Source organism: Paenibacillus sp. 2RAB27 (assembly GCF_052115445.1).
In the GTDB taxonomy this organism is placed as follows: Bacteria; Bacillota; Bacilli; order Paenibacillales; family NBRC-103111; genus Paenibacillus_E.
Window position 1 is genome coordinate 1 of record NZ_JBFRGR010000005.1, and the last position, 115,343, is coordinate 115,343.

Genomic DNA, 115,343 nt, shown 5'->3' on the forward strand with positions numbered 1-115,343 from the left:
AAGCAAGTATGATATGCAGTGACCGAAGGCACCAAAGTCGGTCAATATCCGGCGGCTGCGAGAGCGGAATTGCAGGCGGCTATATCGAGGGCTAACGCAGTATTAAGCAGTTCGGCAGCAACGCAGACGCAAGTAAACACGATGACAACAGATGTGAATACGGCACTGCAAACATTCCTGACGAAGATTGTTACGCTAGTTCAGGGTCAGACGAGTGTCACCATCAATGATCTGTCCGTTATCTCCAAGTATTATGGAGCGAAGTCAACTGATGCCAACTGGAGTGAAATCGAAGCTGCCGATATCTTTAATAGCGGCAAAATCGATATTCAAGTCCTTGCGGCAGTAGCAAGATGGATTCTCGACAACTGGCTTTCGGAAACTTAATTCTTAATTCGGTTGTGGTGGAAAGTTCTTATTCATGATAACGTAACTAGTCCAGCGACTGGTATGGGGATGCGGTATCCGTTGCCGTAAAGGCTGGCGTTGTGCAAGGCAAATTTGTAACGATATTTGATCCGAAGGCGCCAATCTCGCCGAGGAAATGGTTACTCTACTACTCAGAGCATACGAGTTCAAGAATGGTAAAGCAGGATCTTTTAACAGCTACCGAAGCGTTGTAATAGCAGGCTTAAGCTACTGGGGCCATTCCATTCGTAATGAATTAACGGATGGAGTGGCCCCGTTTGCGTTTTTGTATTAAATGGAAAATAAATCTAATATTCAGCTCTGCAGCTGAAACATTGCTGAACTTAACCGCCAATTCAGCCGAAAAACCGGGGGATTCCCCGCCTCAGCCGGTCATACTTTTGAAGATAAACCGAAAGCTTATTAAGGAAATGAAACTGGCTATTAAACACACTAAGTTGAAGGAGAAATTAATTGAAACCAGCGAAAACGAGGCRTTTTGGGATAAATGGGAGACATTAATGCCTCAAGATTATGACTTGAATTGTTGCCCCACTCCTGTGCACATTTAGCGATTTCATTTAGTGGGCATTCTCATTTTGATTGGTACTCAACTTCAAATACACCTAAACTAATTATTCGTAATACTGCTCGAAATGATTAAACTAAATGGCAGGATTGCGTTGAAGCACGCAGGGGATATAGCTATATTGAAGTAGGCTCTAGGAAAGGGGGAAATGATGAAAAACAGTGAAAGATAGTTGTATGGAGAGAGCAGTTTGCTAAAAGTACATGCTCATCTGGTGAAAATGCACCAAATTAAATTTGTAAATCCAGCTAATCCTCCAAAGTCAGCCAATTCGGGTGGGGTAACAACATAAAATCCAGTTATTTCATACAAGACCGTCCTTTGGTGGAGGAAGTAAGTTAACAGGCGGCGGTTGCCCTGGGAGGATTTCAGCAGGGGGACATTATGGTGAAATATGTAAGATCAAAAGACGGTCTTGGATCAAATATTTCTGCATGGAGAGCGCACCGCGCAAAACAAAGAAACCCGCTCGAGAAGAAGCGCTTGAACATGTTTTTTGCTGTTCTTTCGACCGCAACATTCACCCGTGTGAACTAACTGTCTATCATGCGCGCAAATAACGATTTTCACTGAATCCTCCTCAGTGTATCCACCAATTCCAAACAACTAAATCTCGCTGCTAGTAAAGCATCACGCTAAGAATGGCAGCTCTACATACTGCAAATTAATTTCTTTTTTATTAATTTTTATGAAATTAAATTTTAATAATGCTATTAAATTTTACAAATAACTTACAAAAGTATCTTGTGTTTTCGCCTAATTATCCGTATGATGGAGGTGATTTCAGCACGGATAATCTATAGTGAGTAGGGAAACTATATGTCAATAAATGATAATATTTTGATCAAAATTCGCGATATGAAAGACAGCCTAACTCCTGTAGAGAAGTTAGTGGCTGAGTATATATTAGACAATGTGGACGAGATTCCCCATCTTTCCATTAAGAGTCTCGCGCAATCAACGAAAACAAGTGATGCTTCTGTACTGCGCTTCTGCAAAACGATGGGATATAAGGGCTATCGCAACTTTATCGTAAGTATTTCAGCTTCGCTGGGATCGATGGATGAGGAGCAGAAGGACCAATACACCGATATTCAACCGGGAGATGATCTCTCAACGATTATCTCCAACATATCGCGCAATAATAGTAAATCGATTGAAGACACGCTCAGTGTTATTGATCGAAATGAAATTGCTCGCGCCGTCAAAGTGTTAGTGGCCTGCAATCGCATTGTTTTCTTCGGGATCGGTGCCTCTGGTCTAGTTGGAATGGATGCTGAGCAGAAATTTTCACGTATTAACAAGATGTGCCACACCTACACGGATGGCCATAGTCAACTAACGGCAGCCACGTTGATGGGGAAAGGTGACGTCGCGATCTTCATTTCCAATTCGGGCAGCACGATTGAGATTCTTGATACGCTCGAAATCGCCAAGAAGAATGGCGCCACGATCATTGCGATTACGAAGTATAATAAAAGCGCCTTAGCGGATAATGCGAATATTGTACTCAGCATTTCGACACCGGAAGTCACGATTCGAAGCGGAGCTATGGGCTCGCGCATTGCCATGTTGACGGTAATTGATATCCTTTTTGCAGGGGTAGCGAGCAGTGAATATAAGCATGTGAAGAAATATTTGGCCAAAACACACGATATTATTGCCAGCAGCAAGCATAGAAAATAAGCCAATCGAACAAACTAACGATGTCCTTCCGGGCCTCGTTTTTTTGTCGATTTATAAGAAATAAAAAATCAATATTTTATTTTACCATAAAATAAAATTTCAAAAAGTATTGACCAATTTGAAGTTTTTCGTTAGTATAAAACCGTAAAGAAGTTCAGCAGGCAGGAGGATAGCAGCTATGGATGAGTATCTATCGGGTTTAACTACGGAAGAGATTAATGAGAAGACACAGACAATTGACGAATGTTCAACAGAGCAAATGCTTCGGATGATGAATGAACAGGATGCATTGGTTCCAGCAGCAGTCGGAGCTGAGATACCGCAGATCATGAAAGCGGTTGATATCTTGCATGGAGTTCTCAGAAACGGTGGCAGGATGCTCTACGTAGGAGCTGGTTCTTCTGGCAGACTCGGTGTGCTTGATGCATCTGAATGTCCTCCAACCTTTGGTATTGATCCAATGTTGGTGCAAGGTCATATCGCTGGTGGCGATGGAGCACTACGTACAGCAGTGGAAGGCTTTGAAGACAACGCTGAGGAGGGGGTCGCCCTCATAGAACGATGCGGAGTAACAGCGAAGGATGCGGTAATTGGGATCACAGCCAGCGGAAGTGCACAATTCGTTATTGCTTGCTTGAAGAAAGCGAAAGAAATTGGAGCGGCAACGATTGGTGTTGTGAATAACAAGAATTCCAAATTGGTAGCTGTGACAGATGTATGCATCGCGCCAGTCGTTGGGCCGGAAGTAATTATGGGATCTACGCGTCTGAAGGCGGGTACAGCACAGAAGCTGGTGCTTAACATGCTGACCACAGGAACTATGGTTAAGCTTGGAAAGACATATAATAATCTCATGGTTGACATGAAGGCTAGTAATATCAAGTTGTACGATCGTTCTGTTCGCATCATTCGGATTGCGACGGGAGTGGATGAATCCACAGCGATTGCTCATCTTGAGAAAGCGTCGATGAACTGTAAACTTGCCATTATGATGATTAAAACCGGCATGGAAGTGAAGGAAGCGGTCGATGCGTTAGAACAGTGTGAGGGTAGTTTGAAGAGAGCCATACGTACCTTTGTCAAAGTGGTTTAATCATTTTAAAACAAAAAAGGAGAGACTTGAGCTACACTCAAGGATCCCTAACCTAGGAGGTTTGTTTTTCATGAAAAGAAAAATGCCCGTATTAGCTTCTGTCGTAGCTTTAACAATGGCTCTAACAGCTTGTGGTGGTAACTCTGGTACGAAAGAAACGACTACACCAGCAGGCACGAACGCACCTGCAGCTACGGCCAGCACAGCCAAAGACACGATTACTGCTTTACTTCCTCCGGTTTCACCGAACTATCAGAAAAATTTCGAGCAAATTTCCAAAGATTTCACGGCGCTTTATCCGAATCTTACGTTGAAAATCGAACCGGCTAGCTGGGAAGATGTGAAACAAAAGCTAGATACACAAGTGAATGCAGGTAGCCCGCCGGATATCGCTTTTGGTGGTTCTGACGGCATTCCGAAGTACATCGAGCAAGGTTTGTTGATGGATATTACAAGTACAGCAACGCCTGAAATGATTAGTGATTACGATAAAGCTCCACTTGAATATATGAAGAACGGCAAAGGCTTGTACGGCTTCCCAGCTTATATGGAAGTTCATGCACTTGGCGGTAACAAAGAGTTCTTAGAGAAGGCCGRCATTGATTGGAAAAAAGTACAGACAAACGGTTGGACGTACGATGAATTCCGTCAAGCGATCAAAAAAGGCGTAGTTACTGAGAATGGTAAAACAAGATATGGCTTCGTATTCGCGGTAAAAGGCGTTGCCGCTGTGGATTACCTAGGGATTATGGCCAAAAATGCAGGCATGCCGCATGCGTTTAATAAAGACTTGAAATATGCGTATACTAGCAAAAACTACTTAGGCTTGCTGAAAGATCTTCGTGCATTGATCGACGATGGTTCCATGCCGAAAGAGCTTAGCTCTGTAGATGCAGGTAAACGTTGGAACATGTTCTTAACAGGACAAACGATGATCACAGGTAAAGGTCTTGCTACATTCGAGAACTCTGCAAAAACGAATAACGCGAAGATTAAAGCTGCTGACGGTTCCGCAGTAAAAGACAGTATCCCAGTTGACTACATCGTATTGCCAGCGCCAACGTTCCAAGGTGCGAAACCTTCGGCTGCTACAGTTGTTGATGGTTACATGACGTTCCGTGGTAAAAAAGAACCAACTGCAGAACACAAAGCAAACGTCGTAAAAGCCGCTTACTTCCTAGCTAGCGGTAAGGTTGCAGCAACGACGAACAACGATTTGTTCGCCGCACACATTACACAAAGCGCTAAAAAAGAAGCAGCCAACATGAAGATTGAAAGAAACCCTGACAACGTTGCAGCTGTTGATAATATGCTTAAAAATGCAACACCAGCTCGCTCTGACATTCCATCTGAATTGTCTGCTAAAGCGATCAAGCTAGAAACAGAAGTGATCGTTCCTAAATTCCAAGGTCTAATTGCAGGTGAAGTTACACCTGAAGCGATGTATGAAGCTGTTAAAGCTGCTGCCATTGCTGCCTTCGGTGCGGACGGAATCGTTAAAGACTAAGAATAGGGTATAATCCTCGGATAGTCGGGCAGAACATTGCACGACTATCCGAATCATTTTAAGCAAGTTGTGAAAAGAGGGTTGAATCGTATGGCAGTAATGGCGAAGTCGATAAAGCGAAAAAGAATTAAGGGAGATGGCGCCTGGGGATATATCTTTATTGCTGTGTCCTTACTTGTGTTTGCCATGTTTACAGCCTACCCGGTCGTAAGTGCATTTATCATTAGTTTGCAAAAGTATAAACCACTAGGCTCCACTTATGTCGGCTTTGATAACTATGCAAGCTCACTGAAGGATGGCCTATTCTGGCAAGCCATGAAAAATACGCTTGTGTATACCGTATTGACTGTGCCGGTTAACCTGTTTCTCTCCATGGCGATTGCAGTCTTGATTTTGCCGCTTAGAAAGAAAACACAGTCCTTTTTTAAAGGTATTTACTATTTACCTGTTGTAGCTTCAGGTGTTGCTTTATCCGTTGTATGGCTATGGATTTTCGATCCTTTAGAGGGTGGAATTTTAAATCAACTTATTCATTTCTTTGGCTTTGAGAATCAGAACTGGCTGGGTTCTAGTAAAACAGCTATGTTTTCATTGGTATTCATGTCGTGGATGTCCAGTCATGGTACCAGCATCATTATTTATTTGGCCGGCTTGCTCGGAATTGATGATACGTATTATGAAGCGGCTGAGATTGATGGAGCGAATTTTCTCCAAAAACTTTGGCACATCGTCGTTCCAAGTCTTAAACCAGCAACCTTATTCCTGCTAGTAACTGGTGTGATCGGTTCCTTCCAGGTGTTCCAGAACGCTTACCTGATGACAGGTGGTGGACCTAACAATGCAACGACGATGGTGGGGTTACTCATCTTCAACAATGCATTTACGTATTTTGAATTTGGCAAAGCAGCGGCACAATCTCTGATTCTAGCCGTCATCATAGCAGTAATATCGGTTATTCAATTTAAATACGCGGGGAAAGACGTCGAGTACTAGGAAAGGGGAGATAAAAAATGTCTTTATATAGCAATCATGCAGGCAATCCAAAAGTGAAAACAATGCGTAACTCCATCATTTTTATCGCCCTTCTTCTTTTTGCTCTGGCGACGATTTTCCCGATTTACTTTATGTTCATTTCTGCACTCGGAGATCCTGTAGAAGCTGGTGCGGTGAGTTATTCCATTTTCCCGACCAAAGTTTCCTTTGCTTCCTTTAAGTTTTTCTTTGACTACAGTGAGTATTCCTATCGGTGGTTATTGAATTCACTTATCGTGGCTGCAACGGTAACGGTCTCAAACGTGATTTTTGCCAGTATGGCGGGGTATGCTTTCTCGAAGCTTCGCTTTAAGGGTAGAGGCTTCCTGTTCGGACTGTTGCTGATGTCCATGATGATTCCTTATCAAGTTACACAAGTTCCTTTGTACATTCTGGTTGTGAATGTATTTAATTTACAAGATACGTACAGTGCGTTGATTATGCCGGGGCTAGTAACCGTGTATAACATTTTCTTGGCGAAGCAATTCATGAGCAGTATCCCGAACGAGATTATGGAAAGTGCCAAAATTGAAGGATGCAGCCAGTTCCAAATTTATATTCGTATCATTTTGCCACTATCCAAAACGGTTATGGCAGTTATGGCGATTCTGACCTTTATGGATAGCTGGAACACCTTCTTCTGGCCGCTTCTCGTTACGAATACGATGGAAATGCAGACGATTCAGGTTGGTCTCAAAAACTTCCGTTTTGCCAACACAACCTATATCGCGCCAATGATGGCAGGGGCAACCATCTCAGCATTACCTATGTTTGTTCTGTTCTTTAGCCTACAAAAATACTTTTTGGAAGGCGTAACTGTAGGTGCAGTGAAGGGTTAATCAGTCGGTTCAAAAGGAGGCAGCTGCAGCATGTTGATAACATGGGATGCTTCCTATCGGCACGCCGTCATCGCGTTATGGAATGATGCCGCGATGAAGGATGGCTATAAGGAGCTTACAGATCAAAGCTTTGAGCAGATCTTCACGGGAAATCGTTATTTTGATAAAGACGGCACATTTCTTCTACTAGCCAATGATAAGGTCGTCGGTTTTGCCTGTGGATGTACGGGGGATGATCTTCCGCTTGGCGATGTTGCTGGATATATCACATGTATCGTGTTAGCGAGCGGTTTTGAAACAGATGCCAATTATTTAATGCTATTAACTGCTTTGGAAGATCGGTTTAAAGAGTTGGGTAAAAAGCAAGCCGATATTCTCTTTTTCAATCCGATGTTATTGCCATGGTATATCCCGGATACGCCCCAGCATGAGCATAATAATGCCCCGGGCGTTCCTGTAGATAGTAAGTTATATTCATTTTTGCTTGGTGCAGGCTATGCCGATCGTGCGAAGCAATGCGCCATGTATCTCCATTTGTCAGCGTTTACGATGCCAGAGGAATATAGCGTGAAAGAAGCCAAAGCGAGCGCCCAAGGGTATACAATCGACATGTTTGACCCAGGTAAGCACGTTGGTGTGGAAGACATGCTGGAGGGCTTTGGGAATCCATTATGGCAAAAGGAGATCGGCGCATCCACGGCAAATGGCGTGCCCGTTATCATCGCTGCCTATCAAGGCAAGACCATTGGCTTCGCAGGACCCGTTATTCGTCAAGCGAATGGGCGAGGTTATTTTGCCGGTATCGGTGTACTTCCTGAGCACGAGGGTCATGGTTTAGGCAGTTTATTATTTTACAAGCTATGTGAAGCGTTTCAGGAAATGGGAACCGAATACATGTCGCTATTTACAGGTATGTCGAACCCAGCCATCCGGATTTATGAACGAGCAGGTTTTCAAACTGTGAAACTATTTGCTATCATGAGAAGGGAGTTTGTATAATGAGCGAGCCCAAAATGACCATACTAGCTATCGGAGGTCACGTCGGAGATGCGGAATTAACGGCAGGCGGTGTTTTAGCCCACCACTCTCTGAAAGGTGATCGAATTGTTACTTTAGCGTTAACTGCTGGGGAACGTGGCGTTCCTGCTGGACAAGACATGAAGGAATATCGTGCACAAAAAGTAAATGAAGCTAAAACTTTTGCTGAGATGTTAGGCGGGGATTCCATCGTTTTTGATATTCCAGATGGTGAACTGCAAGATAACGAAGAAATGCGCTATCGCGTATGCGATGTGATTCGCGATGTGCGTCCGAACGTGATCATTACGCATTTTAAAAACAGCATGCATAAAGATCATATGACGACTCACCGTATTGTGAATGATGCGCGCTTTTTCGCAGGGCTAGGCTCGTTTGAGCGGGAGAAGCCTGCGCACTTCGCAGCTAAATTGTATTACGCTGAAAACTGGGAGGATGCTGTTGATTACGTTCCTTACGTTTATGTCGATTTCCCTAAAGAAGCGTTTGATCTCTGGGTGAAGGCAGTTTCGACACATTGGTTCGTGACAGGCAGTAAATCGTTCCAATACTTGGAATATTACAAGCATCTGATGCGTGTACGTGGTCTTGAAGCGAGAAAAGAATATGCACAGACGTTCATGGTTCCAGAAGAAACAATGCGTATTCGTCAATCGGAATTATAAAACTAAATCATAAACAAATACCAAATGACTGTAACGAGGCTTGAGCTTGTTGCAGTCATTTTAGAATCAAGGCGAGTTTGGGGAGGCAGCGATGATCTTAAATGGTATCGATTGTATAGATAAGTATGCTCACTTGTTCAAAGGTAAACGAGTAGGGCTAATTACAGCACCTACGGGATTAAACAAGAATTTTGCATCTACCATACAAATTTTACATGAGAAATTCAACCTGGTGGCTCTGTTTTCGCCAGAGCACGGGGTTCGTGGGGATCTAGCAGCAGGTGCACTGGTCGACACATATATGGATCCGCTGACGGGAGTTCCCGTCTATAGTTTGTATCGAAAAGATTCCAAACGTCTGACGCAGGACATGTTGGATGAGGTCGATATCATCGTCTACGATATTCAAGATGTAGGAACCCGTTACTATACTTTCCTGTATACGATGCTTTATGCGTTGGAAGATTGTGCGCTAGCTGGCAAAGAATTTGTCGTGTTGGACCGCATGAATCCGCTGGATGGGATAACAGTAGAAGGCAATGTGCTGCAAAGCGGCTTCGAATCCTTTGTTGGCAACTACTCGCTCAGTGTCCGCTACGGACTGACGCCAGGAGAGGTCGCTCTGATGGCGAATGATGAAAAGGGGTGGCATGGCAAGCTGCATATCGTACGCTGTGAAGGTTGGGAGCGAAACATGCTGTTCTCGGACACAGGACGCCCTTGGATCATGCCTTCCATTGGCATTCCACGATTTGAGACAGCGATGCTGTATCCTGGCACTTGTCTTATTGAAGGAACGAATCTGTCGGAAGGCAGAGGAACGACAGTCCCATTTGAGGTTATCGGTGCTCCGTTCATTGATGCACAGAAGTTGGCAGATGAAATGAATGCGAGGAAGCTGCTGGGCGTTGTGTTCCGTCCTGTTTATTTCAAACCGACTTTTTCTAAGTTTCAGGGAGAACAATGCGCAGGAGTACAAATTCATGTCCTCGACAACCGTGCGGTTCGTCCCATTGATATAGGCGTAACGTTGATGTACACGATTCAGAACAATTATGAGCAATTTTCATTTTTACCACCAGTTAAAGAGGGGTCACGACCATTTATTGATTTGCTTGGCGGCGGCAGCCACTATCGTGAGTCAAGGGTTGATGTTCCGGCTATGTTGGAACAATTCCGTGAGGAAAGCCGTGAATTTGCTCGCAGAAAGCAGCCGTATCATCTGTATTAGAAGGCATTCGAGGCATTAGGAGGTGAGTTTATCTATGAAGAGATATGCAGTAGGACTAGATGGTGGAGGTACGAAAACAGCAGTCACCATCGTCGATGAGAGCGGTCTCGAGGTTCATACGTTTACATCGGGGGCGATTAACTATAATGGCCAGGATGAGGCGAGTGTTCAAGCTAGTCTGGTGGACATTTTTCGGACAATTGATCGCGTATGCGATGGGCTTGGGCATTGCGCGCAAGTGTGCATCGGGGCGGCTGGCGTGAGCAATCCAACGGTCACCACACGTTTGGAAGCCAGTGTTCGGGCTAGTGGGTATAAGGGACCATTGTTCATAACCGGCGATCAAGATACTGCGCTTTGCGGAGCGCATAACAAGGAGCTCGGGATCATACTGATCGCAGGGACAGGTTCAATTTGTTATGGCAAAAATGAAGCTGGTGGCACACATCGCGCTGGCGGCTATGGCTACCTCATTGATGATGAGGGCAGTGGCTACAGTATAGGAAGAGATCTGCTTTCTATCGTTGTACGGGCTCATGATGGGCGGTTGCCTGCGACGGTTATTACAGAAATGGTGTTTGAGCAATTAGGCATGACATCGATTGGGCAAATCATCGGGTTTGTTTATGACAAACAAACCAATAAGAAGGATATCGCTGCGCTTGCGCCTATTTTATCCCAAGCATGCGAGCTTGGAGATCAAGCGGCACTGGCTATCGCCGACAAAAGTGCCCGTTCGTTGCTCGAACTGGTTGTACCCGTTGCGGAGAAACTTTCGATGCAAGAGGGAGTTCTTGCGATGGCTGGGAGTGCGCTTCTTAAGAACAGCTTCATTCAGCTAGCTTTTATTAATGGGCTCAAAGAACATTATCCAGCTATGACCTGTATAACACCGAAGAGAGATGCCGCTAGCGGTGCTGCGCTCATGGCGCTGAACCGTTTGCAGTGACACACACAGACACACATACACACATACACACATACACACTTATGTTACAAGGGATGGTAGTGAAGATGAGAGAAATTCAGGAGATGTCGCTGCGTGAGAAAATCGGACAGATGATTCTTTGCGGATTTGAAGGTACGGAACCGTCAGAATCGCTGGAAACACTAATCGTGGAACAGCGCATCGGCGGTGTTATTTATTTTGCACGGAATGTACAGAATACGGAGCAGATTGCTGAGTTATCCGGCCGTTTGCAGGAAATTGCGGAGCGTAACGGAACGTTGCCGCTCTGGATTTCCATCGATCAAGAGGGCGGCATGGTAGCCCGCATTACCGAGGGGGTAGCGCTTATGCCCGGATCTATGGCGCTGGCCGCCGGAGATGCAGGTCCACAAGGAGCATATGAAGCGTCCTTTATTTCGGGCAAAGAACTGCGCTCGCTCGGTATCAATCTGAACTTTGCACCGGATCTGGATGTGAACAACAACCCGGATAATCCGGTTATTGGCGTGCGCTCATTCGGCGAATCACCGGAGAAAGTCGCTCAGTATGGCCGAGAAGCTGTACGGGGCTTCCAAGATGCGAATGTCGTGGCAACCGCTAAGCATTTTCCTGGTCATGGGGACACGAATACCGATTCTCATTTGGATTTGCCAACAATTACACATGATGAAGCACGGATTCGTGCGGTGGAGTTAGTGCCTTTCGTAGAGGCGATTGAAGGTGGAGTCGATGCGATTATGTCCTCGCATATTTATTTCCCGGCATTAGAGTCTAAGAAACTGCCGGTTACCCTTTCCAAGACTGTTCTCACGGGGCTGCTTCGTGAGGAGCTTGGGTATGACGGCGTCATCATGACCGATTGCATGGAGATGCACGCGATCTCCGAGCATTACGGTACGGTTGCCGCTGCCGTTATGGCGGTTGAAGCAGGTGCTGATCTGGTGTTGATCAGCCACCGTCAGGACTTGCAGGTCGGCGCCATTGCGGCGATCGAGCAAGCGGTGCGCGAAGGGCGTATTGCCGAAGCGCATATTGATGCTTCGGTACGGCGCTTGCTCGCGCTGAAAGCGCGGCGCGGGGTGATTGCGGAGCAGCCTCATGATGAGGCTGCGCTTGAGGTCGGGACCGCGGCGCATTGCGCGGTTGCCGCGCGCCTCAGCGAGGCGAGCATCACGCTCGTCAAGGACGAGCAGCAGCTCTTGCCGCTGCCTCGCGTGCGGACGCTCGCGGTCACCGTGGCCGCGGCGGTTTCGTCGGGCGTCGACGAAGCCTATGCGGGCGTCGCAAGCTTGGGCGCTGCGCTGGCCGAGCACGGCTTGGACGTGCTCAACCGCGTGCTCCCGCTTGCGGAGGTGAACGAGCGCCGCGCAGCGGTGCTTGCGGATGCGGCGGCCGCGGAGCAGATCGTCATCGGGACGTACAACGCCCGATTCCATCCTGCGCAGGTCGCGCTGGTGCGCGACCTGCAAGCGCTCGGCAAGCCGCTGGTCGTTGTCGCGCTGCGCGTGCCGTACGACCTGCTGGAGTTCCCGGACGTGTCGACGTTCGTCGCGGCTTACGAAAGCCGGCCGCTGGCGCTGCAAAGTACGGCGCGTGCGCTGCTCGGAATGGTGACACCGCAAGGGCGTTTGCCGGTGTCGCTTGGTTCTGACTATCCAGCGGGCTGGAGATGGGAGAGCGTTCAGTGACGGAAGTTGCAAGTCTATTTTTTTCCAGAAGCTGCTGCGTTTAGTCCGATTTCTCCGACTTAAATTGAGGATTACGTATGTAGAAAGACCATTAGTCCGGTTTTGCCGAATTATTTAACCATTTATCTGGCATGTGACTTGTTTTGGTCGATTTAATTGGGTTATTTAGGACTAAATAAGATTTAATGGTAGCTTCAATTAGATTAATTTGGCAATTTCGGACTATTAGGCTAGTGGGGGTCAGTAAGTCGATTTATCGACTTGCGGGAGCGCAGAATGGACTTTTGGAGTCTTGATAGTTGAATATTTCGACTAACTCCCGTGCATAGCTGCTATTGTAGCGAGATAGTCGATTATATCGACTATCTCACTTCCGGATTCAAAGCAATAAAACTGAAGGAGCACATTATGTCCAATTGGGATATCGCTAAGATAAGCAACTTCATCGAACAAGAAATTGCCGCAGGTCATCTACCTGGCGCAGTCCTTTACATCGCCCAAAGAGGGAAAGAAGTAGTGAAGCAAGCCTATGGGAGCCGAGTGATGTATCCGGAAGCTGCTCCGATGAGCGTGGATACGGTTTTTGATTTGGCTTCACTGACCAAAGTAGTTGCAACGCTGCCTGCTGTGCTTCAGTTGATGGATCAAGGGAAACTTACTTTGGCTGATCCGATTGGGAGTTTTTTACCGCAATTTCGCTTCTTTCAGGAAGAACCCATCCGGATTGTTCATCTGCTAACACATTCCTCAGGGCTTAGGGCGGATATCCCAGGTATGAGAGGACTCATGCATCTGTCCAGGGACGAGCTGGTGGATCTGATCTTAAACGAACGGCCGCTCCATCCCCCAGGAACTAAGGTTGTTTATAGTGATATTGGCCTGATATTGCTCTATCTGATCATTGAATCTGTGACTGGTGAAGCCTTCGACACCTATCTCAAACGGGAGATTTTTGAACCGCTGGAGATGGCGGAAACGGGGTTTTGCCCAACCTTCGCGGAAACGCGTTATGCGGTTACCGAGTTTTCGGAACAGCGTCAAGCGTACAAGGCAGGCATTGTTCACGATGAAAAAGCGGAGCTCATGCACGGTATAAGCGGTCATGCGGGGTTATTCTCGACGATTCATGATGTAGCGAATTATGCTGAAATGATCCGGCAGAAGGGCGTTTTTAAGGGACGAAGAATTATTTCCAGGGCAGCTATCGAGTTGTCATCCCGTAACTTTACACCGTATGACCAAGAGTTTCGGGGGCTGGGTTGGTTGCTTAGAAATCCGAGGAGCTTCTTATTTAGCGGTGACTATGCCTCCGAGCATTCTTTCGGACATACTGGTTTTACAGGTACAAGCCTGTTGTTCGAGCCTGAGCAGGATCTACAAGTCATTTTTCTTACCAATCGGGTTCATTTCGGTCGAACGGAACACATTTTACAAATTCGGCCAAGGCTGCACAATCTCATACTCTCGCAATCCCAATAGATTTGTTGAAAATAAAAGGTATTAACCCATAAGGCCTCCCAGGCCATGGACAGGGAACTAGAATGCTCTATCTTGGAGGGAATAGATAAAATCGTCATCGAGAGGGAACTACAGTATCCTATTTTGTTGAAAACCGTCATAACGCACGAAAATCGACCCGATAGTGCCTCTACGTTCCCCTTAGGTATCGTTTCGTCCGATTTCGGCCAATTAGGACATCTACGTTCCCTTTCTAATCCGTTTGAGCTTATTTCAGCAAAAATGAAAGAATGGAGATGAGTTATCATGTTGCGTACACTTCTGAATAAAGATTCCCTAACCATAGCAGGACTTATGTCTGGCACCTCCCTGGATGGCATTGATGTTGCCATTGTCCACATAGAGGGGCGAGGCGTAGAAACGAACATCAAGCTGCTTCACTTTGAGAGTCTGCCTTTTGATGAGGAGATGCGAGAAAAGCTTAAGCGATTATGCACGATCGAGCATTCCGATGTTGCGCAAGTGTGTGGCATGAACTTCGCTATAGCAGAGCGTTTCGCAGATGCCGTAATCCAAACGGCCCAAGCAGCAAACATACGCATGGACGACATCGATCTGATTTCGACGCATGGGCAGACGATCTGGCACATCCCAGTAGCGGATGAAGCGGACCGTTTTCTTCCCAAATCAACGCTGCAAATCGGGGATTTGTCCGTCATTGCCAAACGAACAGGCAAACCTGTCGTTGGTGATTTTAGGACAGCGGATATAGCTGTTGGCGGGCAAGGCGCACCGCTTGTACCTTATGGCGACGATCTCATGTTCAGAGATGCGGATAAGGGCCGAATCCTTCAAAACATAGGCGGAATTGGCAACTGCACGGCTCTTCCGGCCGATAGTGCGGATGGCGGTATGATTGCTTTTGATACCGGCCCGGGGAATATGGTGATGGATCAGGTTGTGTATGAGCTATCCAAAGGGAAGCTTTCGTACGATGCCAATGGCGATTGGGCTGCCAAAGGCAAGGTACATAATGGATTGCTAGCGGACATGCTCGCACATCCGTATTTCCAAGAACCGCCTCCGAAGACGACGGGCCGTGAAATGTTCGGGAAAGCCTATGCCTCGGCATGGCTGGTTTCTGCTCTGGAGCAGGGGCTTTCGCACGAGGATATCGTGGCGACAGCGACGGCTTTTACCGCGCATACGATTGCACGCGGGTATCAGGCATACATTTTGCCACAGTGTAGCATTGCGGAAGTGATCGTAAGTGGTGGCGGTGCGCATAATCGCACGCTGCTTCGGATGCTGGCAGATTTACTGCCTGAGCAAACCATTCTTACGTCAGATGAACTTGGTATTTCAGCAGATGCCAAGGAAGCGATTCTGTTTGCACTGCTCGGCAATGCATTCATCCAAGGAGAGCCGAACAACGTTCCAGCGGCGACGGGAGCAGAAAGACCGACGATCTTGGGGAAATTAGCTCTGCCATAGGTTCTACCTTGTATCAGACCGAAGCCATCTATGTAACAGATGGTCATTCGGTCTTATTTTTGTTTAGGAGAAGTGTCTACTTTTTTGGTACAATGTTTACAACTTACTAGCGTTTGTAAAGGAGAGAAGTTTGCATGCCGCCAATCCTTAAAAGTATTCTTAAGCTTATCGTTGTAATTGTCTTAATTGTTATGGCGTTTCAGGTTAACTGGTTAATTGGGGTAGCTGCAATCGTGGTCATCCTAGGTTATTTTGTTTATGTGAACCGATCTGCTATGTACGCTCAGAGGGGCAATCTGGCCTATATGAAGGGTGATCGTGAGCAAGCGTTGATTTGGATGGAAAAAGCGTATGTCTCGAAAGCCTTTTTGCCAAAACATCAGATTGGATATGGTTATTTGTTAATGAAGACAGGTGATCTTACCAAGGCTGAGCAAATGTTTGAAGAGGTCCTTCAATCAGCGAAAGCTTCAGATATTCGCATACAAGCGAAGCTCAATGTGGCCACGGTGTACTGGTTGAAGAACAAGCGGGACGAGGCTTTGAGCATGTTGCAAGAACTAGCAAACGAGGTCAAAAACACACTGGTCTATGGGAATTATGGTTATTTTCAAATTTTGCAGGGAGACTTGGAAGAGGCACTTACTTATAATCTCGAAGCCTACGCCTACAATGACAGCGATATCACCATTATGGATAACTTAGCGCAAAACTATTATATGCTCGGTCGTCTGAATGAGGCGGATGAGATGTATACCAAGGTGATCGCCAAAACGCCTAAGCACGCGGAGTCCTATTATTTCTATGCGCGAACGCTTCAACAACTCGGTCGAACGCAAGCGGCTCGGGAACAGATTGAAACAGCGCTCGGGAAGGAACTTGCGCTCGTTACTCCTTTGACGAAAGAGGATATTACCTTATTCGCAAGTGAGTTAGGGGATGAAGCAGTTGTGCAGTGAAAAATAAATGAATTTTGGGGGCTCAAGTAGGTCTCCCTAAACACGAAACGAGCCTTAGAAGCAATTCTAGAGGCTTGTTTTTTTAGCTTTGTTCCCAGCGCTTCCCAATTTTAACCTAAATGTTCCCAATCACTTCCTAGCTGTGCCTCATGATAACGGGAATGGTCCCGATGTAAAATGTAGGAAATGAAAGGATTCACTCTGTTTCATCTACATTAAAAGTTAAGAAAAGGAGACTGAACACATGAAGGTAAAATTAAGCAGTTTCAAACAAACGGCGGCACTTTCTCTATTATTGGCGGGAAGCCTCTCGTTTGGAGCAATGGTAGGGGCGTTTGGTGAGACGACACCTGAAGGTGTACAAATCAAGGAATTCAGCTTGCTTGATACAGGGGCTGATGTCGTCGGTTCCGTAGATTTTACACCGGAAGGCAAGAAGGACGGTCACTTCAAGTTGCAGTTGAATTTGGCAAAGAAAACGGTCATCAATAGCGTTGTACTGCGTTCAACCGATGATTATGGCAAGGATAATTCTAAAGGCGTGTGGAGAACGAACCGGGTAACGACTGGCTGGCTGCTTGGTATTGTTCAGGATAAGACGATTATAACCTCGACAGGTACTACGCATGAAACGGTAATTGTGAACCCAGGATTTCGCAAAGATGTTAGAGAGCCTGTGGGGGAATTCGAAGGTGAGTTAACCTTTAATTTATACGCAAGTGATAACGGCACAATCAAAGAGACACAGTATTATGTGCTGGAAATCGAGACGCCGCAAGGAACGGTAGCTTCGAAACCAATTAAATATAAAAAACCAATGACCACTGGCGGCACATCGCCAACGCCAACGGCGCCATCACCATCACCATCACCTATACCTTCTCCGACACCTTCTCCAGCACCAGCAGAGGGTCCGATGATCCGTGTGTTTTTTAAAGGGCAAGAGTTGACATTTAGTGAGGTCAGTCCCGTCATCAAAGACGGTTCAACGTTAGTTCCTTTTCGCAAATTATTTGAAACGCTTGGCTTTAAGGTAAAATGGATTGATTCGGGTGATAGCCAACAGGCAATCGGAACAAAGAACGGACTTACCATCGAATTAACGATCAACAGCACCATCGCAAAAGTGAACGGAACTGAAGTTAGCATGGAAGTACCTACACAGATTGTGAACGGAAATACGCTAGTCCCTTTACGTTTTGTAGCGGAGAGCACAGGTTATAAAGTCACTTACGCCAGAAACGGGAGCATAACCACAATCCAGATTGACGAGCCGAACATCGTCTCAAATCCTGTACCGACTCCGTCGCCTGCAACACCGTCCGACCCTGTCAAAGAGGAGGTTGAACCCTATGTTGTCAAAGGATATGTCCGAAACGCTAGCGGCCAACCGATTCCAGAAGTCAGTGTCTTTGCAGATAACACGTTTATGTATGACAGCAACATCCTAGGAGTCACCGATGAAACAGGGCACTATCTAATCGAGCTGCCGCAAATGTCTACAACCTATCATATGGGGGCTCATGTAAAGAAGCAATTTAATGGTAAAACGTATATGTTTCAGTTAGAAGCCGACGGTGATCTTCCTGTCTCAGGAAGCAAGGGAGCTGTCCGTAATTTTACTTGGTCTAATTTTAATGGTCAGATGTATGTCTATCCGAACTTCAAGAATTTCGACGATACCTTGCCAGAGTTCAATATGAACGATCTAGAATTGACACTTACACCGACTGGTCCGCTACTTGACGGAAGCCCAGGACAAACAATCATTAAACGTGGAGGTCCTATTGCCGGAGGAGCTGGAATCGACAATATACCTATCGGCCGCTATAAGGCTACAGCCAGATGGGTGCCAGAAGGTCATGCTCCGATGCCGATGCTGATTAGAATCAATTATACTGGCCAATTTGCCGAGTCTACGGAATTCGAATTTGGTCCGTCTGACGGAGTATCCAGCACATATATGAGTGAGCTTGAAGTTTCTCTATAGAGATAAATCCAACCGTCTTAACCTCCGAGGTTAAGGCGGTTTTCTGTTGGGTGGGAGAACAAGAAGGTGGAAAGAAGAAGACCGCCCTTCTCCTGCTGGAGAGAGAGCGGTCTGTGTGTTTCACGACCATATCACCTATAAGGTTATCCTGATATTAATTTGTCCCTGTCATAGGAGAGTTGGGATGCGGATGACGCAGCGTTCATCAACTTTTTAGTCCAAATGCAGTACCCCATGCCTACGTACGACAATCCCCAGAAGAAAGCAAAATATTTATTATCGGCAATCGGCAAAAACATTGCGAGAATCATAATCAGCATGAGCGCAGGTACCCAACGAGGAAAAACTTTTGCCAAGAAAGTTAGGATCATGAACACCAAAGTACCTCCAAGGAAACCAATCATACCGAACATTCGTGAAATGTTAACCAGCAACCCTTCCGGTTGGACCGCATCTGCGCCGCCAGCAGCAAATTGGGACCACAACATCGCAGTTGTTAGTATATTTCCAATGATGATGGCGAGGATCGTGATAAAACCGGTGACCCCTGTTTCACGGGATTGTACCTGGTAAAAAGCGATAGATCCGACAGACATGAGGATGCAAGCTATTAATCCTGTCGTCAATTCTTGCGTGCTATCCGTTCCCCAAATTAGCGAGGCAGGGGTCATCCCCATTCTTGCAATTCCTGCTAAAATACAAATCATGCCTAGCCATTTGATAACTTTTTGCTCTGTCATTTTACTCATCCTCCAATTGTTAAGTGTGTTGCTCATACTTTAGATTACTGGAAGGGAAATCACGGAGAATAGAGCATTGCGTTCCTGGTTTTTGGGAATATTCGCGGGTGCGATTTGGGAATCGGCGGTCCGAGTCGGGAAATTGCTCAATAGCCATTTTCAGCTAACGTTCCAGCAAGCTATAATACAAACAAGCAAAGATTACTGAGGAAAGAATGGCGGGTGAGATGAATGTTAAATCTGAGCAGAGCAGGAAGCCCGGAAGCTGTTAACAAGCCGCAAGTGGTGTTGGCGATGCGGATTGCACAGCTTTTTGTACTCAGCTTCAGTCTACTGACAGCTGCGCTATATGTAAGTTTGATTCCACAGTACTACAAAGTACTGGTCGGAAAATGTATCCTGCAAGGCTGCGGTAATCTCGTTCCTGCCATGCCTTTACCGGCAAATGGGTTTAGCTTGGAGCAATTTGGACTGTTATTCGTACTCATTGATGTTGTGTTTACATTCGTTTTTTATATGACATCGGCGATCGTGCTTTGGAAAGGATTCCGTGAACCGATGGGGCTGGTGGCAGTCGTCGCAATGGTGTCTTTCGGATCAACGTTTCCGTCGTTAGTCATGGCGGCATCCGAAGGAGCTGGTTTTGCCCATTATTGGTTCTTAGGTATTTCCATGCTAAGTTGGGTTTCCTTATCCTTATTTCTCTTACTATTTCCAAATGGCAAATTTGTGCCCAAATGGTCGCGCTTCGTTTTTGTGCTGATTATGATCGTGGATGTGATGACGCTCGTTTATGAAGGGGAGATGTGGGAAAAGTTTCATATCCCGGCCATGTTCCAGTTTCTCTGGTATGGCTCATCCACACTAATTTTGATCTATTCCCAAGTATATCGGTTTCGAAATAGGGCTACTGCTGCCGAGCGGCAACAGACGAAATGGGTTGTTTATGGAGCTTCCATTGGCATTGTTGGATTCATTGGCATGAGTGCGTTGTTTGATCCTAGTCTTAATGATGGAACAGCAATGACGTATGTATATTTGAACGGCGTATTGAATGCCTCCCTTACGGCTATTCCCATTACATTAATGTTCGCCGTGCTGCGGCAAAGACTGTGGAATATTGATCCGCTAGTCAAACGGACCCTGGTGTATGGATCGTTATCAGTTTGCATCGTGCTTATTTATACAGTGATTGTTTTTTATTTAAGCCGAGTATTTCAAACTGGGGATCATTATGTCGCTTCGTTACTGGCAACCGCGATTGTGGCGGCAGCTTTCGCACCTCTAAAAGAATGGTTGCAGCGGCAAATAAATCGGCTAATGAAGGGCCGCCACGACGATCCTTATGCGGTGCTGCTTGAGCTAGGCAATCAGTTGATTCAACCTCAGGATTCTGATGCTATGTTGCATGCTGTTGTAAGAACGGTGAAGGATGCGCTGCGAATTCCCTATACGGCCATTTATACCGGTATCGGCGGACAGACGACACTAGTTGCTTCGGCAGGCAGCCTACTTTATGAACAACATGTCTTGCCAATTATTCTTCGCGGCAAAGAAATGGGAACCCTGCACATAGCCAGCCGATCAGCGGGGGAAGGATTTACGGCGGAAGATAACAAATTTTTGGATGTTCTCCTCAGGCAAGCTGGCCCCATTGTGGAGAATTGGCATATGACGCAGGGGATGAAGCTGCTGGCACAGGACCTGCAAGAGTCAAGGGAAAAGCTGGTGCTAGCGCGAGAAGAAGAGCGCCTGTACATTCGTAATAATTTGCATGATGATTTGGCACCTAAGCTGGCTGCCCTTGCGCTGAATGCGGCGACTGCTCAGATTTATGTCGAGAAACAGCCTAAAGTAGCGATTGAAATGCTGGGGGAGTTGCGCAAAGTCATTCGCTCAACGGTGGAGGAAATTCGCACACTGGTTCATGACCTGCGCCCTCCAACACTGGATGAACTTGGGCTAATCGGGGCTATACAGGAACGGATTACCCTCCTATCCAAGCCTGCGGTATTGCTTGCCGGGGAGAAGGGCACTGAGGTGCTGGACATTCAATTGTATGCACCTGGGCCGCTGCCTGTACTCCCAGCTGCTGTTGAAGTAGCGGTGTATCGAATTGCCACGGAAGCTCTAGTTAATGTCGTGAAACATACCAAAGCTACCTCCTGTACGGTAAGGCTGGAATTGTCCGAAACCGGTCAGCTTCAGGTGGAAATTAGAGATAATGGAGCAGACTTTGCTCCTTTGTCAGTTCATCCAGTTGCTGAGGGGAAGAGCGGGATTGGGCTGGTTTCAATGCGGGAAAGGGCGGCTGAATTAGGGGGGCACTGCAACATTGATCGGCCTGCAGGCGGAGGGACCAGGGTTTTGGCGGTCATTCCCTTGTCTTGAACGTAGTTTAAATCGGTGTAGAGGAGAATGACAGACGATGAGAATAATGATTGCAGATGATCATCCGATATTTCGAAGCGGTGTCCGAAATTTGCTTCAAACCACGGAAGATTTGATCGTCGTGGGAGAAGCGGCATCTGGAGAAGAAGTTTTGGGGCTCGTGGAACAATGTCAGCCTGATTTGATATTAATGGACATTCGAATGCCAGGGCTCAATGGGATTGAAGCCACCCGGTTAGTTAAAGAGAAATATCCGCACATCCATGTGCTAATACTCACCATGTTCCGTGACGATCAATCGGTCTTTACCGCCATGCGTGTTGGAGCCAAAGGCTATGTGCTCAAAGACGCTGACGAAATCGAGTTGCTTCAGTCTGTCCGCATGGTTGGCAATGGCGGTGCTGTCTTCAGCTCCGATATTGCGGCACGCATGATGTATTTCTTCTCGGAACCGAGAACACTCAATCCCTCGGAACATCCGGCACTATCTGAACTGTCCAAACGTGAAATGGAGATTTTGGAGCGGATTGCTGAAGGTCACACCAATGCCCAGATCGGCGCACGTTTAGTGATCAGCGCCAAAACTGTGGCCAACTACGTTTCGACGATATTGAATAAGCTGCAGGTCGTGGACCGCAATGAAGCCAGCAGAATCCTGCAAGAATTTCGGGAGGGTTCATCGAATTAAAGAAGCCTCGGCCACGGAAATCATGGCCAGAGGCTTTTATTTGGTCGAGCCTTGATAAACGCACTCGTCTCAGCAGTCAAATTACCCAAAATCAACAACCTCTTGAGCGAAGTCGCCTAAATCTGCCGTCTCAGAACCCTGATCACCCGTAAAGTACCTCCGAACCGTGTGCTCCAGGCAAATAGATGGATTTTATACAGTTATTTTTCGAGATTTTCCAATCAAACGCGCAATAGATGGAAAACATACAGTTAAATTCATACATTTTAGTCAAGTGGAACAAAAGAGGTAGTTTTAACAACATATTTTCCAGTTAAATCGAGTTTTCGAAGAAACTTTGCGTAAATAGCTGTATTTTTTCCAGTTAATGAAAATCTGTAGCGTACGTGTCCCTCCAAATCTACCACTCCCAACTCTACCAGCGGTAAAACCAGTACAACCAGTACAACCAGTACAACCAGGACCACCAGTACAACCAGTACAACCAGGACCACCAGCACCCTGTTTTCCAATAAATGCACTCGTCCTAAGAAGACGGCGTAGTCGGTTATTTCGTTGAGCTCACCTGCAACAGGTGAGCTTCTTTGGTTCTATTGAAATGGGTGAGTGTGAATAGATAATCACCCTTAAAGTAACTGTTCTTGTAAGCACCAACGCCGGCGCCTACTTCGAGCTCCATGACGCTGTAGCCTGCATCGTTCGGCTCGTTCAGCTTCTTGAACGTCTCGATGCCTGGCTGCAGCAGCGCTAGAGGCTTCGAGCCCCAAATACTAAGGGACGTGACCACCGCTTCCTTCGGGTTGGTCTTCGACGGCTCCACCAGCAGCGACAGCTGGTAGGCCGGGTAGCTCAGCAGCAGCTTCACGCCTGCTGCCGCGCTAGCCCCCGCGCCTGCCGCATCGGCAGGCGGCGAAGCAACATCGGAGGCGGCTGCGACCGCCACCTCCTGGCCCGCGAGCAAGACGCTGTCATCCTGCAGCGTCACTTCCGCCGGTTTGCCCAGCAAGTCTTCGACTTTCTTGCTGGACAAACCGATGAAGCCCTGCAGGCTGACTGCGCCGCCTGCCCAGAAGCTCCGCAGCAGCGGCGCGCCGTCTGCGTCAAACACCGTGCCAAGGCCGTCATAGACGCTCGCCTTGAAATCCCCTTTGTAGACGAGTTTGCCTAACTCGTCATACGCTTCCCCGGCGCCGGTCAGGGCGCCGCTCTGGAACGCGCCTTTGAGGCGCGGTACGCCTTTTTCATCAAAGGAGGTGCCCTCGCCGTTATATAAACCTACAAGAAATTGACCTTTATACTTCATCATGCCGCTAGGGTAGAATTCCGTGCCCTCGCCGGAGTAGCTGCCATTTTTGAAGCCGCCTTCGTACATGAGAATGCCCTTCGCATCAAAAAGCTTGCCTGCCCCATTGTACAAACTTGCGGAGAATTCTCCCTCGTACTGGATGATTCCTCCCGAGGAAAAGAGCTTGCCAGCGCCATTATACATGCCGCCATTGAAGGCTCCTTCATAAAGCAAGTCACCGCTAGGTACAAACAACTTGCCAGCCCCGCCGAATTTGCCATTTTGAAACTCGCCTGTATAGATGACTCGCTGCTTCTCATCGTACAAGGCGCCAGCGCCATTATAGACATCCGCCGTGAAGGCGCCTTTGTAAATCAGGTGTCCTTGTTCATCATAGAGAGCGCCGTTCCCATTTTTGAGACCTTTTTCATAATCACCCTCGTATGCGAGGATGCCGTTGTCATGGTACAGCTTACCTTTACCAGAATAAAGACCATCAACCAGATCGCCGACATAGCGAGCTTCTTTTTTATCTTTTTTCGGATCGACAACGACTTTACCATTACCCGAAAAGCTGCCCAACTTAGCTGTGTTTTCCTGAAGTACAGGCACGCGGTTGAACCATTTATTAACGATCTTAGGTGGTCGAATAAAAATGAAGAAAATGAGAACAAGGATGAACAATAGGATGAAAATAAGCAGTCTCTTGGAGATGTAGTAGGAGCCGATCAAAACGTAGTTTTTTAAAGAGGATTCACGCGTTTGCAACATGGTTCGCATCATTTGCTGAAATTTAATAATCGCTAGCTTAGGCAGCCTTCCTACGGTCAGGATGGCCTTCATAATATGTCCGATGAAAGGTGCTACGATAGGCTTTAGCACTTTCTCAATCGTTTTAATCGGCTCCAATGCTCTCACTCCTTGTTTCAATTGTAAAAAAAGAAGAATTTATGGGACCTGAATCGTCATCTGACCAGGCTGCCCAACGGAAATAACACCGCCCCAGTTACACATGCATTTGGAGCTATTGTTAAGCGCGGGCATATTCGCGACAAGGACGGTAGGCGCTCCGGGTGCCCAAGGGGCTGCAGTGACAGGGATGCAGGGCATCGGGGTCAAAACGCCAAAAGCCGCAGCGGTTGCCGCTGCCACCATCGGATTGGATGGGGAGTTGCACATCCCAAACGGCAGTATATTCACCATGGGCTTATTATCCATGATATTGGCAATAGGCATCGCGGTCATGACCATATTCGCAGGGAGCACCATTAACGAGCTAGGTGCAGCACCGAATGTGCATTGCAGCATAGCGCCACCGCATACGATATTCCCCATCTGCAAGCCCCTTCCTTGAAATTATTTCCCGTGCAATAATTCGGCAAAATATGCTTTCATCTTTCTTTTATACTACTAGAAAAGGTTATATGCGGCAATCTAATCCTATATTCGCTAGATTTCGCTGTTTTTCTCCAAAGAATGGATGCGAGAGTGGTAGAGATATTGTACTATAAAGAGAGAGAAGTACGTGAGCGGAGGGGTTTGTTCTGAATGGTTTGAATATGGTGAAAATAGGGCTCGTAAGTCTACTTGCGACATCCTCGATCCTGACGGCAAGTGCACGGGTGGAAGCTGCTGGGGTAAAGGCTTTGACCATGCAGGATGCGATTAAACAAGGGCTTCAGAAGAGTCCTCAGCTGCGCGATGCCAGAACGGATGTCTTGAAGAAAAGAATCGAGCTGGAACAAGCGCAGCATACGGTTAACAATGAGGAAGCCAAAGCTGCCGGATTATTCGCCAGGCCCCATAATTTAAGCCAGGATATTGGTACGCGGATGAAGGTGCCAGATGCCAGATCGCAGTTGTATTTGGCCCAGGAAACCTTGCGGCAGCAAGGGGATTCAGCGCGATATGAGATCGAGAAAAGCTATTTAACTGCCTATCAAGATGCGGTGGCCGAGGAGCGCTCTCGTAAGAAAGTTGAGGAAGCGAAAACATCCATCGACACGGTTCTTAAAAAGCGGAAATTCGGTCTCGCCGATGCGGCTGAACAGGACAAAGTGGACAAAGCGCTAGAGAAGGCGGCATCGGACTACAAACAAGCGCAATTGACAGCGAAATCTAGTCGTTTGGCACTAGGTAAATTACTGCAGCTTGATATGGAAAATAAAGTGGAGCTTTCGTTTCAGCCGGATTACGCGGATTTGAATGAGAAAATGCTGCCTTCCTATCTAGCTATGGGGCAGAAGACAACATTAAGCCTATTAAGAGATACGGAGGCTCGTCGTTTGGCGGATGAAAAGCTGAACACGACTCGTAATTTATATAGCAATAAATTTGGCCCGGCACGCATGAGGGTGATGGATGGCTTATTTAAAGAGCAAGAGATCGATATGGAGCTATTTCAAGCAAGCTATGATGAAACACTTGGGCGAGTGAAAGAGGATTGGCAGGGCTTTTTTATGCTGCTCGGGTTCATTCCCATTCCGAAGTCGCTGCTGCAAGGTGAATTTGATGGACTGCGCTATTTGGATGACCTGACGAATGCTTTACCACTTGCAACTATGGAGCAGAACAAGGCGCAGCTGCAGGAAAAAGAAAGCCGAAATGCTGTAATTGCAGCTGTACGGCAATCTTTCTTGGAAGCTAAAGGTGCGGAAGAAGCTTATGCGCAAGCGTTGCGTGATAAGGATAATGCGGTAACCAATTTAGCGAAGGCGAACCAAAAGCTGAAGTTAAGCCTGATGAAGTCTGAGGAGCTGCAAGCTTTTAAAGATGCGGTTGATCAGGCGGATCAACAAATCGTGGCAGCACAAATAGCGTATAAAATGGCGCTTGGCAAGCTCAATCAAGGAACAGGCGGAGCTGTGAATAATACGATTCGCGAAGGTATACTGCCGTATCGTGATCTTGATGATGGCTTGTCGCCGATGAAACCGCAGAAACCCAAAGCGCCATTGGGTACTTGGAAGCTGAAACCAGCGGTTGGACAGCTGCTTAGCGATTTCAGTATAAGTGTAAGCAAAAAACTGGGTGCAACGGACTTCGCCGTATTTACCAAAGACGGTAAACGTGTTGGGAAGCGGACGAAGATCAATAAACCGGTACGGAATTTAACACTAAAATTCAGTCAAATTGATCAACTTAAGGTTGTTCTCTATAACAAAGGGAAAGTCATTCAGACGCTGCCACTTGATGGAAAAGGCAGCACAGGGCAGTTAGTTGCTGCTAGCGCTGAGAACGGCGGGACATCGGGAGACGCAAACGGGATTGCTGGTGCGGATGGAAGCGTGGGCACGGATGGACAAGCTGGAAGTGATGGCAGTACTGGAAACAATGGGAATAATGGTGGCAAAGGAACGACAGGTACCAGTGGCGACAATGGTGCTGGCGGTGGAGATGGCTCTGCAAATGGACAAGCTGGCACTGGGAACGGTGACGGTGACAACGGAACAGATGACAACGCTGAGAATGCTGGGCAGGGTGTAGACACTAACGGTGAGAACGAAGGCTTAGGGACGGTCATTATCGGCTCGTACAAAGTGAAGCTAGAAGCTTTGACGCCTGAGGCTTTTAATGCGGCTACCGCTACAATGGCGTCTTCGGGACAAGGGATGGTGTATCAAGCGGATGCGCCAGGCGCTCCTTGGGTAGGTATGGATGATGTGCTAGATCCTAATGCATTAACAGATCCACCAAGCTCCGCCATTCTTTCTCAAAAAGCCGTGGATGCAATCAAAGTGACCGTTGAAATCAAGGAGCCAGGCACGATTGCTTCCCTTGAGACACCTGAGCAGCTTCAAGGAAAGATAGATACGTTAAAGCAAGACATTGTGAAACTAGAAACGGCCAAAACTGCCGCAGTTGCCGCCATGAAGCTGAACGACATCGCAGATCTCGCGGTGCAGATCAAGGACGCGCAGGCCCAGCTCGGCATGCTGGAGGCGCTGCTCAAAGGCGATACCAAAGCCGCACTCGCGCAGATGGCGCTCGTGAACAACCCGGACGCGCTGATCGCAGCGCTGTCCGAGGAAGCATCGCCGGCCGAGCCGGGCGATGGCTCTACAGGCAGTGGCGGCAACGGTAACCCTGCCCCCCCAGGTCAAGCGGCCAGCGAGGATCAGCTGGCCTCCGAAGCCGCGCTCCAGCAGCAGAAGCTGAAGCAAGCCCTCGCCGCCGGCGAGCCGGAAGCCGCTGCAGCCTTGCTGCAGCAGCTTCTCGCGACGCAGGCGCAGCTCGCGGATGCGGGGTCGGGCGCATCCGAGGGTCTGGCTTCGCTCGCAGCAGCGAAGCAGAAACTGCAGGCTGCGCTGAGCGCAGCGCAGGCGCAGCAGGACACGGAGCGGGTGGCGACGCTGACCCGCTCGATCGAGGCCGTCGACGCAGCGAAGCTGTCGACGCAGAAGGCCGCGCTGTTCGCGAAGCTGGACGCGGTACAGGCTTTGCTGGCGGAGCTGCCAGCAAACGAGGTCGTACAAGCGAAGCTGGAACAGCAGATAGAGAAGCTGCTGGGCGAGCTGCAGCTCCAGGAGAAGTTGAAGTACGCTCCGGAGGAGCTGCAGGAACTTGCAGCAGTCGCCGATAGCTTAGCGAGCATGACTTCGATCCCTGCTTCTGCTGGCCTTGCTGAGGTTCCTGTCACGATTCAGCCTCTTTCGGCAGAAAACGTGCTTTCTTCCAATATTTCTATCAAATTTACCGCTCCGCCTGTTATAATAAATGGACAAGCCTATTTACCTATTAGATCTGTTTCCGAATCATTTGGAGCGGCGGTAGATTGGGACCCGGAGAGCTTTACAGTCACGGTAAGCACGGAATATACAACTATTACAAGCTCTATTAATCAAGTTACGGCTTACATAGATGGACAACCTATCGTGATCGATGGACCATCCTTGCTGCTAGATGATAGGACTTATGTGCCATTAAGATTCATTTCTGAGTCCTTAGGCTTAGGTGTCGACTGGAACGCAGCCATGCAAATCATTCAGATTACAAATTAAGAGGAGATTACACAACGATGAAGAAATCGATTGCGGCATTGCTGCTCGTCTTGCTGCTACTGKGTGCTGCAGGTACTTACCTAGGCACACACCAAGATAGCATCCAGCTGTGGCCATGGAAAAAGAGCATGCCATTCGACGGATTATCGAAGGCCATCTCAGACTCGCAAAATAACTTATTCGTCATCGATAATGCCAAGAAAACGATACATAAACTGGATGCCCAAGGTATTCTTCAGTTCTCCATTACGAGTGAAACGGGGAAGAATGGTGAAGTGTATCGTTTTAACGATATGGCTGTCGATGATCAGGGCTATTTATATACGATTCGTACGTTATTAGATCCTTATGGGATTGCAGTTAAATCCGAACAAATAGTGCGCTATAAACCAAACGGTGAATTTGATCGCAGCCTATTCACTCAGGAATATGGGGATGCGCAGACGAAGAGATACCGACTTGGCTCCTTGCGCAATGTGCAAGTGCATGAGGGTATGGTGTATTTTTTCAATGATGAAGTGAAGAAATTATCCTTATACGAAACACCTGTTGGCAACACGACAACCACGGAGCCAAAGCTAACGTATTCGATTACGCTTCCAGCTAACAAATATGTGTCCGAAGCAGATGGATTTAAACCGGGTGAAATTTACTACTCCACGCGTAGTGGTGAAATTTATCGAGCTATTAACGAGGGGAACTCCGAGTTGGTTTATCCGCTGCCTGGGATAGATCGCACACGACGCAATTTCCCGKAGAGCTTCCACCTGGACCATCAGGGACGGTTGATTTTCATTGACTTTAACTCGCGTATGATTACAAGGCTGGATCCGAAACAACCTTATGTATTAGAGGGAATTGTTAACGACGAGAAGGCCAAAGCAAGTGGCGTGGAGCTTGCTTTTGACGCGACTACGAGCAGTATTGGTCCTGATGGCAGTCTTATTATCGTAGAGTCAGCTCAAATTAATCGCCGACTTCCCGATGGTACGATCACACCTTCCTTAATAGAAGCACAATTTAGTCGGTCTGATCAAAATCATGCCATTCTGGTTTGGTCGATTGCTGTAGCATTCATTCTACTGGTGCTTTATGCGATCAAAATCATCTTCGTTAACCTACTGAAAAGACGCTTGCCGCTTATGATGAAGCAAATCTTCATTCTTATTCCTGTCATTGCTTTCTCGATGATTCTTCTCTCTACCGTCATTTACAACAGTTTCTCTAAGAAAATGGAAGAAGAGACGTTTAGTGAGCTGATCTTACTTGCCAAAAACGGGCAAAACCTGGTTGATGGCGACAAATTGGAAAGCCTCACATCCCCTTTGGATTATGGTGGTACTACGTATCAATCTTTCCGTAAGAAGATTCAATCTGTTTTTGAGAATAATGCGCGGGACGATAATCAAGGCTTTTATAAAGCTGTATACAAATATGAAAATGGCGTCATTTATCGCATTCTCGAAGACGATGATGGCATGCATATGTTTAATCCTTTCCAACAAACGCCAGAGAATCAACAAGTCGTGCTGGAAGGTAAGACGGCAACAGGACAATGGGAGGATTTCTCTGGAGAATGGCGCTATGCCATTGCACCTATTTTTAACTCCTCTGGTAAAATTGTCGGTGTTTTCGAAACKAGTAAGAACTTAGACGGCTTGCTGAAGCATCGCCAGTCGGTTCTAAATTCGATTATTCGCAATATCGCTTTTATCTCGATAGGTTTGCTGCTTGTGCTTGTGCTCATGACGTATGTTCTTCTATCTTCCATTTGGAAGCTTCGCAACAGTGTCGGTGAAATTGCCAAAGGGAACTGGGATACTGTGGTTAGAATTAATACACGGGATGAAGTGTCGGACCTGGGCGACAGTGTGAACATCATGGCTGCGCGGATTCGAGATTATATCACCAAGGTTGAGAATTTCAGTCAATCCTACTATCGATTCGTCCCTCAGCAGTTTCTGCGCTTCTTGAACAAAGAGAGCATTCTAGATGTCGAGCTTGGGGATCAAGTGGAACAGCACATGTCCATTCTCATTTTTAACATCCGAGGATTTTACCAATTATCTAAAAGGTTGTCGCCAGAAGAAAATTTCAACTTCGTCAATTCGTTCCTCAAACGATTCGGTCCGTATGTCCGCAAGCATGAAGGGCTTATGAATAAGTATTTGGGCGCAGGTTTTATGGCTTTATTCCCGAATCAGACAGATGAAGCGCTGCTCGCTTGTGTGGAGATGCGGAAGGAGCTAGATATCTACAACTCGCATAGAATGAGTGTAGGTTATTCACCGCTTGATTTCGGAATCGGTCTACATAAAGGACCTCTTCGCCTAGGCATTATTKGGGAGGAACAGCGATTGGAAGGCAATGTTATCTCTGACGGAGTTAATCTAGCGACCATGTTGGAGAAGATGACGGAGCCGCTAGGATCATCCATTCTGATAACGGATTCCGTAGTCAAGACCTTGGAAAAGCCTAAGGACTTCCTCTATCGAGATCTTGGTTTGATCCAAGTGGATGGTGTGAAAGAGCCTCTTCACTTGTTCGATGTTTATCAAGGTGATGCAGAGACGATTCGTGCTCTGAAAGAGAAGACGAAAGCCTTGTTCGAGCAAGCAGTTACGTATTATCAGGTGGGACGTTTCTATGATGCACGTGAAGCGTTCTTGATGGTTATTAAACAGAATCGTCAAGATAAGGCAGCCCAATTGTATTTCTATATGTGTGATGAATATTTCCAAAAAGGTACGACTGGTGAATGGAATGGTACATTATCTGTTTCTTAATGAGGTGTTTGTGAGATGCAAGTAAGTAATTGGACTGTGCATGAATTGACCAATGAGAAAGATGCGTTACGGATTACAGATTTCTACTTATCACCTGTTTCTTTCGACGATCAACGTCATACACCAGGTGAGTTGGATCATTTCCGTCATGCGCCAATGCTTAGTTTAACGCAGCGCAATCACCGGCATTGGTATATAGAGAATGAGACGGGGGACATTATCGCCGTGACGAGCTGCAAAGAAAATGAGCATCAATCCGGCGGATTCCTCTGGGATTACTTAGCTGTTCACCGAGAATATCGACGACATGGATTTGCCAAGGTGTTATTTCAGGCCCTAGAAACGTTTGCCCGTTCGGCAGAAGGACGTTACATTTTAACGTACACATGTGATTTGCCGGAATATATCCCCATTCAAAAGATGTTCAAAGCTAATGGATTCGATCTCATTGGTACGTATCCCAATTATTATTATGAAGGTGAAGCTAGACTCGCGTTTTATAAACCACTGTCCCCTTGACAGATAGACTAATAGATTGGACCTGATGATATGCAAGGAACCTTAAAAGGGTGGATAGGGCTGCGCACAGAAGACAGTCGTAAACTTTGGATGATGCTGCCGATCTTTTACTTTAGCGGAATTGCGGAATCCTTAAATTACACGGCGTTCATGGCACTTTTTAATCAGCGCTTCGGCGTGCAATATTTGCCCTATATTTATATGGTTGAAGCTGCTATCATGCCGCTCGAAGGATGGCTCCTAGCCAAACTGGCGAACCGGCTGCCGAAGGCTAAGATGATGACGACACTCTATCTTATTATGATGGGACTTCTCTTCCTGAACGGTGTTGTGCTCCTGGGATTTAAGCTCGGCGGTATCGACTATCGCTACTACTATCCAATTCTGTTTCTCTCTTCTAACTTTGTCGTAAGGCAGCTAACTTTGCTCCTGTGGAGTACAGCGTTTGACTTGTGTCCTACCCAACAGGCGAAGCGACTTATGCCCGTATTCATCGCTGCTACAACGACGGGTGGCATTACCGCAGGCTTGTTGGCCCATCAGCTTGGTAAACTGCTTGGCACAGAAGCTGTGTATGCTCTCGCCCCAATTCTCATGGTGTTCGGCTTCGTCTTCTTTCGCAGGGCACTCATGCGGTATTTAGTTCCGCTAACCCTGAAGGAAGATAAGAGACTGAATAAGGCCCAGCCCGTCTCCCGCACTGATAACGAAGAGAAACAGCCAACTTCCGGCTACTATGCGAAGCAGATGCTGCGAAATCCCTTCCTCCTGTGTGCGGTTGCTCTAATGACACTGATGCCGGCTGTTTATTTTATGATGGAGTATCAATATTTCACGGCTGCTGAATATAAGTTCTCTAATGAGGGAGATTTGACCTCGTTTTATGGCTTAATCACAGCGATTCAATTTACGTTCTGCTTATTGCTACAAACAGTATCTACGCGCTTAATGAACTGGTTAGGCGCCAGTAATATATTATTAGGCATCACGATCATCTTCTTCGGCGGCTTTGGCCTCACAGCGTTATTCATGAATCAATCGCTCGGATTGGTCATGGTTTCCGGGTCGTATGCGGTGTTTTATATTTTGCTGTACTACATTGCAGAGCCTTGTTATCAGCTTTTCTTCAAAATGATGCCAATCTCCAAACGGGATGGCTATCGTTATTTCGCGCAAGGTGTTGCAGCTTCTGGCGGTATACTTATTGGCTCGCTCTTCTCTATGCTGTACTCGTTTGGTCTTCTTCAATTGTCGCCTCTGGCTTGGCTAGGCATGGTGATTGCAGGGATTCTAGTCGTTGTAGCGTGGTTCGGCAGGAATTTGTATATTCGTGAATTGGTCAAAAGCGTTCAATCCCTACATGGGGATTTATCAGAAATTGCGAGCTCTTTTATCGGGGGCATTCGCAGCTCTAAGGCATTATCGGCTATTCTAGCCTATCTGAAGCATCCGAATGATTACGTGCGAGAATTAGCTCTAGAAATTATTGGTAAAGCCAAAGATTCTGCGTTCTTGCCGCATTTGATCCAAATGATTGGGGAAGAGAGCTCGCGGATTCGCATCGCGGTATTACGTGCGATGAACTTGCAGGGTGCCACCATTCAGGACCTCGTGCAAGTCGCGTCCTTCTTGGAGGATGAGGATCCTGAGGTTCGTGCTGAGTGCGTGAAGTTGATTTCAAAAGCTTCGCATCTGAAAAGTCAGTCCCATTTCTTTATCCGTGTGAAGCTATTGGATACGCATCCGAAGGTTGTGCATGAAGGCGTCAAAGCTTTGTATGCCCTAGAAAGCGAAGAAAGCTACGCGGCTTGCGACGAAGCCATTATCAAAATGCTAGATACCGGCGGCGAATGGGCCGTCTATGGCTGCCATACCGTAGCTGATCTGAAACTGAATACGTATGCTGATTGGGTCGTTTCGTTACTCGATGAGGAGCGTCCTGCCGTGAAGGTAGCAGCTGCGCATTGTATCGGTAAGCTTCAGCATGTGGAAAGCATCCCCATGATGCTGAGTATGGTATCCATGGCAGATCAAGAGCTGCGCAAAGCCATTCTGCAAGCTTTTGTGGATATGGGTGATAAAGCACTGCCGATCTTGATGGCATATAGTCAGCATCCGAATCCATTCATTTGGAATGCGGTTGTAACCACACTTGCTGAGCTATTGGATGAAGGCAGACTTCATTCAGAGCTCGCCCAATTATGTGCGCAGCGTCTGCAAGCATCAACCCAAGAACGTGCATTGCCTGCTGCGCTAGAGAAACTTGGCCTGACGGGCCTAGCGGAATTGGCGAAGGAACGATGTGGAGAGCTGCATGAGGCACTCATTGACGGAGCATGGGCAGTCATGGCTAAGCTCGTCGATGAGCGAATCATAATGACGCTGCGTGAAGCCATTCAAGACGAGAATATCGAACTTCGTGAGAACGGGTTAGAGATCCTTGCGGAGGGGCTCGGCGATCGTAAATTGGCCTATGCGTTGTTAGACCAGTTGAAGCAACAAGGCGTTACGGATGTCATGGAGGAATTACAACCGCTTCAATTGGTTCAAGAGGCGACAACATGGTCAGATAGCTGGCTCAAGGATATTTCCATCTACGCACTAAGCGCATTGGAGCGTGCAGATATGAAAGAAGAACGTAAATTTTTAACGATGCTGGATAAAGTAATTTTCTTGAAGCAAGTCAGCTTATTCGCGGATTTGTCGGTCGATGAATTAGGATTAATTGCGGGTATTGCGACGGAAGAAGTGCACGAGGATTTAACCTACTTATTGCGGCGGGGAGAATCGAACGCTGCTATGTATCTCCTTATTGAGGGACATGTTGAATTAAGCAATGAGACCGGTGTTGGAGAGACATCGACGATCGGGGTTTTGGGACCTAAGCAAGCGGTTGGCGAAACGACTGCGTTAGATGGCTCACCTTCATCTGTTACCGCACAGGTCATTTTTGATGAGGTACGTGTCCTTACTTTGCAAGGGGAGAGCTTGTCTCGCTTAGTGAGGTTATATCCGGAGATCGGGATCGGGATGCTTCACGCATCAAGTGCAAGAGTACGATTGCTTGAAAACATGCTGTTGAAAATGTCGTAGGAGTGATCGCCCTTGGGCATTGAGTCCATCGTATTGCGCAACGAGTTACAAGAACTAGAGCGTCTACAAGCCTTTATCCAAGGCTTATCAGGGTCCTTCGGCATGGATGAGAAGTCTCTGTTTCAAATCAATTTGGTCTGCGATGAGCTCGTAACAAACATTATTCTATACGGCTACCCATCGGCTCAAAATGGGATGCATACGATTCGCCTTGATGTTGGGCAAACCCCTGATGGTTGGGAGCTTTGTCTGAGCGATCAGGGAATTCCTTTTAATCCACTGCTCAAATCCAGTCCCCGCACCGACCAGAGCATCGAAGAGCGCGGGATCGGGGGACTTGGTATCCACTTTGTCCGGCAAGTGATGGATGAACTTCGGTATGAGCGTTTGAATGAGGAGAATGTGCTGCTAATGAGAAAAAATCGGATCCAAGAGGAGGGTGTTTCATGACTATTACCGAGCAAGTGCAAGGTGACATTGTGCTAGTGAGCTTACAGGGCAGATTGGATGGGAATACATCCGCAAGTTTGGAATCTGCGTTCGCTAAACTAGTGGAGCAAGGTAATGGCAAGTTCGTATTTAATCTGCAAGGACTGGATTATGTCAGTAGTGCAGGACTACGAAGCTTGCTATCCGCTGCCAAAATGGTCAAAGTCATTCAGGGCAAGCTAGCGCTGGCTCGTATGAATGAGCAAGTGAAGGAAGTTTTTGATATGTCGGGCTTTAGCAGCATTTTCAAATTGTATGAGACGGAAGATGAAGCGGTTAATGCCATTAAATAAAGGCTAATTACATGACATGCAACAAAGGAGCTGAGCTGGATGGAGATAGTCGTAGGTGTGCTTGTTATCCTGTGTCTTGTGGCTGTCATCCAGTTGCAGTTTGGGAATCGAAAGCGGCGAGTAGCAGAGCTGGAGCTGGAGCGGACGATGCAGCTTTTTGATGTAAGCCTGGAAGTGAACTCGACGATTCGCAAACAGGATTTGCTTGTCAAAATCATGGAAACCTCCTCCCGCATCATGAACGCGGAGGCTTCGTCCGTTATTTTGGTCGATGAGGAGAAGGGCGAACTGTTTTTCGATCTTGCACTTGGAGCCAAAGGTGATGAGGTGCGTGAAATCCGGCTCAAGATCGGCGAAGGTATCGCAGGCTGGGTCGCACAGACAGGAAAGTCGGTCAAGATTGACGATGCTGCGCGAGATGAACGCTGGTCGTCAAAGGTCGCGAAGCGCGTCGATTATCCAACCCGCAACATGCTCTGTGTTCCTCTCGTCAGCAAAGGGAAGATCATTGGCGTATTGCAGGTGTTGAACAAACGTGGCGATGCACCGTTCACGGATCGAGACTTGCAGTTGCTGGAATCGATCGCTTCGCCAACAGCAGCTTCGCTAGAAAATGCTATGCTGTACGATGCGCTCAAGAAGTCGGTACATGCATTGAAAGTTACGACGGCAGCTAAGGAACGCATGGAAAGTGAACTGCGCATCGCAGCGGATATTCAGATGGGTTTTCTCCCTCGGAAGAGCATAAGTCTACAGAGTCGTGGCGAGGATGCTGAGGGGCTTACTAGTGCCCAAGCAGAGGCTCAGGCGACGATTCGACCCGCGCGTGAAGTAGGCGGTGACTTCTATGATTATTTTCGTATCGACGAGAATCGTTTGTTTTTCGTGCTGGGTGATGTGTCTGACAAAGGAATTCCAGCCGCTCTATTCATGGCGGTAACCATGACGCTGCTCAAAGGAAAGATGTCCGTGGAATTGACGCCAGGTGAGTTGCTGACGGCTGTCAATCAAGAGCTGTATAAGGATGATTCGACCATGTTTGCGACAATTTTCTGCGGCGTGTTAAACATAGCGACAGGTCAGCTTCTATATAGTGATGGCGGTCATTGCCCTCCATATATCGTGAAGGCTAACGGTGAAGTGGAGCTTTTGAAAGGGAAAAAGGGACTTCCTCTTGGTGTTATGGACGACATGCTATATATGGATAATGAGGTCATGTTAGATCTAGGAGACCGCATTATCGTGTACACGGACGGTATTACGGAGGCTGAAGACCAACTTCAGAACCAATATGGTTTTGTCCGCCTGAAGGAAGTATTGGTTAGGGAGCAGGCAAGTAAGCCTGAGCAATTGCTTAGTCAAATGGTGCAGGATGTAGATCTGTTTGCAGATGGTGCTGTGCAATCGGATGATATCGCTGTGCTCATTATAGATCGCAATTCGATCAAATAGTAAACTCCGCTTCATAGCGTTGTGATATAGTTAATTGACAGACTTCTTGAACAAAAGGGACGGACATATAGAAGTGCAAATCAGGGTTGAACGAATGCTTCCATCAAAAGCTCGCTAGGAGGGTTATGCCATGCAAAAATCCCATATTAACCGGCAACCAGATTCTTCTTTGCATACGAATCAGAAAAGTAATAAAACAAACACTTCTGCCTCATCCGATCTGATGAACATTCAACGCGCTATCGGCAATCGCGCTGTAGGCAATATGTTGAATATTCAGACCAAAATGACGGTTGGTCCAGCTGGTGATGCGTACGAGCAAGAAGCAGATCAAATGGGGAAACAAGCAGCGGATCATATTGCTGCTTCGGAGAGTGGCGGCACTTCTAAACCAGATGTTCAACGCTCAGAGGGCGGGGAATCCGAGGATGAGGAATTGCAGATGAAGCCATCATCGGAGTCGGTCCAGCGTTCAGAGGGCGGGGAGTCAGAGGATGAGGAGTTGCAGATGAAGCCATCATCGGAGTCGATCCAGCGTTCAGAGGGCGGGGAGTCAGAGGATGAGGAGTTGCAGATGAAGCCATCATCAGAGTCGATTCAGCGCTCAGAGGGCGGGGAGTCGGAGGATGAGGAGTTGCAGATGAAGCCATCATCAGAGACGATTCAGCGCTCAGAGGGCGGGGAGTCGGAGGATGAAGAGCTGCAGATGAAGCCATCATCGGAGTCGATCCAACGTTCAGAGGGCGGGGAGTCAGAGGATGAGGAACTGCAGATGAAGCCATCGTCCGAAGGCGGTTTTGAGGCTGGTGAAGGGATTGAATCGCAGATTAAGGCGAAACAAGGCAGCGGCAGCAAAATGGATTCAAGCATTCAAGCGAAGATGGAATCAGCGTTCAAGACCGATTTCAGCAACGTAAATATACATAATGATTCAGAGTCATCGAAGATTAATCGATCTTTAGGTGCAGAAGCTTTTGCTACGGGAAATGATGTGTTCTTCAGGGAAGGCCGATACAATCCAGATTCACGCGAGGGGCAAGAACTGCTTGGTCATGAATTAACGCATGTTGTTCAACAACGAGGCGGTAAGTAAAGCAAGCAAATAAGAATTTATACCATGAAGGAGCTAGGTAGAGATGCCCCAAGGAAAACAAGGTCTAACCAAACCAGTGAGCCCCTCGCATCAGCAACAGCAGCCATCGCTATCGGGCCCGACAAGTACGAGTGCCGCACAAATGTCACCTATGGGGACAAACATCTTTATGCAGATGCAGCGTACGGTTGGTAACCGTGCTACACAAGCTTACGCGAATCAGGTTATTCAGCGAAATCCAAATCAATCTCAAACGCCAGTGCCCACCGTGCTACCGCCAGTAGCCTTCCACCGCCGCAGGGCAGGGACTGGCACACCGCCATTGCCTACAGTACAAACGCCAGCACCAACACAAACAGTGACTGTTCAGACGCCAGCACCAACACAAACAGGGACTGTTCAGACGCCAGCACCAACACAAACGGGAACTGTTCAGACACCAGCACCAACACAAACAGGGACTGTTCAGACGCCAGCACCAACACAAACAGGGACTGTTCAGACGCCAGCTCCAACTGTGCTTGTGCCAACGGTACCTTCTGCCTCTACCATGCATCCTACTGGCGACGATACCAAGGATAATGCAGACATGACAGCTGGGGTTGGCGGAACGTTCTCCGACAGCTTCGGGAAACGTTCCGATGATTTGAAAGAATCTTACGATAAGACGAAGGATGCTGGGACTGCACAGCAGTCAGCTACGATGGGCGCAGTAGCATCTACGGCAGATCTTGTAAGCGGGCCTTTCCAGATCATGAGTGCTATTAGAGAAACGCTCTCTGTTTCTGGTGATGCGAACCGGACGGGGCATAACAAACGTTGGCAATATGCAGGTACAGGATCTTCTATGATCGAATCAACCGGTAAAATGGTCAGCGGCTCGGCTGGTCTAGTCGATAAAGCAGCCAAATCAACGGGGAAAGACAAAGGGGTCGGTGGATCTTCCTCCGTCAGTGATTATACGGGCACCGTAGCGGAAGCGATCTCCGCAGTCAAAAATACGATTATGGCCGTTAAAGGCATTTATGATATGTACAGTAAGGCCTCCGAAAATGGCGGGCTCGATAAAGGTGAGAAAGCAAGAGGGACGCTTGAGATCATTAGTAATGCAATCCAAGCTGCACAATCGGGTATCAAAGTGGCGAAAGGCATCATGGAGATCATGGAGACAAGCACAGCTAGCTTGACAGCTGTTATACCAGGCGTCAGCATTGCCGTAAGCGGTGTGAAAATTGCTATCAAAACGGTTGATGTGATCAAAGCGGGCTTAAATCGCAGTGCGATGACGACGATGAAACGTGATTTTAAAGGTAAAGCTGGGAATGCCGATATTCTCAAAGAAAAACGTTGGTACACGCGAAATGCTGGTGTCGACAAAGCGAAGCTAGCTACGAAAAAGGCACAGTTGAATGCTGATATTGCGTCAGGTGATCCAGCGAAAGTAGCAGCAGCCAATCAGCAACTCGATGAAATCGCCCAATATGAATTGGCGAAAGAAATGAAAAATATTAACGTGAAGCGGACTGACCGAGGCGCTATTCAAATCGGGCTTGAGCTTACGAAGATCGCTGCCGATATCGCGACACTTACTGGGGTAGGTGCGCAAGTAGGCACACCGCTGAAAATCGTTGCTACAGGTATTGGTGCAGCTATGCCAATTGCCAGATCCTTGAAGCAAGCAGGACGTGACCGCGCATCGAAAGCAGGCGCATGGGGAATTACTAAGGCAGTCTTCAACGCGGATAAATCAACCGAGAAGAAGCTGGAAAAACGTGCGCATGACACAGATCTTATCTTTGATATGTTTAGTAAGCTACCTGTCTATGTTGAGACGGATGCGGCAGTCGTCGCGCGTTACAGACAAGTAGAGAGCTTTGTAGAGGCAGCTGGCATCAGCATTCAAGCTCTGTATCAGTTCGAGAGCGACCCAGCTAAGCTGAAGGGCGCCATTGTTGAAGCAATGGGCAAGAGAGAATAGGAGATTGAACCGATATGTTGACTGAGCTTGTACATGCGCGTCATTTGGCGCAATTAGGGCAATTGAAAGAGATTTTGGATGAAGCAGAGCTCGCCACGAATTTATTAGAGAAATCCGAAGCGATTCCACTGCATGTACTAATGGCAGGGTTTCAAGAGGATAGCCAAGGAAGGGATCGTTTCCTTCACTTTAGCTTTTTACCGTTAAATGATGAGGATATTGTCGCAATTCAACTTCTACAGATCTACAGTACACTGCCGTTTCATCTGCAAGCAGATGCACGTGAAGGTGTAGCCGCGCTCTTGCTCGAAATTAATACACGCTTGCCAATTGGTCACTTTGGCGTGAATGAGGAAGGCGAGATCCACTATCGTTATGTGTATAGCTTATCTGCTTCGCGTACGTTTGAGAGTGACGAAGTGCTAGAGATTCTTACTCTGTTCGTATACATGTGTGATATGTTTGCAAACCACATTGAGCAGGTTGCCAGCGGTGAAGCGAAGGCAGAGCAGGTCATTCAAGCGTTAAGATCATAAGGAAATGTGATAAAGCCTCCAAACCCACTCGTTGTGGTGTTGGAGGCTTTATCATTTCCTCGGAAATATTCGACTTATTTCACCTTGTTTTGCAAGAGTTCAATAAACTGCTTGCCTGCATCTCCCATTTGACCGCCTGCAGGACGATTACCTCCACCGAAGCCGCCACCGTTTTGTCCTCCGCCACCAGCGTTACCACGCTCGCCTGAACCATTCGGTTTTTGTCCTCCAGCTTGCTGGCCACTTCCAGCCCCATCCGTGGCGTTTGCTTTAGGCGCAGCTGAAGCATTTGGCGTTTGAGCTTTCCCTGCATCGCTGCCGGATCCACCATTTCGATTGCCTTGTCCGTTCGGCCCTCCGTTGCCACCGTTACCACGATTACTCATGCGTGTTTCTGCATCCGTTAGGAAGGTCTTCTGAGCATCTGTCAAATTGGCCAGCAGCTTGGTTTTATTGTCGTCGCTGAGCTCATTCTTCGTGACAATATCCTGAGCGACAGGCAGCATGGCTTGCGCTTGCTCCTTCGTGATGGTCAATCCATCGGATTTATCCATCATGCTCAGCATTTGAAACGTACTAAAAAGCTGTCTCTGTGCTGGATCCATCGCAGGGCGATTTTGTTGGTTATTCTGTTGGCCATTTCCATTCCCTGCGGCCTTCTCCGTTTGCTGCCCAGGCTGAGTGGTGCTGGCTGCAGCGGTTTGAGTGTCAGATTGATTCCCGCATCCAGCTAGAAGAATGGGGATCAGGATGCATATGCCTGCTAATTTTTTAATACTCATACGTGTATGTATCACTCCTATTAGTTTTGTCTACGTTGTCATTGTACGATGGCATTATGAAAGAAAAGCGAATAAATGCTGAAAGCCAGCTTAAAATTAGTGTTTAAAATAACATGAGGGGGCTGCGAATACTGTTGGCGAATGGTCAAAGATCTCTGAGCAACATATTTGGATAGTAAAAGTCTTAAGGGAAGATAACTGTAAAAAATACAGTTAAATTTCACCATTCCAACCAGTAGGAAGGATTAGATGGAAAACCTGTAGTTTATTCCTTCGTTTTCGTCCATTTATGTAAATGTAGCTTGAATTAGCTTCATAAAATCCAGTTATTCTCCAATATGCGCTTAAAATCGCAAAATTAAATGGAGTTATTCCATCTAACTCCACAGGACGCTCCCCACACCTTGTAGCTACTCGCTGCTAAAGTGTGCAGGGCGTGTTAAGTACGTAGGCAGTTTCGTGTGCTTATCGCCTTTGGCGGCATTCACTTGAAATTGAGTAAGATACAGACTGTCGCTCAAATCCGCCCCGCGAAGGTCGGTGTCCCTGAGATCAGCACCGATGAGATCTGCTTTGCGCAGATCGGCATCTCGCAGATCAGCTGCTATTAAATAGGCGCCTCGTAGATTGCTGGCCCGGAGATCAGCACCTTTCAAATTCGCACCAATCAGATCCGCTCCTCTGCCATAAGCTTTGCGGCGGCCTTTGGTCTTGGAGCTTGTGAGCTCTTGCAGTGCCGCTTCGCGCACGCGCTCGCTAACTTGAAGGAGCAACACATTCACGGCAGCTCGATGTGCAGCAACGTCCAGCGTGGTCAGGCTATCGGGATCGAGGTTCGTGAGGCGTTCCGTTTCAGCGAGCAAGGCGCTCAGTTCCCCTTGAATCTCAACAGTCGATGACAAGGTTAAGGCATCCGTCAAATACCAGAGCAGCTCATGAAGCTGGCGCACCAGAGGGAATACCTCAAACATTTGCTTCGCGGTGTCAGGAGCTTTACGCCAATCTGTACCACCGAAGGTGCTCTGCGAAACTTTCTGTCCCGCACCGAAGCAGTCATACACGGTACATCCTCGAAAGCCAATCTGACGAAGCTGCGTATGAACACCACAACGAAAGTCGGTTTGCAGGTTCGTACAGGGCTGTCCAGCATCCTTATTATTGGCGAAATCCGTTGAAGCAGCGTAGGGCAGCGCCACACAACATAAACCAAAGCAATTCTCGCAATCTCCTTGCATATTTAGGCGTTTACTAGCCGTTGATAGTTCTGAAAAGTTATCATTCTCTAGCATCAATGAGGTTCTCCTTGTTTCGTTATTTTTTTACATTATACAATGCAACAGCCATATGCAAAAACAGGGACTTATGCTATAACTGGTGAAAAAGCTATTTCACGAACAAGGTGAGAGGTGACATCCATGAGCACATTAACGAAAGCCATTTTAATCGCAGCAAAGGCCCATGATGGTCAGGTAGACAAAGGGGGCAGCCCCTACATTTTACACCCCATTCGTTTGGCTAGCAGGGCCAAATCAACGGAAGAATCCATCGTTGCTGTTTTACATGATGTTGTGGAGGATTCGGATTTCACCCTATTTGATTTGAAAAAAGAAGGCTTTAGTCTACCTATCCTTGAAGCGCTAGATTGCCTTACTAGAGGGCCGGATGAGACGTATGAAGGATTTATCAAGAGAATCAAAGTAAACCCATTAGCGACGGTTGTGAAGCTTCTGGACTTAGAAGATAATTGTGACCTCGGTCGAATTGAACAGCCTACCAGACAAGACTATGAACGAATCGATAAGTACAAAAAAGCGATAGCTGAATTGAAATATGGAAGCTGACACCTGGGTGTCAGTTTTTTTTGTCGAAAAAGACTTGAAGAGAGAGGACATCAATCGACATACGAAATGAGCTTTTTGCAATATGATAAGTGTATGCGTACGGGCTGACTATACAAAATAAATGAAGAAAGGGATGATCGCCATGAACAACATAAAAATATCCTCAAAAGGTATCGAAAAAGCGCTTCGTAAGTTTGATTATTTGCAAGCTATTKCCGAATATATTTGGAACGGTTTCGACGCTGAGGCTACGGCGGTAGACATCACCCTTCATAAAAACATACTAGACGGTGTGGATCAAATCGTAATTGCAGACAACGGCTATGGCATTAAGCTGAAAGATTTAGAAGGAAAGTTTACGCCGTTCTATGAATCTGAGAAGAGTGTGGATCCTGATAAACGGGGGAGAACGACTTCGGCCATGCATGGGAAAAATGGGATAGGTCGCTTAACCTTTCATCATTTTGCTTCGGAAGCGATTTGGCAAACCACGTACGAGGATGGTCTCCTACTCAAAAATACGTATAAGATTCATATTCAGTCGAAACAATTGGATACCTATCATGTGACCAAGCCTGATCTAACGGATAAGGACAGAGGGACGACCGTCACATTTAACAATATCATCAAGGAGTTCGTAGTTGAGGATTTTCTGGCATTTTTGAGCAGAGAATTTGGGTGGTTCTTAGAACTGCATGCGGACAAGCCTTACAAGATTCGTATTAATGGTGAGCCGCTGGACTATGCTAGCTTGATTGCGGAGAAGGAAACCTTCACATTCGTGCATCCGATGTCGCAGACGAAATTTGGAATCACGTACATTCGTTGGGAAGATCGCATGAATCATGAATATTCGAAGCTGTATTTTATAGACTCGAAGTTGAAAGAGCAGCATAAACAACCCACAACGTTTAACAATAAGGGAGATTCCTTTTACCATAGTGTCTACATTCAGAGTAAGCTATTTGATCTGTTTGATTTTAGTAGTGAGGATCTAAGCGGGCAGCAGTCGTTTACATTCGGTGCGAGTCGCAAAAGTGATGCTTTTCAATTCTTATTGGATGAGCTGGGCACGTTCATTAGTGAGAAAAGGGAGCCCTATCTGCGGAAATTATCCGATGCTGTCATCAAAGAATTCGCGGAAGCGAAGGCGTTTCCGACGTTCACTGGTGATCCTGAGGCGGCAAGTCGTAGGGATGAGCTCGAAGCTGCGATTCGTGAGTTATGCCATGCGGAGCCCAAGGTATTCGCGCGATTGAATCCGGAACAGAAGAAAGTGCTTGCGCACCTGATCCACGCTGTGGGGGCTGAGGAACGACAATGGTTGATGGCAGCTCTATGAGATATAATTAGGGGAGGCCAGTTATCCTTGGAAGGAGCGCCGACGATGAGTATTGCAGAAGTAAAGCAGATTAGTGATGTATCTAAAAAAGAACGTTGGCCCTACCCGCGCACGTTTCAAGYGCTATTGGATGCAGGTGTGACGTCCTATCTTAAATAAGATTGTGCAGCTAAGCTGCGTCCTCACAGGGCGTGGCTTTTTCATATCGAGCAATTAACTGGGTTTTCTCCATCTAAATGACCGATTGTCCATAATTGTTATAAAATAGCTACATATTTTCCATCAAATTCCGATAATCAGTTGGATTCGAGGAAATTAGCTGTAGGTTATACAGTTAAACTCTACTCTGGAGCTACAGGATTATCCATTTTCATCACGAATACGTGGAGATGGCATTTTTTAAGGGAGAACGAGAAACTCATAATGCTTGCAAAAGGGGTGTTAACCATGCAAACTGTCTATCTGGTATCTGGACCAGCAGGGGTGGGGAAATCTACGACTTCACGTGCGTTGGCCAAAGCTTTGCCAAACTCCGCATATATTTCTGGTGATGCTGTCAGTCATATGCACGTGAATGGACGGGAGAAGCCATGGGAAAGTCGGTCCGAGTTATCACTTATTTGGCAAAACATCTGGCGGCTTACATCTAATTTTATTACACATGGTGTAGATGTGGTCGTCGATTATGTGACATTTCCTGAAGAGGCAAAGTGGCTTCACAAGCAATTAATAGCATTAAATACTAATGTTGTTTACGTTTTATTGTGGACAGACAAAGCGACGCTTCTGCAAAGGGATCAAACGAGATTACCGCAGCATCAAATGGGTGAACGTTGCCTAATTCTCATCGATGAATTTGAGAACGCTGGATTAGAGTCGATACATTTCCTGGATACGAGCTTACACCAAATTGAGAACTTGAATGAGATCGTAGATGACATTCGGAGTAACGACAGATATAGGTTGAAATCGTAATGACGAGGAAATGAGCAAAGGAGCCCAATAATGAACAATCCCGCAACAGGGCTGCATCACATCAAAGCAATGATCGAGAAAAAGGTAACTTGGCTTGAGCTATTCTATGACCTTCTTTTTGTAGCAGCTGTTTCCAAAGCAAGCCACGTCCTGCTGCATGTGCATCACGGAACGATCCCACTGGAGTATTTAAGCAAATTCCTTCTTATCTTTATTCCGATTTGGTGGGCATGGGTAGGGCAGTCCCTATTTGTAAATCGGTTTGGACGGGACAGTACGTCGCATCGTGTTTTTCTTATACTGCAATTATTTTTCGTGTTAATTATGACGGCTAGCCTGTCCGTCGACTTTGATCAGTATTTTGTGCCATTTCTCATTGGTTACTTAGGTTTGCGAGCGATGACGGCGATTCAATACTTGGCTGTACATAAAAAAGAAGAAGATCATCGACAGATCACTGCACGTTATTTAGGCAGCCGTTTTTGGATCGGATTGGCCATATCGGCACTCTCCCTGTTTTTTGACTCATGGATTCGCTATGCGGTGTTGTATGCGGGCATTATGGTGGATATTTTGCTCCCCTTACTGGGTCGGAAATACTTGGTGAGAAGCCCGATTAATACGCACCATTTACTAGAGCGGTTCTCCTTGTTTACGCTGATTCTGCTTGGGGAATCGGTCATAAGCATACTGACTGTTTTACAGTCGAGTGATTGGACATGGCGATCCATCCTTTTCGCATCGCTCACCTTTCTGCTCATTATTGCGATGTGGTGGCAATACTTTGAGAATGTCGAGAAGAAAGTGAATAAATCCCTAGAAACGGCAGGGCAGACCATCATCTATGGGCATTTATTCATCTATTTATCCTTGTGTATGATTGCCGCATCGATCCAGCTGTTATTCTTGGAGCAGTTGAACTATGGGTTTATGTTAAGCTTTATTTTCGGCTCTGTGCTTCTGTATTTTTTCTCAACATCGCTAGTCTTCCACAAGTATAGACATGCACATCAACGATTAAAGATCGTGCATCTAGCCGTATTTCTAGGAGTACTTGCTGTATGTCTCGGGTTGGATCTGATGTTCAAAATGCCGAATTACATAATCATCGGAGAGATGATGTTATTTTTTGCTGTTTATGCGAAGGGAACGACTTGAGAAATCACCTGGAGGGGAAGAAGATATGCGCATTGAACTGGATGCTGATCTTACACTTAAATCACTCGAACCAAAGGATGCTGAAGCCATATTTGCATTAACAGACAGCTGTCGTGACTACTTGAGAGAATGGTTGCCATGGGTAGATGCAACACGGAATAGCGATCATTCAAGAGCTTTTATCCAGCACTGTCAGAATCAAGAGGCATCTAATAATGGCTTCAATGCTGGCATTTGGTTCAAAGGAGAGTTTGCTGGCTGCATCGGATTTCACCCGATCAATTGGACTAATCATAGCGCTAGTCTGGGTTACTGGTTAGGAGAAGGCTTTCAAGGTCAGGGTATCATGACCCGAGCCTGCCAATGGCTAGTGGACTATTCGTTTAACGAACTGGGCTTAAATCGAATTGAAATCAGATGTGGGGATAGCAACTTCAAAAGCCGAGCCATTCCCGAGAAATTAGGGTTTACGAGAGAAGGGCAAATTAGGGATGCTGCATGGCTGAATGATCATTACATCGACCTCATTGTATATGGCATGCTAAAGCGTGAGTGGAGGAATTGAAAAAAGCAGGTTGCCTCGGCAACCTGCTTTCTTGTACATAAGGCTATTTCGCATTATTCATGATATCCCAATCCCGCTGCAAGATAATTCGTTCGCCAACTTGAAAACGAATGGTTAGATGATTCATTCCTGGCTGAAGTGGGTGATCCATTGAAATGTCATTAAGCCGACTACTATAACCTAAATCATAAAGTAGTTTCATCGCGGCAACTTGCTCGGTTGTGGATGTGTCGCCCAAATCTCGGTTCCTCACTGTGATTTGTAAGCCAGGAGTGATGCTGTTGAACTCTACATTCCGATTTTCATAGATAAGCCCTGATATATGCAAAGGATGATCAGCAGCAACAGGTGGCAGTTGTAAGTTATTAATCTTGTACTGCTGAGAGCTCAATGTGATAACCTTGCTATCCTTATAGCCGATGTTAAGGCTTGTGGTAGCTCCAAACAAAGTCCTTATATCGGTCAGACTGAGGAATGGCGGGCCTTGATCACTAGAGGAATCAGGTGAAGACGATAGTTTCAATTGTTTAGATAGTTTACCGTCCCAGAGCGTTCTAGCCTGAAGATCGCCTGCTTTAATTTGAAAAGCATAGCCGGAATCGTTCTTTAACGTCCACCAGCCCGCAACGTCTGGACCTGATAGAGCGAATTGATACAAACGCGCTAGATAAGCAGTATCTAAGAAGGGTTCACCTTGCTTGTCGTCGTATCCGATGGATTCATTGCCGTCGGTATAGGCACCGTTCTCATTTTGATTAAAACCTCCTTGATAGGAGCTATCACTCTGGATTAACATATCGGATTCGCGGTCCTTCAGGATCACCCTATCTTGAAAGGGATCAAGACGAATCCAAGATTTACCTACAAAAGAGTTAATCTGGAACCACCGGATCCCATTCGGGTCCGTCCAAGCAGCTATTGGGTGGAGAGTTTGTGGGCCGATCTGTCCATGATTGAGGATAATTCCTGTATTTGGATAGCGAAAAAGCGCCGTGACAGGAGAGTTAAGCTGTATCGTTGCGGTCTCAGCGACTGCATCCTCAGGCTCGGCAAATGTAGGATTAAACCAGCCTTCACCCTGCGCGGTACGAATGTGATACCAATCACCGTCATAGCCATAATTCGTGATGTACTCGTTATACGTCTTCTCAAAATAAGGCAAGTCACCCGTAAGAATGAGCTTAGGCTCATCCTCATACTGGGAGGAGGGATACGTATACAAAGCACTTGGCTTTGTTCGTTTAATGACCTTGGTTTCGGTTACGATCGGTTGTCCGCCACCAAATGTCCATTTCACACCATCAGCTGTTTCAGTTTGATAATAGGTGCCGAGAAAAGTGCGGAATTTACCGGTCACATGCGCAAACTGTTTCGAAAGAGTTCCATCTGTTTGATAAGTTTGATAATCGAATTGAGGCTTAAGATTATAGTAATAATTTGAAAAATAACTCATTTGATCTGCTGGATAAAAATTACCGATCCCATCTAGATTTAAATGAACCCATTGATCTCCCAGCCAAGTTGTGTGGATTTTAAGCCACTTTTTTGGATTGTATACTTCGCCTGTTCCAGAGCTATTCCTGAACCAACCTTTTTCTGCGTCGACCACTTGGACTTCTTGTGGGGAAAGGGCCGCTGTCGGCTTGCTGTTTTCCGAAGGCTTCGCATATAGAGGAGTCTCGGTCATCAAATCGATTGTCGTTGGCGGCGGGGTATCGAATTGCCAAGGAGCGGTTTTAATCCATCGATCCCCAGCGTCGGTATGAATTTTCCACCAGTTCCAAGCTCCTGACCAGTGGTTCTCGGCTTCAATGACCTTAACCGTTTGTGGGGAGAGGGACCCTTCCGCTTTGTTCAACAGGGCATTCGGAATCACATAATAGGGAATGTCCTCAAGCAGGGTTAGCTCTCTGGGGATATGGATCCCGTCCGCGACTTCCGTTGGTGTATCTTCATATTCATAAGCGTTTCCTGCAGAAGCCCCAAGACTGACTTGCAAACCTATAGCGACTATCCCTAGTGCTATTGTCCTTTTCCACATCATCTGTCACTTCCTTAGTCGGTTATTTCAATCACCTAGTATGTTCTACTATAAAATGGATAATAAGTTGTGCGAAAGGGCCAAAAAAGTGTGTGGAAATGTTATTTGAGATTTATGTACATGAGATCAATCAAGAGGGCAGGATTGCTTCCGAGCATCGCGCTCAAAAAGGCACCATCACTCCCAAAATGGAGTGAAGGTGCCTTTATTCAACGGAGCAGAGAGTTTAGATGGAAAATCTACAATTAAATTTCGCGATTGTTCGACCAAACGCAGAATAGATGGAAAACCTACATGTAATAATAAGATTTTTACCTAATACGGCCCAAAAGAAGGGAATTTAACTACATAATTTACAGTTAAATCAAGTTTTCGAAGGAATTAAGCATAAATGGATGTATATTTTCCAGGTAATAGCGTGCAAGTCCTTCGAGGGTAGACGACTACTGTGATTAGATCGATACTTGGGCGGTATTGTCTCCATGTACGGAACATGTATCCCTCGCTAGTTGGCCGCTGAGCCATCCTCGGCACCCGTCCGTATCCTCGACAGCCCATACCACAGCAGCATCCCCAGTGAACAAAGCCCAACTACAATTAACAATCCATACACATGCTTGTACGAAAGTAAAAGCGACGTATTCCGCTGGATCTCCAGTAGAATACCGCATATCGCGACAGACATGGATCCTCCAAAAAACTGGATCAGCTGCATAAGTCCCATGCCCGAGCCGATTAAATGCTTCGGCAAGATGCGTGAAGTCTCGTTATTTAACGATGCGATTGTCGCGGAAAAAGCAGGAGAGAAACAAAGATAACCGATCATGACGACAAGCGGTGAAGCACCAAGCCATATCGAGAATGCGATCATCACCAACGATAAAACTCCATGGCCGATGAGCAGAAAACGCAGATTGCCGAACCGATCAATCCAGCGGCCGACGAAACGGGTTAAGAACGCCGACAGAATCGCTCCTGGCGCAATCGTTAAACCGATGGTCATGGCGGATTGATGGAACACTTTGGCCAGAACGAGTGGCATTAGAAATAAATTCCCAAGGTTCAGGACCAAGATGCAGAACCCAATGACGACAAGCTTCCGAAACGCTGGATTCGCTAGCAATACAGGATTAATGAACGTGTCGCTTGATCGCCGTAGATGCCACACATGTATGCCGAAGGAAATGGCACTAATGGCAAGCCACACGCCAGAAATTTGTGTGACCGCGAGTAGCAAGGTCGCGGCATTGATGACTGTCAATAGCGCCCCTAGCAGGTCAAATCGGAACGGCACAGGCTGTTCTTTGGGAAGCAAGCGCAAGAGAATGGGAAGAATGACTAGAACAAGGCAAGTAATGGCGAACAACCCATTCCAGCCAAAGTATTCACTTATTAATCCGCCAACGATCGGGCCGAGTCCGAAGGCCATCGCGCTCCCAGCGGAGATCATTGCAATGGCTGAGCCTCTTCGTTCAATTGGGATGTAGCGACTGGCGAGAACCAATCCAAGTCCAGCCATCACTCCTGCGCCTGCGGATTGGAGAATACGCGCCGCCAGCAGTGTGTGGAACTCCGTTGCGAACAGTCCGAACACCGAGGAAAGTCCGAGCACAATAAGCCCTACCGTGAGCAGTTTACGAATCTGAACCACATCGGAGAGTCTACTGTATATAACCGTAGATAAGGCATAGCCAATGGAATAGCTGGAGATGACCCAAGAACCGAGATCTGCCGTGATATTAAGATCTTGAATAATACTGGGAATCGAGACGTTGAACATCGTCGTATTCATAACCACAATGAACAAGCCGATTGTCCAAACGGGCATTACAATTTTATCGTTCATGTGAACCATCCTGTCTGATGCGTGAAGTTAAGTATGATTTTTCTATTATAAACCTACATCGCCTAATAGCCAAAACAGAGGAAGGCACATGCCAATTGACAGGAGGAGAAAAAGGAGGTATTATTTCATTATACATTTAGATAAATATCTAAATAAGGAGGAACTTCCATTTGAATGAGGCATTTAAAGCGCTGGCGGACCCGACTCGTCGTGAAATTTTGCAACTGCTGCGAGAAAAGAGTATGAATGCTGGCGATATTGCTGATCATTTCAAGATTAGTAAGCCGAGCATATCGCATCATTTGAACCTGCTTAAACAGGCTGGATTGGTGATGGATGAACGTCAGGGACAACATATCATGTATACCTTGCACACCACGGTTGTTGAAGACGTCATCGGATGGATGTTTAACATACTTAACAAAAAAGATGAGGAGGAATCGTCATGAAAAAATGGAAGGAGATTTTGTTACTTGTGATTAGCCTTTCACCAGCGATCGGGGGCTTCATTCTGTATAACCGTCTTCCGGACACGATGGCGAGCCATTTTGGCGTCAATAATGAAGTGAACGGGACGATGAGCAAAGAAATGTCGCTACTCATGCTAGTACTGCTGGGTCTGCTGCCGCTGTTCATGCGGGCTATGAGAGCGATTGATCCGAAGAAAGCAAATTTCGAGAAATTTCCTGCAGCATTTGAGGTGACGCGGTTCGGGGTTACGATTCTTTTAGCTATCGTAGGTTGGGCGATCATTGTCTTTAACTTGGGCTACAGCCTGGACTTTAAGAAAATAACGATGATATTGCTGGGCGTGCTGTTTGCTGTGATGGGGAACTTTTTAACACAAGTGAAGCCCAACTTTACGTTCGGCATACGGACACCATGGACACTCGCTAACGAAGAAATTTGGAGAAAGACACATCGTTTGGGAGGTCCGCTGATGATGATTGGCGGCATTGTTGCCTTCATTGCAGCGTTTTTAACGAGTTCAATTGCAATCGGCATATTTATAGCCGCTATCGTCATTAGTTCCTTCATTCCGATTATTTATTCGTATGTGATGTTTACTCGCCTTTCGAAATAAGGTGGAGCGTTTAGACTGCCAGCGATTGCTGAGCAGTCTTTTTCACATCTGTTTAACACCATTAACATGTAAGCTTTGCGTATCACTTTTCAAGGCATATTTCCGATTCAGCAGAAAGCCGAAGAGGGAAGCAAGGGATTGCTGGAACAGCATGCCAAGCACAACTGGGATCGCCACGGGTGGCGGGAAATAAGCTACAGCGAGTACCGCGCCCGCACTAATATTACGCATACCACTGTTAAAAGTAAGGGCAACCACGACATCTTGTTCCCAGCGGAACAATCTAGCGACAAGCCAACCGATCATGTAGCCAAGTGAGGCCACGACAAGGACAAAGCCTGCCAAACCGAGCAGTTTTGCGTTGAAGTCACGCAAATACGGAGCGATGACGGAGCTGTTAATGGCAACGACGACGCCCATGAATATTTTCGAAAAAGGACCTAAACGGCCTCCCCATTGCTCCTTAATTTTCCCCCGCGTCCATTGATTCAGCCCCATCCCAATGAGAGAAGGAACGACGATCATGAAGAACAAGCCTTTCATCATCGCAAACGTATCGAGCTGCACTTTGGTACCAACCAATACAGAGAGCGTATACGGCACGACGAAGGGGGAAAGGATCGTATCCATTAGGATGATCGACAACGTTAATACAATATTGCCTCGATAAATGGCTACCCACACGAAGCTTGTAATCCCTGTTGGAATGGCTGCGGCCAAAATAAGTCCCGTAATCGTCAGAGGTTCGTGACTATAGACAGCATGACCCAGTCCGAGTGCGATCAGCGGCATCCCGACATGCAAAATGAACAAAGTCGTGAGAAGCGGCAGTGGTTGAACGACGACCTTGATGAACTCTTTGAAGCTCGAAGCGATACTCCCCGAAAAAGTCATGAAAGCAAACAACCACGGCGACAAATAAGTAAATCCTGATAAGTGACTTCCGAGTAGAACCCCGATAAGAACACTAATGGGTGTGATTAGCGGTAAAATCTTTTCTAACTGACGGTTTAACTGAGGCAGCATCTAGGTGAACATCCTTTCGTGGCCAGCTTGAAGCGCAGGCTGCTATTTGACTTGACCGATGGAAAGACTGACTTTGTAATTGCCATAGATGAGAAGCTCATCCAGAAATGCATTTAGTTCAAGTGGCGTATGAACGCGAACTCGCATCCAGTAGCAGCCTTCGCCGCTGACACGGTGCGTCTCTACAACACTTTCTTGATGTTGAATATATGTGAGGAAAGCTTGATGAGCAGTGTTAGATTTCATAAAAACAACGATAAACGCATGCACGACCTGCCCGATTTTCTCGGGATTCCAGTTCACGGTGTAACCCGTAATGATACCGAGATCTTGGAGCTTACGTATACGTGCGCCGACCGCTTGGCCAGTTAGATGTACCTGTTGACCAATGGCTTTGTGCGACTGAGTGGCATCTTGCAGTAAATGCTGTAAGATACGTAAATCGATCTCATCGATCGGTGGGTTGCTTAGCACTTGTTGAATTCCTTTCACAATGAAATGGAAAATCGGTTATTCTTTTCAGCAGATGGTATGGGTTATGCGCCAATTATTTTACAATTGTAGCAGAACAACAATTAGAAGATAAGAGGTGCTTTGAAAATGAAGCTTCAATTGATTCGCCATGCCACACTTTGGCTGGAATACGCTGGAATAACATGTCTAATAGATCCGATGTTTAGTGACGCAGGGGTCAATCCGCCGATTGTGAATACCGCCAATCCTAGACGGAATCCACTTGTGCCTCTGCCATTTCCAATAGCGGAAATCGGTCAGCCAGACGTGATTATCGTGACCCATCTGCATGGAGATCATTGGGATGGACCAGCTGCGGAAGCACTGCCGAAAACAACGCCTGTCTTGTGCCAACCAGGGGATGAAGGAGCGTTTACGGCTGCAGGGTTTACGTCGGTAACGGCCATTCAGGAGTCACTTACAGTACAGGGAGTAACTTTGTTCCGAACAGGTGGACAGCATGGGACTGGGGAGATTGGGAAGATGATGGGACAGGTTTCAGGCTTTGTGTTCAAAGCGGAGAACGAGCCGACCCTATATCTCGCGGGAGATACGATTTGGTGTGACGACGTACAGCAAGCGTTGGAGACGCATCTGCCAGATTGGACGGTCGTTAATGCAGGCGGTGCACAGTTCGAAGTGGGGGATCCCATCACCATGGATGCGAACGACGTGGTAAGCCTATGCCGATACGCACCATTCACGAAAATCGTCGCCGTGCACATGGATGCGATCAATCACTGTCATGTGACGCGAGCGGATTTGCGGGGGAGATTGGTAGTGGAAGGGTTGTTGGAGCAGGTTGTGATTCCGGCGGATGGGGAGTGGGTGACCAAGTTCCGCAGCTAGAGAAATAAAGTAAAAAGCATACACATCCTAGGATGTGTATGCTTTACGGCGTTCACCAATATTATTTACCAAGTAGAATTTTCGTGTACGGCGAATCGATAGGCAGCATGATGACCGGTTCCCCTTTAAATGACACCAAGTAACTATCCAGCGTACGATAGAAATTGTAGAAGGCAGGGTCTTGGCCGTAAGCGGAGTTGTAAATTTTAGCTGCTTCTTGCTCGCCTTCAGCCACGATTTTCTTCGCATCTGCTTGCGCTTGCGCGATCAATTCACTCGCCTGTCTGTCGGCTTTGGAGGTGATTTTCTTGGACTCCTCATCGCCCTCGGACAAGTACTTCGCCGCAATAGATTGGCGGTCAGAAATCATCCGTTTATATACGCTTTGCTTGTTGGAATCCGGCAGATCCGTGCGTTTGATGCGCACATCGACGATTTGGATCCCGTAGTTATCGCGCTCCATTAACTCGGAAACTTCCTTCGTAATCTCGTCGTTCAAGTTACCACGTTGGGTGTTTTCGCTAATGATATCGCTGTAATTAATCTCCGATAACTTCCGTCTAACGGTGTTGTACACTGCGGCATCAATACGCTCTTCCCCACCAGTGATCGATTGAATCGTACGCAAGAATTGCTGAGCATCATCAATGCGCCATACCGTATAGTTATCAACTTCGATCGGCTTTTTATCTTTGGTCAAAATGGAAGTAGGCTTGCTATCATACACCATCTGATATTTGGGAAGCGTACGAACCGATTCAATGAATGGAATTTTAAAATGAATACCAGGTTCTGTTTGGATACGAACGGCTTCTCCGAATTTGAGAACGACGCGGTATTGGCCTTCTTTGACAATAAAGATGGAAATCAGGAACAAAATGACGACAACGATACCAAGGATGGATCTCATAATCCATTTGCTTTGTAAGGTCATTTCGCAGTCCCTCCAGTCGTACCAGTTGCAGCAGCAGGTGTGCGCAACAGCTCATTAATTGGTAAATATTTGACCGTTTCGCCCGTGCTGTCGCTGATGAAAATTTTGGCATTCGGCAATATTTTTTCTAACGTCTCGATGATAAGTCTGCTCTCTGTTACTGATTTATTATTGGCATACTCCGCATACAGGGCATTGAACTTCGCCACATCCCCCTGCGCATTCAAAATCCGTGATTTCTTCTGAGCTTCTGCATTCTCAAGCAGTGCTTGAGCGTTACCGCGCTCCCTTGGAAGGATATCATTTTCGTATTTCGTCGCCACGTTAATCTTCGTATTTTTCTCTTCACGCGCATTGGTTACATCTTTAAAAGCATTCTGTACATCGCCAGCTGGCGGCTCGATATCTTGGAATTTCAAATCGACAATATGAATACCCGTTTGATACTTCGTCTGCATCTCAATCAATCGTTCTTTGACCTTGCCTTGGACCTCGGTTTTTCCTTCTGTAATGGCAAAGTCTAGCGCCGTAGCGCCGATAACGGAACGAATCGCTGCACTCGCCGAGTTACGTAGGAATAGTTCTGCATTATCAATATTGTACAAGTAGTTCCGCATGTCACTGATATTCCATTCCACCACGGCATCAGCGGATAAAATATTTTCATCCCCCGTGATCATCATCGCTTCTTCTTCTACGGGAGTGATTTTGCCACCTACTTCACGGAAGCCGATTTGGATCCGTTGCGTCTTTTTGGCAGGAAGTACAATCACCTGTTGAATAGGAAAAGGGAGTTTAAAGTGAAGCCCAGCTTCCTTCTCTGTCGTATATTTGCCTAATGTTAAAATAGCCGCCTTCTCATGCTCCTGTACCGTGTAGAAGGTGGACGATCCAAAAATAAGGACGAGAACGATAACAAGGCCGATAACAATTTTGGTCATCAAACCTGGCGGAAGGGAAGAGGGTCTTCGTCGATCGGGTTCTGGCAGTACAAATGGTTCCATGGCAAACACCCCTTAATATAAGATTTACTGATATTCTATACGGGAAGTTTTGGAAATGGTTTCAATAAGGAGACGTAATTCTCAGCAAGCTGAGAAAGACTAGGTCGACTGTAAGATGAATGGAAAATTGTTATTTCCAAGAGTTGGCTGTCATGCTATGATGTTTAGTAATTGCATACGAATGAATCCCTAGGGGCGCCGAGAGGCTGAGACAGTGTAGACTGAACCCTTTGAACCTGATCTGGTTTATGCCAGCGGAGGAAAGTGGAACGAGCTTTGGAGCCGATTTTATATCTGTTTATGATGAGGCAGCCTACAACCACTTTCCTGAGGAAAGTGGTTTTTTTGTGTTACTTACTAAGTCGGGATGAATAGTGCTGTAAAGACAAGTGGTGTTTGGTGGAGAGGAAGTGGGCCGTAGGTGTCGGAGAAAGAGTTGCATGTCATATCGGGCGGGAAGCATACATGGTCCGAGATCGCCAAGATTGCGGCGCAGATTCACCCGTATGTCACAGCGATTCATATTCGCGAGAAAACGAAGTCCTTGGACGAAGTGTTTATCGGCGTTCAGTACTTATTGGAGCAAGGGGTTCCTGCCAAAAGACTGTACGTCAACGGGTTTCCCTCTATCGCTCTAGCCTTGCAAACAGGGGGGCTTCAGCTTCCAGGCTCGACGCCATCGCTTGTTATTCAGGATGAGTTTTGCCGTGGGATACAGCGCATCGGAGTCTCTGTGCATCAGGCAGACGAGGCGATGTGGCGTGAAAAAGAAGGGGCTGATTATCTTATGTTCGGTCATATTTTTGCGACCAACTCTAAGCAGGGCGTGCCGCCTAGGGGCTTGGAGCAGTTAAGACAATTAGTTCATCACGTTAATATTCCGGTGATTGCGATAGGCGGGATGACACCTGCAAGGGTAAAGTCCGTTCTGGATGCAGGAGCATCCGGCATCGCGGTGATGAGCGGAATATGGGAAGCAGCGGATCCCCTTGGAGCCGTTCTGGCCTATCATGATGAGCTTCATTAAATAGAGGTGAGCGAAATGTCAGCAGCAAGATCCCATGTCATCATCGTTGGCGGTGGTGTTATCGGTACATCCATCGCATATTACTTGGCTAAAAGAGGGCAGTTCGTCACACTGCTAGAGCGCAGCCAACTCAGCACCGAAGCTTCTGCTGCGGCAGCAGGCATGCTCGGTGCGCAGTCCGAGATGGAAGACACCGGCGCCCTGTTCCAATGGGCGCGCCAAAGCCGTGCCATGTTCCCCGAGCTGAGCGGGGAACTTCGAGAACTCACGGGCATCGACATCGGTCTCGTCCGTGAGGGCTTGCTGAACGTCGCGCTCAGCGACGTTCAAGAGGAGGAGCTGCGCGCGCGGGAGAAGCTCCAGCGCGCCGCGGGCGAGAAAGCCCAGTGGCTCAGCGCAGCTGAAGCCACGGCTATAGAGCCCGCGCTGAGCGCAGCCACGCGCGGAGCCCTGTACCTGCCCGAAGATGGGCAGGTCGATGCTCCGTTGCTGGCGGCGGCATTCGCGCAGGCGGCGCAGGTGCTTGGGGCGAAGGTGCAACCGTTCGCCCAGGTGCAAGGGCTGCTGACCGCGCAGGAGCGCGTCATCGGCGTGCTGACGGCCGCTGGTCCGCTCTACAGCGACCACGTGGTCGTCGCCGCAGGCACGTGGAGCGGTCAGCTGCTAGCGGGCATCGGCATCGACTTGCCGATGTATCCCGTGAAAGGCGAGTGCTTCTCCGTTAGGACGCCGAAGCCGCTCCTGAAGAAAACCCTGTTCTCGCCAGGGTGCTATATCGTTCCGAAAGCCGGCGGACGGCTGGTGGTCGGCGCGACGGTCGTGCCGCACAGCTATGACCGCAAGGTATCGCTCTCGGGCTTAGCCGAGCTGATGGATCGCGCGAGGGGGCTGATGCCCGCCCTCGGCGATGCAGAGTGGGAGAAGGCTTGGTCGGGGCTGCGCCCGCAGACAGCCGACGGGCTGCCCTACATCGGCAAAGTACCGACGGTGGAGGGCTTGTATACAGCGTGCGGTCATTACCGCAACGGGATTCTGCTGAGCCCGATCACCGGGAGGGTGATGGCGGATTGGATTTTGGGCGGAGATGGCGGAGGAGACCAAGGGAATAGTGCGATAGCCCCTTGGCTGGATGCCTTCAGCCCGGATTTTTCGCCAAAGACCACGCGAGTGAGTCAGCAGGGTCAAGACATATTTTCAGCTACAGGAAAGGAATTGATAAGCATTGAAACTGCACATTAATGGTCAGCAGGTTGACGTACCCGATACGATTAGGACCGTTGTGGAGCTGCTTGCGCATTTCGACCTAAGCGACAAAATGCTCGTGGTTGAGCATAACGCAGCCATTTTACATAAAGAGGATCACGCTGGTGCTGAGCTTGCGGAAGGTCACAAAATTGAGATCGTTCATTTCGTTGGAGGAGGATAAAGATATGTTAAAAATCGGTCCATATGAGTTTCGTTCACGTCTGTTGCTAGGTACGGGGAAGTTTCCTGATTTTCAGATTCAAAAACAAGCGGTGGATATTAGTGAGTCCCAAATTCTGACGTTTGCCGTTCGTCGGATGAACATTTTTGAGGCGAGTCAGCCGAATTTCTTGTCCATGTTGGACACGTCGAATTTCACGTTGCTGCCGAATACAGCCGGTGCCAAAACAGCCGAAGAAGCCGTCCGCATCGCACGTTTAGCTAAGGCTTCTGGCCTGTGCGACATGATCAAAGTCGAAGTTATTGGGGATGAAATGACGCTGCTGCCCGATCCTGTGGAAACGCTGAAAGCGTCGGAAATGCTGCTGGAGGAAGGATTTATCGTACTTCCTTATACATCGGATGATGTGTTATTAGCCAAACGTTTGCAAGCACTTGGCGTACACGCGATTATGCCTGGTGCATCACCGATTGGCACGGGGCAGGGAATCATTAACCCGTTGAATCTGAGCTTTATCATCGAGCAGGCGACAGTTCCGGTCATCGTGGACGCAGGGATTGGTGCGCCTTCTGATGCATCGTTGGCGATGGAAATGGGAGCAGACGGTGTGCTGCTGAACACAGCAGTATCTGGAGCGAAGGATCCCGTCAAAATGGCTTATGCCATGAAACTCGCGATCGAAGCGGGACGTGCGGGCTTTGAAGCGGGGCGCATTCCGAAGAAGCGATATGCATCGGCGAGCAGTCCGATGGATGGGTTGAGCCGGGTGTAGTTCTAGGTTTTGGCTTTGGCTTTGGTTTTGGTCTGGTCTGGTCTGGTCTGGTCTTGGTCTTGGTCTTGGTCTTGGTCTTGGTCTTGGTCTTGGTCTTCCCTTGGCTAACGGACACAGGAACCGTTATTTCGTGTATAGATGAAGTTTTAAAAAGCTAACGGACACAGAGGTCGTTATTCAGTCGATTTTCTTGCTCATTTGGAAAATTCAGCTGCGATAACGACTGCCGTGTCCGTTAGATTATGGAGATAGTGAAATAGGCGACAATAGCGTCTGTCGTGACCGTTAGCACAAATAGTTGCAAAATGTAAGTAGGGGGGAGTATCGTGGCGATTTACAAAGCATTGACGATTGCCGGCTCGGACAGTGGCGGTGGAGCGGGCATTCAGGCAGATTTGAAGACATTTCAAGAACTCGGCGTGTACGGAATGTCCGTGATTACGGCTGTTACCGCACAGAATACACTAGGTGTGCAAGGGGTTTACCCAATAAGCGCAGAGGCAATCGAACGCCAACTGGCATCTATTGGTGAAGATTTGCGACCTGATGCACTCAAAACAGGAATGCTGTTTAGCGGAGAAATTATTCGCATCGTAGCGGCGGCGATTAAGAAGTATGCATGGGAGCAAATCGTTGTAGACCCGGTGATGATCGCCAAGGGCGGAGCTTCGCTCTTGCAGCAAGAGGCGATTGACGCGATGATTCATTCCTTGCTGCCCCTAGCTGATGTGGTGACGCCGAATATTCCTGAAGCGGAGGCGCTTAGCGGGATATTGATTACGGACAGGGACTCTCGGCAGAAAGCGGCTTTGCGAATTCATGCATACGGCTGCAAGCATGTGATGATCAAAGGCGGCCATGAAGTGAATACGGAGCAGGCGACGGATTTGCTGTATGATGGCGTTTCCTTTACGGAGTTCACCTCCAAAAGATTAGTTACACAGCATACGCATGGAACAGGCTGCACATTTGCAGCTGCTTTGACCTCGGGGTTGGCGCAGGGACTTACGACTAAGGCGTCTTTGCAGCTGGCGAAGAACTTCATCCACGCTGCGATTTCGGAGCCTTTACATATCGGCAGCGGGCATGGACCGACGAATCATTGGGCGTATCAGCAGGGTGTTCGAGCTGCTGATTCCAATGATACGGCCATGCGAGGTGTGCGATGAGTGTCGTGTTGAGTGCTGGAGAGCTGCGTAAAGCTCTGCGTTTGTATTTGGTGATGGGCAGCCCGAATTGTGGCGGGGCTGACCCGTATGAAGTGCTGGAAGCCGCCATCGACGGCGGCATCACGATGTTTCAGCTGCGCGAGAAGGGCCCCGGCGCCCTGCAGGGGCCGGAGCTGCTCGCGCTGGGCGCACGGCTGCGCCGCCTTTGCGCGCAGCGCGGGATCCCGTTCATCGTGAACGATGATGAACGGCTCGCTCTAGAGCTCTTGGCCGATGGTATCCACATCGGCCAAGAGGATGCCCCAGCCGCCGCGGTGCGCGAGCGGCTGCCGAATATGATCGTGGGCGTCTCGGCCCACGATCTGGGCGAAGCCCAGTCGGCGCTGGCCGAAGGCGCCGACTATCTTGGTGTAGGCCCCCAGTACGCCACGCGCACGAAGCTCGATGCGCGTGAGGTCCAGGGGCCTGCCGTACTAGCGCGGATGCGCGCAGGCGGCATCCAGCTGCCGCTTGTGGGCATCGGGGGAATCGATGCCACGAATGCAGGCGCCGTCATCCGCGCAGGCGCGGACGGCGTGGCAGTGGTGAGCGCCATCGCGGGTGCTCGCTCACCGCGCGAAGCTGCAGCGGCGTTGCGCACGCTGTTTTTCCCGTAGCGCAGCCCTCCGGGTCCTCATTTGCATCTTCCGCCACCACAGCGCTATCAAATGACAAAAATCATTTTCTGTTAGTTGAAAAACTCGGTTTAAATAATTGGAAGTTGAACAATGCACCCCCGCCTCAGGCTAATGAATAACAAATAACAAATGACAAAAATCATTTTTTGTAATTCGAAATTGCTGGGCATTTGATAGAGTAGCCTTCCAGGCCCTCATTCATATCTTCATTCACCAAAGCGCGCTAACAACTGACAAAAATCATTTTCTGTTAGTTGAAGAACTCGGTTTAAATAATTGAAAGTTGAACAATGCATCCCCGCCTCAGGCCAATGAATAACAACTGACAAAAATCATTTTTTGTAATTCGAAATTGCTGGTTATGAGCATTTAATAGAGTAGCCCTCCGAGTCCTTATACGTACCTTCCGCGACCATAGCGCTATCAAATGACAAAAATCATTTTCTGTTAGCCGAAGAACTCGGTTTAAATAATTGAAAGTTGAACAATGCACCCCCGCCTCAGGTTAAAGAGTAACAACTGACAAAAATCATTTTTTGTAATTCGAAATTTCTGGTTATGAGCATTTGATAGAGTAGCCCTCCGGGTCCTCATTTGCATCTTCCGCCACCACAGCGCTATCAAATGACAAAAATCATTTTCTGTTAGCCGAAGAATTCGGTTTAAGTAATTGATAGTGGAACAGCGCATTCCCGCCTCAGGTTAATGAATAACAACTGACAATAATCATTATCTGTCATCTGAAGTACACCTGAAATTACTAGTTTTAAACAATCGTAGATGAGAGAGCTCCATTGAATGGAGCCATACAGCCTAGCTCGGTAATTTATTGGTGACGTTTCTACCTTTAATGGTGACAGAAACGTCCCTTTTTGCTACCATAGTAGAAAGCTTAATTTCGGTAATCCTTTAAAGCGGTGAAATGTCGCATGAAAAAAGGCCTCGTACTGAATTATTAGGTAGTCTGAAACCGCAATTGACATAGATTCTGTTTAGCATTATGATACGGTTAAAAAGATTTGACCGTCGTTTAATTAATCTCTTTAAGAGATTATAAGAAGACCAAGAGGCGCTTGTAGCAAGGCTTTTTCGAGGTAAAACTCGTTCTAGCATGGGTACATTCGTTAATCTTGGTACTGGAGAGGGAGGTCGGATCCACGATGAAACTGCAGCCTGTTTATATCATTGAAGAACTCGAACAACTCAAAACAATTAGTGATCCACTTCGCGCTAGAGTACTGCTATATCTCATAGAGAAAGCTTATACAGGTCAGCAGTTGGCTAAGTTGTTAGGGATGGCGCGTGCCAAGGTGCATTATCATTTGAATGAGCTTGAACGTCATAATTTGATTTGCGTTGTTCGTACGGAGCTTAAGAATGGCATTGTGCAAAAATTTTATCGTGCCGTAGCACGTGGTTTTGTGCCTGGAGAGAACTTGCTCCCGTATGTTTCGGAGGTAGAAAATTATTACCGAGAACGTACATTAAGTGTACTTGGACATGCTAGAAACAGAGCGATTAATGCCCCTGAAGAGGCGTTTCAAATTCCATCGCCAGACCGATCCCAGTGGCCGATTATCATGACGCAGGTTGAAGTCAAAATGAGTAAAGCGAAATATGCCGAATGGTTGAGGAAATTCCGTGCGCTTATTTATGAACTAGATGCCGAGCAAGAGGAGAATGGGGAATGGTTCTATTTGACGACGGTCGGCTTTCAGACACATGAAAGAGGCTTTGACCCCATCGAACCCGCCAATGAAGAGGAGAGATAACACATGCTGGATCCTAGATTAACTAAGCTTGCTGATGTATTGGTGAATTATTCAGTTAAGGCACAGCCAGGTGAAAATATTTTAATTGAAGCTTATGGGATTGATTCTGCCCTTGTGAAAGAAATCGTCAAAAAGGTTCATGCCGCGGGTGCACATCCTTTTGTTAACTTGCGCGATCATGCTGTGATTCGTGAGCTGGTTATGAACGGTACGGAAGCTCAAATGCAAACATGGGCAGATGCAGATGCCTTCCAAATGAAACAAATGAACGGTTACATCGGTGTACGCGGCGGCGCGAACATTTATGAACTGTCGGATATTCCGGCTGATCGGATGAAGTTGTACAATTCCGTGTACTATCAACAGGTACATTTCGATGTTCGCATCAAGGATACAAGATGGGTTGTTCTTCGCTACCCAACGTCTTCGATGGCTCAGCTTGCGAGTATGAGTACGGATGCGTTCGAGGATTTCTATTTCAATGTATGTACGATGGATTATGGTAAAATGTCCAAAGCGATGGATCCGTTAAAAGAGCTTATGGATCGCACAGACAAAGTACGTCTTGTTGGTCCAGGTACGGACTTGACGTTCTCGATCAAAGGCATTGGCGGCGTGAAATGCGACGGCGAACTGAACATTCCAGATGGCGAAGTGTACTCCGCACCAGTCCGTGATTCGGTAAACGGTGTTATTTCATATAACACACCTTCACCGCATGATGGCTTTATTTTCGAGAATGTGGTGCTTCATTTCGAAAATGGTAAAATCGTCAAAGCGACTGCGAATGACACGGATCGTATCAATGAAATTTTCGACATGGATGAAGGTGCGCGCTATGTAGGTGAGTTCGCGATCGGCGTGAATCCTTATATTCAGCACCCGATGAAAGATATTCTGTTCGATGAGAAAATCGACGGCAGCTTCCACTTCACCCCTGGCAATTGTTATGATGATGCCTACAACGGTAACAAATCTTCGTTGCACTGGGATATGGTGAATATCCAACGTCCTGAGTATGGTGGCGGCGAAATTTGGTTTGACGATGTGTTGATCCGTAAAGACGGTATCTTCGTATTGCCTGAGCTTCTTGTATTAAATCCAGAGAACCTGAAATAGGTTCTGCATAACTAAAAAGGTTGCCCAAGTCTTTGAGACCTGGGCAACCTTTTTTTGTAATAAACAACGGGATTATGACATGGTGGCTTTCAACTGTTGGACAAGCTTCTTAGGTGCCGTTCTTGCGTAGCCTTCTACGATCAAATCCTCGATCTCTGCCCATGGCACAAGATCAATATTCATAATACTAACCCAGCCATGCTGGCCGATATAAGGCGTCTTCGTATAAGCTGTGCTGTCTTGGCCTAKGAGGAACTCTTGTGTAGTAAGGTTCGTTTTGAGCGAGGTGGATACTTGCGTATCCCTATCACCTATAAAAATAAAAGGTTTGTCTTTGACACGAAAGGTGGTGTGGCCAAAGCCATCAACCTTTTCTGCTACTTCCGGCAGTTTTGTGCAAAAATCGCGGATTCTGGCAACCAGCGCCAGTCCTTGCGGGGATGCAATTGGACTGTGGGACACAAAGGTCAACTCCTAAGTATGGATTGGATTTTCCAAGACAAGCAGCTGCTTATTACACTCGTCGTTGCTGCGATTGGTATTGACGAGGGGGGAGGCCGACGGCCTTTTTAAAAGTCCGAATGAAGTTTGAATAATCGTTGAAGCCAGCAAGCTGGCACGTGTCGGTGACGGTGGAGCCTTCGCGCAGCAAATGTTTGGCCCTGGCGATACGCTTGAACAGGATATGCTCGTGAATGGTGCTTCCTGTATGCTTTTTGAAAAGTCGGCAAAGGTAGGAGCGATTCATGAAGACGACTTGTTCGAGTATCTCGAGCGACAGGTCCTGATCTAAATTTTCATCAATGTAGGTGAAGAGAGAGGAGAGCTTGTCTGGCATCATGACCTGTTCTTCTTGTTTCCCTTGATTCTGGAAGATTCGATTAATAAAAACGAGCAGCTCAATAAAGGTTGCAAAATATAGGATTTCTGAACCTGGCAGTGCTTGCGGGCGGCGATGCATTTCCATACGATCATAAAGTTTCATGATGTCGTCAATTTGCGGCGGCGTCAGTCTCATACGATTTTGCTCACCAAAAACACGATTATTGAAGCAGTTCAACAAGTCGAACTGATGAGAATTAACATGTTGCAGCAGCGCTGGATTGAAATGAATGACCACGTTCTCGTAGCGTTGTTTCTTCGATTGGAAATTAGGCCGATGAAGCTCATTGCTGTGCATGATCAGCAGGTCGCCGTACTGTAGGGGATACACTTGCTTTTCAATGAAATAATGGACATCGCCGGTAAGGAAGAAATAGATTTCATATTGGTCCTGATGCTGGTGAAAGTCCAACGGTAATGGATTATGAGTTACAGCGTGTCGGAAAGTCAACAGCCGATCGAGATTTTTGTACATTTCCTGCATGTGAAGATCTCCTCTGTGATTGGAGTCAATATTAGCAAACTTTTGCCCAATTAATGCAATGAATACGTTTTTATTATACTGCAAAATATAGGAGAGATAAACATGCAATGGGATCTTGCTAATACCTAAGCTTATGTTACGATGCTAGTTTTTCTAGCGAAAAACTTTTAGGAGGCTTATATATGAAATTATCCGTATTTACTGTCGCTACACCAGACTTTACACCTGAAGAGCTTGCTAAAGCTGCTGCCGCTGCTGGTATCACTGGCATTGAGTGGCGCTTCAAAGATATCCCTGCGGACGCAGTGGGAGAGACGCCATCGTTCTGGAGAAACAATCTGTGCTCCATTGACCCGGCTGCTTCAGATGCAGAACTAGACCGCTTCAAGCAAGCAGCTCTGAACGAGAACCTTGTGAACCTGAGCATTACACCTTATTTGAATGACTGCAATGTTGCTGAAACGGAGCATGTGTTTAAAGCAGCTCAAAAAATGGGCGTGCCATTCATCCGTGTTGGCGTACCTGGTTACGATAAAAGCAAAAACTACAATGATTTGTTTGCTAAAGCAGTGGACTACCTTCACCATGTCCAAGAACTTTCCCAGCAGTACGGCGTTAAAGGTTTGGTGGAGACGCATCACAATACGATCACTGCGAGCGCTGGTCTGGCGCATAGACTCGTATCTGGTTTCAAACCGGAGAACATTGGTGTGCTTCACGATGCGGGCAACATGGTGCATGAAGGCTTCGAGAACCACCGTATGGGTCTTGAATTGCTAGGACCTTACCTTGCACATGTGCATGTTAAGAATGCGGCATGGACACTTTCAGGTGAAGAGCAAGATGGTATTAAGCTTTGGAAAAGCGGATGGACACCGATTGATGAGGGTATCGTGAACTGGAAGCAAGTGCTGGGTGATTTGAAAGCAGTTGGCTACGATGGTTACCTTGGTATTGAAGATTTCAGCGGCCAATTCGGTTCACAAGAGATGCTGAATAACTTCTCAGCGAAAGTGAAGCAATGGTTAGCGTAATTTAAATGAAATAAGATAAGTGAAAAACCTTCAAATCCACTGAAAAGTGGAGGTGGAGGTTTTTTTTAGTTAGTTGATATGAGTGAGGGGCACAACGACGGGGTTTTAGTGTGTTGCTGTGGGGAGTACTGTGTTCAAAGATGCAAAAGAGCATCCTTTTTGAGGGCAAGGAGTAAATGCGGAAGAATAAGTGCGAAAGTGCAACCTTTTGGAGTGAATTGGCGAGAAAACGCTGGGTAACAGTAAAATTGATGCCTATTCGCACGCATTTCAGTTGAAGAGTGGAGAAATGGTGGAAAAGATGTACTTTTGCACTTTTGCAGGGGGAGGTTGGGTAGTGGGAGAGCGGGAAGGAGAGTTGGCAGGTGATATGTAGGTTGGGTAACGGGAGGTCGAGCAAATTTCGTTAGGTATAGTCTTAAGTGCTGCATCTCTATAAAAGCCCGTCAGGAATTTCCTGACGGGCTTACTAATATAGCGTTAGTTGTCTTCTGTATGTAACTTCACAATCGCACGAATCGCAGCATCAATTTCCCGCTCAATGGCGCCAGAAACGACATCTGTATGCGGGTTGTACACTTCCCGCAGATCGGCATCTGCATAACCGTCCAAGGCAACAATGGCGCCAGCGCGCACACCACGCAGCGAAGCAATCACATAGAGGGCGGCAATTTCCATCTCAACGGCCAAAGCGCCAGCTTGCTTGTATTTACGGTGAGGGAATTCCTCGACTCCTTGGAAGAAAGCATCCAAGGTTACTGTAATTCCTTGCTTCACGAGGCCGTCCGTTTCAGAAGCCGCTTCATACAGCGCTCGAGTAACAGCGTGATCAGCTACAGCGGGGAAGCCGTGAGGAACTAACTGGCGAGTTAAGCCTTCTTCACGTACCGCGGCTGTGCTTACAACGAGACTTCCTGGGGGGACGTCGGCGGAGTAAGATCCAGCGGTTCCAACGCGAATCAGCGTCGTTACGCCGCCTTTGATGAGCTCCTCGAAGCAAACTGCCGCTCCTGGCGACCCGACACCATGACTCACGACAGTGATGGGAACGCCATCCTTTTCGCCTACGAAAGTTCGATATTCTCGGCTGAAGGAAAGCTCACGTGCATTGTCTAGCTTGCGGGAAATAGCCTCTGCTCGGAACGGATCACCGCACACGATAGCATAGGGAGATAAGTCTTCCGTATTGACTTGTAAGATGGATAAAAGCAACTTAATCAAACTCCTTTCTGACCCACTCATCTTCGGGGATTGGAATGGCTTCGCCGGAGAAGCGCTGTTCTTCGAACGGATCTGCGACGTTATGAAAGCCATTGCGTTCCCAGAAGCCTTCGCGATCTTCCGCCATGAACTCGATTCCGCGAATCCACTTGGCACTTTTCCAGAAATACAAATGCGGAACAACGAGACGAAGCGGCCAACCATGCTTAAGTGTGAGTGGCTTGCCATCGAAAGTCGTTGCCAGCAAGATATCATCTCCCATGAGATCAGCGAGTGGCACATTCGTTTCATAGTCATTATCCGCATGGATCATGACATATTTTCCCTCGGGTTTTACATCGATCAGTTGAAGGAAATCTCGGAAGCGCACACCTTCCCATACGGTATCCAGCTTGGACCAACGGGTCACACAGTGAATATCACACTGGATTTGTGTGTGTGGTAATGTCAATATGTCGTCATAGTTGAATGTTTTCTCTTCGGCTACTTCTCCAAAAACGCGCAGCGACCACGCTGTCATATCATATTTGGGGACTTCTCCTTCATGTAAAATAGGAAAACGGTCCGTCACGACTTGACCAGGTGGAATCCGACCAGCAAGCTCTGGTGGAACGTCTACAGCGGGGATTTGCATGCGTTTGATGCGCTCCGCTTTGGTGTCTTTATGCATCTGCCATCCTCCTAAAAGTTTTCCTTTAGGAAAACTCACTTCGTAAGCGTTCCTAAGCATATCTTGCTAATTTCTCAACGCGAACTGCCATTCGCTTTCTGTGCATCCGCCAAGTAGTTGCTTTTACGGAAAAACAGCATCGCAAGTAAGGTCACGATATAAGGCAGCATTTGTGTGAAATGGGTTGGTAATGAGAAGCCCTGTAATCGGATACTGAACGCATCCATTAAGCCAAACAGTAAGCTGGACGCCATGACGCCAATCGGATTGGCTTGCCCCAGCATGGTTGCAACGAGCGCGATGAAGCCGCGGCCAGCCGTCATGCCTTCGGTGAACATGGTCACCTGTCCGAGAGAGAGCTGCGCGCCAGCGAGTCCGCAAAGGACTCCGCAGATGAGCACCGCGATATATTGCATCCGATTGACTTTAATGCCGATGCTCTTGGCGGCAACTGGGTTTTCACCGACAGCAATCATGCGGAAGCCAAGGACGGATTTGAATAGCAAATACTGAAGGGCGAAGACAAGTGCAAAAGCAAGATAGACAAGAGGGGAATGCCCGGAAATAATCCCGCCAAGGACAGGGATGTCTTGAATGAGGGGGATGTCCCACTTCGGCAGTCCGATCATATTTTTATCATAATAAGCGCCTTTTACGTTGAAAATAGCCTTCAAACAAAATGCCGTCAAGCCTAAGGCAAGGAAGTTGAATGAAATCCCGACAACGATGACATTCGCCTGTAAATGGATACTCATATAAGCAAAAATCAACGAAAACAGCATGGTCACGGCTATGGCGATGAGCACAGCTAGGAATACGTTGCCCGTGTAGTAATTACCAACAATCGCGGAGAAGGCACCGACGAGGACGAACCCTTCCAAACCGACATTAAACAAGCCGACTCGCGAGCAGATAGCTCCGCCTAGTGCTGCAAGAAGAATCGGAGCGACCATGCGAATCATGGAGTTAAATAAAGATACATCAAGAAGATGCTGCATCGCCCTTGCCTCCTTTCCGGCGTTTCCATAGAGTAAAGCTGATTTTGGCTGTTACAAAGAGAATGAGCAACGATTGAATAACACTGGATATCTGCAGCGGAATATCTGTATTGCGTTCAACACCCATGCCCCCGGTTTGCAAGGCAGCAAGCAGAATGGACGCAAGTGCTGTGCCTAAAGGATGCGCTCCTGAAAGCAAGGTCGCCATGATGCCTGACCATGCATAGCCTGGATTCGAAATCATGCCATCGGTATACCGATATTGCATGCCGAGCACCTCAACGGCGCCGGCGAGTCCTGCGAAACCGCCGCTGGCAAACATACTCGTCAGCATAACTTTCCGTCTATTTACCCCGCCATATGCTGCAAACAGTGGATTATAGCCCAGCATGCGAACCTCATAACCAGCTACGGTATATTTAATGAATAGAAACAGAAGTATGGCGAGTGCAAGGGCAATGATAAAGCCGCCATGGATGCTCATGCCTTGAAACAATTTGGGCAGCCATACACCTTTATCGATCATCATCGTTTGGGCTAGCGCAGCTGAGCCGGATTTATCTTTGAGCGGATACGCCACCAAATATCCTGCGAATAGAGCAGCTATATAGTTAAGCAACAGTGTTGTGATGATCAAATTCATTCGGAATTTAGCATCCAGCCAGCCAGCGAAGACTGACCAAATTCCGCCTGCCAAGATGCCGCTAAGCATCGCGGCGAGCAATTTAAACAACGGAGGCCCAGGCAGGTACAGAGCAACCATGGCGCTGGATAAAGCGCCAAGAATCATTTGGCCTTCTGACCCCATATTGAAAAATCCAGCACGAAACGCGATCGATACACCTAACCCAACAAGAATGAGTGGCGTGGCGCGTGTTAACGTATTCGTGAAATAGAAGAAGTTGCCGAAGGCACCTTTCCACATCTCTGTGTAAGTTTCAACGACGGACCCGCCAATCAGCATAATGGCAATGGCACCACCGAGCAACCCAATGATGATGGCAATCAGCGGCTGAATCCAAGCGCTTAGGTTGAATAGTCTTTTAAGCATTGGAAGTTCCCCCTGCCATCCATAAGCTGATTTGCTCCTCGGTTGCATCTGCCGCGGACAATTCGCCCACGATTCGTCCCTCGTACATAACCAAAATACGATCAGACAACTGCAGGATCTCTGTTAATTCCGAGGAGACTAGTAATATAGCACCTTGTTCATCCCGTTTACGAAGCAGTTCTTCATGAATCAATTCCATGGCGCCAATATCTACACCACGAGTCGGCTCAGCGGCAATTAAGAAGGGCTGCTTCTGTGCAAGTTCCCTCGCTACGATAAGCTTCTGCAAGTTACCGCCGGATAGAAACTTCACTTTGGCATCTTGAGATCCCGCTTTAATCTGAAATTGCTGGATGAAGCCGCTAATCATGTTGCGGAGTTCTTTGCCTTGTAGGAGGCCAGAGCGGCTTTTGGTTTTATGGTGACCCATGGTGCCATTCTCTAACACAGTTCCTTCTTTGGCTGCTCCCCATTGATACCGATCCTCTGGTACATGAGAAAGTCCAATTTCCCTAATTTCACGAACGGAGCGTCCTCGAACAGGCTTACCTAATAATTGAATGTCTCCTTGATCAATCGTCTGAAGGCCAGAGATAGCTTGAATCAATTCCGACTGGCCATTGCCTGAAATACCAGCAATACCAACGATTTCTCCAGCTTTCACCTGTAAATTGACACGATCGAGCACTGGCTTTCCTTTATCTCCAAGAATGGAAACATCTTGAACTTGAAGGACGGTTTGACCGACAGTTAGAGCGCGTTTCTTAAGCTGCTTCAAATCTCTGCCAACCATGAGCTTGGAAAGCTCTTCAATGTTCGTGGCATTTGCATCCACGGTACCTGTCATTTTGCCATCGCGAAGCACGGTAACGCGGTCGGCAACTTCCATAACTTCATGGAGCTTATGCGTGATGATGATGAAGCTTTTGCCCAGATTGGCTAGGCTTTTCATAATGACAAGAAGTTCTTTGGCTTCCAGCGGCGTGAGCACACCCGTGGGCTCGTCCAAGATAATGATGTCTGCACCTTGATATAACACCTTCAAGATCTCAACGCGTTGCTGCAAACCTAGTGGGCAATCAGCGACTTTCCTACGCGGATCAATAGGGAGGCGATACTTGGCGCACAGCTCTTCGATTTGTGTGATGGCTTCTTTACGGTCAAATGTCAGACCGGCTTTGGGCTCGTTGCCAATCACGATATTTTCAGCCACAGTAAACGAAGGGAATAGCATAAAGTGCTGGTGCACCATCCCAATACCATGTCGAATGGCATCTGTGGGATTGCTGAAAGTTACTTCGTTGCCGTTCAAAAGAATATTTCCAGCCGAAGGCTGCTCCATGCCGTACAAAATGCGCATTAAGGTGGTCTTTCCAGCGCCGTTTTCTCCCACTAATGCATGAATTTCACCTTGACGCAGTGAGAAATCAACGCTGGAATTCGCTGTTAAATTGCCATAAGTTTTCGTGATTTGACGCATTTGAAGCAGCATAACGGTTTTTCGCTCCTCTACCTAGACATGAGGAAACTGCTTACGTCTCCGTAAACAGTCTCCAAGTCAAACATATATGCGATTATGATACCAATTATTTTACTGGATTTTCTACTTTTACTTTACCAGAAACGATATCATCACGGATAGCTTTAACCTTCGTTACAACATCTTGTCCAACAAATGGACTTAGTGCTGAAGTTGTTTCTCTTGTAACGAATGTAAGACCAACGCCATCTTCTTTCAAGCCGTAGTCAACAGCGCCGAATTTGAACGTGCCATTTACGAAATCTTTCACAGTTTGGTAAGCAACAGCATCTGTACCTTTCAATTGGGAAAGTACGATGTGCTGTGGATCTGTTAACGTACGGTCAATGTCTTGTCCGGAAGTATAGAAGCCTTTTTCTTTCGCTGCTTCAAATACACCAAGATCGCCTACTGCGGATGCGCCTGCGATGAAGTCTGCGCCTTGCGAGAATTGTGTTAGTGCCAATTCTTTCGCTTTCGCTGGATCCGTGAAGCTGCCTACATAGTTAACGATGAACTTGGCATTCGGATTCGTTGCTTTCAAGCCCTCTTGGAAACCAACTGTGTATTTCTTGATAAGTGGGATATCAACGGCTGCAACCATACCTACAATGTTTTTCTTCGTAGAAAGACCAGCTGCTGCTCCAAGCAAGTAAGCTGCTTCATGTTCACGGAAAACAACGCTGCGAACATTCGGAAGATCAACAACGGTATCAATAATCGCGAAGGATTTCTTCGGATTCTCAGTTGCTACTTTTTTAAGTGCATCCTCAGCTGTGAAGGAGCTTGTAATGATTAGATCATAATTATCAGCAATGGCTGCGCGCAGGTTTTGCTCAATCGCGCTTGCATCTGCGGATTCTACCGTCTTAACGGTAACACCAAATTCTTTGCTAGCTTTCTTAACACCCTCATCCATTTGTGTGAAGAATGGGTTAACACCGATTTTCTCAGGCGTTATAAGGATAATCTTTTTATCTGATTTAGCGGCTGGTGCACCGGATGCTGCAGGTGATGCTGTGTCTGTTTTGGCAGCCCCACAACCCGTTAGTAAGACAGTTGCGGCAAGAACGGAAAATATAACTTTTTTCATGATGTATCTCTCCCCTAATCTATTTATGTATGAATTAACCAATGACATGACTATATCCTACTAAAAAACTCGKATATAGTCAAAGGGGTTATTTTCCAATTCGACAAAATCACCCAAAATTCTACAAAGTCGAAAGCCTAACGGTTATTATACTAAAATGTACGGGCACAATCCATCTATTTCAATTAAATACCAGTTGTTATTGGTGAAAGTCAGAAATCTGAATCATGGATAGTGTAGCTGAACATCGGTTACTCGCCAAATGAAGAAATGTTTATCACCCAGTAGAACGAGATATAGGCAGGATAAGCGTGAGACATTAGTATAAGTGTAAGCGCTTAAACATGCGCTAAATTTGGAGAAGAGGGTGATTCATTGATGCGTGGAAAAAGGAGAGGGAGCTTGGCATTGATCATGGTTATGCTAACGAGCTTATTGCTGCCTCTAGGTTTGGGAGCTGTAAGCCCGGCTGTGGGCCAGGCGGAAGAGGTGAACGTGATCCAGAATGGCTCGTTCGAGAATTTGACGCCGACCGTACAGCCGGGATGGACGACGAGAACAGCGGACAAATGGGGCATATGGGTGGATACGACGGTTACGACTGTCGCTCCGATCGTGACGGTAGATACGATTTATCATCCCGATGGCTTAAGATCATTGAAAATCAGCTCGCCTGCTCCGAACAAAAGCCGACTGACAGTGAACCAAGGCAATATTCCTGTCATACCTAACCAAGAGTATCGGATGTCGGCCAAATTCAAGACACAAGTGTTGACAGGCGATAACAACACATATGGTGTCAACATTCGTGCTGTGTATTTAAATTCGACAGGGGGAGTCATAAAAACTGACTACATTACACCTGAGAATACACCTGTTCGTGGGAATATCACGGATTTCAAGACGTACAAAATAACGGGAAAACATACAGGTAATTCCGCGTAAATCCCCAATTTTAGAGAGATAAATGGAAAGCATGCAGTTATTTCCATCCGATAACTTCAGAAACACTAAAAACTCAAAAATTGCCTACCTATTTTCCAGTTATTCTTCTAAATCCAGCTGAAATAGGAAAAATAACGGGAGGTTTTCCAGTTATTGTTGCGTGTGGTTGTTACTCTCCATCGTTTCTTCACGCATTCGAAGTGTCATCCACGCACTCCCTCCGTAAATGAACGCACTCACGTAAAACAAGACATCAATCGTTAGCCAGTCAATGATATAACCGCCTATAAGGACAGCAAATCCAGATGCTACGGATGTCCAAAAGTGGTAATTGCCAAGCGTACCGCCGCGTTTTCCCGGCTTAGTCCCATCAGCAAGCAATCCCCGCTCGCTCATTTTCTGCATGGCATTACATACACCCATGAAAGCTTGGAGAAGCAAGACGATGCCGTAAGAAGGAATCCAAGGGAAAATGAGCATCGCCGCCATCATGCCCAGGGAGCTTCCGGCCATGAGCTTTTTCGAGGAGCGGTCTATGAGCTTGCCCAGCCAAATGGCGGATGCTGCCGAGCTTATTGTGAATATGGCAAAAGCGAGGCCATATGCGGAATACGTACTGCCGAGATTTTTCAGAAACAACAAGTAATAGGGATATATCATCCCCGCCGCCAATGTTGCTAAGCTTTGGGATTTGATGAGCATACGCACATTCATTCTAGTGCCCCCTATAATCGTCATAGAATTGGTTCATGAAAAGATGCTGTGGGTCCCACTTGTCTTTGGCCTGGAAGAAGGTTTCCGCTTTTGGATATACCGCCCGGAACTGATCGACCGAAGGGAAGGGGGCATAAGGCAAATAATAGGATCCGTTTAATGGAATTAATTCATCGTTAATCCGCCGGATTCCATGGGTCATAAGAGCTTGCGCCGCTTCACTTAGCGGGGTATTGAACAGACAAACGAGGGCGAACATGTCACTTTTCGCATACGAAAGCGCCGCTTCCTCATCCTGATTGACGTATCGAACCGTAATATTTAATAGGTTTAATTGTTCTTCTTGGAGGATAGGCTTTATGCCGTTAATAAAGTCACTGAAATGTTCTACGGGAACAAAGAATTCTTGGAGAAGATCATTTTTGGTATCCGAGCTATAATCCATAAAATCAGATTCGGATCGCATAGCGTTGTTACGAGTTAGGATTGTGCTGTGACCGATAAGGAAATACCGCTGTAAGTTCCAAAAGGCATTCTTCCCCCAATCAAAGGATCGATTGACTCCAAATAGAATTTTCAAAGGCAGCACATAGCTGTCATTCAGCTTTAACTTATTATAATCAGTAAGAGGAAGATCAGGTCGAGCTCTGTAATTTGTAGCATACATTTCCGTTAAGAAGGTGTCCGGCGCGACAGAAATACGTGCGAGATGCATGTGGATGTTGGGATTTTGCTTAACCTGGTTAAGGAAGTAGTCCGAATAGGCTTCTGTCGTCATTGTTTCACTTGTCATCTCGTACACTTCGTCATCTGTAAGCGATAAAGTTACATCCAAGATGACACCGAATAGGCCGTATCCACCTAACGCCAACGGGAATAGCTCCGTATTTTCAAATCGTGAAACATTTCTTATTTGGCCATCCGCCCCCAATAGCCGGAAGGATTCGACTGAACTAATAAGTGAGCCATTCCGAATGTCACGGCCATGTGCATTGACGGAGATCGAGCCTCCGATGGTAAAAATATTTTGCGACTGCATGGTCTTCACCGCAAGCCCATACGGATTGATATACTTCTGTACATCTGCCCATGTGGCACCAGACTGAACGGTAATTGTCTTGGCCTTCTCGTCAAAGGTGAGGACTTTATTAAATGGGGTCATATCCAGCACAATGCCGTCCTTGTAGTATGTATGCCCGCCTTGGCTGTGACGTTGGCCGGCAATTGAGATCTTGAGCTCTTTCTCCCGTGCCTCTCTTACAATCTCTTGAAGCTGCTTTATTTCCTGAGTTGGAATAACCCTCTCAATCTTCACAGGTCGAAGCTTACTGTAATCCGATCGCAAGAAGGGATCCTCACCACCGACTAAGGTCCTTGCATACTGCCAGAGGCATAGCGCAGTTAATAGAAGTAGAACGACAATCTTCTTCATATGCGTTTCTCCCAACTTGTTGGACATGGCAAATGGTTGCGGAGGCTGACTCCTTTGAAAAAGAAGTCCTAATATATTCTTATAGTGTAAATTCCTACCTTTCGATGTGTCAATTGAAATAAGATTACTTCAGCAATGCAACATGGGAGGTGCTTGTCCTGAGTATACGAGTCAAACTAGCAATTGGAACAGCGGGATTATCGTTTATTTCTTTTTTCTTATTATCTAATTTATTAGGCATGATTTTTTTCATAATAGGAGTTTGTTTAAGTGTAAGTAGTTTAAAAAGCAGATATGCCAAATTGGCGCTAACGTTAAACCTATTCGTTGGTGCCTTGCAGGTAGTGCTTATTGTTTATTTGGTTTTTAACTTTAGCTCAAKTGATTAATTGATGGCGGGAAAAATGTGGGGGTTGGCGAATATCGGAAGAATAAGCAAGCTTAATTTGCTTATTCTTCTGAATTATCGAGGCTTCTGAGGAATAAAGAATTACGTGATCATAAGGTGTCTGACGAGGCATCGAAAGGGAACGAGGTATGCGTGGCGTGTCTAAAAACTGTCTTAAAACGGAAGGGAACATATGACCATCAGTCAAGTTGATATCGACTAGCATATTTGTGTAAGATGGAGGAAAGTTCCGCCTGCAAGTTTTGGGAATCAGGAGTATGAAGGAGGCGAGCCATGGCGCGTTCAAAGCCGCTTTGGTTGCTAATTAGTTGGTTTGTTGTTGCTATTCTGGGACTACTCGTATTGAAATGGGCAGGTGTATGGGAACATGTAGATCTGAATTGGGTCACGAGATGGCTTCGTGATTTGGGCCCGCTTGGGGGTCTGTTGTATATCCTGGCGTATACGCTTAGGCCATTGGTTTTGTTCCCGGCAACACCTTTGACGCTCTATGGGGGCTATGTATTTGGCGCCTTTTGGGGGACTATCTACGATATTATTGGTGCAGGTGCAGGGGCCTTGCTGTCTTTTTACATTACACGCAAATGGGGCCGCGGCAGCTTTCAACGTATATTAAGAAGCCCTAAGCTGCTATCTTTTGATCAAAAAGCGGAGGAAAAAGGCTTCATGGTGGTGCTGTATATGCGGCTTATGCCTTTTTTTCCATTTGATGGGATCAGCTATGGCGCTGGCTTATCGAAGATCCGTTTTTGGGACTATGCGTGGGCTACATTCATCGGCATTATTCCGGGAGCGATTGTGTATAACGTTTTTGGTGCTTCCTTAAATGATATCTGGTCATGGAAGTTTCTCGGAGCCGTAGCGATGTATGCGGTTTTTGCTATCGTTCCACTGATTATTAAGAGAAGACAAGGGCGCAAAGTGCGCCAAGCAGCGTAAGAATAGGTAAGCATTGACGATTCGCCGTGGGAGGGCATGAAACAGATGAAGGGGAAAGTAGGAGTAAGTCATGGAATGTGGAGAACAGGGGGAGCAGGTGCTCTGCTCCTTATTTTTATTGTGTTGTCGCAGAGTATTTCGGCGAAATGGCTGCAAACTTTTGATCAACATGTAGGCGGTTACATTCAAGATCAAAGAGGTGATACATGGACGCCTGTTGCAAAATTTTTCACATTTATGGGAAGCGGATCCACGGAATTTATTCTCTTTTTTATAGTTGCAGGACTGTTGTATTTTAAATTCAAGCATAAGTGGGAAACGCTTGTTCTATTCGTTGGCGTGCTAGGTGCATGGCTGCTAAATTCGGGGTTGAAAGATCTCATTAAACGTGATCGTCCATCTGCTGAGCGATGGCTAGTGGAGGTGGATAGTTTCAGTTTTCCTAGCGGTCACGCGATGGTCTCCATACTCTTCTACGGTTTGCTTGCCTACTTGTTATGGGTGAATGTGCGACAAACATGGAGAGCGGCTTGGCTGATACCACCAGTTGCTGTTCTAGTCATTCTGTGTATTGGGCTTAGTCGGATTTACCTCGGTGTGCATTATCCAAGTGATGTACTGGCTGGCTACACGGCTGGTGGTCTCGGGCTTATCGGTTGTATGTACGCGATTCGTACGATTAGGCGCAGGAGAGCCATGACATCCACGCAGAAAGGGAAATCCACATTCTCGGAGAATATGTAATAAATAACATTATATATAAATGATATACGGGGGAATGTGCATGGCTATAGATACATCTCGCTTTTTTACTTATGAGGATACMAAGAATCAAGACATCTTTTATCGGTTGCCTGATCATTGGTGGAGTAGACATTATGAGTACATTTGGGCTTCCCATTTTGTTGAAAAAAGTGATATTGTTCTAGATGCTGCATGTGGATTAGGTCATCCCTTTAAGTATTATTTAGCGGACAAGTGTAAAGAAGTGTACGCTTGCGACATGGATGAACGTATATTAGATTCAAACGAAATTATCAAAGAGCTGGAATATTATATTGGGAAAGAGAATATAGATCAAATTAACCTGCCTATTTTAAGTATTCCTAAATTCGCTGTTTCTGACATTTCAAATTTGCCTTATGAAGATGCTAAGTTCGATGTAGCCTTCTGTATTTCTGTCATGGAGCACATCGAAGACACAGAGGTGCAGCTTCGTTCCCTGCAAGAGTTTAAGCGGGTTTTGAAAGATGACGGCAAATTGATTATTACAGTTGATTATCCGGATGTAGATGTTGAAAGCTTTCTAAGTTTGATTGCGGCTTCGGAGTTGCAATTGGTCGGAGATCATGACTTTACGAAACCTGATAATGCGATTACATCTGACTATTATGGCAGGGACTTATGGTGTATTCGATTTGTACTTGAAAAAATAAACCTCTAAAATAACGACTACGGTAATTACACACCTCAAAGGACAACGCCACATCGGTTTGTCCTTTTTTCTTTTGTGAGCCGAGCGTTGTATAATTATGATTGTCATCATCAGTAGAAGACTAAGAAAGAAGGGATGACCATGCTAAAGCTAAGTATTCTTGATCAGTCACCGGTATCATCCGGCTTTACCCATAGTGAGGCATTACAACAAACGATTGCGTTAGCGCAGGTCGCTGATCGACTAGGCTACACCCGATTCTGGGTGTCAGAGCACCATAATTCAGCAGGGCTTGCAGGTTCTTCTCCAGAGGTGCTCATATCCACGCTTGCTGCTCGCACAAGCCGCATACGGCTTGGCTCAGGCGGCGTGCTGCTTCCTCACTACAGCGCCTACAAGGTCGCTGAGAACTTCCGTATGCTCGAGGCGCTCTATCCAGGGCGCATCGACCTTGGTATTGGGCGTGCACCCGGCGGCACGCCGCATACGGCCAAGGCGCTGCGTGGCGTCAGCGCCGATCTGTTCGAGGGACTTGAGCGGTTCCCTGCGCAAGTCACGGATTTGCTGCGGTTCCTCACCGACTCGGTGGAACCTGGGCATGTGTTCGAGGGCATCCGTGCCACCCCTTTGGTGGCTTCGATGCCCCAGGTGTGGCTGCTCGGCTCCACCGGGCAGAGCGGGGTGTATGCGTCGCAGGCAGGCGCAGCCTTCTGCTTCGCGCACTTCATCAACGGTGCGGGAGGTCAGCATGCGGTGCGAAGCTACCGCAGCTCGTTCCAACCGTCCGCTCTCAATGTCGTGCCGCAGGCGACGGTCTGTATTTATGTGCTGTGCGCCGAAACGACAGCGGAGGCAGAGGAGCTTGCGACTTCAGTTGATTTGCGTATTCTGCAAATGGAAAAAGGCGAGTTCACCGGAGTGAAATCGCCGAAGGAAGCTGCGGAATATACGTATTCCGATTGGGATCAAACCCGTGTGAGAGACAATCGCTCACGGATGATCGTGGGCAATCCTGGCCAGGTCAGAGAACAAATCCTTCTACTAGCCGAAAGCTATGGTGTCGACGAAGTGATGGTCGTTGCAGGTGGACACCAAGTGGAAACGAGACTGCGCACCGTGGAGTTGTTGGCGGAAGCTTTTGAACTCAGCCATCAGCACAGTTACGTGATCTAAGAGGCCAAGGCCAGACGAATGATAAATCGCCTAGCGCGTGCGCTTCGGCCGCTTATCGATTTCTTGCGTCACAATGAACGCCAGCTCTTCATTGCCAAAGAGGGAAAGCACGCCAAGCAACGTGTCATCCGGCACTTCGCCGGCTTCCTCTTTCGGCACCGTTAGTTCAAGAGCTTTCTCAAGCGCTTCATTATTCGGTTGGTCTGGATACGCGCTATGATAAAGTGCTGCGGGGTCCAGACCATGATTAATACACCACTGTGCAAAAACCAAAATCATCATATGCTCTTCACGTTTGTAATTTTCGATCATTTGTTCTTCTAATTGTTTATTATTCATCGGGTAACAGACAGCTCCTTATACAACGATTGCAACACGCGTAATAATTAGGCCAACCTCTATCCACCTACGGGTGGATGGGTTCATTATAGCGAAAGATTAGGTGTATTCACAATGATTATTAAGAATGAGAAAATCAAAGCTTCCGAAGTCCAGGTAACGGGGCTGCAGGGTGAGGATTTAGGTGTAATGTCCACGAAAGATGCGCTTGCTCTTGCCAAAAAGTTAAAGGTAGACCTCGTCTGCACCTCGCTCATGAGCAGCCCGCCTCCTTGTAAGCTGATTGGAGCAGGCGCAGCCAAACAGGAGGCACTGCAAGAAAAGCAGCAAGCCCGTAAGCAAGAGCAAGGCCCGAAAGTCAAGGAGCTTCGCTTGACGGCCAATATCGAGGATCACGATCTCGAGACGAAGCGTCAGCAAGCTGAGCGCATTTTGAAGGGCGGGGACGCCGTCCTGCTGGTCGTTAAGATCTCCGGCAAGGAAGGCGCGAAAGCCAAGGAATTGCTGGAAACGCTGGTCAAGGAGCTTGGCTCCCACGGCAAGAAGCATACCGGCATTCAACTGAGTGGCAAGCAAGCTGCTGTTCAGCTGGATCCCTTGTGAAAAAGCATGGACAACCCTTCGGGGATGTCCATGCTTTTGTGGTGGTGGTGGTGGGAACGAAGTAAGCGAGTAAATTGCTTTCGATGCTGTTGAAATTAACTGGGCTACAGAAGCTAGTCATACTAGTCTAGCAATTTGAGCTACCATGCAACTCCAGCACCCAAGCTACCCAAACTACTCCAGCTACTCCAGCTACTCAAACTACTCAAACTACTCCAGCTACTCAAGCTACTCCAGTACCCAAGCTACTCAAACTACTCGAGCTATCCAAGCAACTGCAGCTACTCAAGCTACTCAAGCACCCAAGCTACTCAAACTACTCGAGCTATTCAAGCAACTGCAGCTACCCGAGCAACTCAGCAACACAAAAACTAATGCTACTCATGCAACTCCAGGAACTCCACGTACTCTCCCTTTTCCTCAAAAGTGCAAAAATACAACCTTTTCTACTAATTTATGGTCGAAATTGGAAAATGCGTGCAAATAGGCAACCTTTTTAACGAATTTCAAGATAATTTCCTCAAACCGCTCTAAATTGATGCCTATTTGCATCAATTTCCAATTACGGAGGGGGAACTTATTTCAAAGGTGCTCTTTTGCATTTTTGACAGTACTAGAGTCCCCAGAAGATTAAAGTGAATGCCACAAACTCATCCAATAATCGTGATGGCCTGCGAACCCATGAACTCCCATGCTTCCTTGAAGGAAGCGAGTGGATAGGCTTCTTGTTCACCCGTCATCGGGTCGTTCAAATAAGCATAATCATCATCCCAGCCAGTTAGTAGTAGGGCATGCTCTGGCTGATACCACGGGACAAGCTCACCCGTCTCATCCTCCCACTCCAAGTCGAAATAAGGGCTGTCCATATGCTCAGTTGCCCAAATCATGGCAGGGTTGCCTTTGGCAATGACGCCAAGCAAATCCTCGAAGGAGGTTCCTGTCAGATCACGAACGTGACCAGGTAACCATTGGTTCATCAATTTAGCGACTGGGGTATGATAAATCCCATAGCCGATATCAAAAGGATCGCCAACGAAAACATCTTTGGGATTTGCGCCAACAAAAGCACCAAACTCATTCTCATAGGGCATATCTCCCGTTGGCAGAGCATGAGCCACTTCTTCCTTCGTTATCGGCAGTCCGGCCCAATTCAGCAGCATGGTCGCAGCGACAGCTTCACAACCATTTGGCAGCTCAGGAAGCTGTGAGAGCGCGGGAACCGATTGTATTTGAACATGATGCTTAGTGAGCGTAGGGGCTTCATCAGTGGATGTCTGGTTAGTTGTGGATTCCGCCTCGGCTACGACAGCTTCAATGGGTGAAGGAATTTTCGTTGCGGTTTCCCCTGCAAGATGCTGATCTGCAACTTTTCCCTTAGGACTAGATAGCGTGAGGAGTTGTTTCGCATCGGGGGAATTTGATTTTATAAGTAGAATAACTGTAAAGCTGGACAAAGCCAGCACTAGCAATGTGAGCAATTTCAAATTCTTCATGTAGCACGTCCGTTCCTGTCAATGTTCTCATTACATCATGGGAAGATGGAGAATGCAAGACATGATATCCAAAATATGCCTTGAGACACATACGCTCCTGCCTTGCTCGCATAGACTAAGTAAACAAGCTTATCCAAACTAATAATCTCTTTCTAAGATGAGCCTATCAAGATGAACGTGGAGGCATGGGATGAAACGTTTCTATTTGTGGAGTACAGTTGCTTTTGCTTGTTATGCCGTTATCGTGATTTTATATTTCTTAAAAGGGGATTTATTTCAAATCCCTATGGCGTTAGTTGGTTCTGTGGCGGATCCGAATACGTTTATGACCCATGCAGAAATTGCCAAAGCAGAGACACTTTCAAGGATTCATTCGTTAACCTTCTTTTTAAGCGCTCCCCTGCAAATGGGTGTGACCGTGGCTTTATTCGGCATAGCTGTCAGCTTCCGTCAACTCGCGGAGAAAGTATTCCGAGCTTCTTTCCTGCAAATGTTCCTTTTTGTGGTGCTTTTTACCCTCGTCATGGACGTGCTATTTCTTCCCATCGATGTGTTTCTATTCAAAATCGACCAAGCCTACGGTATATCCAATGAGACGCCTATCATTTTCCTAAAGGATTATGTAAAGACATTTCTCATAGATATCGTAGGCACGATAATCATGGTAGGGATTTTCAGATGGATCAGTAAGTGGAGCCCTAAGCGGTGGTGGGTATGGTTGTGGTTAATTTCAATTCCATTAATCTTATTCGTCACGTTTATTCAGCCTGTGGTACTGGACCCGTTGTTCAATCAGTTCCAACCACTTCAAAATCAAGAATTGAAAACGCAAATTCTTGATCTTGCAGCCAAATCACATATACCGACCGATCAGGTTTACGAGGTTAACATGTCGGAGCGGACGAATGCCATTAACGCTTATGTCAATGGGATCGGCGGGAACGCGCGCATTGTGCTGTGGGATACCATTTTGAATAAATTGCAGCCAGATGAAATCTTGACGGTGATGGCGCACGAGATGGGACATTACGTAGAACGTCATATTTATTGGGGAATAGCCTATGGTGTTGCACTCAGTTTAGTTGGCTTCTGGTTGGCTTTCCATGCGTACCGGCTAATCTTAAAACGCTGGGGATCACTTTGGGGCATGCGAGGGGAAAGAGATCTAGCCGCACTACCAATTCTTCTTCTGCTCATCTCGCTGATGAGCTTCCTGTCATCACCAGCTCAGAATGCGTTCTCAAGGGTGATCGAGCATCGAGCAGACATCTATGCGATGCAGATGACGGGGGATGGGGATGCAGCAATTCGCGCGTTTCAGCATATCGCCAAAGAAAATCTCAGTCCCGTTACTCAGCCTAAACTGGTGCAGTGGTTCCGCGGCTCTCATCCGACGATTGAGGAGAGAATTGTGTATTTTGAGCGGTTTAAGAAGTAGGAAAGTTTACTAGGCAAAATCCAAAAAAAAGCACGAATGTCAATCTCCCCGCTTGGGGAAGAGGACATTCGTGCTTTTATGATTACTCGGCTACTCATTTCTGCGTGTCATTTGCTGCCAAACAGATCCTTCAGCGGCATGACCGCCTTCGATACGCTCGAGGGCAATCTTAACCTGCATCCGCACCTCGAATTCGGGATCGTCTGCCGCTTGCTTTAAGTCAGGAAGCACGGAGTCGTCCCCGACTTCATAAAGGAAGCGGGCCGCGCGCCAACGGACAAGCTTGTTACGGTCTTTCAGTGCCTTGGCCATCGCCGGGATGGCGGCGGGGTCGCCAAGATCGGACAGCGTATCGCCTGCCGTCCGACGCACAGAAGCTGTATCGTCCTCGAGGGCGCGATACAGATAGGGCAGTACCTCGGGTTCCTTGATATCCCCGAGGTACACCGTGGCCAGTCGCCGAAGCGACGTGTTCTCGTCCTCCAAGGCATGGACGAGAAGCGGCAGCGTCTCAAGCGACGGCTGGATCTTCTGAAGCGCGGCGTAGCGCAGCTTCCAATCGCTGTGTCGCAGCTGCTCCTCGGCTGCGACTAGATCCCCTGTGGCAGCCTCCTCCACAGGGGCATCCGTGGTCTCCTGCATCGCGCGGGAGACCAGTTCTTCGACGCGGGCATCGTCGTAAGAAGCGTCCAGTTCCTGGACGACTTCGCCCGCGATGTCCCCAAGCTCGCCGTAGCGGACGCCGAGCTCCTCGAGCTTCCGCTCTTTGATCAGGTTCGGCGAAGCCGTACCTGCGCGCACCGCGGCTTGCGTGAAGCGCTCCGGCATAGCGACGCGCGCTTCTTCTGAGCCTGCGCGTACCCTCACCTGGAGCGGAATACCGCGAAACATCTGCACGAGCACTTGCGCCTCGCCAAAGGCGGCGTCAGAAGCAGGCTGCTCGGCTGGCAAGCCAGCGCCAGCCGTTGGCTGAGCTTCGCCATAGATCTCGCGCGCCTGCGCCAGGATGAACTGCCAGTCACCCTTCGAGCTGCGGTCTACCGCGATGAAGTCGGCTGCATGGAAGATGCTGATAACGCCAGGTACAGCAAGCAATTTTTGCACTTCTGAAGGAGCGCCAGTCAGATTCTTTTTCGTATACGTTTCACGCACGCCAGCAGGTAAGGACTCATCCATATTGAGTTTCATGGAGTTGGGGCTGGGTGTAGGTTCAATGGAAATGATTTTCATATCATTCAACTCCTTAGTAGGAACGGATCTCTTACGAAGCCGTTCATTCGTTAGATGAAAAGGCCCGGACGGGGGACCGTCCAGGCCTTATTTCGGCAGCTAGTTCTAGAGGTAGTTCAAAAAATCCACTTTTGATCACGAAGTAGGTTCAAGAAGCGAATTCGACGTCGAATATTGAATTCACCCGGAAATTCCGGTGCTCACGTAGCTTTCACTACGCTCCGCTCCTCATTTCCTAGCTTCTTTCAATCTTCTCGGTGCTGAAAACCGGACTTTTTGAACACGTGCTTCTAGTCTAAATCAACCAGATTACGATTCAAATAGTGATCCAAAGTTTTGGTAAGATCAAATACCGTATGAGCCAAGTCCACATTTTCAAAAACATGATCACATTGGTCACGGTAGGCTAATTCATTTTCGTAGTCTGACAAATATTTGGAGGCGATTTCTTCGGAATCTCCGCTTTCTTTCATCCGCTCTTCAAGTGTGTCTCGCTGGGCATAAATGAAGATTTGGACAACGCGGTCGCCATATAGCTTTTTGAGCGTTTCGGCACCGAAGCGGTTCAAGATCAAGTAGATGCTGCCGCTTTGCTGGAACATAAACTCAATATCGGAGTTTTTGATTCCATAGAGATGGTCATTCACAGTACTAACTTCAATGAATTCGCCGCCAGCTTGTGCTTGCACAAATTGAGCGGGTGAGATGAAATGATAATCTTGACCATCTTCCTCTGTTGCTTTCGGAGGTCGTGTGGTGTACGAAATCACTTGTTTCATCCCCAGCGTGGAGCCGGACATTTCCGCAACGGTTTTTCGGCCTGCCCCGTGTGGGCCAGTGAATACAAAAATCATTTCCTTATCCTTTAATGCGTACATGGAACATACCTCCTTTGATTGGATGGGGGGTAAATCCTACGTGCGAGCACGGGTTGAAACGATTTTTATAAAATAGAATCTGAATAAACCATACCTATATCTTACATCGTAAGGCTTCATCGGTAAAGACTTGCATGAAATCGCTTCATCAGTCTAGCGTTTGCTGCCACCGCCGCGAGTGCCTCTTGGTGCACCTCCACGAGCGCCGCCTTGCCCACCGCGTGGGCCGCTTGGTCTGTCGCCGCGCGGAGCACCGCCGCGTGAGCCGAAGCTGTCGCCACGAGGTGCTGCGCTGCGCGCACCACGCTCATCACTCCGTCCGCGCGGAGCACCGCCCGTGCGAGCGCCGAAGCCCTCACCGCGAGGAGCGCCGCCTGTGCGAGCGCCGAAGCCCTCACCGCGAGGAGCGCCGCCTGTGCGAGCGCCGAAGCCCTCACCGCGCGGAGCAGCACCGCGTGCTGATCCGTCGCCACGGCCCTTGCCGCCGCGAAGCGTGCGAGACGCGCTAGCCGCGTCATCACGGCCTGCGCCGGCGTACTTGTTGTATGGCGAGTAGGACTTATCGCCATGTGGAGCGGAACGCTTGCGCTCTGTACCTTCACCGCCACCGTTGTAGGAACCTGTTACGCGTGCTTTGGCAGCGCCAATGTTCGCTCCGCGAGCTGGAGCCGAATTCGTAGTTGGCGATTCGTGAACAACGGTTGCACGTCCCCACGTATTCGGGCTACGCTCCGAGTTCACTTTAGCCGGTCTTTCGCCTGAACGCCCAGCACCAGCTGAACCTCCGCGTGAGCCGAATTTGTCGCCTTTGGAACCAAAACCTGTTTTCCGCTCGCCACCGTACTGAACGTTAGCGCGATCGCCACGCAGCTCACGTGCTCCAGGTCTTCCCGCACGTCCACCGCTGCGTTGTTCTGGCGAACCAGTGCGGTCATTGCGTCTGCCACCGCGTGAGGAAGCACCAGCTCCGCCTTTGCGTGCAGACCCTCTGCCTTCTTGATCGATGTAATCATCTGTTTGGGAACGAACAACACGTCTTTGCTGTCCATCAGCACCGCGCAATGACATTTTGATACCTTTTTCGATAAGCTCGATCGTTGGCATATCTCTTTGCGTTGCGAAAGTCACAGCAACGCCTGACTCACCGGCACGCCCCGTTCTACCAATCCGATGAATGTAGCTTTCGGCATCTTGAGGTACATCGTAGTTGAAGATATGCGTTACGCCTTCCACATCTAAACCACGAGCTGCGATATCCGTAGCGACTAAGAGCTCGATCCGGCCTTCTCTGAAACGCTTCATCACTTGCTCACGTTTCGCTTGAGACAAGTCACCATGCAGCTCATCGGACATTAAACCGATTTCTTGCAGCGTTTCATTGAGCGCAATCGCTTTGGCTTTGGTCCGACAGAAAATCATCGCAAGATAAGGCCTATATTGTTTAATTGCTGCAATAAGAGCGTCTTGTTTATCACGATCAGTCGTAGGGACTAGCACCTGCTGAATCTCAGTCAAAGTGACTTGTTTACTTTGAATTTTTATTTCTTTTGCTTCCTTCATATAAGCCTTAGACAGATTGATGACCTGTTCGGGCATAGTCGCAGAGAAGAGCAACGTTTGGCGATAAGGAGACGTTTGCGCAATGATATCCTTGACTTCATGCAAGAAGCCCATGTGCAACATTTGATCTGCTTCATCTAAAACGAGTATTTTCAATTTATAGAAGTTGATAGAACCGCGGCGAAGATGATCAAGCAATCTCCCCGGTGTTCCTACTACTATATGTATGTTGCCTTGAAGCTTTCTAAGCTGTTTTTCTACATCTTGCCCGCCGTAGGCAGCTAGAACCTTCGCACCTGTGATCGGGACAAGGGTTTTCAACTCATTGCTGATTTGAATCGCTAATTCACGGGTAGGAGTAAGAATAAGCGCTTGAACATCCGAGCTTTCTACATCAATTGTTTCTAATATAGGAAGTACAAAGGCAAGGGTTTTACCTGTACCTGTTTGAGCTTGTGCGATAACGTCCGAACCTTTTAACAATACTGGAATCGCTTCTCGTTGAATCGGGGTCGGTTCTACGACACCTTGATTTTGCAAAACTTGAACTAATTGTTCTCTAATACCTAATGAGGCAAATCCATTTGACATGGGTAATTGGCCAGCTCCCTTTTTCCTTCTTAGTAAAGACGATTCCCTCATTGTACAGGAATGAAAGACAAATGAAAACAGGAGCCGACCCACAAGCAGAAATAAACTACTTTATTAATAGAAGTTTTACATGCTGGTTGTGCTCCAAAAGGCGTAGTAAGACCTCCTATGAGAAGTAGAGCTTCTTCTAGGAGGCCAGCCCTAATTAATCTAGTCCTGAGGTAGCGATTGTGCCGTTCCAAACACACGTGTCACCGTCTGATTGAAGTCAGTTAGAAGAGGCATAAGCGAATGGCCTTTCCAACTTTCCTGTGCGAAGCTATTCATTTTATTAAGGAAATCCCGATTTGCAGAAATATAGACGTCCATCAGATCGGGTTTAAGAACGCGAAGCTTCTCAGCAATAGCTTGTTTAAACGGATGAGAAAGTAAATCATGATGCACAGCTGTTTCATAGCTATTGTAACCTTTATTTAAATCATTAGACGGTAGGGAATCGTCATAGGGATTATTACCATTGTAAAAACCCTTTTGCGTTCCTTGATTATTCGTCTCTTTTGTCAAACCCTTCGTGCCAACTGCACTGCTATCCATCATTAAGGCAACATACGCATTCTGATTTGTAATCATCACTAAGGCCGTATTTACGCCGTCCATGGTATGCAGTTGATCCGATAGATATTGACTGTATTCCAACTTGGTATTGTTGTGTGTGACAGGACCAGAGAGTTGTTGTACTTGATAGGCACGGTCCATCGCGTCTCCCTTTTTGACATTTGCGCCAAAATTCGAGCTAGTAGAGTTATTTGGATTGCCTCTGTACTCTTTTCCGCTAGAGCCACATGCGGATAATGTAAGCAGGAGGAATATGATTCCACAAATCGGAAAACCTAACTTCCTGAACATAATTTACAGACCTCCTAAAAGCGATTTGATGTCTATAGGATGAGATGTTTCTGTCTAATTATTCGTCTTCACAAATAAAGGCATTTATGCATAAAGAGGTGGGTGTATGGAAATAACCATGAAGGGAAATATATCGCTACAGACGCTGTTTAAGAACAATTTGTGAACTCTCCTACAGCGATTGACAAAAAGTTTTCACGAATTTATAGTTATTAAAGTGAATTGACATGGGCATGGCCTTCGTGGTAAAAATATTGTTTTAAAAGTGGGGTTGATACAATGAGTCAATTGAAAAAGTTCTGGCGTCTGCTACCCCTTTTAGCGGTGATGACGTTGATGCTAACTGGGTGCGGAGACCCAACCTTATCTGCCTTAGTGCCAAAAGGTCCTGTGGCGACGGAGCAGCTTTATTTAATGAAATTAAGTCTCTTTATCATGATTTTTGTCGTAATTGTCGTATTTGCGATTTATGTGTACGTTTTAGTTCGCTTTCGCAAGCGTAAAGGCGACGAAAGCATACCGAAGCAAGTCGAAGGAAGTCATGTTTTGGAGATTATCTGGACGGTAATTCCAATTCTCTTGCTGTTAGTACTTGCGGTGCCAACAGTGTCTTACACGTTCAAACACTCCGAGAATTACAACAAGAACAAAGACGCTATCCATGTGAAAGTCACTGCGCATCAGTTCTGGTGGCAGTTTGAATATCCAGACCTTGGTATCGCAACTGCTCAACAGCTTGTGATTCCTAAGGATAAAATCATTGCCTTTGATGTCGTTTCAGCAGACGTATCCCATGCTTTCTGGGTACCATCTCTTGGTGGTAAAGTCGATACGAACCCAGGTATCCGTAATACGCTTTACTTGCAAGCTGATGAAATTGCAACGTTCCAAGGTAGATGTACAGAGCTTTGCGGAGCTTCCCATGCTTTGATGAACTTTACCGTTGCGGCTAAGTCTGAAGCAGACTTTAATGCTTGGGTTGCGAAAATGAAAGCACCTTCTACCGTGCCAGCATCTGCTCAAAAAGGTGAAGAGCTATTCAAAGAAAACTGTATGTCTTGTCATGCTGTTAATGCAAGCGGCCCTGGGGTTGCTCCTAACCTTAAAGGCTTCGCAGATCGCGACACTCTTGCAGGTATCTTAGAGAAGACACCTGAGAACTTAGCATCGTGGATACATAATCCGCAAGAACTGAAACCGGGTAACAAAATGCCAGCTTTCGGTAAAGAAGCAAACGGTAAATTAGATGACAATCAAATTAAAGATATTGTTACGTACTTACAAACATTGAAATAAACTCTTGATGTAAAGGAGGTTCATACGTTGGCTCACTCTCATCCAGTAAAAAAACATACCGGGCTTATGGATTGGCTTACAACCGTCGATCATAAGAAAATCGGTATCCTGTATTTACTAGCGGGCGGCTTCTTCTTCCTCGTAGGGGGACTAGAAGCGATCTTAATTCGGATACAACTCGCTTATCCAGATCAACATATTTTTGTTGGAGATTCATTTAACCAATTAACAACGATGCACGGAACAACGATGATTTTCTTTGCGGCAATGCCGGTCATCTTCGCTTTCATGAATGCCATCGTTCCTCTACAAATTGGTGCAAGGGACGTTGCGTTCCCATTCGTTAACTCGCTTGGTTTCTGGTTATTCTTCGCCGGCGGCGTGCTAATGAACACTAGTTGGTTCTTAGGTGGAGCTCCAGATGCGGGTTGGACAGGATACGCACCTTTATCCTCGATCACCGATTCAAACTGGGGGGCAACTCTTGAAGGCAACTTGCAAGGAACGGACTTCTACGTTCTTGGTTTACAAATTGCAGGTATTGGTACGCTAATCGGGGGGATTAACTTCCTCGTAACGATTATCAACATGCGTGCTCCTGGGCTTACATACATGCGTTTGCCAATGTTTACTTGGTCTGCTTTTGTAACTTCAGGTTTGATCGTTCTTGCTTTCCCTGCAATCACGGTTGGATTGGTTGAGCTAATGTTTGACCGCATCTTCGGTGGTGCATTCTTCGATGCAGCCAGAGGCGGTAACAACGTGCTTTGGGAACACTTGTTCTGGATTTTCGGGCATCCCGAAGTTTACATTTTGATTCTTCCAGCTTTCGGTATTATTTCTGAGATCGTTTCTACTTTTTCGAAAAAACGTCTGTTCGGATACAGCTCCATGGTATTTGCAACAGTGCTAATTGGTTTCTTAGGCTTCATGGTTTGGGTTCACCATATGTTTACAGCAGGTCTAGGCCCCGTAGCGAACTCGATCTTCGCGATTGCTACAATGGCGATTGCTGTTCCAACAGGTGTGAAAATCTTCAACTGGTTGTTCACACTTTGGGGTGGGCAAATCCGCTTCACAACAGCGAATATCTTCGCAACAGCGTTTATTCCAACATTCGTTATGGGTGGAACTACAGGGGTTATGCTTGCTATTCCAGCAGCTGACTTCCAATATCACGATACGTATTTCGTAGTAGCGCATTTCCACTATGTTATCGTTGGTGGTCTAGTGCTTGGTTTGTTCGCAGGTCTTTACTACTGGTGGCCGAAAATGTTCGGTCGTATGCTAAGTGAAGGCTTAGGTAAATTGCATTTCTGGTTATTCTTCATCGGTTTCCATTTGACATTCTTCCCGCAGCATTTCTTGGGATTAATGGGGATGCCGCGACGCGTCTTTACGTATCAACCAGGATACGATCTCGAAGTCGGTAACTTAGTTTCAACGGTTGGTGCGTTCTTGATGGGTATTGGTACGTTGGTGTTCCTCATCAATATTATCACTACAGCAAGAAAACCAATGACAGCTCCTGCAGATCCGTGGGATGGACGCTCCTTGGAGTGGACAATTCCATCACCTGCACCTGAGTATAACTTCAAACAAACTCCGCTTGTTCGCGGTTTAGATGCTTTCTGGAAAGAAAAAATGGCTGGTAACAAGCAAATGACACCAGCTGAGCCAATTGGTTCGATCCACATGCCTTCGGCATCGATCTTACCGCTTGTGATGTCTGTTGGTTTATTCATCGCTGGTTTTGGTTTTATGTACAAAAACTTCTATGTAGCTGGTGCAGGTATCGTAGTTACTTTCATTGCCATGTTCTTGCGTTCCGTATATGACGACCACGGTTGGCATATTGAACCAGAAGAACTTGAAGACGATCATAAGGGGGTAAAGGCATGAGTAGTCATCACACGGGCGCACTGCCTGCTAATCCGGAAACGGCTACCCTCGAAGGGAAAAATAAAGTTCTTGGCTTCTGGCTTTTCCTTGGCGCAGAGGTTGTGTTATTCGGTTGCTTATTCGCAACTTACATTGCCCTTCGGAACTCAGTTCCGGATGGCCCAACAGCTGAAGAGCTTTTCAAGCTCAAAACAGTTGGTTGGTCAACGTTTATTCTCTTAACGAGCAGCTTGACGAGTGTATTCGCAATTATTGCGATGCACCGTCAAAAAGTAGGTCAATTGCTAGCTTGGTTAGCAGTAACTGTTTTGTTCGGTCTTTCGTTCTTAGGAATGGAGATCTACGAGTTTTACGAGTATGTGCATGAAGGACACAAGTTTACAACAAGTGCTTTCTCCACCTCGTTCTATACGTTGGTTGGTTTCCACGGTGCTCACGTAGCATTCGGTGTTTGCTGGATCACACTGTTGATTTTCCAAGGACTTAAGAAAGGTCTTACAGTCGTTACGGCACCTAAGTTTTATGTCGCATCCCTGTACTGGCACTTTATCGACTTAGTCTGGGTATTTATCTTCACAGTTGTTTATCTGATGGGGAAGGTGGGTCACTAAATGAGCAGCAATTCTCATGATACACACGCACCTAGCAAGCGGGTTAAACACGATTCACCTGTAAATCACTATTTGACTTACATTATCTCGATTCTACTCACGATGTTGGCATTCGCTGTCGTACTCTACGGAGATTTGGATCGTTCGTTTATCTTAATTTTCATCGTATCCCTCGGGATCGTGCAGGCACTCGTTCAGTTGCTTTTCTGGATGCATGCCAAAGAGAGAGGACATTTGTTCCCTCTAATCTTTATCTTTGCAGGAGCGTTCGTTGCTCTTACTGGCGTATTCATGGCCGTATATTGGGTTTGGTGGTAAAAAGGAAGAAGAGGCAACTTTGTCTAGACAAAGTGCCTCCTCTTTGTTTAAAGGGAGTTATTCGGATATAGTCAGCTTGAAAGGAGAAAGATGCAGGTATGAGTCAGATTGGTGGATTTTTTGATTTGTGGAATCCTGTTTTATTGTTGATCGTCATTGTAATCGGATATAGTTATGGTCGCTTTGTCGTGAAGGGAAATGGGAGCGCTGCGAAATCAGAGCCAATTTCGATCTCACAGCAGCTACTCTTCTACGCGGGGTTAGTCTTATTCTATATTGGGCAAGGAAGTCCAATAAACTACATAGGGCATCATTACTTGTTCAGTATACACATGCTGCAACAAACGATTCTTTACTTGATTGTACCGATCTTCATTTGGCTAGGAACACCGGCTTGGTTAGTTCGTTCTTGCATGAAAAATACCGTATTTCGCGGTCTATTTTCCTTCTTTACTCGGCCTCTGATCGCATTGTTCATGTTCAATATGCTATTCTCCATCTACCATATGCCGTTTATTATGGATTACTTGATGAAGAATGATGTACCGCTTCTTGCTTATCATACGTTGCTCTTAGTGACGGCCTTTATTATGTGGTTTCCAGTATTTTGTCCGCTTCCTGAGATGAATCGCTTGAACGATTTGAAGAAGATGGCGTATATTTTCGGAAATGGTGTGTTGTTGACACCCGCATGTGCGCTTATCATTTTTGCGGATTCAATTATCTACGATATGTATAACAACGTCACTGTTCCTTTTGCTCATTTGTCACCGCTCGATGATCAACAGCTCGGTGGTGTCATCATGAAGATCTTGCAAGAGATTATCTATGGTGCTACATTAGCTTATATTTTCTTCCGCTGGTATCGCCGAGAGCGCAAGGATGAGGATGAATTGGATCCTATTCCATCACAAGATAGCTTGAATAATCAAGGCGGGAACTGGAATCGCGCTTAGAGAGAGGATTAGAAAGATGCACATATTACCCACGATTTCTACGATGTTTATTGTGATTAGTGCCATTTTTGTTGGATTCGGATGGTATCATATCGTCAAAGGAAACCGGGATACGCATGAAAAGCTGATGGTTCTAGGCGCGATTTTCGCTTTAGCCTTTTTCATCATCTACATGTCCCGTACCTTATTTGAAGGAAACACGGCGTTCGGCGGGCCGGAGAGCTTAAAGTTGCCTTATCATTTGTTCTTGTTCTTCCATATTACTTTGGCTACTATCGGAGGCGTTCTTGGCCTCGTTACACTATGGTTCGCTTACAAAAAGAAATTCCTCAAACATAAGAAAATCGGTAAAGTTGCGGCGATTGTATGGCTGCTAACAGCGCCAACAGGCGTTATGGTTTATGTCTTGTTGTATGTCTTGTATCCAGGCGGAACAACGAAGCCAGTTATTGATGCCATTTTCGGTTTGTAAAAGGTTACATATAGCGCGGAATGATGTGAAATATCATCATTCCGTGCTATTTTTTTGTCTATAAGAGGGCTGATTTTGTGATTTCGTCCATTGGATTGCGGAAATCAACAATTCGACATGACGAAATGACCATGTCATTCTTCATATTGCTCATAGGTTAATCCGATGGAATCCCCTACGCTTAAGGAAGAGATGCATCTCACCATAACATGTAGTGGAGGGTCAATGAATGAAGAAAATTTTAGCTTCAACCATGATTGTCATGATGATGGGGACAGCGATTGCCTGTTCCTCGAAAACGGAAACAACGACGACAACGAGTGAGTCACAATCACCAGCAACAACAACAGCGACTACATATCCGATGACAACGGATAAAACACTGACCTACTGGGGTGAGTTGAATGGGAACTTAACAGGTGTGAAAACAACACATGCCGATGTCCCCTTTTTCCAAGAGTGGCAGAAAAAAACGGGAGTTCCGCTTAAATTCTTAGCGCCTCCGACAGGACAAGCCAAAGAAGCGCTAAACGTGATGCTTGCATCCGGCGATTTGCCAGATATGATCGAATACAACTTCTTGAGTGATTTCCCAGGTGGACCTGAGAAAGCCATTAAAGATGGTTACATTTTGAAATTGAATGATCTGATTGATAAATACGCGCCCAACCTGAAGAAATATCTCAAAGAGCATCCAGACGTCGACAAGATGGTGAAAACGGATAACGGCAGCTACTATGCGTTCCCTTTCATTCGTGGAGATGAGTATCTACAGGTTTTTCAAGGCCCGATGATTCGTAAAGACTGGTTGGATGAGTTAGGACTTCCTGTACCTGAAACGATTGATGACTGGACAACGACTTTGAAAGCTTTTAAAGAAAAGAAAGGTGCAGCCGCGCCATTATCCTTTATCAGCAAACCAAGATTTTTCAATGAATCGTACAATGGTGCATTCTTAGGCGCATTTGGCGTGAATCGTGGATTCTATTTGGAGAATGGGAAAATCAAATTCGGACCGTCGGAAAGCGGCTTCAAAGAGTACTTGAAGACGTTCCACCAATGGTTTCAAGATGGCTTGCTAGATAAGAACATCGCTACGGTGGATACGAAAGCCTTGGATGGCAGCTTTGCAACGGGAGCGACAGGGGCAAGTATTGGTAACGCAGGCGGCGGAATCGGCAAATGGCAGCCACTAATCCAAGCCAAAGATCCTAAAGCACAGCTGGTAGCAGCGCCATATCCGGTACTTAAGAAAGGCGATACGCCGAAATTTGGTCAAAAGGATAACCCGTATTCCTCTGGAGGCATTGTCGCGGTAACGGCGAAGTCCAAGAATCCAGAATTAGCAGTTAGGATGCTGGATTATGGTTACAGTGAAGCTGGTCACATGTTCTTCAACTTCGGAACAGAAGGTGTCAGCTACTCGATGGTGGATGGCTATCCGAAATATACGGACTTACTGATGAAAAATCCAGATAAGCTAGCTCCTGCACAAGCGATGTCCATGTACATTCGCGGCAGCTACAACGGTCCATTTATCCAAGACAAGCGTTATGCAGAGCAATTCTTTGTACTGCCGACCCAACGCGATGCTATCAATGTGTGGAAGAAAACCGATACAGCCAAATACAGCTTGCCGCCGCTTACGCCTACTCCGGAAGAAAGCTCCGAATACGCGAAAATCATGGGCGATATGAATACGTTGGTGGATGAAATGACGCTGAAAATCATTTTGGGCAACGAGCCTGTAGATGGCTTTGAGAAGTATGTGGATAAAATGAAGTCCTTGAATTTAAGCCGCGCTATCGAGATTCAACAAGCAGCACTTGATCGCTATAACAAGCGATAAGTTTCGTTAAGCAGGAAGAGGTGGGGGGATCTAAGATCTCCCTCCTTTACAAGTAAACTGGTGAGAGGGTGAGGATGGAGATGGCGAATACACAGCCACTGGAAAGCGTAACGCTCACGAAGCAACGAACGGGGACCAATCGATATATCCGTGATTTTATAGCCAACAAGTACTTGTACCTCATGATGGTACCCGTGCTCGCATATTACTTGATTTTCCATTATGCACCGATGTATGGAGCCTTAATTGCCTTCAAAGAGTATTCACCTATGAAGGGAATTCTAGGAAGTGATTGGGTAGGTTTTAAGCATTTTCATGATTTTTTCAGCTCTTTTTACCTTTGGCGCATACTGAAAAATACGCTGGTTATCAGCTTGTACTCCTTAATATTTGAGTTTCCTGTTCCGATTATTTTGGCGCTTTTGATTAATGAGGTGCGAAGTAAGACTTTCAAGCGAGTTGCACAAACGATTACGTATATGCCCTATTTTATATCGCTAGTCGTTATTTGCGGGATTATTACGGACTTTACGAATGCGGATGGTGTCATTAACAATATCGCGATGTCTTTCGGATATGATGGGCAAGCGATGCTGCAGAAAGCAGAGTTGTTCCGACCGATCTACATTTTATCCGAGATTTGGCAACGAATTGGATGGGAATCTATTATTTATATTGCGGCGTTAATGAGCATTGATACGGAACAGTATGAAGCTGCACGCATGGATGGCGCAAGTCGCTGGAAACAAATGATGTATATCACATTGCCAGGTATCATGCCGACGATTGCGATTATGTTTATTTTGCGTATGGGTAATTTGTTGAACGTGGGCTTTGAGAAAATCATTCTGCTCTATAATCCGGTCAGTTATGAAACGGCGGACGTAATTTCTTCCTTCGTCTATCGTAAAGGGTTGCTGGAGTTCGGATGGAGCTACAGCTCAGCTGTTGGCTTATTTAATTCCGTTATCAATCTAATCCTGCTCATTACAGCGAATTACATTAGTCGTAAAGTAAATGAAAGCAGCTTATGGTGAGGTGATGTTGATGAGAAAAGGACCTAGTTTCGTAGAAAGACTATTCGATGTTGCTATTCATTTGATTTTGACCCTACTTGTTGTGGTTACGTTGTACCCTTTGCTTTACGTTCTATTTGCTTCGTTCAGTAATGCAAGTGAATTAGTTGCGCACAAAGGCATTTTATATAAATCACTTGGCTTTAGTTGGGAAGCCTATAAAGGGGTTATGAAGAACCCCGGAATTCTCATTGGTTACCGAAACACTATGTTTATTGTGGTCGCTGGTGTTATTGTCAATCTCCTGATGACAGCGTTAGGCGCATACGTGCTCTCTCGTAAAAATGTGATCTGGAATAAGGCATTTATGATCATTATCGTAATCACAATGTTCTTTCATGGTGGATTAATCCCGCTCTATTTGATCGTCAAAAATGTAGGCTTACTCGACACCCTATGGGCGACGATCATTCCCTTCTCCATCTCCACATTTAATTTGATTATTATGCGAACAGCATTTATGGCGATACCAGACAGCTTAGAGGAGTCGGCCAAAATCGATGGGGCTAATCACTTTACGATTTTGTTCCGAATCATCATCCCGTTGTCCATGCCCGTCATTGCCGTCATGATTCTGTACTATGCCGTTGATAAATGGAATGGTTGGTTCTATGCTTCGATCTTTATTAAAAATCGAGACCTCTTCCCGTTGCAACTCGTTCTCAGGGAAATTTTAATATCCAACTCAACAGATGGCATGTCCGTCGGAGCCGATGCAGGCGATCGTTTCCAGATCGGGGAAACCATCAAATATGCGACGATCGTCGTGGCGACATTGCCAATACTATGTGTCTATCCATTTGTACAACGTTTCTTTGTCAAAGGGGTAATGGTAGGTTCCCTGAAGGGATAGACCATGGAAATAGAGATCTAGTAGCGTTTTTATCAATTGGATTTGTCATTTTGGACATTCCTCCCCTTGCGAACAGAGGTATAATAGTGTGAAGGAGACAATCCCTTCAGAGGAATTTTCAAGGTGCGCAGTGGGAGGAGATCCATGTGAAGCTTCGATTTTTTTGGCCCAAAAGAAAAAGTATTGTATTTACATGGTTGTTATCGTACAGTGCCGTATTATTCGTGCCTATGCTGATGAGCATCCTCATTTACTCGCAATCTAGTCATGCATTAAAAAGTGAAATTCACCGTGCGAATGATTCATTACTGAAACAAGTCCGTTACACGATCGATACGCAGTTCGATTTGATGAAACGACTGAATATGGAAATTACTTGGAATGCGAAGCTTCAAAGTCTGATGTACACCAATGTACGAACCAATGATGATCAATATCTGGCTTTTCAGCTCGTGAAAGAGTTTCGGATGTACCAAACCTCATATGCGACGATCGACGAATTCTATGTGACTTGGGATCAGGAGGCTTCGATTCTCCGTCCAGGCAATATGCGAGATTTGCACACAGCGTTTGATACGATTCACAATACGGGTACCCTCCGATACGAGCAATGGCTGGATACGATCCACCAAGCTACGAATAACCAATTTCTTATCCTTCCGCGTGTAGATGCAGGTCCGTCTGCCTCCTCCATCGTGTACATCACACACTTGCCCAAAGATCTGAATGGTAAGCAGACAGGTACTGTCGTTGTGATGGCGGATAGGGAACGGTTCGAGAAGGCAATCGAAAGCATTTCAGGGTTTAGCGGTGGGCAAATCGTCATCCTTAATCATGACAATCAAGTTCTACTCTCCAATGTCCCTGTGACGATGAATAAGAATCTCATTTTGGAGCAATTGCAGGATGAGGATACGGTGACGTATAAACCTTCGCAGGATGGAGAATCAGAGCTTTTCTATATTCAATCGGCTGTTTCTGATTTGAAATATGTATTGATCATTCCAAGTAGCATTTATTGGGAAAAAGCGGAGTATGTCCGCAAGTTTACTTACATCAGCATACTGATCAGCTTATTTGGTGCAGCGGTGCTAACTTGGTTCTTTCTGCGCCGTAACTACTCACCTATCCAACGTTTGGTTCAATCGATTTCGGATAAAAATGCCTTCGAAGAACGTGCTGATGGAAATGAACTGCATTTCATTCAGAAAGTGATCTCGCATACGCGGAATGAGAAGGATCAAATCGCGATGCAGCTGCAATCTCACCATCACGTGCTTCGTTCAAATATGTTAAATCGACTGTTGAAAGGGCGAATTGAGTCGCTCGTTTCGTACGAGGAAGCGTTCAAAACCTTTCATATGGATTTGATTTCGAATCATTTCGCTGTAATTCTGTTTGCGGTTGAGAATTCCGATAGTATATCTAAGAATTTGCCAGGTATGGACATCAGTGAACGCAGAAAATTGATGCAGTTCATTATCACGAATGTTGTTGAAGAGCTCGTCGGTCATCGCCATCATGCGGGGTATGTGGCTGAAATCGATGATATGATGGTTTGTTTGGTGAACTTTGCAGAAACGGATGCGGCAGAGCGGAAGCTTGATCTGGATTGGATTGCCGCAGAGGCACAGCGTTTCTTGACGCGGTTCCATATGGATTTAACGATCTCCATCAGCGGTGTTCACACTTCTTTAGTTGGTGTTGCCGAGGCTTATAGTGAAGCTTTGGACGCGATGGAATATAAGATGGTTAGAGGGAAGAGAGAGATCATCACCTATGATGAGATCCGAATCGACACAGCTGATAAGCTGCAGCTAGGTTACTATTATCCGCTCCAAGTAGAGCAGCAAATTATTAATCTCATCAAAACGGGAGATATTGAGCAAGCCTCGGCTAGCATGAACGAGATTATGGGGCGTAATTTCGATAAGACACTGGTGTCGCTTACTTTGGCCAGATGTCTCATCTTAAATCTTGTCGGCACGATGGTGAAAGCGATGAATGAGCTAGGAGACGGGACTACGCAGCCTTGGTTAGGGGATAACCCGTTATGGATGGATTCAATCATTGCCTGCGACACCATTCTAGAAATGCAGCAAGAGCTGCAGCTGTTGCTTAGAGAGGTATGTGCGTTTGCCGCTTCCAAGATAGAAGCGAACCAGACGAAGGAACGCACGGAAACATTGCGTGAACTAATCGCGAAAGTAATGCAATTCATCGAGGAACAATATCAAGATGCTAATCTGAATGTGAATACGATTGGTGAAAACTTTGCATTAAGAGGCAGCTACGTATCTAAATTATTCAAGGATCAGACAGGTGAGGGTTTACTCGACTACATCACGAAATACCGCATTCAACAAGCGAAGAAGATGATCAGTTATAAACAAGATTCAATCTCGGAGATCGCGCGGTTAGTTGGTTATAATGAAGTAGCGACATTTATTCGTGTTTTCAAGAAATACGAGGGAATAACACCTGGGAAATATAAGGAAATGAACTGATGAGGATCGAACGATCAGATGCGGGGAGGGGAACAGAATGAGCAGACGAGCTGGCAGTAAGTTGCTATTACTTCTAGGTATAATCACCATTGGGCTGACGGCATGCTCTTCTGAGAGCCCAACGACGCTTACGACACCGTCAGGGCAGCCTACAGCTACGATTAAGGATAAGGAGCAGTTTCAGCCAGCAGCAACGAAAATGAGCTATTGGTCAGAGTTGAATGGGAATGCCGGGAGTGTGAAAGCAAAATTCAAGGATATTCCTTTTTTTCAAGAATGGCAGAAGCGAACTGGTGTTCAGCTTTCCTTCATACAGCCGTCAGCCAATCAGGCTAAGGAAGCGATGAATGTCCTATTAGCCTCTGGCGACTTGCCTGATATGATGGAGTACGAGTGGGACAGCTTCCCTGGCGGGCCTGAAAAGGCGATCAAAGATGGTTATATTTTGAGACTGAACGAGGTCATTGATAAGTATGCGCCTAATCTGAAGCAGTACTTAAAGGAACATCCCGAAATCGACAAGCAAATTCGAACCGATGACGGCAGCTATTACGTTTTCCCTTTTATCCGTGGTGACGATAAGCTTCGTACTTATCAAGGGCCCATCATCCGTCAGGATTGGCTTAACGAGCTCGGGTTAGAGGTCCCAACCACGATAGAGGAATGGCATACGGTGCTCAAGGCGTTCAAAGAGAAAAAGGGAATTGCTGCTCCGTTGACATTTCTAGGCGTGCCGAATCCGCTGTTCGGGATTGAGGGCGGTGCTTTTGTAGGCGCTTATGGGATTCGCAAAGGCTTCTATCAAGATCATGGTGAGGTTAAGTATGGTCCGATGGAGAAAGGCTACCGAGATTTCTTAGCTACGTTCCGAGGGTGGTATGAGGAAGGATTAATTGATAAGAATATCGCTTCCGTGGATACTAAAACGATGGACTCCAATATGGTAACGGGGCGAAGCGGAGCAACGATTTGGAATGCGGGGGCAGGTATTGGGAAATGGCAGCCGATTGTCGAGGAGAAAAACAAATCCGCTTTGTTTGCTGCAGCCCCTTACCCCGTCTTGCATAAAGGGGAGAAGCCTAAATTCGGGCAGAAGAGCTACGCTTATGTCGGTACCGGTGGAGTAGCTATTTCAAGTAATAGTAAACATGCGGCAGAGGCTGCCAAGCTGCTGGATTACGGCTATAGCGACGAAGGTCATATGCTCTTTAATTTCGGGATTGAAGGAACGAGCTACACGCTGAAAGACGGCTATCCGACCTATACGGATTGGATCCTGCGGAATCCAGACAAGCTGGCACCTTCGCAAGCTTTGTCGATGTATACGAGAGCAAGCTATTTTGGGCCGTTTGTGCAGGATGCTCGGTATGGGGAGCAATATTATACCTTGCCAGAGCAAAGGAAAGCTATTGGCATCTGGGCGGATACGCAAGTTGAATCGTACACGTTACCGCAAATTCCGAAGACGGAGCTTGAGAGTGCTGAATTTTCTTCGATTATGCTGGATGTGATGACACTCGTCGATGAGATGTCTCTGAAGATTATTCTCGGTGTCGAGCCGCTTGATGCGTTCGATAGCTACGTTAGTAAGATGAAAGCGTCCAAAATTGATCGAGCGATTGAGATCCAGAAGTTAGCGTTAAATCGGTATGAGAAGCGTTGAGGGCTTCTCTTTTTTTTGCCCATGTGAAGAAAAATTCATTGTTTTTCCATTTTCATGTAAAATAGTGTACGTAAGCAATTTCGTGAGGGAAGGCAGGTCAAGTGATGACATACCCTTTAATTGTACAAGACGTATCGAAGCAGTACGGGGATAAAACCGCCGTGAATCGCATTGGGCTACAAGTGAAGCAGGGAGAAATTTATGGCTTGTTAGGCGCCAATGGGGCCGGCAAAACGACAACAATGCGAATGGTACTCGGACTTATATATCCTGATGAAGGAAGTATTCGGTGGAACGGGCAGGGGTATCGGGAAGAACTACGAAGCCTAATGGGCTATTTGCCTGAAGAGCGTGGCCTGTATCCCAAAGTGAAAATAAGTGAGCAAATCGTTTACTTAGCGGAGCTTCGGGGAATGAAACGTAGTGAAGCAGATCGCAGTTTGAAGATGTGGTTGGAACGGTTCGAGGTTCCGGATTATTACAACCGTAAGGTTGAGGAGCTGTCCAAGGGGAACCAGCAGAAGATTCAATTTATTGCCGCGGTTATTCACAATCCCGATATCCTCATTCTGGATGAAGCTTTCAGTGGACTCGATCCAGTGAATGTAGAACTGCTGAAGAAAACAGTGAAAAGTCTGCGCGACGAGGGAAAAACGATTTTATTTTCCAGCCATCGGATGGATCATGTGGAGGAGCTCTGTGAGAATATCTGCATCTTGCATCGCTCGAACACCATTCTTCAAGGCAGTCTGAAGGATATTAAGGCGAGCTTTCCGAAGGAGAGAGTCATTCTCGAGACAGAGACGAGCTTAACTGGGTTGGAGGAGCTTCCAGGCGTGACCTCTGTGAACAAAGGACATAACGGATACGAGCTTCGTATCGCGCATCCAGAAGCAGCACAGAGCATTCTTCAATTTGCTATGGAACGGTCATCTGTTCAGCGGTTTCAAATCATGGAGCCAACCCTGAATGAAATATTTATCCAGAAGGTGGGGAACAGCCATGAATAGGATTTTAACGGTGATCAAATTTACCTATATGACGCGTTTCCGCATGAAATCATTCCGCATTATGACGCTGATATTGATGATTGTCTTATCTGTCCTGTTTCATCTTCCMGCCATTATCAATCAATTATCTTCAGATGAACCTACCAAAATTGGCGTTTTCGGTACAAGTCCAACTGGTATTGCTGGCAAACTGACCGCCTTTTACAATAATCAATCAAAGCCAGATATTCTCATTGTGCCACTGCCGGATGGAGGCAGCACAGCAGCGAATGAAGCCTACGGGAAGCAGCAAATCGCGGATAAAAAGATTAAAGGCTTCTTGGAGATTGCCGATGCGAAGCAAGGCGGATTTCCTAAGGTGATCTATAAATCCAAAGGTACGATGGAGTTTTCTTTAAAAAATAAGCTTCAAACGACGCTCCACCTCATCAAAACGGATATCGTCTTGCAAGGTGCGGGCCTGTCGGATGCCGTAAAAACGGCTCTTCAAACGCCAGTATCCCTGGAGACCGTGCAAATTTCAACATCAGATCAAGCAGCGGCAGGTAAAACGGAGTCGCAAATTGCGATTTCCTATGCGCTCGTGTATGTCATGTTATTTCTCTTATATATGGGCGTAATTGGCTTCGGAAACTTGGTAGCTACAGAAATTACAGCGGAGAAGAGCACGCGTGTCATGGAATTGCTTATAACAAGTGTCTCACCGCTTAAGCAGATGTTTGGCAAAATTATTGGGATTTGCTTGCTTGCGTTAACGCAAATTGGGCTGTTGATTGCGGTCGGAGCCGTTAATCTAAGCTTGAGTGGCAGCTCTTCTATGATCGCTGATCTGCATTTAAGTTGGCATGATTTGCAGCTATCGCTCATCGTGTACTTTTTGATCTTTTATTTGCTCGGCTTCTTCATCTATGCCACGGTTTTCGCAGCTGTAGGTTCGATTGTGAGTCGAACAGAGGATGTGGGGCAAGCGATTATGCCAGTTACCCTCGTCATTGTAGCGGCCTTCATGATTGCGATCTTCGGGCTGAATCAGCCGAATGCGGGCTTCGTAGTCACGATGTCCTTCGTGCCTTTCTTCTCACCGCTCATCATGTTCCTGCGGATTGGGATGAGTACGCCGCCATTCTGGCAAATCGCGATCTCGATTGCGATTCAGTTGGCGTCGATCGGCGCGATGGCTTGGCTTGCGGCGAAGATTTACCGTACTGGCGTGCTGATGTACGGCAAGCGGCCTACATTGAAGGAGCTGCGCAAAGCGATGCGTGCTTATCGGTAGGGATGAGAATTCAAAATTGTGAGTAACGGTTATAAGTGAGACTGATTTGGTCGATAAATGAAACAAATTTGGGTATATGTTTGAGACTAAATAAAGAAGATAGATGAATCAATCCGTTGATACATCTATCTTCTTTGCTGTGTCCTACCGTGCCGTACGGAAAGAGCAGGATCATGTTTGATGAAAAATTGAGTCAATTCGATATTAAAGAAATTGCCCGTTTATGCGGCTTTTACAATTATTCCTTCAATACGTTTAAGAAAAAGGTCGGTACGACTCCTGGGCAATATTTGAAAAAATAATAGTGAGCGGTAATTGGGAAAGCATGCTTAATCAGTGAAATCATTCATTGATTAAGCATGCTATTTTCCGTGAAAAGATTTCAGGGCTGGTTTGTCACGCCCCCCACATTCACGTTTTAAAGAAGGTCAACTTCTTATATGCGAAAATCGGCTATATACAATTTCGCCCAAGCAGTGCTGTAACTGGATAATCGTATACCGAAGAGAAACTTGTGTATGGCATTTCCTCCCGCGTTCCGTTTGAATTAGAGCTAGAAAAACTTTCATAATTTGCGGATAAGGAGAAAAGCAGATGAAGCCTCACATGGAAACAAAAAAAGCAATATATCAGCAAGCTGCTGCGGTTCGTACAAAGGAGGAAAGGCTCCGAAGGCGACGACGCTTCAACATGAACGTCCCCCTTATGATCATGTTTGCACCGATTTTGGTTTACTTCATCACTTTCAAATACATCCCGATGGGGGGACTGATTATTGCCTTCAAGAACTACAACTTAGCGGACGGTATTCTTCACAGCCCTTGGACGGGCTTGGACAACTTCCGGCTACTATTTAACAGTCCGATGATGCTTACCATTATCAAGAACACGTTTTTTATAAGCGTGCTGACCATCGTGGTCTCGTTTCCCTTTCCGATTATTTTGGCGATCCTGCTGAACGAAATCAGGCGCATGTTCTATAAGCGTGTCATCCAGACACTCGTTTATTTGCCGCATTTTTTGAACTGGGTCATCGTTGGCTCGTTCATCGTCCTGATCTTCGCTCAGGAACAGGGGATTATCAATAAACTAATTAGTGCATTGGGCTGGGAAAAGATACAGTTTCTGTATAATAAGTCGTCCTGGCTCAGCATTTATCTCGGTTCGGGGATTTGGAGGGGAGTTGGATTCGGGGCAATCATCTATTTGGCGGCGCTCGCCAATATCGATCCGAGCTTGTACGAATCGTCGAGTATGGACGGTGCCAATAAGTTGAGACAAATCTGGCATATTACGCTGCCGGGCATTACGCCGGTCATTATTCTTATGCTGATCCTCTCGATGGAGAATGTGATGGATGTCGGATTCGATCAAATATATGTGCTCAAAAATCCGATGGTTAGCGATATTTCTAATGTCATCAGCGTGTGGAGTTATGAAGTCGGTCTCGGGCGCGGCCAATTCAGTTTAACGACAGCTCTAGGATTTTTCACCTCTTCAGTCGGGCTGGTTCTTGTGCTAGTCACGAACAAAATTGCCCGTAAATTCGACCAGGGACTCTGGTAAAAGGAGAATCGACATGAAGCCTACATTCGGCGAAAAAATCTTTTATGGCTTTAACTATGTGCTGCTCGGTATATTCGGTATCAGCTGTATCCTGCCGATTATCCATATCCTATCGCTCTCCTTAAGCTCGGAGCATGCCGTCCTCTCCGGATTTGTCGGGTTGTGGCCGGTCGGTTTCACTCTGGATTCGTATAAGCTGCTAATCGAGGGAACGAGAATCGTGCATGCGTTTAAAAATAGCGTCGAGATTACCGTCGTCGGAACGATACTGAATTTGGTATTCACCATTCTTGCGGCTTACCCGCTATCACGCACTTATTTTTACTACCGGAAACCTTTAACCTTAATGATTCTCTTCACTATGTTATTCTCCGCCGGACTCATTCCAAGCTATCTGCTGGTCAAGAGCTTGGGACTGGTGAACACATACGGCGCTTTATGGATACCCGGTCTTGTCGGGGTGTACCATTTGCTTGTCCTGAAAACCTTTTTCGAGAATATTCCGGGCGAGCTGGAGGACGCAGCGCGGATCGATGGATGCAGTGAAACCCGCTTGATTATGCAAATCATGCTGCCTCTGTCGATGCCTGTGATAGCCACGCTCATCTTGTTCTCCGCCGTCGGCCATTGGAATTCGTTTTTTAGCGTCATGATTTATATCAACTCCTCCGAAAAGCATAATTTGACTGTGTTGGTGCAGCAAATGATCATGAACAACCAGTTGGCCCAACAGGTTACGGAAGGACGTTTGAGCGATGACATGATGGAGTCCGTCACTCCACAGTCGATACAATCGGCAGGCGTCATAGCTATGGTGGTTCCGATGTTAGTCGTCTACCCGTTTTTACAAAAATATTTCGTCAAAGGCGTCATGATCGGGTCGATCAAAGGGTAGAAGGTTCGGCCGCAGTGAATTTGCCGAAAGGGGGAATGGAAGGACTATCATGCAGAATGGATGATGCAAAGTTGTGAGCGAAATTCCTTGTTTATCCCAATTATGAAGGAGGAATCAATATGCCAAATGAAAAGATGGAGCAGGACGCACAAAAAAGTTTGGACCAGGATCAGCCGGGGGAGACGGACGTCAAAGTAAGCCGTAGAAAACTGTTGACTGCCTTTGGCATGGCTGGCGCAGCGATAGCAGCGGGCAGCATGCTCCAAGTGTCGTCAACTGTCTTCGGGAAAGAGGGAGGATCGGTTACCGAATCCGTGTATGGAGAGCTTAACGGCAAGGGGAAGGTGCCGATCCTAAAAGCGGCGGATCTGGTTGTGTCGACTACGATTGCCGAAATCCGGGCCAATACCAGTCCCGACCCAGAGTTTCTCTATTTTGTACGGGATGAAGGAAAAGAGGGTCATTTTCGTGTCGATTTGGCCGACACCACGTCGGCTGACAATACGGGAACGATTGTCGTAGCGGCGTCCGGTACCCGGTTCAAACGGTTGATGGTGGACGATACGATCGATGTCCGGTGGTTCGGCGCGAAGGGAGACGGAACGACCGACGATACGGAGGCGATCCGCGGAACGATAGCATACGTTTCATCCTCTTTTCCGAACGGAGGCGTCGTCTATTTCCCCAATGGGAAATACCGGATCACGGACGGGTTTACACTAACAGGACAAAAAGTGAGCTTACTTGGTACGAAAGCGGAACTTTTTCTAGACAACACGTCCGATACCGTTACGGTACTTACTTTCCTTAATTGCACCGAATTTTTCGTGGAAAACCTGAAAATATCCAGCTCGAAAACGACGAAGTTGTTTTCCAAGCAAGCACATGGGCTAAATGTCCGGGATTCGAGCAAATTCAAACTGTCATCTTTGGATGTGTCTTATCGTACGGACGCTATGAATATCACTCACTGCAACAATTTCACGGTAGAAGGCAATGACGTTTATTATTTGGGCGAAGAAGGAATAAGGATTGGAGGGAGCTGGAATTGGCGCGTAGCCAACAACCGGATCCATGACCATAACGGCGACGGTATTTTGCTCAAACACGCCGGCAGCCCGGAGGGCATGTATAATGGCGAAGTCATCGGCAACTTCCTGTACGACGGCGTGAGTACGTTCGGTCTCTCCAATTCAATCGGCGGCGGGATCAATTCCAATGATGAAGTGTCGGGAACTGCTGCAAGCAACCTCCATAATATGGTTATTAGCGGCAATACACTTAAAAACCTGCGATACGGTATCGCGCTCGCCAGCATTACGAATTTTACCATTTCCGGGAATGTGATTAAGAATGTCAGAACCGCCGGGATCCGGATGGACAATTCCACCGGCAACAATCCTACTCATAATCCGGGAGGGGAAAGCTCGATTACGGGGAACACGGTCGAGAACGTATCGGACGGGGAGGGCATACAGTTTCTCACTAACCAGGCTGTCGTGGAAAAGGTGTCCATCACAGGAAATCATGTCAGAGGGGTTATGCATGCAGTTTCGCATTACCCGGGCATAGCGGCTTCGAATGCCGCCGTCTCCGGCAATATGGTAAGCGATTGCAAGGTTCTCCTACAGGCCAGTAATTGTACGGTGTCCGGCAATCGCTTTATCCAAGGCGGATTTACAACTTCCGATGCAGCGTCCAACTCTATTAAGTTAATCGATTCTTTCGTATTTACAGGGAACACGTTCGAAGATACGAACGGCCAAATCGGGATCAGCAACGGATCGGGCATTATTAGCAGCAATTCGATCAAAACGGGCTCAAGCTTATGCGCGATCCGATTTAGAAGCAATCCGACAGGCAACGTGTACATTATGAACAACAGCTACGATTGCCCGAACGCCGTGGAGAAGATTACATACGAGACGGTGGTGACGGCGAGCGGAGCGGGGAAAATTAGCAGCGACTTTACGCTGGCGGGAGCTCTCCAACGTTACGGTACTACGGTTCCAACGGTAGGAACTTATACACCGATGTCCATTATTTGGAGTAAAGACATTGGAAAAGGGAAGCCCATTGGCCATGTCTGTGTCTCAGGCGGCACCCCTGGCGTATGGTCCCCGTTCGGATATATTGGCCAAATCAAGCACGGAACGGCTACGATAAGCGGATTGACGGATTCCGTCATCGTCGCGCACGGCCTTGGCGAATTGCCGGCATACGTCTCCCCGACTCCTCTCGGCAATATGGGGTATGTTTGGATTTCGGACATGACAACTACGCATTTTACGATACGATGCTCCGCAGCTCCATTAGTGAATACCCCAATATTGTGGGAAGCAAAAGCATAGCGATCAAAGGAGAACATGATGACGACTTTAACATTTAACGGAAATCCGCTGACCATCCTACTCGAAGATGTGCTGGGTCATCCGTACTTCGAATGGCCGACGACGCTAGTCAGCTATCCTTTGATTCTTACTTCTGGGTTGGACCCGTCAACGCTGCGGTTAACCGACATGGATACCGGTCATAACGTTATGTTTCAGCTGTCGCCTCCAGATTTATCCCAGGGCGGAGCGGAAGTTATGCTCCGTTTTATGACCGATCTGCCTTCGGCCGGGAGACGCGCCTACCAGCTGTCGGTAGCCGAAGAGCGAGAAGCGGCGCAGCGGGACCAAGGAGACGAAATTAGGAATGCCAGGGTGCAGTGCACCCTGGAGAACGACTTGTGGATCATCGACAACGGACGAATACAGCTAGCAATTCCTTGTGATGCGTTAAGTCAATCCACAAGCCTGTCCGAACGAATGCTCGTTTACCAGATTGGAAGAAGCGGCGTATGGCAGGGAGTTTCCTACCTTTATAACAACGGATCGAAGGCCAGCATGAGATGCGCCATCGTCGAGAACGGCCCGCTTCAGGTTGTCGCCCAAATAACGTGTCTGGTGGATGAAGCAGCCTACGTCATAACCTTGAAGATGATAAGCGGGATGGATTTCGTAGAAGTGGACGAACAGATGGACGGTTTCAGCGACGAGGATGATGTTCATCTGTGTACGGAATGGATACATTTCCATCCTACTCACCGATATGCGCCCAACCGACCTTTCAATAGGAATGACAGGCTCGAAGGCTTCCAGCGATATCCTTTCGAGGAAATCGACAGGCAGGTGACAGACACGCACATTGAATTGCGGGTGCACGCCTCCGGCGACTCGAAGCTGCCGTTCTGCCTACTTCCTTATGAACCGTGGCAAGGGTTCGAACGCTTGAACATGGCGACTTTCTGGGATAACCGTGCGATGGACAGCGTCGGTATTTATATTCGAAATCCGGAGAGATGGAACGACGGACAATACAGCATATGGAGCTCCGGCAAACGTTTGGCCGTTCAGTACCATTATAAGGACAAACGGCTAAGCTGGAAGTATCCGATCCGAAACGGCAGCAGATCCACTGCGGTTTGCTGTTACGACCATCGGAAAGATATTGCAGAAGTCGAGCGGCTTGATCGAATATGGAGAGAAGCGGCCGACCGCGGGCAGGCATGTCCGAGAGGGCCGAGCTCGCATACACTTTGGCTGCAGCAGTGGTACAGCCTTCTCAGTCTGGATAAAATCAAAGATTGGGTGCTCACGTATCCGGATGACGGAGCTTATCCGGAGCCTATGTTCGAGACGGGAACAATCGCTACGGTAGCCGAGCTGGACAGCATGCTTCGGAATACCGAACTTGTAAACGGACTCGCGTTGTATGGTCCTCGTCAGGATCAAGGCTTCTCTCCGGTACCAACACGAGCCATTTATGATGAATGGATCGACGCCTATCACCGTCTTAGGGAACATATGACAGGGGATGAACGGCGAAGGATTACGGGCATGTATTTGCTGATGGCGTATTTGCACGCATCGGAGGATTACATGCCGCTACAAACGATGCTCAGCGGACACCCTAATTTTTTGTCCGATGTCAGAGGGGTTCCAGCGCTGATGGCGGTGTTCTTTCCCGAGCATCCTTGTGCTCGGGAATGGGTCGAGCAGTTCGACCGGTCGCTTGAATGGAACATGCGGGTTCATACGCGGTCCGATCAAGAACAGATCGATGCTAGGGGCGGAAGGTGGACGGAGAACGTTGCTTGCTATGTTTGGGCTTTCTTGAAGCCGGTGATGAAGACCGCCCATATGCTGAAATATTATTATACCGGAGACAACCACCTACTGACCGAGGAGATGCCGAAGCTAGCGCGCTGGATTCTGAACAGCTTGGCGAGTCCTTCCATAGATTTGCAGGCAGGGGTTGAGCAGCAGGCAAGATTGCTGCTTCCGCAAGGCGCCCATGCGAGGCGCAGAGTGCCACCTTGGAGTTTCCGTCAGCTCGGTCATGAACTGATACAGTACGATCCGATGACGGCGGAAGCCATTCTATGGGCAACCTCACCAGATGATTCCGACTTTGAGGCCTCTCCAGCTTCCGCATGGAAGTTTATGCAGAAGCGGTATTCACCGAATAGGGGCACGAAGCCGAGGTTGACAAGCTGTAAATATACCGGATACGGTATCGTGCTCAGAGCGGGAGTCGGCACCCCGGAGGAGGCGTTCGTCATGCTGCAGCAGCTGGATAAGGGCTATAATTATCGCTGGGGGATAAGCGGTCAAGGTGGTTGCGGCGTGCTGTATTACTATGCCGGAGGGAAGGCGTTCAGCCATAACGATCATGAGGACGTAGGGGATGACCGATTGGCCGACACCGATTTATGTACGAATTTCGGCATTTTTAAAAAGGGAGCGTACCGGTCGATCGGACCGAACAGTCTTCATCGTCCTCTCGTCGACTTAGGCGCCGTTTCGTTCGCGGAAATCGTTTCGGCGAAGGAAGATGCGTACGCTTGGCCCGAGTATGCGAGCAGAAGCGTCATGATGGTCGGCACCGATTACATCGTCGTTTATGATGCGGTGTTCAATTCCTCCGTCTATCGGAGGTTCTCATGGTTTGTGCATAAGGAGGAGACGTTCCCGCACATTCATCCCGTTTACGGGAACATAACGAAAAGAACGGAGTTAGCCACTGGCATGACCAGGGGAATGTGGCTGGACGGTACAGGAGACTTCATGACGGTCATTACGCCGTACAAATCTGTTAAGCCCCAGCATACAGGTTACGGATGCTCGATCATGACGCCAAATGGCAACGATATGATATTCCGCAGACAGAAGCCGTTCCGCTGGGAGGAAGCGGAGAGCGCCTTTGAAGGCCGGGCGGGCTGGATCAGAAGACGGGCGGAGGGAGTTACGTTAGCGATCCTTGCCGGCAGTTACATTTGCTGTGGACCGTTCAGTATATCCGTCGATGGAGAAGCGGAAGGAGCGGTTCAAGCAACCTTCGATTTGGCAGGGCGTTTCATAGGCCGCTGTCAAACAAACGGTCCCATCACCTTGACGATTCGTATTCATGCCGATTCGCTTGCAACGATCGATCTGGCGGGCGGCGAGATCGGCATGTACATAAATGGAACGGCCGTACCGGTTCAAATCGATGAACGCGACGGCTTGCAAATCATCGTCCCAATCGAAGCGAAAGGGTCCTATGTCCTCGAATGGTCAGAAGCTCCTGCTCCGATGGCTCCTGAGGTCAGGAAAGCGGTACAGGTTGCAGGCGGTGCGGTCATTCATTGGAAGAGATCGACTGGGGAGGTATGCTACCGCGTTGAAACGAGCTCCGATCATGGGGAGCGATGGACAGTGGCCGGTATAACAAATGACTTGAAGTACCGTCTGCATGCGGACGGACATCGGAAACATCATGTCCGGATTACAGCTCTTACCGGGTTAAGTGAAAGTGAGCCGTCCGCCGATTACCCTGTTTATTACAGTGACTTGCCGCCATCGGTCCCGCAAGGGCTGCGAGTCCGAAGAGACTCCGGAAATGCGGTAGAGCTTGCTTGGGGACAAATGCTCGGGGTTGAAGGGTACAAGCTATATGTCCGGTTTAAGGACGAGGATGATTTCCGCTTGCTTTGGGAGGGCGAGGATACCTTCTATCGTCATCAATTGGATGGAGAGTCGTGCCATTCGCCGACTTATGCCGTCAGCTGTTGGAACGGGTTGGGCGAGAGCTTGCTAGTTTATGACGCCAGACAGGTACAAGGGGGATAACCATATGATTGTTCGCGCGGAGCTGTTTGGGGCGAAGCCGGAACAAGGATTTGACAACACACTGGCCGTACGATCGGCGCTAGAATCATGTAAAGAAATCGATGGCGCTAAGCTCGTGTTTCCGCAGGGCGTCTATCATTTTTGGCCCGATAGAGCAATAGAGAAGCATCTGTTTATTTCTAATCACGATCAGGACGGATTGCGGCGCATAGCCTTTCTTTTGACCGGCAGAAACGGGTTTACGATTGACGGACAAGGCTCAGAATTTATTTTCCATGGTCCGATGATTCCGTTTGTTATGGAAGACTGCAGTCATACAACGATTCGCAACCTCGTGATCGATTGGGAGAAGCCGATGTTTGCCCAAGGAACGGTCTGCCGTATAGACGCTGAATCGTTCGATATCCAACTGCCCGAAGGTGCCTACTATAAAGTTGAGGGAAACGCGGTGTGGTTCGAGTATGGCGGGAAACTGGAAAAGGTATGGGGACTGAACGAATTCGACAAGCAGACAAAGGCGCCTGCCTATCAAAGCGGCGACAGGCTGAGCTGGGGCGCTTACCGCAAAGTGCGCGTCGAGGAAGCAGCAGCGGGCGTGATCAAGTATCGTGGTGACAACATCAAGCTGCCGCAAGCTGGAAACGTTATCGTCATGCGGTTCGGCAGAAGAGAGGACCCGGCTTTTTTTATCGATTGCGGGGAACAGCTCAGCCTGGAATCGATCCATGTCCATCATGCCCCGGGGATGGGACTCATTGCACAGAAGTGTACGCATATTCACTTGCGTGAATTCAACGTGATGCTTAGACCCGGAACAGACCGACTCGTAACCGCCGCCGCCGATGCCACTCATTTTGTCAACTGCCGGGGGCAGATCGTCATCGACCATTGTTTGTTCGAGAATCAATTGGACGATCCGTGCAACGTACACGGCATATATGCCCGGATTGCGGAGCGTCTTGGCGACAACCGGTTATTGATCGAGCTGGTTCATCGTATGGCCAAAGGCA

At 47.1% G+C, this 115,343-nt stretch carries 98 protein-coding genes and 1 riboswitch (1 of these 99 running past the window's edge); of the genes, 71 read left to right on the forward strand and 27 right to left on the reverse strand.

Annotation, left to right across the window (positions count from 1 at the left end; all coding sequences use genetic code 11):
• Positions 1–18: 18 nt before the first annotated feature.
• From AB4114_RS09035 to AB4114_RS09105, 15 genes are all read left to right on the forward strand, one after another.
• The gene (locus AB4114_RS09035) at positions 19–387 is read left to right on the forward strand and encodes a hypothetical protein (protein WP_441988156.1); all 369 of its coding nucleotides are present in this window, start codon (positions 19–21) and stop codon (positions 385–387) included.
• A gap of 1,429 nt (positions 388–1,816) precedes the next feature.
• The gene (locus AB4114_RS09040) at positions 1,817–2,683 is read left to right on the forward strand and encodes a MurR/RpiR family transcriptional regulator (protein WP_441988157.1); all 867 of its coding nucleotides are present in this window, start codon (positions 1,817–1,819) and stop codon (positions 2,681–2,683) included.
• 178 nt (positions 2,684–2,861) lie between these two features.
• Positions 2,862–3,776, forward strand: a complete 915-nt coding sequence (gene murQ / locus AB4114_RS09045) for an N-acetylmuramic acid 6-phosphate etherase (protein WP_441988158.1) — start codon at positions 2,862–2,864, stop codon at positions 3,774–3,776.
• Between the two features lie 70 nt (positions 3,777–3,846).
• Complete coding sequence (locus tag AB4114_RS09050; protein ID WP_441988159.1) at positions 3,847–5,283, forward strand: ABC transporter substrate-binding protein; 1,437 nt, start codon at positions 3,847–3,849, stop codon at positions 5,281–5,283.
• A 90-nt stretch (positions 5,284–5,373) separates the two neighbouring features.
• Entirely contained in the window at positions 5,374–6,276 is a 903-nt protein-coding gene (locus AB4114_RS09055) for a carbohydrate ABC transporter permease (RefSeq protein WP_441988160.1), read from the forward strand.
• Between the two features lie 17 nt (positions 6,277–6,293).
• Positions 6,294–7,154 (forward strand): carbohydrate ABC transporter permease, encoded by an 861-nt coding sequence (locus tag AB4114_RS09060; RefSeq protein ID WP_441988161.1) that lies wholly within the window; start codon positions 6,294–6,296, stop codon positions 7,152–7,154.
• Between the two features lie 30 nt (positions 7,155–7,184).
• Positions 7,185–8,153, forward strand: coding sequence for a GNAT family N-acetyltransferase (locus AB4114_RS09065; protein ID WP_441988162.1), 969 nt, complete (start codon positions 7,185–7,187; stop codon positions 8,151–8,153).
• Positions 8,153–8,857 carry a PIG-L deacetylase family protein gene (locus AB4114_RS09070; protein ID WP_441988163.1) on the forward strand — a complete coding sequence of 235 codons (705 nt, stop codon included), beginning with the start codon at positions 8,153–8,155 and terminating at the stop codon, positions 8,855–8,857. Before AB4114_RS09065 ends, AB4114_RS09070 begins: the two co-directional genes overlap by 1 nt.
• Before the next feature lie 91 nt (positions 8,858–8,948).
• Positions 8,949–10,088 carry an exo-beta-N-acetylmuramidase NamZ family protein gene (locus tag AB4114_RS09075; RefSeq protein ID WP_441988164.1) on the forward strand — a complete coding sequence of 380 codons (1,140 nt, stop codon included), beginning with the start codon at positions 8,949–8,951 and terminating at the stop codon, positions 10,086–10,088.
• Positions 10,089–10,122: 34 nt separating this feature from the next.
• Positions 10,123–11,037, forward strand: coding sequence for an N-acetylglucosamine kinase (locus tag AB4114_RS09080; protein ID WP_441988165.1), 915 nt, complete (start codon positions 10,123–10,125; stop codon positions 11,035–11,037).
• 65 nt (positions 11,038–11,102) lie between these two features.
• Positions 11,103–12,725, forward strand: coding sequence for a beta-N-acetylhexosaminidase (nagZ, locus tag AB4114_RS09085; RefSeq protein ID WP_441988166.1), 1,623 nt, complete (start codon positions 11,103–11,105; stop codon positions 12,723–12,725).
• 408 nt (positions 12,726–13,133) lie between these two features.
• Positions 13,134–14,204, forward strand: coding sequence for a serine hydrolase domain-containing protein (locus tag AB4114_RS09090; protein WP_441988167.1), 1,071 nt, complete (start codon positions 13,134–13,136; stop codon positions 14,202–14,204).
• 285 nt (positions 14,205–14,489) lie between these two features.
• On the forward strand, positions 14,490–15,677 hold the full coding sequence (locus AB4114_RS09095) for an anhydro-N-acetylmuramic acid kinase (RefSeq protein ID WP_441988168.1): 1,188 nt from the start codon (positions 14,490–14,492) through the stop codon (positions 15,675–15,677).
• 134 nt (positions 15,678–15,811) lie between these two features.
• Entirely contained in the window at positions 15,812–16,636 is an 825-nt protein-coding gene (locus AB4114_RS09100; RefSeq protein ID WP_441988169.1) for a tetratricopeptide repeat protein, read from the forward strand.
• Positions 16,637–16,880: 244 nt separating this feature from the next.
• Positions 16,881–18,626, forward strand: a complete 1,746-nt coding sequence (locus AB4114_RS09105; protein ID WP_441988170.1) for a copper amine oxidase N-terminal domain-containing protein — start codon at positions 16,881–16,883, stop codon at positions 18,624–18,626.
• A 143-nt stretch (positions 18,627–18,769) separates the two neighbouring features.
• Here AB4114_RS09105 and AB4114_RS09110 read toward each other — a convergent pair whose 3' ends face one another.
• Positions 18,770–19,366 carry a hypothetical protein gene (locus tag AB4114_RS09110; RefSeq protein ID WP_441988171.1) on the reverse strand — a complete coding sequence of 199 codons (597 nt, stop codon included), beginning with the start codon at positions 19,364–19,366 and terminating at the stop codon, positions 18,770–18,772.
• A 231-nt stretch (positions 19,367–19,597) separates the two neighbouring features.
• Here AB4114_RS09110 and AB4114_RS09115 point away from each other — a divergent pair, with 231 nt between their 5' ends.
• A complete protein-coding gene (locus tag AB4114_RS09115) occupies positions 19,598–21,757 on the forward strand; it encodes a sensor histidine kinase (RefSeq protein ID WP_441988172.1) in 2,160 nt (719 codons plus the stop codon).
• A gap of 37 nt (positions 21,758–21,794) precedes the next feature.
• Positions 21,795–22,445 (forward strand): response regulator transcription factor, encoded by a 651-nt coding sequence (locus AB4114_RS09120; protein ID WP_441988173.1) that lies wholly within the window; start codon positions 21,795–21,797, stop codon positions 22,443–22,445.
• Between the two features lie 547 nt (positions 22,446–22,992).
• On the opposite strand, the gene AB4114_RS09125 is transcribed toward AB4114_RS09120, so the two are convergent.
• Both AB4114_RS09125 and AB4114_RS09130 read right to left on the reverse strand, forming a co-directional pair.
• Positions 22,993–24,639 (reverse strand): hypothetical protein, encoded by a 1,647-nt coding sequence (locus AB4114_RS09125; RefSeq protein WP_441988174.1) that lies wholly within the window; start codon positions 24,637–24,639, stop codon positions 22,993–22,995.
• Between the two features lie 39 nt (positions 24,640–24,678).
• A complete protein-coding gene (locus tag AB4114_RS09130; RefSeq protein ID WP_441988175.1) occupies positions 24,679–25,065 on the reverse strand; it encodes a DUF4280 domain-containing protein in 387 nt (128 codons plus the stop codon).
• Between the two features lie 224 nt (positions 25,066–25,289).
• On the opposite strand from AB4114_RS09130, the gene AB4114_RS09135 reads away from it, so the two are divergent.
• The 10 genes from AB4114_RS09135 (at position 25,290) to AB4114_RS09180 (ending at position 40,969) form a co-directional block, all read left to right on the forward strand.
• Positions 25,290–28,730, forward strand: coding sequence for a stalk domain-containing protein (locus AB4114_RS09135; RefSeq protein WP_441988413.1), 3,441 nt, complete (start codon positions 25,290–25,292; stop codon positions 28,728–28,730).
• A gap of 17 nt (positions 28,731–28,747) precedes the next feature.
• Positions 28,748–31,516 carry an adenylate/guanylate cyclase domain-containing protein gene (locus AB4114_RS09140; RefSeq protein ID WP_441988176.1) on the forward strand — a complete coding sequence of 923 codons (2,769 nt, stop codon included), beginning with the start codon at positions 28,748–28,750 and terminating at the stop codon, positions 31,514–31,516.
• Positions 31,517–31,531: 15 nt separating this feature from the next.
• Entirely contained in the window at positions 31,532–32,035 is a 504-nt protein-coding gene (locus AB4114_RS09145) for a GNAT family N-acetyltransferase (protein ID WP_441988177.1), read from the forward strand.
• 30 nt (positions 32,036–32,065) lie between these two features.
• On the forward strand, positions 32,066–35,128 hold the full coding sequence (locus AB4114_RS09150) for an MFS transporter (RefSeq protein WP_441988178.1): 3,063 nt from the start codon (positions 32,066–32,068) through the stop codon (positions 35,126–35,128).
• Between the two features lie 12 nt (positions 35,129–35,140).
• The gene (locus AB4114_RS09155) at positions 35,141–35,578 is read left to right on the forward strand and encodes an ATP-binding protein (RefSeq protein ID WP_441988179.1); all 438 of its coding nucleotides are present in this window, start codon (positions 35,141–35,143) and stop codon (positions 35,576–35,578) included.
• The gene (locus AB4114_RS09160; protein ID WP_441988180.1) at positions 35,575–35,910 is read left to right on the forward strand and encodes an STAS domain-containing protein; all 336 of its coding nucleotides are present in this window, start codon (positions 35,575–35,577) and stop codon (positions 35,908–35,910) included. The genes AB4114_RS09155 and AB4114_RS09160 overlap by 4 nt, the downstream gene beginning before the upstream one ends.
• Before the next feature lie 39 nt (positions 35,911–35,949).
• Positions 35,950–37,362: a PP2C family protein-serine/threonine phosphatase gene (locus AB4114_RS09165; protein WP_441988181.1), complete on the forward strand. Its 1,413-nt coding sequence runs from the start codon at positions 35,950–35,952 to the stop codon at positions 37,360–37,362.
• Between the two features lie 130 nt (positions 37,363–37,492).
• Complete coding sequence (locus tag AB4114_RS09170; RefSeq protein ID WP_441988182.1) at positions 37,493–38,455, forward strand: eCIS core domain-containing protein; 963 nt, start codon at positions 37,493–37,495, stop codon at positions 38,453–38,455.
• Between the two features lie 43 nt (positions 38,456–38,498).
• Positions 38,499–40,433, forward strand: a complete 1,935-nt coding sequence (locus AB4114_RS09175; RefSeq protein ID WP_441988183.1) for a hypothetical protein — start codon at positions 38,499–38,501, stop codon at positions 40,431–40,433.
• Between the two features lie 14 nt (positions 40,434–40,447).
• Positions 40,448–40,969, forward strand: coding sequence for a YbjN domain-containing protein (locus AB4114_RS09180; protein ID WP_441988184.1), 522 nt, complete (start codon positions 40,448–40,450; stop codon positions 40,967–40,969).
• A gap of 74 nt (positions 40,970–41,043) precedes the next feature.
• Here AB4114_RS09180 and AB4114_RS09185 read toward each other — a convergent pair whose 3' ends face one another.
• Entirely contained in the window at positions 41,044–41,751 is a 708-nt protein-coding gene (locus tag AB4114_RS09185; RefSeq protein ID WP_441988185.1) for a hypothetical protein, read from the reverse strand.
• Positions 41,752–42,161: 410 nt separating this feature from the next.
• Positions 42,162–43,040: a pentapeptide repeat-containing protein gene (locus AB4114_RS09190; protein WP_441988186.1), complete on the reverse strand. Its 879-nt coding sequence runs from the start codon at positions 43,038–43,040 to the stop codon at positions 42,162–42,164.
• Positions 43,041–43,166: 126 nt separating this feature from the next.
• Here AB4114_RS09190 and AB4114_RS09195 point away from each other — a divergent pair, with 126 nt between their 5' ends.
• The 6 genes from AB4114_RS09195 (at position 43,167) to AB4114_RS09220 (ending at position 47,632) form a co-directional block, all read left to right on the forward strand.
• Positions 43,167–43,592 carry a GTP pyrophosphokinase gene (locus tag AB4114_RS09195; protein WP_441988187.1) on the forward strand — a complete coding sequence of 142 codons (426 nt, stop codon included), beginning with the start codon at positions 43,167–43,169 and terminating at the stop codon, positions 43,590–43,592.
• 142 nt (positions 43,593–43,734) lie between these two features.
• Positions 43,735–44,934, forward strand: a complete 1,200-nt coding sequence (locus AB4114_RS09200) for an ATP-binding protein (RefSeq protein WP_441988188.1) — start codon at positions 43,735–43,737, stop codon at positions 44,932–44,934.
• A 27-nt stretch (positions 44,935–44,961) separates the two neighbouring features.
• Positions 44,962–45,093 (forward strand): hypothetical protein, encoded by a 132-nt coding sequence (locus tag AB4114_RS09205; RefSeq protein WP_441988189.1) that lies wholly within the window; start codon positions 44,962–44,964, stop codon positions 45,091–45,093.
• A 288-nt stretch (positions 45,094–45,381) separates the two neighbouring features.
• Positions 45,382–45,909, forward strand: a complete 528-nt coding sequence (locus AB4114_RS09210) for an AAA family ATPase (protein WP_441988190.1) — start codon at positions 45,382–45,384, stop codon at positions 45,907–45,909.
• Positions 45,910–45,978: 69 nt separating this feature from the next.
• Entirely contained in the window at positions 45,979–47,067 is a 1,089-nt protein-coding gene (locus tag AB4114_RS09215) for a low temperature requirement protein A (RefSeq protein WP_441988414.1), read from the forward strand.
• Between the two features lie 25 nt (positions 47,068–47,092).
• A complete protein-coding gene (locus tag AB4114_RS09220) occupies positions 47,093–47,632 on the forward strand; it encodes a GNAT family N-acetyltransferase (RefSeq protein ID WP_441988191.1) in 540 nt (179 codons plus the stop codon).
• Between the two features lie 43 nt (positions 47,633–47,675).
• Here AB4114_RS09220 and AB4114_RS09225 read toward each other — a convergent pair whose 3' ends face one another.
• Together AB4114_RS09225 and AB4114_RS09230 are read right to left on the reverse strand one after the other, a co-directional pair.
• Entirely contained in the window at positions 47,676–49,676 is a 2,001-nt protein-coding gene (locus AB4114_RS09225) for a hypothetical protein (protein WP_441988192.1), read from the reverse strand.
• A gap of 502 nt (positions 49,677–50,178) precedes the next feature.
• Positions 50,179–51,519: an MFS transporter gene (locus tag AB4114_RS09230; RefSeq protein ID WP_441988193.1), complete on the reverse strand. Its 1,341-nt coding sequence runs from the start codon at positions 51,517–51,519 to the stop codon at positions 50,179–50,181.
• A gap of 170 nt (positions 51,520–51,689) precedes the next feature.
• On the opposite strand from AB4114_RS09230, the gene AB4114_RS09235 reads away from it, so the two are divergent.
• Entirely contained in the window at positions 51,690–51,968 is a 279-nt protein-coding gene (locus AB4114_RS09235; protein WP_441988194.1) for an autorepressor SdpR family transcription factor, read from the forward strand.
• The gene (locus AB4114_RS09240; protein ID WP_441988195.1) at positions 51,965–52,603 is read left to right on the forward strand and encodes an SdpI family protein; all 639 of its coding nucleotides are present in this window, start codon (positions 51,965–51,967) and stop codon (positions 52,601–52,603) included. Before AB4114_RS09235 ends, AB4114_RS09240 begins: the two co-directional genes overlap by 4 nt.
• A 42-nt stretch (positions 52,604–52,645) precedes the next feature.
• Here the strand turns inward: AB4114_RS09240 and AB4114_RS09245 are convergent, their stop codons facing one another.
• Positions 52,646–53,629 carry a bile acid:sodium symporter family protein gene (locus AB4114_RS09245; RefSeq protein ID WP_441988196.1) on the reverse strand — a complete coding sequence of 328 codons (984 nt, stop codon included), beginning with the start codon at positions 53,627–53,629 and terminating at the stop codon, positions 52,646–52,648.
• A gap of 42 nt (positions 53,630–53,671) precedes the next feature.
• Positions 53,672–54,103 (reverse strand): Lrp/AsnC family transcriptional regulator, encoded by a 432-nt coding sequence (locus AB4114_RS09250; RefSeq protein ID WP_171632277.1) that lies wholly within the window; start codon positions 54,101–54,103, stop codon positions 53,672–53,674.
• 126 nt (positions 54,104–54,229) lie between these two features.
• Here AB4114_RS09250 and AB4114_RS09255 point away from each other — a divergent pair, with 126 nt between their 5' ends.
• Positions 54,230–54,991: an MBL fold metallo-hydrolase gene (locus tag AB4114_RS09255; protein ID WP_441988197.1), complete on the forward strand. Its 762-nt coding sequence runs from the start codon at positions 54,230–54,232 to the stop codon at positions 54,989–54,991.
• 61 nt (positions 54,992–55,052) lie between these two features.
• On the opposite strand, the gene hflC is transcribed toward AB4114_RS09255, so the two are convergent.
• Both hflC and hflK read right to left on the reverse strand, forming a co-directional pair.
• Positions 55,053–55,925 (reverse strand): protease modulator HflC, encoded by an 873-nt coding sequence (gene hflC, locus AB4114_RS09260; protein WP_441988198.1) that lies wholly within the window; start codon positions 55,923–55,925, stop codon positions 55,053–55,055.
• A complete protein-coding gene (hflK, locus tag AB4114_RS09265; protein ID WP_441988199.1) occupies positions 55,922–56,929 on the reverse strand; it encodes an FtsH protease activity modulator HflK in 1,008 nt (335 codons plus the stop codon). The genes hflC and hflK overlap by 4 nt, the downstream gene beginning before the upstream one ends.
• A gap of 181 nt (positions 56,930–57,110) precedes the next feature.
• Positions 57,111–57,209, forward strand: a riboswitch (TPP riboswitch).
• 141 nt (positions 57,210–57,350) lie between these two features.
• On the opposite strand from hflK, the gene AB4114_RS09270 reads away from it, so the two are divergent.
• From AB4114_RS09270 to AB4114_RS09305, 8 genes are all read left to right on the forward strand, one after another.
• Positions 57,351–57,956, forward strand: a complete 606-nt coding sequence (locus AB4114_RS09270) for a thiamine phosphate synthase (RefSeq protein ID WP_441988200.1) — start codon at positions 57,351–57,353, stop codon at positions 57,954–57,956.
• Positions 57,957–57,971: 15 nt separating this feature from the next.
• A complete protein-coding gene (thiO, locus tag AB4114_RS09275; protein ID WP_441988201.1) occupies positions 57,972–59,195 on the forward strand; it encodes a glycine oxidase ThiO in 1,224 nt (407 codons plus the stop codon).
• A complete protein-coding gene (gene thiS / locus AB4114_RS09280; RefSeq protein ID WP_056608183.1) occupies positions 59,179–59,382 on the forward strand; it encodes a sulfur carrier protein ThiS in 204 nt (67 codons plus the stop codon). The genes thiO and thiS overlap by 17 nt, the downstream gene beginning before the upstream one ends.
• Before the next feature lie 4 nt (positions 59,383–59,386).
• On the forward strand, positions 59,387–60,154 hold the full coding sequence (locus tag AB4114_RS09285; protein ID WP_056608186.1) for a thiazole synthase: 768 nt from the start codon (positions 59,387–59,389) through the stop codon (positions 60,152–60,154).
• Positions 60,155–60,480: 326 nt separating this feature from the next.
• Positions 60,481–61,323 (forward strand): bifunctional hydroxymethylpyrimidine kinase/phosphomethylpyrimidine kinase, encoded by an 843-nt coding sequence (gene thiD, locus AB4114_RS09290; RefSeq protein ID WP_441988202.1) that lies wholly within the window; start codon positions 60,481–60,483, stop codon positions 61,321–61,323.
• On the forward strand, positions 61,320–61,979 hold the full coding sequence (gene thiE, locus AB4114_RS09295) for a thiamine phosphate synthase (RefSeq protein WP_441988203.1): 660 nt from the start codon (positions 61,320–61,322) through the stop codon (positions 61,977–61,979). Before thiD ends, thiE begins: the two co-directional genes overlap by 4 nt.
• 1,181 nt (positions 61,980–63,160) lie before the next feature.
• Complete coding sequence (locus AB4114_RS09300) at positions 63,161–63,772, forward strand: ArsR/SmtB family transcription factor (RefSeq protein ID WP_056608195.1); 612 nt, start codon at positions 63,161–63,163, stop codon at positions 63,770–63,772.
• A gap of 3 nt (positions 63,773–63,775) precedes the next feature.
• Positions 63,776–64,891: an aminopeptidase gene (locus AB4114_RS09305; protein ID WP_171632293.1), complete on the forward strand. Its 1,116-nt coding sequence runs from the start codon at positions 63,776–63,778 to the stop codon at positions 64,889–64,891.
• Positions 64,892–64,963: 72 nt separating this feature from the next.
• Here AB4114_RS09305 and AB4114_RS09310 read toward each other — a convergent pair whose 3' ends face one another.
• Positions 64,964–65,353 (reverse strand): MmcQ/YjbR family DNA-binding protein, encoded by a 390-nt coding sequence (locus AB4114_RS09310; RefSeq protein WP_441988204.1) that lies wholly within the window; start codon positions 65,351–65,353, stop codon positions 64,964–64,966.
• A gap of 52 nt (positions 65,354–65,405) precedes the next feature.
• Positions 65,406–66,257: a helix-turn-helix domain-containing protein gene (locus AB4114_RS09315; protein ID WP_441988205.1), complete on the reverse strand. Its 852-nt coding sequence runs from the start codon at positions 66,255–66,257 to the stop codon at positions 65,406–65,408.
• A 182-nt stretch (positions 66,258–66,439) separates the two neighbouring features.
• Between AB4114_RS09315 and AB4114_RS09320 the strand changes: the two genes are divergently transcribed.
• Positions 66,440–67,291, forward strand: a complete 852-nt coding sequence (locus tag AB4114_RS09320; RefSeq protein ID WP_441988206.1) for a sugar phosphate isomerase/epimerase family protein — start codon at positions 66,440–66,442, stop codon at positions 67,289–67,291.
• A 480-nt stretch (positions 67,292–67,771) separates the two neighbouring features.
• Here the strand turns inward: AB4114_RS09320 and AB4114_RS09325 are convergent, their stop codons facing one another.
• From AB4114_RS09325 to AB4114_RS09350, 6 genes are all read right to left on the reverse strand, one after another.
• Positions 67,772–68,503 (reverse strand): nucleoside phosphorylase, encoded by a 732-nt coding sequence (locus AB4114_RS09325; protein ID WP_441988207.1) that lies wholly within the window; start codon positions 68,501–68,503, stop codon positions 67,772–67,774.
• Position 68,504: 1 nt separating this feature from the next.
• Positions 68,505–69,182: a sulfite oxidase-like oxidoreductase gene (locus AB4114_RS09330; RefSeq protein WP_441988208.1), complete on the reverse strand. Its 678-nt coding sequence runs from the start codon at positions 69,180–69,182 to the stop codon at positions 68,505–68,507.
• A gap of 74 nt (positions 69,183–69,256) precedes the next feature.
• Positions 69,257–70,180, reverse strand: coding sequence for an ABC transporter permease (locus AB4114_RS09335; RefSeq protein WP_441988209.1), 924 nt, complete (start codon positions 70,178–70,180; stop codon positions 69,257–69,259).
• Positions 70,164–71,231: an ABC transporter permease gene (locus tag AB4114_RS09340; protein WP_441988210.1), complete on the reverse strand. Its 1,068-nt coding sequence runs from the start codon at positions 71,229–71,231 to the stop codon at positions 70,164–70,166. The genes AB4114_RS09335 and AB4114_RS09340 overlap by 17 nt, the downstream gene beginning before the upstream one ends.
• Positions 71,224–72,723 carry an ABC transporter ATP-binding protein gene (locus AB4114_RS09345; RefSeq protein ID WP_441988211.1) on the reverse strand — a complete coding sequence of 500 codons (1,500 nt, stop codon included), beginning with the start codon at positions 72,721–72,723 and terminating at the stop codon, positions 71,224–71,226. Before AB4114_RS09345 ends, AB4114_RS09340 begins: the two co-directional genes overlap by 8 nt.
• A gap of 94 nt (positions 72,724–72,817) precedes the next feature.
• Positions 72,818–73,843 (reverse strand): BMP family lipoprotein, encoded by a 1,026-nt coding sequence (locus AB4114_RS09350; protein WP_441988212.1) that lies wholly within the window; start codon positions 73,841–73,843, stop codon positions 72,818–72,820.
• Positions 73,844–74,245: 402 nt separating this feature from the next.
• Here AB4114_RS09350 and AB4114_RS09355 point away from each other — a divergent pair, with 402 nt between their 5' ends.
• Entirely contained in the window at positions 74,246–74,788 is a 543-nt protein-coding gene (locus tag AB4114_RS09355) for a hypothetical protein (protein ID WP_441988213.1), read from the forward strand.
• 150 nt (positions 74,789–74,938) lie between these two features.
• Here the strand turns inward: AB4114_RS09355 and AB4114_RS09360 are convergent, their stop codons facing one another.
• Positions 74,939–75,502 (reverse strand): MFS transporter, encoded by a 564-nt coding sequence (locus AB4114_RS09360; RefSeq protein WP_441988214.1) that lies wholly within the window; start codon positions 75,500–75,502, stop codon positions 74,939–74,941.
• A 1-nt stretch (position 75,503) separates the two neighbouring features.
• Complete coding sequence (locus AB4114_RS09365; RefSeq protein WP_441988215.1) at positions 75,504–76,934, reverse strand: FAD-binding oxidoreductase; 1,431 nt, start codon at positions 76,932–76,934, stop codon at positions 75,504–75,506.
• Positions 76,935–77,616: 682 nt separating this feature from the next.
• Between AB4114_RS09365 and AB4114_RS09370 the strand changes: the two genes are divergently transcribed.
• The 4 genes from AB4114_RS09370 to AB4114_RS09385 all read left to right on the forward strand — a co-directional run bounded on the left by AB4114_RS09370 (position 77,617) and on the right by AB4114_RS09385 (position 80,890).
• On the forward strand, positions 77,617–78,282 hold the full coding sequence (locus AB4114_RS09370; protein ID WP_441988216.1) for a TVP38/TMEM64 family protein: 666 nt from the start codon (positions 77,617–77,619) through the stop codon (positions 78,280–78,282).
• Between the two features lie 75 nt (positions 78,283–78,357).
• Positions 78,358–79,026: a phosphatase PAP2 family protein gene (locus AB4114_RS09375; protein ID WP_441988217.1), complete on the forward strand. Its 669-nt coding sequence runs from the start codon at positions 78,358–78,360 to the stop codon at positions 79,024–79,026.
• A 40-nt stretch (positions 79,027–79,066) separates the two neighbouring features.
• On the forward strand, positions 79,067–79,726 hold the full coding sequence (locus tag AB4114_RS09380) for a class I SAM-dependent methyltransferase (protein WP_441988218.1): 660 nt from the start codon (positions 79,067–79,069) through the stop codon (positions 79,724–79,726).
• A 132-nt stretch (positions 79,727–79,858) separates the two neighbouring features.
• The gene (locus AB4114_RS09385) at positions 79,859–80,890 is read left to right on the forward strand and encodes an LLM class flavin-dependent oxidoreductase (RefSeq protein WP_171632348.1); all 1,032 of its coding nucleotides are present in this window, start codon (positions 79,859–79,861) and stop codon (positions 80,888–80,890) included.
• A 30-nt stretch (positions 80,891–80,920) separates the two neighbouring features.
• Here AB4114_RS09385 and AB4114_RS09390 read toward each other — a convergent pair whose 3' ends face one another.
• On the reverse strand, positions 80,921–81,229 hold the full coding sequence (locus tag AB4114_RS09390; protein ID WP_056608254.1) for a hypothetical protein: 309 nt from the start codon (positions 81,227–81,229) through the stop codon (positions 80,921–80,923).
• A gap of 114 nt (positions 81,230–81,343) precedes the next feature.
• On the opposite strand from AB4114_RS09390, the gene infC reads away from it, so the two are divergent.
• The gene (infC, locus tag AB4114_RS09395; protein WP_441988219.1) at positions 81,344–81,832 is read left to right on the forward strand and encodes a translation initiation factor IF-3; all 489 of its coding nucleotides are present in this window, start codon (positions 81,344–81,346) and stop codon (positions 81,830–81,832) included.
• A gap of 650 nt (positions 81,833–82,482) precedes the next feature.
• Here infC and AB4114_RS09400 read toward each other — a convergent pair.
• The gene (locus AB4114_RS09400; protein WP_441988220.1) at positions 82,483–83,325 is read right to left on the reverse strand and encodes a C39 family peptidase; all 843 of its coding nucleotides are present in this window, start codon (positions 83,323–83,325) and stop codon (positions 82,483–82,485) included.
• 190 nt (positions 83,326–83,515) lie between these two features.
• On the opposite strand from AB4114_RS09400, the gene AB4114_RS09405 reads away from it, so the two are divergent.
• Positions 83,516–84,763 (forward strand): M48 family metallopeptidase, encoded by a 1,248-nt coding sequence (locus AB4114_RS09405; RefSeq protein WP_441988221.1) that lies wholly within the window; start codon positions 83,516–83,518, stop codon positions 84,761–84,763.
• A 90-nt stretch (positions 84,764–84,853) separates the two neighbouring features.
• On the opposite strand, the gene AB4114_RS09410 is transcribed toward AB4114_RS09405, so the two are convergent.
• From AB4114_RS09410 to AB4114_RS09425, 4 genes are all read right to left on the reverse strand, one after another.
• Complete coding sequence (locus tag AB4114_RS09410; protein WP_441988222.1) at positions 84,854–85,993, reverse strand: conserved virulence factor C family protein; 1,140 nt, start codon at positions 85,991–85,993, stop codon at positions 84,854–84,856.
• A gap of 290 nt (positions 85,994–86,283) precedes the next feature.
• Positions 86,284–86,871, reverse strand: coding sequence for a guanylate kinase (locus tag AB4114_RS09415; RefSeq protein WP_441988223.1), 588 nt, complete (start codon positions 86,869–86,871; stop codon positions 86,284–86,286).
• A gap of 153 nt (positions 86,872–87,024) precedes the next feature.
• Positions 87,025–89,022 (reverse strand): DEAD/DEAH box helicase, encoded by a 1,998-nt coding sequence (locus AB4114_RS09420; protein WP_441988224.1) that lies wholly within the window; start codon positions 89,020–89,022, stop codon positions 87,025–87,027.
• Between the two features lie 210 nt (positions 89,023–89,232).
• Entirely contained in the window at positions 89,233–89,928 is a 696-nt protein-coding gene (locus AB4114_RS09425; RefSeq protein WP_441988225.1) for a YhcN/YlaJ family sporulation lipoprotein, read from the reverse strand.
• Positions 89,929–90,207: 279 nt separating this feature from the next.
• Between AB4114_RS09425 and coxB the strand changes: the two genes are divergently transcribed.
• The 19 genes from coxB to AB4114_RS09520 all read left to right on the forward strand — a co-directional run.
• Complete coding sequence (coxB, locus tag AB4114_RS09430; protein ID WP_441988226.1) at positions 90,208–91,224, forward strand: cytochrome c oxidase subunit II; 1,017 nt, start codon at positions 90,208–90,210, stop codon at positions 91,222–91,224.
• 27 nt (positions 91,225–91,251) lie between these two features.
• Positions 91,252–93,126 (forward strand): cytochrome c oxidase subunit I, encoded by a 1,875-nt coding sequence (gene ctaD / locus AB4114_RS09435; RefSeq protein ID WP_441988227.1) that lies wholly within the window; start codon positions 91,252–91,254, stop codon positions 93,124–93,126.
• Complete coding sequence (locus AB4114_RS09440) at positions 93,123–93,737, forward strand: cytochrome (ubi)quinol oxidase subunit III (RefSeq protein WP_056608276.1); 615 nt, start codon at positions 93,123–93,125, stop codon at positions 93,735–93,737. Before ctaD ends, AB4114_RS09440 begins: the two co-directional genes overlap by 4 nt.
• The gene (locus AB4114_RS09445) at positions 93,738–94,055 is read left to right on the forward strand and encodes a cytochrome C oxidase subunit IV family protein (protein WP_441988228.1); all 318 of its coding nucleotides are present in this window, start codon (positions 93,738–93,740) and stop codon (positions 94,053–94,055) included.
• A gap of 98 nt (positions 94,056–94,153) precedes the next feature.
• Complete coding sequence (locus tag AB4114_RS09450) at positions 94,154–95,011, forward strand: cytochrome c oxidase assembly protein (protein ID WP_441988229.1); 858 nt, start codon at positions 94,154–94,156, stop codon at positions 95,009–95,011.
• A 16-nt stretch (positions 95,012–95,027) separates the two neighbouring features.
• A complete protein-coding gene (locus AB4114_RS09455; RefSeq protein ID WP_171632365.1) occupies positions 95,028–95,483 on the forward strand; it encodes a DUF420 domain-containing protein in 456 nt (151 codons plus the stop codon).
• 229 nt (positions 95,484–95,712) lie between these two features.
• A complete protein-coding gene (locus AB4114_RS09460; RefSeq protein ID WP_441988230.1) occupies positions 95,713–97,332 on the forward strand; it encodes an extracellular solute-binding protein in 1,620 nt (539 codons plus the stop codon).
• Between the two features lie 80 nt (positions 97,333–97,412).
• Positions 97,413–98,369: an ABC transporter permease gene (locus AB4114_RS09465; protein ID WP_441988231.1), complete on the forward strand. Its 957-nt coding sequence runs from the start codon at positions 97,413–97,415 to the stop codon at positions 98,367–98,369.
• Positions 98,370–98,379: 10 nt separating this feature from the next.
• Positions 98,380–99,261 (forward strand): carbohydrate ABC transporter permease, encoded by an 882-nt coding sequence (locus AB4114_RS09470; RefSeq protein ID WP_056608292.1) that lies wholly within the window; start codon positions 98,380–98,382, stop codon positions 99,259–99,261.
• A 146-nt stretch (positions 99,262–99,407) separates the two neighbouring features.
• Complete coding sequence (locus AB4114_RS09475) at positions 99,408–101,768, forward strand: helix-turn-helix domain-containing protein (protein ID WP_441988232.1); 2,361 nt, start codon at positions 99,408–99,410, stop codon at positions 101,766–101,768.
• 37 nt (positions 101,769–101,805) lie between these two features.
• Positions 101,806–103,431, forward strand: coding sequence for an extracellular solute-binding protein (locus tag AB4114_RS09480; protein WP_441988233.1), 1,626 nt, complete (start codon positions 101,806–101,808; stop codon positions 103,429–103,431).
• Positions 103,432–103,535: 104 nt separating this feature from the next.
• Positions 103,536–104,441 (forward strand): ABC transporter ATP-binding protein, encoded by a 906-nt coding sequence (locus tag AB4114_RS09485; protein WP_441988234.1) that lies wholly within the window; start codon positions 103,536–103,538, stop codon positions 104,439–104,441.
• Entirely contained in the window at positions 104,434–105,717 is a 1,284-nt protein-coding gene (locus AB4114_RS09490) for an ABC transporter permease (protein ID WP_441988235.1), read from the forward strand. The genes AB4114_RS09485 and AB4114_RS09490 overlap by 8 nt, the downstream gene beginning before the upstream one ends.
• Before the next feature lie 173 nt (positions 105,718–105,890).
• Entirely contained in the window at positions 105,891–106,019 is a 129-nt protein-coding gene (locus AB4114_RS09495) for a helix-turn-helix domain-containing protein (protein WP_441988236.1), read from the forward strand.
• 292 nt (positions 106,020–106,311) lie between these two features.
• Entirely contained in the window at positions 106,312–107,283 is a 972-nt protein-coding gene (locus AB4114_RS09500; protein WP_441988237.1) for an ABC transporter permease, read from the forward strand.
• Between the two features lie 13 nt (positions 107,284–107,296).
• Positions 107,297–108,178: a carbohydrate ABC transporter permease gene (locus AB4114_RS09505; protein ID WP_441988238.1), complete on the forward strand. Its 882-nt coding sequence runs from the start codon at positions 107,297–107,299 to the stop codon at positions 108,176–108,178.
• Between the two features lie 119 nt (positions 108,179–108,297).
• Complete coding sequence (locus AB4114_RS09510; protein WP_441988239.1) at positions 108,298–110,529, forward strand: right-handed parallel beta-helix repeat-containing protein; 2,232 nt, start codon at positions 108,298–108,300, stop codon at positions 110,527–110,529.
• Positions 110,530–110,544: 15 nt separating this feature from the next.
• Complete coding sequence (locus AB4114_RS09515; RefSeq protein WP_441988240.1) at positions 110,545–114,333, forward strand: hypothetical protein; 3,789 nt, start codon at positions 110,545–110,547, stop codon at positions 114,331–114,333.
• Between the two features lie 4 nt (positions 114,334–114,337).
• Positions 114,338–115,343, forward strand: partial view of an alpha-1,3-galactosidase-related protein gene (locus tag AB4114_RS09520; protein ID WP_441988241.1) — the 5' portion only. It continues 722 nt past the right edge of the window; the window shows 1,006 of its 1,728 coding nt (coding positions 1–1,006); the start codon lies at positions 114,338–114,340; its stop codon lies beyond the right edge, outside the window.

Bases quoted from the DNA above. Each gene is read 5' to 3' on its own strand.
- AB4114_RS09040 (WP_441988157.1), top strand. From the start codon at position 1,817: ATGTCAATAAATGATAATATTTTGATCAAAATTCGCGATATGAAAGAC.
- murQ (WP_441988158.1), top strand. From the start codon at position 2,862: ATGGATGAGTATCTATCGGGTTTAACTACGGAAGAGATTAATGAGAAG.
- AB4114_RS09055 (WP_441988160.1), top strand. From the start codon at position 5,374: ATGGCAGTAATGGCGAAGTCGATAAAGCGAAAAAGAATTAAGGGAGAT.
- AB4114_RS09060 (WP_441988161.1), top strand. From the start codon at position 6,294: ATGTCTTTATATAGCAATCATGCAGGCAATCCAAAAGTGAAAACAATG.
- AB4114_RS09065 (WP_441988162.1), top strand. From the start codon at position 7,185: ATGTTGATAACATGGGATGCTTCCTATCGGCACGCCGTCATCGCGTTA.
- AB4114_RS09070 (WP_441988163.1), top strand. From the start codon at position 8,153: ATGAGCGAGCCCAAAATGACCATACTAGCTATCGGAGGTCACGTCGGA.
- AB4114_RS09075 (WP_441988164.1), top strand. From the start codon at position 8,949: ATGATCTTAAATGGTATCGATTGTATAGATAAGTATGCTCACTTGTTC.
- AB4114_RS09080 (WP_441988165.1), top strand. From the start codon at position 10,123: ATGAAGAGATATGCAGTAGGACTAGATGGTGGAGGTACGAAAACAGCA.
- nagZ (WP_441988166.1), top strand. From the start codon at position 11,103: ATGAGAGAAATTCAGGAGATGTCGCTGCGTGAGAAAATCGGACAGATG.
- AB4114_RS09090 (WP_441988167.1), top strand. From the start codon at position 13,134: ATGTCCAATTGGGATATCGCTAAGATAAGCAACTTCATCGAACAAGAA.
- AB4114_RS09095 (WP_441988168.1), top strand. From the start codon at position 14,490: ATGTTGCGTACACTTCTGAATAAAGATTCCCTAACCATAGCAGGACTT.
- AB4114_RS09100 (WP_441988169.1), top strand. From the start codon at position 15,812: ATGCCGCCAATCCTTAAAAGTATTCTTAAGCTTATCGTTGTAATTGTC.
- AB4114_RS09105 (WP_441988170.1), top strand. From the start codon at position 16,881: ATGAAGGTAAAATTAAGCAGTTTCAAACAAACGGCGGCACTTTCTCTA.
- AB4114_RS09110 (WP_441988171.1), bottom strand. From the start codon at position 19,366: ATGACAGAGCAAAAAGTTATCAAATGGCTAGGCATGATTTGTATTTTA.
- AB4114_RS09115 (WP_441988172.1), top strand. From the start codon at position 19,598: ATGTTAAATCTGAGCAGAGCAGGAAGCCCGGAAGCTGTTAACAAGCCG.
- AB4114_RS09120 (WP_441988173.1), top strand. From the start codon at position 21,795: ATGAGAATAATGATTGCAGATGATCATCCGATATTTCGAAGCGGTGTC.
- AB4114_RS09130 (WP_441988175.1), bottom strand. From the start codon at position 25,065: ATGGGGAATATCGTATGCGGTGGCGCTATGCTGCAATGCACATTCGGT.
- AB4114_RS09135 (WP_441988413.1), top strand. From the start codon at position 25,290: ATGGTGAAAATAGGGCTCGTAAGTCTACTTGCGACATCCTCGATCCTG.
- AB4114_RS09145 (WP_441988177.1), top strand. From the start codon at position 31,532: ATGCAAGTAAGTAATTGGACTGTGCATGAATTGACCAATGAGAAAGAT.
- AB4114_RS09150 (WP_441988178.1), top strand. From the start codon at position 32,066: ATGCAAGGAACCTTAAAAGGGTGGATAGGGCTGCGCACAGAAGACAGT.
- AB4114_RS09160 (WP_441988180.1), top strand. From the start codon at position 35,575: ATGACTATTACCGAGCAAGTGCAAGGTGACATTGTGCTAGTGAGCTTA.
- AB4114_RS09165 (WP_441988181.1), top strand. From the start codon at position 35,950: ATGGAGATAGTCGTAGGTGTGCTTGTTATCCTGTGTCTTGTGGCTGTC.
- AB4114_RS09170 (WP_441988182.1), top strand. From the start codon at position 37,493: ATGCAAAAATCCCATATTAACCGGCAACCAGATTCTTCTTTGCATACG.
- AB4114_RS09175 (WP_441988183.1), top strand. From the start codon at position 38,499: ATGCCCCAAGGAAAACAAGGTCTAACCAAACCAGTGAGCCCCTCGCAT.
- AB4114_RS09180 (WP_441988184.1), top strand. From the start codon at position 40,448: ATGTTGACTGAGCTTGTACATGCGCGTCATTTGGCGCAATTAGGGCAA.
- AB4114_RS09185 (WP_441988185.1), bottom strand. From the start codon at position 41,751: ATGAGTATTAAAAAATTAGCAGGCATATGCATCCTGATCCCCATTCTT.
- AB4114_RS09190 (WP_441988186.1), bottom strand. From the start codon at position 43,040: ATGCTAGAGAATGATAACTTTTCAGAACTATCAACGGCTAGTAAACGC.
- AB4114_RS09195 (WP_441988187.1), top strand. From the start codon at position 43,167: ATGAGCACATTAACGAAAGCCATTTTAATCGCAGCAAAGGCCCATGAT.
- AB4114_RS09210 (WP_441988190.1), top strand. From the start codon at position 45,382: ATGCAAACTGTCTATCTGGTATCTGGACCAGCAGGGGTGGGGAAATCT.
- AB4114_RS09215 (WP_441988414.1), top strand. From the start codon at position 45,979: ATGATCGAGAAAAAGGTAACTTGGCTTGAGCTATTCTATGACCTTCTT.
- AB4114_RS09220 (WP_441988191.1), top strand. From the start codon at position 47,093: ATGCGCATTGAACTGGATGCTGATCTTACACTTAAATCACTCGAACCA.
- AB4114_RS09225 (WP_441988192.1), bottom strand. From the start codon at position 49,676: ATGATGTGGAAAAGGACAATAGCACTAGGGATAGTCGCTATAGGTTTG.
- AB4114_RS09230 (WP_441988193.1), bottom strand. From the start codon at position 51,519: ATGAACGATAAAATTGTAATGCCCGTTTGGACAATCGGCTTGTTCATT.
- AB4114_RS09240 (WP_441988195.1), top strand. From the start codon at position 51,965: ATGAAAAAATGGAAGGAGATTTTGTTACTTGTGATTAGCCTTTCACCA.
- AB4114_RS09245 (WP_441988196.1), bottom strand. From the start codon at position 53,629: ATGCTGCCTCAGTTAAACCGTCAGTTAGAAAAGATTTTACCGCTAATC.
- AB4114_RS09255 (WP_441988197.1), top strand. From the start codon at position 54,230: ATGAAGCTTCAATTGATTCGCCATGCCACACTTTGGCTGGAATACGCT.
- hflC (WP_441988198.1), bottom strand. From the start codon at position 55,925: ATGACCTTACAAAGCAAATGGATTATGAGATCCATCCTTGGTATCGTT.
- hflK (WP_441988199.1), bottom strand. From the start codon at position 56,929: ATGGAACCATTTGTACTGCCAGAACCCGATCGACGAAGACCCTCTTCC.
- thiO (WP_441988201.1), top strand. From the start codon at position 57,972: ATGTCAGCAGCAAGATCCCATGTCATCATCGTTGGCGGTGGTGTTATC.
- AB4114_RS09285 (WP_056608186.1), top strand. From the start codon at position 59,387: ATGTTAAAAATCGGTCCATATGAGTTTCGTTCACGTCTGTTGCTAGGT.
- thiE (WP_441988203.1), top strand. From the start codon at position 61,320: ATGAGTGTCGTGTTGAGTGCTGGAGAGCTGCGTAAAGCTCTGCGTTTG.
- AB4114_RS09300 (WP_056608195.1), top strand. From the start codon at position 63,161: ATGAAACTGCAGCCTGTTTATATCATTGAAGAACTCGAACAACTCAAA.
- AB4114_RS09305 (WP_171632293.1), top strand. From the start codon at position 63,776: ATGCTGGATCCTAGATTAACTAAGCTTGCTGATGTATTGGTGAATTAT.
- AB4114_RS09315 (WP_441988205.1), bottom strand. From the start codon at position 66,257: ATGCAGGAAATGTACAAAAATCTCGATCGGCTGTTGACTTTCCGACAC.
- AB4114_RS09320 (WP_441988206.1), top strand. From the start codon at position 66,440: ATGAAATTATCCGTATTTACTGTCGCTACACCAGACTTTACACCTGAA.
- AB4114_RS09330 (WP_441988208.1), bottom strand. From the start codon at position 69,182: ATGCATAAAGACACCAAAGCGGAGCGCATCAAACGCATGCAAATCCCC.
- AB4114_RS09335 (WP_441988209.1), bottom strand. From the start codon at position 70,180: ATGCAGCATCTTCTTGATGTATCTTTATTTAACTCCATGATTCGCATG.
- AB4114_RS09340 (WP_441988210.1), bottom strand. From the start codon at position 71,231: ATGCTTAAAAGACTATTCAACCTAAGCGCTTGGATTCAGCCGCTGATT.
- AB4114_RS09345 (WP_441988211.1), bottom strand. From the start codon at position 72,723: ATGCTGCTTCAAATGCGTCAAATCACGAAAACTTATGGCAATTTAACA.
- AB4114_RS09350 (WP_441988212.1), bottom strand. From the start codon at position 73,843: ATGAAAAAAGTTATATTTTCCGTTCTTGCCGCAACTGTCTTACTAACG.
- AB4114_RS09360 (WP_441988214.1), bottom strand. From the start codon at position 75,502: ATGAATGTGCGTATGCTCATCAAATCCCAAAGCTTAGCAACATTGGCG.
- AB4114_RS09365 (WP_441988215.1), bottom strand. From the start codon at position 76,934: ATGAAGAAGATTGTCGTTCTACTTCTATTAACTGCGCTATGCCTCTGG.
- AB4114_RS09370 (WP_441988216.1), top strand. From the start codon at position 77,617: ATGGCGCGTTCAAAGCCGCTTTGGTTGCTAATTAGTTGGTTTGTTGTT.
- AB4114_RS09375 (WP_441988217.1), top strand. From the start codon at position 78,358: ATGTGGAGAACAGGGGGAGCAGGTGCTCTGCTCCTTATTTTTATTGTG.
- AB4114_RS09385 (WP_171632348.1), top strand. From the start codon at position 79,859: ATGCTAAAGCTAAGTATTCTTGATCAGTCACCGGTATCATCCGGCTTT.
- AB4114_RS09390 (WP_056608254.1), bottom strand. From the start codon at position 81,229: ATGAATAATAAACAATTAGAAGAACAAATGATCGAAAATTACAAACGT.
- infC (WP_441988219.1), top strand. From the start codon at position 81,344: ATGATTATTAAGAATGAGAAAATCAAAGCTTCCGAAGTCCAGGTAACG.
- AB4114_RS09400 (WP_441988220.1), bottom strand. From the start codon at position 83,325: ATGAAGAATTTGAAATTGCTCACATTGCTAGTGCTGGCTTTGTCCAGC.
- AB4114_RS09405 (WP_441988221.1), top strand. From the start codon at position 83,516: ATGAAACGTTTCTATTTGTGGAGTACAGTTGCTTTTGCTTGTTATGCC.
- AB4114_RS09410 (WP_441988222.1), bottom strand. From the start codon at position 85,993: ATGAAAATCATTTCCATTGAACCTACACCCAGCCCCAACTCCATGAAA.
- AB4114_RS09415 (WP_441988223.1), bottom strand. From the start codon at position 86,871: ATGTACGCATTAAAGGATAAGGAAATGATTTTTGTATTCACTGGCCCA.
- AB4114_RS09420 (WP_441988224.1), bottom strand. From the start codon at position 89,022: ATGTCAAATGGATTTGCCTCATTAGGTATTAGAGAACAATTAGTTCAA.
- AB4114_RS09425 (WP_441988225.1), bottom strand. From the start codon at position 89,928: ATGTTCAGGAAGTTAGGTTTTCCGATTTGTGGAATCATATTCCTCCTG.
- coxB (WP_441988226.1), top strand. From the start codon at position 90,208: ATGAGTCAATTGAAAAAGTTCTGGCGTCTGCTACCCCTTTTAGCGGTG.
- AB4114_RS09440 (WP_056608276.1), top strand. From the start codon at position 93,123: ATGAGTAGTCATCACACGGGCGCACTGCCTGCTAATCCGGAAACGGCT.
- AB4114_RS09445 (WP_441988228.1), top strand. From the start codon at position 93,738: ATGAGCAGCAATTCTCATGATACACACGCACCTAGCAAGCGGGTTAAA.
- AB4114_RS09450 (WP_441988229.1), top strand. From the start codon at position 94,154: ATGAGTCAGATTGGTGGATTTTTTGATTTGTGGAATCCTGTTTTATTG.
- AB4114_RS09455 (WP_171632365.1), top strand. From the start codon at position 95,028: ATGCACATATTACCCACGATTTCTACGATGTTTATTGTGATTAGTGCC.
- AB4114_RS09460 (WP_441988230.1), top strand. From the start codon at position 95,713: ATGAAGAAAATTTTAGCTTCAACCATGATTGTCATGATGATGGGGACA.
- AB4114_RS09465 (WP_441988231.1), top strand. From the start codon at position 97,413: ATGGCGAATACACAGCCACTGGAAAGCGTAACGCTCACGAAGCAACGA.
- AB4114_RS09470 (WP_056608292.1), top strand. From the start codon at position 98,380: ATGAGAAAAGGACCTAGTTTCGTAGAAAGACTATTCGATGTTGCTATT.
- AB4114_RS09480 (WP_441988233.1), top strand. From the start codon at position 101,806: ATGAGCAGACGAGCTGGCAGTAAGTTGCTATTACTTCTAGGTATAATC.
- AB4114_RS09485 (WP_441988234.1), top strand. From the start codon at position 103,536: ATGACATACCCTTTAATTGTACAAGACGTATCGAAGCAGTACGGGGAT.
- AB4114_RS09495 (WP_441988236.1), top strand. From the start codon at position 105,891: ATGTTTGATGAAAAATTGAGTCAATTCGATATTAAAGAAATTGCCCGT.
- AB4114_RS09500 (WP_441988237.1), top strand. From the start codon at position 106,312: ATGAAGCCTCACATGGAAACAAAAAAAGCAATATATCAGCAAGCTGCT.
- AB4114_RS09505 (WP_441988238.1), top strand. From the start codon at position 107,297: ATGAAGCCTACATTCGGCGAAAAAATCTTTTATGGCTTTAACTATGTG.
- AB4114_RS09510 (WP_441988239.1), top strand. From the start codon at position 108,298: ATGCCAAATGAAAAGATGGAGCAGGACGCACAAAAAAGTTTGGACCAG.
- AB4114_RS09515 (WP_441988240.1), top strand. From the start codon at position 110,545: ATGATGACGACTTTAACATTTAACGGAAATCCGCTGACCATCCTACTC.